The organism is Levilactobacillus muriae (genome assembly GCF_045862015.1).
Lineage (GTDB): Bacteria > Bacillota > Bacilli > Lactobacillales > Lactobacillaceae > Levilactobacillus > Levilactobacillus muriae.
In genome coordinates, this window is record NZ_BAAFRU010000008.1 from 57672 (window position 1) to 173014 (window position 115343).

Genomic DNA, 115343 nt, shown 5'->3' on the forward strand with positions numbered 1-115343 from the left:
GTCACGGGCATTGGTTCGTTGGCCGCCTCGTATTCCTTGGCAAACGCGCCAATGTGGCGACCGCCGGGCATAATGTAAATGCCCAGCTTATCCTTGTCTTCCAGCACCATCCGGTGAATCGTGACGTCACTCATCGTTTTAGCCTTATTGGATCCCAACACAACGCCCACAGTAATGTACGGACCAGCATCCTTCGGCGTATTGGTCGGTGCTGCCACGAGCTTGCGAATATCGAAGTCGGGCTCGGTTGCTTTGTGAACGACCTCGTGAGCTGGCGCATCAGCGACCATTACGGGTGGGATGGGCTTTTCGACGGCGTCATTTAGAAACTGCCCCAACGTGCGATAGTCATGATGAAACATCAGCCCAACCCGCTTGCGACTAGCCATTAGTCCAGTTAAGACTTTAGTCCCAGGGAAGCCTTTCACGTTGTTAAACATCATTGCGGGGCCTTCCTGGGTTGGCCGTTCAACAGTCCCACCAGCCCCAATATAGCGATAAACACCGGAAAGTTCGGCGTCGGGGTCAACAGCCACATCGGTTGCGTGGTACTGACCGGGTTGTGTCTTCAATTCAGTCAACACCTTGCGTAGATCATAGGGTTCATTTGCCATTAGATTACCTCCTGCATGTCATTTATATACCCACTTTAGTCCTCAAAACGCTTGCAAACAACTCTAATTCCGACTAACGTTATGCTTGAAAGGAATAATAAGATTTTTATTTTAACTCATCACCAGAAAGGACGGGCTCACATGACGCTAGATGATTTCTACAGTTTCATCGTGCTCTACCGGATACGCAACATCTCAGACGCCGCGGTCGAACTGAACATCACACAATCGGCATTATCTAAACGCTTGCGTAGCATGCAAGATGAACTGAACACCAGCCTGATTTCAACACGGAACAAGCGCCAACTAACCATTACCGAAAGTGGCGAGGTCTTCTTCCGTTATGCCCAGACGATCACATCTCAGTATCAGTTAATGCAGACTGAACTCCAGGACTACCGCACGTTGCAACGGGGTACCCTGCACATTGGAAGCGTTCCTGTCATGTCCCAGTATGGTTTAACCCGCAAGATGAGCCAGTTCATGCATGACTTTCCCCAGATCAACATTCGCTTGGAGGAGCTTCAAGGTGCAGACTTGCTCAAGCAACTACAGAGCCAAGCATGTGATCTCGGTATTCTGCGTGATGTCCAGAGCCAGCAACTCAGTACGTCACAATTCGAAGCGGTTAACCTAGACACAGATGAACTGCGTGTTGTATTGGCTGCCGACCATCCCTTGGCCAAGCAATCGGCAATTAGCCTGACCGATCTGCGCGATACGGAGATTGTCACACTTAATCCGGGTTCCGGCGTTTATGAAAAGATTGGGGCCCTCTACCAAGCGGCTGGTTTCACCCCCAATATCCGGTTTACCACGCCCCATATCGAAACGTTACTGGGGATGATTGCCCACACACAACGGGTCACATTTCTATTTGCCAAGGCCGCACAGCCCTTTCTCACCCCAGATGACGTGACTCGCCCCTTCAGTGAGCCACTGATCAGTCACCTACAGCTCGTCTATCCACGCGGCACACTCAGCCAAGCTGCCCGCCGTTTTGTGAGCTATCTTGCATAGGACTAGAAGTTGACGAATAGTAAACCAACAACTCAAACTTCCACACGCCCCGACGCAGCAATCATGCTATAATCGAGAAGACGCTTACATTATCGAATTGGGTAATGGTGACGGGTCTCACCATTTCATAGTTGGAAAGGAATTATTGGCATGAATTATCTCCTACTTCTACGCGGAATCAACGTGGGTGGCAACCACAAAGTCCCCATGGCAAATCTGCGTGATCTGCTGATGGCCGCTGGATTTGCGTCTGTGCGGTCATACATTAACAGTGGCAATCTGTTTTTCACCAGTGACCGGTCCACCGCTGAATGCAGTCATTTGGTGGCACAGGTGCTGACCCGTAATTTTGATTTTTCCATCGACTTTCGCCTGTTGACGCAATCAGAATTTCTCGCCGACCTTGTCCAAGCGCCGGACTGGTGGGGAGCTGACGACACTCTACGGCACAACGCCCTGTTCAAGCTGAACACCTATGACGATGCTCACGACAGCTGGTTAACCGGCCATATCACCACCGACTATGACCAGGTATTGATCACCCATAACGTGATCTTCTGGACATCCACACTGCGGACCCATTTCAGCCGCTCGTTTTACTCGAAAATCATGGGCACCCCGTTCTACCAGCAAACCAGTGCCCGCAACTACAAGACGACCAACAAACTCAAACAAATTTTGGAGGAAAGCAATGATTAAAACTGTCGTCCACGATCCCACAAAGCTCAGCACAAAGGCCCAGCTGGCCACTAAGCTTGACGCAGGGGTTGTCACGGACTTACGCGATACCTTAACAGCCAACAGCAAAAATTGCGTTGGCATGGCTGCCAACATGATCGGCGTTAATAAACGGATTATCGTGGTTGATATGGGTGTGCTCCCCATAGCCATGATCAATCCCCAGATCACCAAAAAAGTCGGTCCCTTTCAGACCAGCGAGGGGTGTCTCTCGTTGATTGGTGAACGACCAACGACACGCTACCAAACGATTGACGTGGACTTTTTAAATCAGAATTTCCAGCGTCAGCACCAGACCTTTACCGGTTTCGTGGCTCAGATTATTCAGCACGAAGTTGACCACTGTGAGGGCATTGTGATTTAACAAAGGAGGACTTTTGACATGACTGAAGAAGAAAAAATGTTAGCGGGTAAGCTTTACGACCCATCCGATCCTATGCTACAAGAACGGCTTCATTACGCTCATCGGCTGTCGCAAGAATACAACATGACCTTTGACGACGAGACTGAGAAGCGTGAGGAGATTCTCAAGAAACTAGTTCCGAACCACGACGAAGGCACCTACCTTCAAGGGCCAATCTTCTTTGACTACGGGAGCTATACCCACCTGGGCAAACACTTCTACGCTAACGCTAACTTTACTGTGCTGGACTGTGGCTATGTGACCATTGGCGATAGCGTCTGGTTCGGCCCCAACGTCACGCTGGTAACGCCCATGCACCCTCTGTGCTACCAGGAACGGAACCTTCAGCCTCACGCAGACGGTTCCCTATTCGATATCGAATACGACAAGCCCATCAAGATTGGTGACAACTGCTGGTTCGGCAGCAACGTGACCGTCATTGGTGGCGTCACTATTGGCAATGGCTGCGTCATCGGTGCCGGCTCAGTCGTCACCCGTGATATCCCCGATAACTCGTTGGCTGTTGGCAATCCGTGCCGGGTCGTTCGTGAGATCACCGAGGAAGACACCATTAAACACAAGTCTGAAATTCAATAACGAACTGAAAATGGCTCACCAGAAATCCCGTTAGATCAAGATTTCTGGTGAGCCATTTTTATTTCTTGTAACGCCATAATTGATAACTGCCCCAGCAGAGTAAACAAAAATCAAACAGCATCAGGAGCCCCCAAAGCCAGACATAGTCCGTGAGTAATGGTGAATGCTGCGTATGCAGGAGGTCACCGGTCATTCCCAAGATGATGATGCCGTTAACCAAAAGCCCAATGCGCTTGCTCGCCAGGCTTTTGGCGCATGCCGTAACAACGACCACGACCAGAATCAGGGCAACCGCCACAACATCTGGATTATGCCAGCTAAAGTCCACGCCGAGACTGCTCGTTGACGAAGGAACCAGCGACATGACTAATAAGAAATACAAACTGCCCAGTCCCGTCAGCAACGGCACGTAACCGTAAAGCTTGCTCATAACCTACACCACCCTTTCTTATCGTTTTAGCCTACCATAGGCGATTCAGCGCTGAAAGTAAACCGAAATGCGGGGGTTACGGTGGACAGTAAAAAAGGCCACGCCGCAACGTGGCCTTACTCTCTAAGCGATGACTGATTAACATTGGCAAACTCTACAGCCGTTGTGGACACCAATCACGATGTCGCCAACTGGTTTTAGCCGCCTCTACTTCAGATGAATTCAAATCAGCTCTCGTCCAAAACCTTCTGCAGTGCTGCCGCAAACGCTGGTTTTGGCCGGGCGCCAACTAAACGCTCGACTACCTGCCCATCCTTCTTGATTAAGAATGTGGGAATCCCTTGCACGTCAAAACTTCCGGCAACTTCTTGGTCGTGGTCAACGTTAAGCGATGTAAACGTGACTTTTGTTTTGAAGGCATCACTTTCGGAAAGGCTCTTTAAGATGGGATCCATCATCTTACATGGTGGGCACCAGTCGGCCCGAAAATCAACGACGGTAACCCCGGTATTTGTTTCCTGTTCAAAGTTTTGGTCATGAATTTCTTTAATCATCTGTCGCCCTCCAAGATACCCTGATAGGTATTTAATAGTTAGCTGCGAAGTTCTCGGCTAAGAGCAAGCAATAGTGTGATCTTTCAGTGTGTTATCACAGTTATCGCCAATTATGATAAATTATTTTTCCGCAACCAACAACGATTTCAAATATACCCCACTAGGTATATTTAAGCAAGTACTTTTATCTGAAAGCGTATAAAAAGCGGTCGCCACCTATCGTGTCGACCGTCGTTAACACCTATTCTGTTGCGGGTTGACAAAGCTTATCGATCCACTCAAAAAGTTCCGGTAAATCATAGTCACCACTGTGGGGCCGACCCCACGGCAGAGCAAAGTCCACATCAAGTCCCAGATTTTGTAATTTTGTCGCCAGAATCACGGGAATCGCAAATGATGTGTCCCTATCCGCCGCACCATGACGAATACGCCAGTGCTGGGCAATCTGACACTGATGAGACGTGAGATAGGTCAGCGGATTGATAGCCGCCACCAGGCTGGCATCGGCCAGCTGAGCGGGGACCGCACTGCGTTCCTGCCCGAAGGCCGTGAAGTGCCGTGCAGCCAATAGTCGACTCCCAAACAGGGCCGTCTCTGGACTGCTCAAGTCGCGTGCATCGAAGGCCGGCACCCGTTTCATTCGGCCAATCCCTTGGAGATAGGCCGACCAGTCGAGACTTGCTACCCGACCGTTATTGACCTTCACGCCCTGAACGGCCGTCACGTCGGCCCCCGCCGAGAGCGCCCGCTGTGCAGAAACGGTTAGATAATCATCGATAAACCGGCGAAAACTACCGGACCCATCGGCTTGTAGCTGTAAGGGATTGCCTGCGTGATCCTTTAACTCAAGGTGATTGAGATAGGGAATAAATGCCGATTTCAATTCATTAGAAAGTTGTTGCTCGTTTGCCGTCAACTCACCAGAAATTGAGGTCCGCTTCACTTGATTATTCACGACCGTGTACCGTTGCTGATGCCAGTCGATCAGGCCATTGAACTGCCACTCGTAAGCGGCGTCGGCGTGCTCCAGATTATGAACGGAACAGTAGGCCGATACAGCAAAAATGTCATCAGTTGCCGGCGCCGCCCCCAACGCTTGCAGGGCCGTCTCGAAGAAATCTGTATTGCCACTGGCACCGGCGAGTGCTGAAATCGCCCCACCAGCACTGGTGCCGTTGGTAATGATTCGATCCGGATTGCCGGGAATCCAGCCGGCGTTAAATTTGACATAACGAATAGCAGCCTTCATATCGACAATAAATGCCGGCGCCTTGCCGCTATATTCCCCCTGTGATGTCTTGGAGGTTCGACCACGCAGGCCAGCGGAAACGACGACGTAACCACGTGACAGGGCCTGCAGAATCGTCGCGCCTCGACTAAAGGATGCCTGATTGCCAGGAAAATCACGCGGTCCAGGCAGGTAACCGCCGACCGTGTTGGGCATGAAGATGGGGGCCGTGACTCGCGTGTAGCCGTTGACCTGACCACTGTTAAAGTATGGCTCTGGCACAAAGACGTTGAGCTGCTGAATCGCATCAACCGGTATAGTGACATAGTCCAAACCAAGAAAGGCCCGGTACCGCAAGGCTCGCCCATTGACAGTCACCTGTGCCGACTGATAGTGTGTTTCGTCAAATCTTAGTGGGGTTGTCATCGCCATTCCTCCATTTCGTGTTGGGGCTTATTTCCCTTAGCTTAGTGGAAAGATGGTTAGGGTGCAATGAATGCGGGCTGCTTTATTACAAAATTGCCTCGAATTCTGCAATGATTATTGGACAATAAAAGTGGCAACGCAATAATATAACATACGCAACCACTTCTTAAAAATCGCATAATACCTCTACAATCAAATTACTCTATGATTTCAACTTTTTTATCAACGGTTCTTTTCCAGATATTAAGTGCTGTCTCTGCAAGCCCCTTTTGTCTGTCATCAATACTTTCTGGCGTCCAATCGGCATAATTCAGAAGTTCCTTAGTAATCGCAATTTGCGATTTTTCATAGGCTTCTTCTTTCTTTACGTCGAAGCCTGAATTGGCAATCTTTTGATTAAGCTTTTTACTTAAAAGTGTCAGATTTCCAATTCGCCATAAATATTCGGTGCTTTCGACATCGTCAAAGCTAGTCCAAGTATCTTTATGCGGCCGTTGAGGAAAAATGTGTTCGATATGAACAGCATCATTATCTCTAACCACTTCTACTTCATCGAATCCTACATAAACTGAATTTAATTGTCTCAGTAGGTAGCGAATAACTTCCCTTTGTTTGACAATAGCCGTTGTAAAATTATTTCTAAATTCAGGATCAGAAACCATTTTTTTATTAAGAGAATTGATTAATGTTTCAATATCAATGACGCCTGAATAATAATTCATGGCTGCCCTTGCAAAAAAGACTTCATACTTATTTGCCGTTAAACCAGAAATTACAAAGTTTCTAACAACTAACGTTTCAAGAGTTTCTAAAACCTTATGCAATTTCGAAACATCCTTGCCTTTAGACACAATTGCTAAGACAATTGGATAATATGACTTTGCGCCCAGACGATTTAAAGAAATTAGATCCCTTCTGACTTCCTCGTTCTCAAAGTAATCGCCTGTCTTAGGAAACTCAAGATTGTTATAAACTCTTGCTAAGCTTGATAAATCTTCACTTAGCTTAACTTCACTTACCAGACTTCCCTTTAAGGCCTTGTAAAGTCCACGTTCTCTGACAAACGAATACCTTGAGTTCCAAAATGAACGGATAAATTTCGTTGTATCCGCCTTTCCAAGATCATTTACCATTTCGGACCAATTACCTTCTACAACATCGATATCTTTTTTTCCAGCATGGCTAAATAAATGATTCTTCAGTAAATCAGAGGTTGCCAAGCTCTTTCCACGATCATTTAAAGTTTCAAAAATTATAAATGCTTCATTTAAGTCATCAGTTTCCACATACATGACTTTAAATTTCTCCGTAAGGTCTTTCCAATATGCCTTCAGCAACTCATACCTAGCAGTTGATTCTTTGCCTTCTAACTCGCCTTGAATCTCAGTAGAGAAGTATTCGTAAGCCTTCTTAATTCTGACATTTGATGACCGATCTTCTTTAAAGTGCAAAGTACTATGTTCGACCGACTGGATATAGTCGGCAAAGAATTTGCTATCTGTGTCATTCAAGAATAAATGGCGTTCATCCCTGCGATTTGTATACCTACCGATACTTTTGGTCGTTATATCATCGATGTCGTATCCAACATCACTTTTTAAATCACTCCCCTGTTTTGCATCACTCGACAGTTTATTTAAAAAATTTCTTATTACTGACAAAAAAATCACACTAGTAATCGTTCTTTGCTGACCATCAATAATATATCTTTGATTTTTTGCCTTTTCCCCGTCCTTTTCTGAACTCTTATGAACGACTACTTGTCCGTAGAAGTGTTCAGAATCATCTGGATCATTTCCGACAGAAAGCAGGTCAAACCAAAAATCTTCAAGCTGGGTCATATCCCAAGAATAATCTCTTTGATAATCTGGGATATAATATTGTTTTCCCAAGTAAGTATCTAAGTCTTCAAAATTATAATTTGTTATCGACATATTCATGCTCCTTGATTGCATTTTAAACTTAGTATTACATGAACGGGCTCAACTATAAAGCACATTCTACTCTTTTTTACCCTATCGCAATATCCCCAACCTTAGACAGCTCCAACGCCAGTCGCAGATTCAAACTGGTCTGGGGATTCTTAACCGACTGTCCCAGAATCTTTTCACACTGCTTAATCCGGTACTTAATCGTATTCCGGTGGAGATACAAGGTGTTCGCCGTCTTGGTGATTTCACAATTATAATCCAGGTAATATTGCAGCGTTTTTCGCAAGTCAATCGTGGAGGCATCTGTAGGGTACGCCAAATCCTTCAACACCTTTTCACAATAATAGTGGATATCCTCGTCGTTGGCCCCTTCAAACAGACTGATCAACCCCCGTGGATGGTAGTAGTTCAGCATGTCCGGCGTCTCCTGCTGCTTAACCTCATCCAGAGTCAATTTTGCTTCCACGTAGGAACTCGAGATCTCCTCAATCTCATCATACGGATTACCAAACGAGAAGCTCAAGTTGATAGCCAGTTCCGTCTTCAAGCTCTTAATCAACGTCTTAACCGTCCGTTCAAAGCTAACTTCCTTGGACTGGAACAACAGGGCAATATCATTGCTATTCTTGACCTTGAAGGCCACCACGTCTCGAATCTTCAACGGCAGCTGTTCTTGCAGCCAGCTATTCGCGACCTCGGCCTCTTCCTTTCGATAAAAAATCTGATTCTCACTCTTCTCGTTAGGCACACAGTACACCAGCGCAATCCGATAGTAATCGCTTTGAATCAAGCCATAATTCTCGCCCAGGTCAATCCAATCGCGGTTCTCATTATTCTGATCCGTCTTGGCCTTAATCAACTGGGAGAGAAAGTCACTCTTCATGATGTCGAAGAACTCCTGAACCTTCTGATTCTTATAAAGAATAAACGTGAGCACCAATACTGCCTGCTCAATTGCAAACTCCGAAATTGGATACGGAATCTGCTCCGGCTTTAGCACGAGCAAATAGTATGGAAAATAATTGGCTACTTTAACCGGATAACCCAGGACCTGAATCTCCTCGCCCTTGATATCCTTAATCATGATATTGCTCTTATCCTCATTAATCTTTTCATAGTTTTTCGGGGTCAGTTGCTCCGCGTAAAACGACGCCGGATGATCCGATTCCGAGAAATACTGGGAACTCCCAATCACCTTGTGCCAGGGATTCAGCATAATGACTGGCGCGTTAATAATTTTGCCCAGTTCCGCCACGAACCGTCCATTACTCACGTCGTGCATCAATAAGTTTGAGAAGCTCTTTTGAATATCTAACGCATATGTAAGTTGTTCCGTCTTGCTATCCATCAGATAGCTTTGCATTTGATACAGCAAGCCGCCCAAGGGTTGGGTACTTGGTATCTTAATTAAAGGGAGGTCGATCTCCGTCGCGTAAGCAATCACGGCTGGATCGATCTCTTCGATGAATCGGCCGACCTTAATGCCCAGGGCGGCCACTTTATGTTTGACGAGCGATGCCAGAAATGGTTTCAGCTTCTCCTGACCATTCCGGAAGATCATTGCCGTTGTCAGGATAACGACGTGTTCTGGAATAAAATTGGCAACGTCAGGGGTTTCAGTAATCTCGACGCTTTCGACTGGCCGTGCCATATCTTTGTGAATCGACAGGACTTCCAAATCAGAAAATCGTGGTAAGTTCAGTAACTCTTTGAGTGTGCTCACTTTGATTAGCCTCCTTAAATAAAAGTTAGCGCTTTCACCTATCCAATTAAAACACATTTAGCTAAAATAGACAAATTCCATTAATTTATGGTGCAGAGTATGCAATGAATTTCTTGTGAATCTCCTTATAATTATTCTTGTAAGCGTTTACATATATGGTGAAATTGGAGGACTTATCATGGACAAAGTTACAGAAAAATCAGGTATGGCCTATTGGAAGAAGATCGTTATCTTACTCTGTGCCGGCTGGATTACCATTTGGATCTACCGTTCTGCCCTTGCGCCGGTCTACCCCCAAATCCGCTCATCACTTGGCGGCGGGGTCTCTGACACCGCGTTAGGTTCTATCTCAAGTTTCTATTTCTTAGGTTACGTCATTATGCAAATTCCCGCGGGCTTCCTGGTCGATAAGATTGGGAAAAAGCGCGTGTTGATTCCTGGATTTATTTTATTCGCTATCGCCGCCCTCATCGTGGCTATGGCTAGTTCCATTCAGATGATCTACGTGGGCTCCGTCTTAGCTGGATTAGGCTGTGGCTCCTTCTACGGTTCCGCTTACTCCCTGACCTCGCAGAACATCCCCGCTGACAAGAAGAGCTTCTCGACGGCCATCGTGAACAGTGGTTCCGCCGTTGGTTCCGGTCTTGGGATGATTCTGTCAAGCTTCTTAGTCGCCCAACAAGGCATGCCTTGGCAAACGATGATGTACATCACGATTGTCATGATTATCTGCATGGTTATTGCATTCCAAGCTATTATTAAGAGCAACAAAGACGACATTGTGAATATTCAGGCTGCCGAAGAAGCCGCTAAGGCCGCTGCCGCCGCGGAACCTAAGGTTAAGGAAAAGGTGTCACTCAGTACCCTCTTCCAGCCCAAGATGCTCTTCGCCTACATTTTATATTTCGCAACCTGCTACGCCTACTACATGATTGTGACTTGGTTACCAAACTTCCTGGCAACTGAACGAGGTTTCCACGGTGCTGCCATTGGTTTCTCCTCATCACTGGTCGCCTTCGCTTCGATTCCCGGCGCCCTCTTCTTCAGTAAATTAGCTGACAAATACTTAAATAAAAAGATTCAGTTCATCGTGGTTCTGGAATTGCTTTCCGCCGCAATGCTCTTCCTGACGGTGCAAGCAACCTCCTCTGCCTTCCTGCTGACCGCCCTGATTCTTTACGGATTCCTGGGTAAGTTAGCCGTTGAACCGATCATCATCTCTTGGCTGGGTGAAAATGCCCCCGCAGTCGGCGTCGGAACAACGTTAGGGGTCTTCAACTTCTTCGGAATGATGTCATCCATCATCGCCCCTGCCTTAACTGGGAGTATCTCTGACGCTACCGGTTCCAAGGTTCTAGGTTTCTACATTGCCATTATCCTGCTGGCTGTCGGAACTATCCTGTTCTTACTGGCCAACTTGCATAAGAAGCAAGCGAACGCCTAGCCCTCGCGTTCAGCGAGTTCTCCATCATTTTGACATAGCGTCATTCCCCCTGTAATCCACATAGTTCCCAGCAAACACCCATAAGCGTGCTGCCCACTGCCAGATGTTTCAATCAATCGTGGGTGGCTGCGCCTATGGGTGTTTGTAGCTTCATCCCAAATTGGAGGTCTTCAGCGTGTTTAAAAAGCTCAGCACTATCTTTGCTTTTGCCTTCTGTGGCAGTCTCTTGCGGCTTGGTCTGACAGTGATGACCACCCACCATTTGACGACCATTCTTCTGATTAATGTGGCCGGATCCTTTCTCCTTGCCTTTATTTCTAAAACGCTTCCCACCCTAATTCCCCTCTCGGAGACCGTTATGGCCGGTCTAACTGTCGGCCTCGTTGGGAGCTTCACGACCTTTTCAACCTTCTCCATGGACGTGGTAGCCCTCCTACAACAAGGCGCTATAGGTTTGGCCCTCGCCTACTGGTTTGCTAGCTTGTTACTGGGCTGTGGCGCCGCAATTCTGGGTTTCCGTACCAGCGCTCGCGTCACCGAAAGGGCGTGAGCGTATGCTGGCAATCCTCTACATCTGCTTGGCCGGCGGTTGCGGCGCCCTGACTCGCTTCACGGTGGGCTATGTCACCGACCTGGTCATTCGGCCAACGTCGTTCCCAGTCGCCACCGTCACCATTAATATTCTTGGCTCTGGCCTATTGGGAATCGCAACCGGGCTGTTGGCACCGACCGCATTACTCTTTCAGGTCGCCAGTGGATTCCTGGGCGGTTTCTCAACCTTCTCCACGTTCACCAACGATTTTATCAAGCTGGTTGATCACAGGCCCATTATGGCGATGAGTTACTTAGCCATATCCGCGACCTTGGGTGTGGGCAGCGCCTTTGTCGGTTATGTTCTGGTAGCCTGACATGACCCTTGTCAATTTTCTCAAGTTCCGGTATACTAGAGACTCGCAAAGTCTAGTGCGGTTTTACCGTATGCGAAGGAGGAGCAGGGGTCGTCTTATTAACGACTGTCATGGCTGCTCCTTTTTTTGTGTCCTTGCGCAAATAATCAAGTCCCGAATGAAAGCGTTGTCCTATATTCGTGAACGGCGTATACTATGGGTAACCGCAAGTCTAGTGTGGTGTCGTGTGAGGGAGCAGTGGCGACTGCTCCCTTTTTGTGTGCCCTACAAACCTACGCAATCACCATTAGTCTACCGTCACGGTGATTGTCGGCAGGAGTGGTTACCTTGAAGAATCAACGACCGCTTCAACCGTCCAGGCCCCCAATACGATAGTTGTCGCTATTTACGAAGGGGTCTGTTATGATCAACGAAATCCTTAAATTACCAAAAAAGTTCTTCATCCATATGTCACGTAACAAATGACATCTAGAGTCGTTACTTGCTTTGTTCACTTCTTTAGCAACTATAGAATCCTTAAAAAAGCCTGATTATCACTAACATTTCACTGTCGTTCCTATGGCTGAATTAACCATAAAGTCTGAGCTGGCAGCCCGCTTCTTGGCTACAGGGCGGCCCCCACAGCAGGCGAAATTCTGAAAACCGTAGACGACCAGCTTTATCCAGTGACAACAAAAAAGCGGAAGCACCCATGTCTGAGTCGCTTCCGCCAAAACTATTCTCTAATCATAATATGAAGGTGGTGTTAATTAACGATGTGCAGTGGTTCCTGTCCTTGATCGATCCGAACGGTGTTCTTGGCAACAATAGCGGCCATTGCATCCCGTGCTTCAACGGTAGCATTCCCAACGTGAGGCGTCAGGATGACGTTATCCAGTGCCTTGAAGCCATCATCGACATTCGGTTCTGCTTCATAAACGTCCAGCGCTGCGCCAGCCAATTCGCCGGCCTTCAGTGCTGCTAGCAGAGCTGCTTCGTCAATGACGGGGCCCCGTGCGGCATTAATCAATGTTGCAGAGGATTTCATCTGTTTGAATTCAGGTGCGCCAATCATGTGATGCGTGGCGTCGTTTAATGGGCAGTGCAGGCTCAAGACGTCGCTTGTCTTAATCAACTCTTCCAAGCTGACAAATTTCGCGTCAAATTGCGCTTCTACCTTTGGATCAAGCCGGGTCCGTTGTGAATAGATAATGTTCATATCGAACGCCTTCATCCGCTTCGCAACGGCTTGTCCAATCTGGCCCATACCAACGATACCCAGTGTCTTACCAGAGAGTTCATGGCCTAAGAAGAAGAGGGGTGACCACCCATCAAATCCCTTTGTCCGCATCAGCTTATCGCCTTCAACCATCCGGTGCGCTAATGTAATCATCAGACCCGTCGTCACTTCGGCGGTTGAAACGGTCGAGACTTCCGGTGTGTTGGTTACAGGAATACCTTTTTGCCGCGCGTAGGCAGCATCAATGTTGTTAAAACCCGCACCATAGTTGGCAATAATCTTCAGGTTGGGATCAGCGTCGATAACGTCCTTGTCGACTTGAGTCGATAGCGGCGTAATCAGATAATCCTTACCCACGATTCGCTTAACCAATTCTTCTTTCGTGATTAATCCACTGCCCGTATAAACATCGACATCCAGTCCCGCTTCCTTCAAAATAGCCAAAGCGGACTGTGGAATTGCTGCAGTTACTAAAACACTAGCCATGAATGTCACTCCTTCTGCAAGATTTGGATTTACAACTCTATTGTATACGTTTTCACTTAGCGATGCACTGCCAGTTTATTGGGCAGTGTAACCCCCGTCGACCACGAATTCTGAGCCGGTTGCAAATTTGGCTTCGTCTGAGGCTAAGTACACACAGATCCAGGCAATATCGTTAGGTTCCCCGATATGACCCATTGGTGTCTTCGTCCGGGCTGACATGGCGGCTTCAGCACCTGGCAGATCGTCAACTAATGGTGTCTTGATGTAGCCAGGATGAACGGTGTTAACCCGTACGTCGTAGTCCTTCAAGGCACAGTCAACGGCAGCCGACTTGGACATGATCCGCACGCCACCCTTGGAAGCGTTGTAGGCGCCTAAGTTAGGATCACCCACGAAGCCTTCGATGGAAGACATGTTAATGATGGATGCACCCAAGTGCTTGTTCTTCATCCGTTGAATCCCCAGCCGGGTGCCGTAGAAGACCCCATCCAGGTTAACGGCCAACTGTTGCTTCCATTCTTCGGTTGTCGTATTCTCAATGCTCTTATTAACGGCCATCCCAGCGTTATTCACAATTGTGGTTACTGGACCAAAGGCCTTTTCAGTTGTATCAAATAAATCAAGCCAGCCTTGTTCGTCGGTTGCATCATGTTGGAAGAACTGAATCACATCTGGGCCACCAATACTCTTCGCAGCCTTCTCACCAACGTCAGCGTGCCGACCGGTAATCATAACCTTACCGCCCTCTTCGACGAACTTGTCAGCAACAGCCAACCCAATCCCTAACGTCCCACCTGTAACAATCGCAACTTTTCCATCTAAACGATGACTCATAGCATTCTACCTCCAGAATTTTAATGTGGTTGTAACAAACTTCACAATAGAATTGCGGTGATAGCCGAACCGGTCCAGCAAGAATGCCTTTCCAATTCGACTAGTCGACCCGTATTGACGTTGCTGGCTCAAACCAGCAACACTATCGCGCATTGAGAAGTGATCAATTAAAATACGTCATCACCGGCAGTTACTCTCAAATGCTCACCGCAACCTTGGTTAACGCTTACCGCAATCAACCTATCAAGCTAAGTGACACTGTGGTTAAGTATAACTAATCCGCGTCCCCGCCTTACCTTGTAAGGCCAGGTCGGCCTCATCCAAGGAACAAATGATTGCCGTCCGTCCGGTTTTGGCGAATGCAATGGCGGATTCAATCTTCGGACCCATGCTCCCAGCAGCGAACTGACCGTCATCAAGATATTGCTGGGTTTCCTTCACGCAAACCGCCTCCAGCTTTTTCTGGTTAGGCTTGCCATAGTTGATGTAGACGTTGCTGACGTCGGTCAAGATCATGAAGATGTCGGCATTCACTTGCTCCGCCAACTTCCGACCTGTCCGATCCTTATCAATGACTGCTTCTAACCCTTGGAGCAGGCCGTTCTCGTCCTGATAGACCGGAATACCGCCGCCACCACCGGCAATGACGATGATGTTTTGCTCCAATAAATGGTTAATGGAATCCACACCGTGAATCATCGCTGGCATCGGTGAAGGCACCACGCGCCGGTACCCCCGACCCGCATCTTCCTTCATCATCCAACCTTTATCAGCCTGGAGCTGCTTGGCTTCATCTTCATCATAGAAGACACCAATTGGCTTACTAGGATCCTTAAAGGCCGGGTCATCGCGATCAACCTCAACTTCGGTCAGCAAGGTTGCCACGTTCGCCGAAGACTGATTCTGCCGCAACGTATTCTTGAGACTTTGTTCCAGCATGTAACCAATGAATCCTTGAGATTCACCGTTACAAGCATCCAATGGGAGTGCTGGCACGGTATGTTTCGCCAGCTCGTTCTGTTGGAGAATGTTCCCAACTTGGGGACCGTTACCATAAGTCAGCACAATTTCGTAATCCATGGCCTCAATCTTGGCGATTTGCTCAGCACTCTTCTGAACGTTAGTCATCTGAACTTCAAATGTTGGATCTTGCTTCGGTTGGAGAATGGCGTTGCCGCCGACCGCAATCACAACTCGTTTAGCCATTGGGATTCCCCCCTTTCTTCCGTATCAATATTTCAAATCAAGGTCGAGATTGACCTGCTTGTACACTAACGCTGACACGATTCCAGCCAGGCAATCAATACCCGACGTGTTGCCATACGCAATAGCTTCCGCCAATAGGTTATCTAGATTCTCCAGCGGTTCGTTACCCTTGAGGTACCGGACGATGCCCAGTAATGCGCTACTGAACCGGCGCCGTAGGGCGTAATACAGATAGCTTCGGCCAACATCAGTGGTATAACTGGCATCTCCAATTCGAGAAGCGACCGCCGCTCTCAGCTCCTGATGATTGCCACTCAGCCAATCAATGAGGATCCAGCCTAACAAAAAGTCATCGCCCGATGGGGTGAGCCCCCTGCCTCTGCCAATGAAGAAGTCGACTCCCCATTGGACGGTAACTGCATTTGTTAGCCAAGATGTCTCTTTTTGATACGGTGAATTTGTCATCGACAGGAAATCCTGAAATGGTTGATCAAATCCAGTCTGCCGATCAATGTTGCGGCAGTTATTCAGTAAGTAGCCTAACCGATCTGAACGAATCCCCTCCGTTAAGAGGTCGGCGCGAAACGACTCGACAATCTTAAGACGCCAGAGTTCCTGGTAAGTCTCGATGTAGAATGAATCGCCGCGAAAGGTAACTTTGCGGGTATCTCTGATCTGACTCAATAAATCGGTAAAGTCGCGTGGCGGAAGATAGAGTCCACCTGGTAAGAGTTTTGAGCGGTCGCTGGTTAGAATCACCAACGGCGTATGCTGCTTGTCTGTTAAATTAAAGGTATGTTCAAAGACACTGTGAACGTACCAGTCTCTATCTTCTAGAGTCAGAAGTACATGGTCGCCCAGAACTTCTACGTCGCGCATTTATTCCTCGAAACCTAACTTCTTAGCGTAAGCCAGGACAGCTTTCTCGAAGGCTTCCATCGGTGGATTAACGGTCCCTGCTCCGATTTGTCCTAACCCAGCTTTCTTGTTGGCAATCCCCGTGTTAATAACTGGGAGAATACCCGTTTCAACAACCTTCCGTGCATCGATCCCAATTGAGATCCCCCGGAAGTCCCAAGTAGGGATGGGGAAGTTCGGGTTGGATGCCGTGGTAATCTCTGTCATGTCCTCACTGATGTGCAGGGCATCGAAGAAACCACCCGTCCCAATGAACCGGGTCACGGCAGGTGCAGCAATCATGGCGAATCCACCAACCCCAAACGTTTCGGTAATGGCACTATCACCCATATCAGGAGATGCGTCATCTTCGGAGAAGCCAGAGAAGTACAGACCATGTGGCGTATTAACGGGTCCGGTGAACCATTCATCACCCATCCCGGCAATCCGAATGCCAAATTCGTAACCGTTCCGGCACATCGCCGTCACAATCGTCCCTTCTTGAATCTGACGCGCACCATCCATGACAGACTTAGCGGAAGCCATCATAATATTCAGGAAGAACTGGTCAGTATCGGCCAAGAACTTGATAACGGCTTCTTTATCCTTCTGGTCAATATCCAATGCCACGATGCTTGGGGACATTTCCTTCAAGAAAGCCAGTGATGCCGCGATATTCCGTTGGTGGAATTCATCCCCCATGGCAATCGCTTTCGCAATTAAAACGTTTACATTTAACGGTTCGCGCGTTTGCAAAGCCTTGCTCAACACAGGACCCAAGACGTCACGCATCCAGCGTAACCGGTCAATAACTTCTGGCCCGTTAGCACCGAACCGTAAGACGGCACCGATACCTTCGTTCATTGTGCAGTAAGCACGATTGCCATCAGTCCGGTTTTCAACAACCACGAGTGGCATGTGCGCTGAGGTAATGCCACCCATTGGGCCAACCGCGTCGACGTGATGGCAAGGAATGAGAGTGACTTCGCCGCTTTCCATGAGTTTGCGCGCGTCATCTTCATTGTCTGCCCATCCTTCGAACATGGCTGCACCAATGCAGGCACCTTGGACTGGATCGATCATGTTGTCATAAGTGATTGGTGGACCGGCGTGGAGCAGAACCTTGCCGTGCTTGAATTCATCGATAACATCGATTGCGGGAACAACATCCAATAGGAATGGTGAACCGGCAATAATTTTGGAGACAACCGCCTGATTGGCTTCGTCTATGCTTTTATAAACCATTCATTACACCCCTACTTTCAGATCAACTTTATTGAGGAACAGTAAGGCCTTTTGCAGCTCAACGTTTCCTCCGGCGATTGGCTTCCAGTCAAACTGGACAGCACTCCCGCCACTTTCATTAATTGCTTCCGCAAAGCTTTCCAACCCAATGTTCAAGAACCGAGTAGCCGTCAGCATTTCCTTCAGTTTGTCAGAAACGGCTGGCATCTTCACGTTCGATGGCTTTTCTGGCAAGATTGGTAAGGGTTGCTCTTCAACCGGATGACCCACGATAGCTAGAGCAGTCTTAACAGCTTGCGCGTTGTTTTCACAGATAATGACACCTGCTTCTGCTAAAGTCCGCTGTTGTTGACTGTAGTCCTGTGGATCCATGTCAGTGCCGACGATAGTCGCAATCACTGGCAGTTCACGACCTTCAGCCTTGGCATCTGCCTTGACCTTGATGATCGTGTCCTTCAAATCGCCCGCCATGTCGTCAGTCGTCCCGTAACCAAGCACGATATCCAGCAGAATTGCGGCAGTTTCTGGGTCTTGGCCCGCCGAAACCATCATTTCTTTCCGCTTTGTCGCATCGATCATTGGATGTGGCCGGCCCTGAGTAAAGACATCATCCCCGAGGTCTAAGACTTCGTAACCGTCCTTCTTCAAGATTGACCCATCGACACCATTTTCAGCGTGAAGACCTAACGTGTTGTTCATTAAGGTTGCTGCTTCATAGGCTAACGTCCCGCCGGAGTAGTACCCCTTAATGTACTTCTGTCGTGGTTGTAATTTCACGTCTGGTACCTTAACGGCAACATCTTCGTTCCCAGTGGGTTCCTGACCGTGGAGTAAACCGACCGCAATCTTCGCCGTTTCTTCCAACGTGTAGGCTCTGTAGAGGCCTTTTTCATGGGCTTCTGGCTTTTCACCTAAGAAGATGGCAACGACTGGTTTCTTAGCTGCCCGTAACAGGTCAACCGCGTCATCACGGACTTCCTTTGCAGGTGGCTTCGAGATGGCCACAATCACCTTAACGTCTGGATCTTGGTCCAGTAAGGCAATGCTGTCCTTGAAGGTAATCCCTTGGACTTTGGCCTTCAAGTCACGACCACCAGTTCCGATAGCGTTGGTGACCCCTTCACCCATCTTATGGATGATGGCGGTCACTTCTTGAATCCCGGTTCCAGAAGCGCCAACGATGCCGATGCTACCTTTGCGCACTCGGTTAGCAAAGGCTAAGGGTAAGCCGTTCGCAATCCCGGTCCCACAGTCGGGACCCATCAGCAGCAGGCCTTTTTCGTGGGCCATTTGCTTCAAACGCGCTTCGTCTTCAATCGTCACGTTGTCACTGAAACAGAACACGTTCTTGCCAGCATCCAAAGCCTTTTCAACTTCACTTGCGGCGTAGACACCGGGCACAGAAATCAGTGCAACTGGTGCATCCTTAGCAACTTCTAAGGCCTTGTCCCAAGTCTTGACCCGTTCCTCGCCACTGTTCTCATCGTCGCTCCCATTGGATTGTTCATCCAAGTAGACTTTGGCTTTCTTGACCACGTCGTCAATGAGATCTTCGTTATCAACGTCGAGGACCACCACCATGTCGTTAGGGGTTGCGGCTTCCAATTCAGCAGTAGCCAAGCCTCCGGTCTTAAAGATATCTTTGTTAGCAGGGGTTCCCATCATGACTTGTACATTGTTGACGCCATCTAGGGTTTCCAGATAATTCGTCAACAGCATGAGCACGATGGAGTCCTGATAACTATTCTTTTCAATTACTGTGTGCAGCATATAGTTATCAACTCTCTTTCGTTAAAATTATTCGGCGAAGGCACCTTGCCCATTGTACTTATCAAAGTGAACCGTATCGCTCTTCAGGTAATCATAAATTTCAGTTGCAACTTCGATGCCGTCCTTCATCGCTTTCTTCCGACGAATCTGGCTCCGTTCACCTGGCAGGTAAACTTGATCAAAGCCTTTAGCTGGTTGCATTTCATGTAATTCTTCGGTCATCTGTTGCACTTGTTTAGCAAAAGCATCTGGATCCGTGAACTTCTTTGGATCGATCAAGATGTAGAATTGCCCCAAGTTCCGTTTCTCAGTCAAGTCGGCGTACATTGAGGAGACGTGCTTCCCAAATGGCAAGCCGAGTAAGGAGCCGGCTACCACGTCAACTAACATCATCAACCCGTAACCCTTAGGCCCAGCAATTGGGAGCAGGCCACGAACGTCGTGTGGATTCGTGGTTGGGTCCCCGTTGCCATCAACTGCCCAGGTGTCTGGAATGGCACGGTTCTTTGACCGAGCATCCAGAACCTTCCCCCAAGCTTGAACCGTGGTCGCCATATCGAAGACCAGTGGCTCGCCACTTGAACGTGGTGCGGAGAAAGCAATTGGGTTGGTTCCAAAGTAGTTTTCACTACCACCGTAAGGCACTACCATTGGGTCGGATTGGCACATGGCGATGGCCACTAACCCTTCTTCAGCAGCGCGCTTCACGTAGTAGGAAAGCATCCCACTGTGACCGGTCTTTTCCACACCGACAACGGCAGTCCCAGTTTCCTTGGCCATACCGATTGCGTAAGTCAGTGCTTCATTGCAGACATACTGTCCCATCCCATTGTCACAGTGAACGACTCCGGTAGAAGTCCCCGTCTTTTCGAACTTAATGTTCGGTGCGAGGTTGACCCCACCCTTGGCAATTCGTTCAGCGTAGTAGGCTACCCGCACGGTCCCATGGGAGTGAATCCCACAGGCATCGGCGTAGGTCAGATGCCGTGCTGTTTCTTCGGCAGGAACCTGGGGTAACCCGGCGGCGATAAACTTGTTCATCATTAAATCTTGTAGTTCTTGTGCGTCAACTAGCGTAATTCCTGAATCTGACATATGCTGTCCCTCCGAGTCTAGTGTGCGTGTGTCGTCGTGTGTTAGATTTCTGGATCGCGGTTAGCATCCTTGGAGTATACATAAGCTAAGGGTTCGCCACGGCCTACAGCGTAAGCAGCTTGTGGTGAGTAAGAGCCCATGTAGAGGTAGTCACCCTTTTCAACGGGGTACCAGCCATTGTCCAGGTTGTACATCCCAGAACCACTGATTAAGTAAGCGCCATGTTCTTGATAGTGGGTTTCGATGTAAGCGTGGCTAGCACCTGGTTCGAAAGCCAAGATATGCATGTTCATGTCGAAGCCTAAATCGTCAGTTGGTAAGAAGTCCCACAGGTGAACATCGGTCATGCCTTCATAGTCTTGTGGTGCCCGGTCGTGCGTGTTGCCCACGATCTTGTAAGCCTTGTGACCGGCGATTGGTTGGTAACGCTTCTTGTAGAGGAAGACTTCAGTTGGTTCGTCTTGCGCGTTTTCCATGGTCATGATGACACTCTCTGGGAAGTAAGCGTAGCCACCATCAGTCAGAATGTTTTCTTCCTTACCGTCGGAAACCTTTAATTTACCAGAAACAACATAAGCAACTGTTTCGATGCCTTCGCCACCAAATCCGGTGTGCTTACCGCCCTTTTGGAAACTGGCAATGTAGTCAACGAAGTGGGCACCTAAGCGTGGGGTTCCCATGATGGAAACGTCTACATTTTCAAAACCAGGTACGTTGTTTTTAACTAAGCCATCGTTAGGAATCAAAGCGAAGTTACCTGCTTTAACGACGGAACGTGAACCCAATAATTGCTTTTGGTAACCGGTACGATTGTTTTTGTAACTCATGATCAAGTCTCCCTTTTTTGAATAGTTTTGTGTGGTTTTACTAAGTAAGTTATTTGTAAGCCAATTGGTAAAGTGTGTCTGCCATCAACTTCACACCTTCAACCAGGTCTTCAAACTTGGTGTTTTCGGCTGGGTTATGGCTGACCCCGTTGATACTTGGCACGAAGATCATGGCCGTTGGGTAAACTGGCGCAATAACCTGAGAATCATGGCCGGCACCACTGTGCATCACGCGATACTTGTAGTTTCCTGCCTTGGCTTGGCCTTCAATGGTATCAACAATATCTTGACTCATTGGCACTGGTTTCTCATCCATCCAGAGATCGATGTTGATGTCTAAGCCCATATCTTTGGCAACATCGCGCATCATGTTTTCAATCTCAGTGGTAAATTTAACTAAGTAATCGGCATCGGTGTGACGGCAATCCATGGTGAAGAGGACTTCCCCAGGAACCACGTTAACCGTGTTAGGCTTTGGCACAACCTTACCAAACGTCAAGACCAGTGGATCGCCAATCTCATGAGCCTTGTCCAAAGCGTCATTCACAATCTTAGCCATCCCGTAGACAGCATCATGACGGTAACTCAGTGGCGTGGTTCCGGCATGGTTGGCTTCACCCTTTAAGGTAATATCGTACCGCCGTTGGCCGGCAATGCTGTTCACAACCCCGATCTGTTCGTGTTCTCTTTCGAGGATGCTTCCCTGTTCAATATGTTCTTCAACGAAGGCCTTGATGTCATCACGCCGCGTTTGCTTCGCACTAAAATCAAAACCTTGACGGTGCATTTCATCAGCGAACTTCTTGCCACTAGCATCGGCAACGTCTTTGACTTCGGCGTTATTGGCAATACCGACAAAGTTCTTGCTGCCCCAGAATACGGTTGGGAACCGGCTACCTTCTTCTTCGGCCATGGAGATCACTTCAAGTGACCGCTTTGGTGCGCCGTATTTGTCTTGTAAGAACTGGACAGCGGTCAGTGAAGCAACAACCCCAAATTGGCCATCGAGTGTCCCACCGTTAACTACTGTATCAATATGTGAACCCGTCATGATGGTTTCTTCTGGCTTCTCGGAACCTTCGATCCGCCCAAACAAGTTACCAACATCATCGAACTGGGTTGCCATTCCGGATGATTCCATCTGTGCTTTGACGTACTTCTGGGCTTCCAACCAAGAGTCGGAGTAAAGTAGCCGCGTCATCCCACCTGTTGGATCGCTACCGATCGATGACAATTTCTTAAGTCGTTCATCAACAACTTTTTCGAGTTCCATAATTTGAACCTCCTTCATATTATGTTACAAGCTTATTGTATGCGCTTTCATTACCATCATCATTAGTTACTTTGGCTAAATTCAATCGTGAAATTGTTGCATTTCCACCAAATTCGACAAAAATCCCCCTCTTTGATCGCAAAAATTCGTGAACTTTGCGGTGAAAGTAGGCCAGCTACTGCGTTGTGCTCGTATCGCAGCGGATAAGACTTGTCACGTCACTTTCGAAGGAAATGCCTTGATGTTATTGGGATTGGCGTCCCTTCTAGTCTTAGACTGTGCCTGGTCACCGCCAGTTAGACAGTGTCTGAATCCTTAGATAACCGAGTATGGCTTGATTTTCACGCTCTGATCACCTTGATTGGCGTTTTCTTTAGCGTTATCAGGGATTTTCACATTTTGCTAGTGGGGGCTTGGCAGTTATGCAGATTGGACAACTGGCTGGGCCATCGCCGGACCACCACTTTGCCATAACGTGTTTCGAAAGGTACATTCCTAGACCTGCCACCTTACGCCACGTGCTTGACACAAAAAGCAATCCTCCCCGATAATACTCTCGAAGACGGATTGCTCTGTTCTTTGGGTAGCAGCTGTTGTTTAGCTAAAACTAAACGGTCTCTGCAACTTTGTTAGAAGCTTTTTCGATAAACTGACCAGGGAAGTTAGACGTCACGCCAGCTTCCTTGCTGTAGATGGTTTGGCCACGTAAGATGGTTTGCATCACTTGTGCACCAATTTCACGGCCAATGTATGGACTGATTTGGTTCCGGTATTCCAAGTCTTCTGCCTTCAAGGTGTATGGGGCATTTGGCTTGATCAGAACGAAGTCGGCATCCTTCCCAACACTGATCCGACCCTTGTCATCCAAGTTGTAACGGTCTGCTGGGTTCGAAGCAATGATTTGTGCGAAATGCGTCAATGACATGCCGCGCTTTTGAACGGCTTCATCGTACATCACGTCAACGTCATTTTGAACACCTGGAATTCCACCCCATGCATCGAATGCATTGTCGGTATCCTTCAGGTCAGGCGTACATGGTGAATGGTCGGATGTCACGAAGCTAATGGCACCTGATTCAACCCGGTCCCACAAAGCATCTTGTTGGGCTTGTTCCCGGATTGGTGGTGAACACTTAACCACGGCACCAATGGCATCCAGTTCATCCTTGGCGAAGTATAGGTAATGAACACAGGTTTCACAGGTAACGTCGACACCTTCAGCGCGACCTTGGATAACTGCGTCAACCCCTTCTTGGCAAGCAACGTGACAGATATGAATCCGGCAGCCCGTCTGCTTGGCCATAAAGATAGCCTTCTTGATGGCCATGACTTCGGTAAAGGCCGGGCGCGTGTCTACGTAGTCTGCCAACGTGGTCTTGCCTTCTGCCTTAGCAATTTCGCCCAGGCGATCGGTAATGGCTGCGTCTTCGGCATGAATGGCTAAGACTTTACCCGTCTTGGCAATTTGCTTCATCCCTTCATACAGGGAGTAGTCATCAACGTTTTCAAAATCACCGTCGATCGACCGGTCCCCACAGGTTGCCAAGAAACACTTGTAACCAGCAACGCCGCCTTCATCTAATTCTTGAATGCCACCCTTTAAGTTTGAAGGTACCAATCCCCCAAACGAGCCAACATCCACTTTTAATTCATCTTTGTGTGAATACTTTTCCTCAAGAGTCTTGCCATCAACCGTGGCGGGCACTTGATTCAAAGGCATTTCCATAAAGGAAGTTACCCCACCTTTGGCACAAGAAGCCGTTCCAGTAACATAGCCTTCCCATTGATCCCGGTAGCCACCACCCATTGGGGTAATATGTACGTGGGCATCAACCATCCCAGGACTAACAACTAAGCCCTTGGCATCAACGATCTTACTACCATTTAGGTTTTCCCCAACGGCGGTAATCTTACCATTATCAACTGCGACATCAGTGTGGACCGCGCCACCCTCAAGGATGACTAATCCGTTTTTAATAACTAATTCATGACTCATGTTTATTCCTCCTTTATATCTTGGTTTAAACTCTGGTTAACTGTTGCCGGTTCATTTTTCGACACCATTTTCTTTAACCCTAGGTAAATCAGGAATGCAGAGATAAATCCAACAAACCATGACAAATCAGAAATTACTTTGACGGCTGGAATAAATTGACCACTGAGAGACAATACGAGAGCTAAGATTGTCGCGATGTAGGCCTCTTTATTGATGCCATGATACCGAATCTCTTTATTCCCGGTATTCAGATCCATATACAGAGTATCCAGATTTTCATGCCGGTAGTGAATGAAGAAGTAGTTGGCAATCATGACCCCCGCAACTGGTCCCAGGACAGCACCAATCCCATTTAGGAAAATAAAGATACTGTCTGCGTTTTCCATCAACTTCCACGGCATGATCAGGAAACTAATGAGACTAGCAATGATCACACCACTCTTGTAATTCAGCCGCTTAGGGAATAAGGCGGTCAGCTGGTAACCGGCTGGAATAATGTTCCCGGTCGCATTCGTTGAGATCGTGGTCAATAGGAAAACAGCCATCGAAATCAGAATTGCGGGGAGACTATCCCACCGTTCGATAATATTCAACACGTTCCATTCCTGGATGTTGTAATGAATCGACCCCCCGATCAAGATCACCACACTGGTGAAAGCAAAGATCAGGTAACCAACTGATAAGCCTAATGTCTGGCCAATCGCCTGAGCCTTCGTGGACTTGGCATTTTGCGTAAAGTCCGCGATACTGGTCCCGGGCGCTGCCCAAACGGCAATTACAGAGTTGAAGATAATAAAGTAAACCAGAAGGGGGTTGGCATGAGAGGTTGCGGTGATATGGTAGGACAGAATCGGTCCTAACCCACCGGCACCCCAGATTGCCCAGATTGCCATCCCGCCAAATACGACATAAATCAATGGGCTTAAAATTGCAGTGAATTTATTTAAAATACTCCCGCCACCAAACCCAACTAGGACGTTTAAGACCCAGAAGATGGTGAATGAAATTAAACCCGGGATACTGATTCCTAGAATTTTGGTCGATCCTCCAATTTCGAGAAAGCCTGGCCAAATCTTACCGATCATAATCAGTAAAGCTAGCGAACCCGTATACGTCTGTAACCCAAACCAGGCAATCGCCGCGACACAGCCACGTAAGAATCCTGGTAGCTTCGCACCGAGGTTGCCGTAGGCCGAACGAAGGTGCATTGCAAAGGGAATCCCATATTTGGATCCGACGATACCATTAATGGCCATGAATGCGGAGACGAAGAATGCACTCAAGAATATGGCGATCATGACGTTAAGCGGTGATAAGCCTAAGAACAGAAAGCCACCGACGGCCGCGTAATTAGGAATGTTGTGGATGGACCCCATCCACAAGGTAAAGAAGTTGCCGATTCCCATGTTCCGCTTGTCGCCGGTCTTAGGAAGTAAATCATCGTTGTAGCCGCGCTCCTTGAACGTTGCAATTTGCTGCTCAGTTACTTCATACTCGTTCGTTTTCACCTTCAAAACCCCTTAGAATGTAATCTTTAACCACCTTCGTTGCAGAATAGTCTCGATAAACGGCTGCGTCCTAAAGACCTTAGAGGCTGATGTTCGCGCGAACTGGTAAGGATCCCCGATCAGTAGCAGACCTTAACGCCTACCTATTAGGAAGTAACGATTTATCAATACCCATTGTAAGCGGTTTCTTTTCGTGGAGCATTGTCCAAAATGACTAGAAAAACATTTTCATTTGTCACCTTAAAGGTCGAAAATTTGGTAAAATGTAAACGATTACAAAATTAGAAGGAGTGTGACGGTTTTGAAGACAACTCAAGTTACCCTGAATACCTACCAAGACGTCTCGCTGATGGCAACTAGCTACGAACCTGATACGCCGCCGACGGCTACCATCCTCTACCTTCATGGCGGCGGCTTAGAATTTGGACAGCGAGAAGACTTACCCTCGGCCTACATTGAAAAGTTCATTGCCGCCGACATCCAGTTATTTACATTTGACTACTTATTGGCTCCGGAAGTGAAAATCGATGTCATTTTACCAGTGCTACGAGACTCCATTCAAACGATGTTGGCCAAAACAGCCCACGCTTCACGCATGATCCTCATGGGCCGCTCGGCAGGCTCATATCTAGCCTACCTCTTACAACGCGATGGGCTTAAAGTTGAGGGGTTCATTGATCTCTACGGTTATTCTGGTCTGGATTATCCTGAATTTCGGATGCCAACCGAATTCTATGATCGTTTTCCAAAGGTGTTACCGATGAACGCTCAGGCTCTGATTCAGCGACAGCCACTCGTTGCGGGTGACATGAAGGACCGCTATCCGTTGTACGTCTCCGGTCGGCAGTTTGGCACCTGGCTCAGTCAATTTCTCCCGAGCATGCGTGAGGCCACCACTTATTCACTGACCCCCACCGAATTGTCTCGGCTACCACGGACCCTCCTGCTCCACAGCACAGCTGATCCTGATGTCCCGTTTGCTGCCGCACAGGTTGCGCTTAACGCCTTACCTGATGCCGAGTTGATCGCTCTCGACCAGTCCGAGCACGATTTTGACCGTGAGGCGACCACTGCTAATCTGGCCATTTACGACCACATCATTGACTTTATCGTGACCCCCGACATCGACGTGCAAGCAACCGCTTAAAAATAAGTTCTGACAGTCCCCCTTACCCAGTTGATGAGGGACTTTTAAAGGCAAGTAAAACGATTTACTAACGTCTCCTTCACCCATCTATGGTACTATCAAAGAAAAGTTACTTGTAACCGACTAGGAGGCGCTTTCATGACCGTCATTACTGATTATATCGAAAATGCAGATGTTAAGCAACAGCCCCAGTTAACCGCTATGTACCAGATTTTGAAAAAATTGCTGCCCGATGCCACCGAAAAGATGAGCTACGGGATGCCTGCCTTTCACCAAGATAAGGACATCGTCTACTTCGCGGGAATGAAGAATCACTTGGGATTTTACCCCACGAGTACACCGATCATTCACTTCGAAGACGACTTGGACGGTCGTTATAAATACTCGAAGGGCGCTATTCAATTCGATTATAATAAACCGTTACCTGAAGCCTTAATTACTAAAATTGTGCAGTTTAAGCTAGACGAAATTCAACATAAATGAGCAAAAGAGTGGAACAAAGGGCGGTTAGCTGGCGAGCATTAAGGCTGATAGCCGGATAATCCCGGGTCTGGATTGTTCGGTTATCAGTTTTAAGCGGAGCCAGCTGCCTTTTGTTCCACGTTTCAGCAATATAACTTTGGAGAACAAAAGAAGAGTCTGGGATTTTTCCCAGGCTCTTTGTCTATTCAAAACGCTATTGCTGAAACGTGCGATCTAGTCTTCGCTACCCATCATCCGACCAACAAACGCCGCCAGGATGGCACCCACTTCCGGAGCCGCAATGTAGAGCCACAGGTGTGACAATGCACTACCGCCAGCAAACACTGCGGGCCCGAATGAACGCGCTGGATTCAACGACCCACCAGTCAAGTTCAATGCCACAATGATCAGGAAGCCTAATGTCACCCCAATGGTAAGCCCCGCAAAATCACCGTTGCCGTGACGATCACTCGTCACATTTAAGATGACCAGTAGGAATAGGAACGTGACGAGTGCTTCGACCAGGAAGGCTAACCCCGTGGAAATCTTAGGAAAGTCTGTCTGGCCCAATTGGTTCGTTGCCAGGCCCAGGCCACCGACAAATAATTTCATAATAGCTGATGCTGCGGTGGCACCCAAGACTTGCGCAACGATATACCAGACGGCATCACGGCCGGATATTCGCCGGTTAATCAACATCGCCGTCGTGACAGCTGGGTTAAAATGCCCACCGGAAATACCACCAAAGGCGTATGCCGACACCGTAATGGCTAAGCCGAATGCCAACCCGATCGTTAACGTGCTCCCGGCTGCCACAGTTACGGCGCCGGTCCCTAAGAACACCAACATGAAGGTGCCCAAAAACTCTGCAGTATATTTCTGCATCTCAATTCCTCCAATCTAATCCTCTGTCAAACTAACATTATTATAATATAAATATTTCGGGAACGCTCCCAATACGCAAACTAGTTAACATGTCTGCTAATCAACACGTGCACACGACTGGCTTTACGTATTTTTCGCAACGATTGCCGTAAGTGCTGCGGTAATCCCCCGGACATCATCCGCCAACGACAGTGACGGCGTATTTGGTCGCCCTGTGACCTGACTTGGTAGAAATGGAATGTGCATAAACCCGGCCTGCAACGTCGGAAACGCCGTGGCACGGAGGTACTGGACTTGATACATGATGTGATTGCAGACGTAAGTTCCGGCCGTTGTTGAAACCTGACTCGGTAACCCAGCCGCTTGGATAGCGCTGACCATGGCTTTGACGGGCAGCTGCGTGAAGTAAGCCGCATCCCCCGTCAGTTGAATGGGTTGATCCACGGGCTGTTGTCCAGCATTGTCTGGAATCCGGCCGTCGTTTAAATTAATGGCCACCAACTCCGGCGTGAGGGCTGCTCGACCTCCCGCTTGGCCAATACTCAAGACAACATCTGGCTGCTCCACGAAAATGGCCTGCCGCACGACCTCCGCGCAACGATTAAATACCGTTGGAATCTCCAGTTTAACGATATGCGCTCCGGATATTTCATCTGGTAACTGCTTGACCGCTTCAATTGCGGGGTTAGTACTCTCACCACCAAATGGATCGAACCCCGTGACTAATATTTTCATTTAGCTGACCTCCCGAATTGTTTGAGTTCAATTATACTGCTCTCTCAGTGACAATGAGAACTTTCCTAAATTTTCATCAACCACAATGGGCCCCGCACCCACCTTAGCTGGTGGTGCGAGGCCCATTGTCGTCAGTTTTCTATCTTACTCTATTTTATATTTTGGCCAACGCCGTCTTGATTGACGTCTGACCCTGCTTCATCATGATAACTTTTCGACTAGTCTGTGGTGCCGTGAGCACTGCGGCGAGCATTGTCGCTACGTCCGCCAGCGGATTCTCACCTAGTGTCGTCGTATCCAAGCTGACCTGACCAACTGCGGGGGCAGTCGTCAGAACACCTGGCTGGAGAATCGTGTAGTCGAGAGTGGTTCGATGAATGAGCCAGTTGTCAGCAAAATATTTTGCAATATTATAATCGGTAATATCCTTCAGATAACCTTCCGACCACCGTTGCGGCGTCAGGGCATACGCTGAACTTAATTGAATATAACGCTTAACACCTGCCAGTTCAGCGGCTTTCATCGCATTGACCGCCCCGTTAAGATCCGTCTGCAAAAGGTCTTTGCCACGCGATCCCGCAACGAAGTAAACGGCCTGTACACCTGTCAGGACCTTAGCCATCTCCTGTGGCGTAGCGTGTAGATCAAAGTAAATGGCATGATCATCATCCGCCTGTGGTCGACGTGACCCAGCAAACACCTCGTGCCCATTTTGGCGCAGTTGCGCAACTAACACTTTCCCTACCCGACCGGTTGCACCAATAACAAATACTTTCATGATAATTCCTCCTTGTTTAGTCCTTTATCGTCAAAAAATTCTGGTTAGCCACACGCTGTGACCGAAAATCATTAATCGCCGTCTGATTTCGGTAGCCCAGTGCGATTCCCATAATAAAGCGGTGCGTTTCATCCAAGGCAAACGTCTCCCGTAAGGCATCTGGATACCGAACAACCTCATACGCTGGAATCGACTGAATGCCATGATTGGTGGCGCTTAGCATCAATGTCTGTGAGAAAGCGCCGAGATCGAAGATAGCCCACTCATTCACAGGTTCACGTAAGACCAGGTAAACCAGTGCAGCCGCATTGAATAAGTTATCCTGCGTCTGACCATAGCTAGACTGCGCATCATTGGCTAACAAATGTTGACTCAGGTCACCATTCCAGGTCGCAATATTATTGCGACTAGCGGCCGTCCATTCCGTCCGGTGCGCTACGGTCAGGTCAGCATTACCAGCCACTCCCCGCCGACTACGCAACCGATGACCATCCTTAATCTGGGCGAGTACTTCTCCTGTGGCAATCACGATCTGCCACGGTTGTGCGTTGGCCCAGGATGGCGCCTGTTTGGCATCACTCACAATAGCCTCCAGGGTTGCTAGTCCAATCGGTCGATCTGTAAAACTCCGGTAAGAATGCCGGTTTTGAATCACATCTTTAAATTCCATAAAGGTCCTCCTCCGTGGACAAGTTGCCCACTAACTGATATGATATTTTCAACGTGTTGTTACTATAGCATCAGCAATAGAAAGCCTACAAGGTGGATAATAACCACCGCTTCATGATATTTGTGTGCACGTTGCACACCGAAAGGATTTGTCAGATGAATAAAGACGATCTCTTACTAAAATCAATCCAATGTTCAACCATCGATGAACTGACGGACCTAATTGCAGCCTATCTTGATCAGGCAGTCATTCTGGCCGATCAATCCGGCCGCATCATCAGTAGTGGACACTCTCCCTTAGCCCAGATTCCCACTGATTGGCTTGACCCAACGGCTAACGTGCCCCTGTATCGCCACGATCAACTGGAATTCATTCGCAACATCATCAATCCTATGGCGTTGAACACGTGGTACCTCTTCACTTCTCAATCCAAGGGCTATCCAGCTGCTCTCGATCAAGTTCAGCTTGCCATCCGAGTCATTAATAGCTTCATCGACCGGTACGCGCTAAATCCCAATCAGAGTGAAGTTAACAGTCTCTTTAGCCAATTGCTGACTCAGCCAGAGCAGACGGGTACGACCCTCCTGCAACCACTCATTGCGGACAAGATGGTCTGTGTGACCGCCACACCCCAAGCCGGCGCCACCAACCAAACAGCTTTTGTTCAACAGCTCCGCGATCTCATTACACCACTTCCACTGGCCGAGGATCACCAGCGCCTGATTTTTCTCCTGAACGCCGATGATCTCCCCCAGTTGCAATCTCAACTCAACCAATTGGGAACATTCTTCCACCATTACTTCTTTATATCTGAAGCCTACAGCGATGTCAGCAAGACGGCTGAATTTCGAAATATCTGTGAACAAGCTGCGCAACTTGCTCAGCAATTGGGAACACTAACAGTCGTCAATTCCACGCAAAAATACAACATTTATATCATTCTTTCTCAAGTAGATAACGCTTCACTGCTGAAAAACACCATGTGTTCTCAGCTCCTATTTCTCCAAAAATACGACCGACGGCATCACAGTGACCTGTTCAAAACCCTCTTCGAATTTCTGGAAAACGACTGTAAAATCAGTGTCACGGCCGATCAACTCCACTTGCACCGCAACAGCTTAACCAAGCGGCTGCAGAAAGTCCAAGATCTCATTGCGATCAACTTCGATGATCCTGACAAAACCTTTGGCCTCCGACTCAGTTACCGACTATTTAATTTCTTACAAATTTAACGACGAAGGGATCGTTCCACATGGCTTTAACACAACTCAATCTAGGCAGTGAGCTTGGATTGGAGATTCTTCACCAGCGTTGGTACGCGTTGGTCCTGTACCAACTCGCTCCAGTGCCCACAGACTTCATGGATCTGCGGGTCACGGTCCGCGGCATCTCCACTTTTAATCTCCTGTTACGACTCAAGCATTTGAAGGAATGGGGACTAATCGAAACGCTCCCCGAAGATGATTACAGCTATCGCTTGACTAAGACCGGCGAGACTTTCCACCAGATCTTGCGAGAATTGGAAGACTGGGGTAACGATACTCTAGAAAATAATTTAGTTATTTAATCAAAAGGCGACCTGCTAAATAGGGCCGTCTTTTCTTATTAATTTAGTTGTGAAAGCGTACCATTATAAAGATTTCAATGCTTAACCATCCTCTACCCGAACGCCGTGTATCAATTTAGTATAGGTCCTGTATTGGTTTGCCTAAGCCTGCTGACAAAGGGATCGCAATCAGGTATGCTGAACTTGTAAGAAGAAATGAAAACGCACCCTCAATTCTGAAAGGTAGGTATTTTCATGAAAACTAGGCAACGGACTTGGACCAGACGTGCAGCGGCTATGCTCTCACTGGTTGCCGTCACGCTTCCCATGGTAACCAACGTGACAACCGCAAGAGCTGCAACAAAGCATCCCAACGTGGCAGCTTTGTTAAAGCCCCACGAAGCAGATTATGGCTACTTAGTGGATCAATATCACCAAAATTTGGACAACATGACCTACATGACACCAACCACTGACCCCGTAATTGGTGTGATTACTGGCTTCACTAAGTATTGGGACAAGGGGAAAGTGATCGATAAGGACATGATTGCTCTCAACCTCGCCAAATCCGCTAAGGTCACTGAGGAACGCTCCTATAGTGAAATGGAACGGGCCTACTTTAGTGACCGCCGAGACTTGCGTTACAATTTAATTTCAGGGTTAGGACCTTACGCACCAGCATTCATTAAAAATGCCAACGCCCAAACAAATTATCTCTCCATGCCTAGCACCCCGCTACCTGCTGACTACAACCCTAAGAACCCCAAGTGGGCAACCCAGGATTCACAATTGGGTGCGCTCGTCAAGCTTGTCGATGTGGCGGAAGGCTCCCCTTACTCTGGTATCAACTCACCTAAACATTACGTGGCCATGCCTCGGCCTTACCGTTTGAGTAAAGCGGTCAAGCCGTTGCCTGCCGTCGAGAACATCATGGCCCATGCCAAGCCAGACTCCTTTGACTTGCCGAGCGGCCACACAACAGCTGCCTTTGACAGTGGTATTGCCTTCGCCTATGCTCTGCCACAACGTTTCCAACAGTTGGTGACGCGTTCATCAGAAGTCGGTTATGACCGAATCATCGCTGGTCGTCACTCACCCTTAGCTGTGATGGGCGGTCGGATGACCGGTACCGCCATTGCAGCGGCCGTTTTAAACGATCCCGCTAACCAAGAAACAGCTAAGGCCGGTTACGAGGCTGCGCAATCTAATGCCTTATTGGGCAGCAAGGACACCACGGCCCAAGACGACTTTAAGAGTTACGAAAAGAACCGCCAAGATTACCGTTACCGCATGACTTACGGCTTCGATCAAACCGGTGACACCACACAAACCATGCGTGTCCCTAAGGGTGCCGAAGTTCTCCTTAAAACTCGTCTCCCTTACTTAAACGACACCCAACGCCGCGCTGTCCTCTTCACAACTGGAATGCCTTCTGGCTATCCTGGGATGGATGATGCCGAAGGTTGGGGTCGTCTGGACCTCTTCTCTGCTACGAACGGCTACGGTGCCTTCTTAAACAACGTCAAAGTTAACATGGACGCTAAAAAGGGCAACTTCAATGCCAAGGACACTTGGCAAAACCAAATTGGCGGCGCAGGTAAGCTGACCAAATCCGGTACTGGTCAACTCACACTAAGTGGTGCTAACCGATACACTGGTGGTACTGAGCTTCAGGGCGGTGCGCTTCAAGTTGCGAACGCGACTGCTTTGGGTAAGGGAAACGTGAAGCTGACCAGCGGTAACCTCAAGCTAGCAGCGACTAAGGTCACCGTTCGTGGTCAATTCCAACAGGCCAAGACTGGAAAGTTAACGATGAGTCGCGCCGGCCACTTAACACTTAAGAAAACTGCCAAGCTCAATGGGACCTTGAAGGTTACCAAGGGACAACTTAAAAAAGGTGCTAAGTTAATCACATACAAGAAACATACCGGTAAGTTCAAGCACGTCAACGGGCTACCTAAGGGCTGGCACGTCGTTTACACCCAACACGCTGTGAAACTCGCCAAATAATTTCTAATCCTCCAAATAATAAAGCGCCGAATCCTAACGATTCGGCGCTTTATCACTCTATCCCTGTTACTCTTTAAATTGAATCCTAACGTAATCACGGTACAGTGGTAGGCTCTCCATCAACTCATGGTGCGTACCGTGACCGCTGACATGTCCATCTTCAATGAAGTAGATATTATCAGCATCCACAATAGTACTGAGTCGGTGGGCAATAATTAATGTCGTCCGGCCCTTCATCAACTCTGTCAAAGCTTGTTGCACCATGGCTTCTGACTCAGAATCCAGGCTAGCGGTGGCCTCATCCAACAGGAGGATCTTGGGATCACGTAGGAAGGCCCGAGCAATCGCTAGCCGTTGGCGCTGTCCGCCACTGACTTTAACGCCCCGTTCACCAACCTGGGTATCCAGGCCATCCGTCATCTTGGCTACAAAGCCATCCGCAGACGCCAGCTTTAGCACGTGCCAGAGCTCGTCGTCCGTAAAGTTGCGATCTGCACCGTACGTCAGATTGTGTCGAATCGTGCCGGCCATGATAGCCGAGTCTTGGCTGACATACCCAATCTGTGACCGCCAATCACTGAGATTGAAGTCCCGAACATCCGCACCACCGAGGGTCACTTGACCATTCTGTGGTTGATAATACCGTTCCAACAACCCAAAGATTGTCGACTTCCCCCCACCGGATGGCCCTGCAAACGCAACGACCGTGTTCGGCTTAGCGTCGAAATTCACATCGTGCAGAATTGGCTGACCGTCTTCATAGGCGAAATCAACGTGTTCCATAGCTAATGTTGCGTCGCTAACGGATTGCGGTGTCCCTTCGCTCAGTGCTTCTTCCGGTTCACTCAGGAGATCACGGACCCGTTCGGTAGAACCATTTGCCTTGGATAGATCGGTAAAGAACCGGGCCAACGTGCCTGCTGGGCCGATAATTTGGAAAAGGTACATCATGAAGGAGAACATCGTCCCCATACTCATCGTCCCGGCGGATACCCGCACAGCGGCGTATGCCAACACACCCACAAAGACGGCCAACATGGTCGCGGTCATCACAGGACTCGCGATGGCATCGTAAATCGCTTCGCGCAGACCGATCCGGTAAAGATCCTGAATCTGTTCTGTTCCCGTTTGTGTTTCGTAGCTTTCGGCATTAGACGACTTAACCAAGCGAATTTCACTAAGCGTTTCGTCAGTCTCCCCACTAAAAGCAGCCATGGCATCCTGCCGCTGATGCCCGATCCTTCCCGACTGCCGCATGATTGGCCACATAACCAGCATCATCAGTGGTACGGCGCTAAACATAATAGCGGTCATTCGCCAATCCATCAGAAGCATAATGACGAGAGCCCCCACGAGTTGAAAGAGTGACGTCACCATCTGTGGAAATGAGTTTGCCAGTAGATCCTTGATCTGCATGGTATCGTTGACCAGTCTTGAGGTCATCTCACCGGTCTTCACATTGTCAAAATAGCTAACGCGTAGCCGAACTAATTTCTGCCAGAGGTTACTACGCAACCGGGCAACCACGTTTTCGCCGAAGAACCCCAGTAAGGCTCCAGAAATCGCACTGACGGCTGCACTTACCACGAATAAAACGATAACGCCAATCAGTAGGGGCTGGTTCATCGCATGCCCCAACCCATTGATCAACGATTGTGCAAACTTAGGCACTGCCAGTTGGGCCCCCGTTGCAATCAGGCCAAGGGTTAACCCAACCCAGAGTTGCCAGTACTTCGGCTTAGTTTGCCGAATCAGATGTAAAAATCCTTTAAAATCAAACTTGCCATTTTGCCGTTTCTTAGCGGTTCGTGGCGCTGCCATTCTACGTTCCATCTCTCTTTGCCTCCGATATTGCGATAATTAAAAGTGCGGGCGTCCCATACGTCCCATACCGTCCATGCCATGGTGAGGCCAGTCAGATGACCGACCGCCCATAAAGTCGCCCCAATCAAGGTCAGCGACCTGGTGTGTAAGCTTCGTTAATAGCCGTTCCAACTGTGCCTGCTCATCCGGTGTTAGTCCACCAAACAATTCATCGGCGGTCGTATCAACGTGCTCATCGTACCGGGCGAAGAGTTCCTTCCCCCGCTCACTTAGTCGGACGATGACCGCACGCTTATCAGTTGGGCTGGGAATCCGTTCAACGAATCCGGCATCAACTAACCGACTGATGGTGGCACTCACGGAACTTGGGCGAATATCGAGTAGTTCCGCAATCTCGGCATTCGTGAGACCGTTTGGCGATTGTGCCAAAACCTTCAACAACTTACCTTGACCACGATTACCGCCACGCGGCCCACCATGACCACCCATACCGGCTTGATGGCCCACTGCCATCAAAAAGGCCCGGTTCTGTAGGAGCTTCCCAAAGCTTTTTAATAAATCACGACTTGAATCTGTCATGTCAACGACCTCCTCGTTTTCTTAATGCTGATAATATTAGCACCATAGTTAGCTTTTGTAAACTAAAACTAACTAAAAACTAACATGTTTGCGAATTTCCGCCACGCCTTGCACCACAGATCCCAGTAACAGCAGTATTTTACGCAACCAAAATATTTTCGGCCTTCAACAAAAAAACGATGCCTATTTCGCATCGTTACCGTAAATTCACTATTTAGCTTGGGCTATCACAAAGTAGTTGCCTTCGGGATCGCGGAAATTGAAGGTTGCAGTTCCTGCATTCTCAACAATTTCACCCGCGGTCGTCAGCCGGTCATGCAGCGCCTTGAAGTCTTTACTATAGAACATTAAAGATGGCGTATTCTCCAAGACTTCTGGTGAATACTGCCGAATGAACGCCTTCGCAAAGAACGATAGCTCCACGTTTGGCGCAACTTCCAACACAATATTGTTAGAGTCATCGGGCAAGATGTTCACCTCAACCACTTTTGCTCCTAAGTCATCCTGCCAGAACTGTACGATTTGTTCCACATCATCAACATACAGCATCGTCCGCATCTTTTGCATGACCCGTCACCTCACTGATTTATTTGATTACGCTCATCCTACCACGAAAAGAATTTGAAGCCAATCTAAAATTTAGCTGGCTATTCTCTAGAATATCGCGTACACTAGGTAATGCAGGCCACGCCTGTCCAGTTGCTCTGTACATTCCAGATGTATCCTATGGATCAACTGGTGCCCTCATCTAGGATTGATGGGGGCTTTTTTTGTGTCCTCAGATTGATTGCACGCCCAGTCATTTAATAGCCACATACAAAACCAATCATTCTAATACTGTTTCATTGGATTGACTAATACACATTTAAATGATTATGCGTTACTCTTAATCCAACAGGTACTGGTTTGTGACTATCATACCGGTATTTCGAGCGACCACGTGCTTCACCAGTTTCGAACAACAACCATATACAAATTTCAAATAAACCTTTTATTAATAAATCATATGCTTTAATTATGACTAGATGTGATGGGGGAAACGCTATGCTTAAAGGGATTGGGCAACAATCAAGACAAGGCACAAGTAAGGTTCATTTCAAACTCTATAAGGCAGGAAAGTTTTGGCTCGTTGGTGGTATGACCACTCTGTCTGTTCTAACTGGATTAGCAACCAGTGGAGCAGTACAGGCGAATGCGGCCGAGATCAGTGATCGTGATGTCTCACAAATTCAGACCACATCTGATACTTCAAGTAACACATCAAGTAAAAATTCTGGAACTTCCGATAAAGCCGATCAATTGCGGACGGGCACTGGCAATACGACCGATCTCAGCAAGTCTGATAACACTGCGAAGGTAAAAAGTGACACCGGCGACGATATGTCAGGTGTTAATACTTCTACAGGTGACTCAAATAATTCAGCTGAATCTGATCAGCAGGACTCAACTGCTACAAGTTCTGATGTCTCGAACGATACCGATGTCCCTGACGGATTAGGGACGCGTACGGCTGACATTTCAACCGGTTCCGGCACTCATGCAACCTCTTCTGTTCAGAAACCGACGGTGATACGGATACCGATAACTCTTTCAACCAAAATTCATCAAATAGCAATTTGATGGCTATAGATTTACCCGATAATTCGGTAGATTCCAGCTCCAAATTCGGCGTTTCTAAAATAGCTAGTTTTTCAGCCGAACTACCTGTTGTTGAAGATAACGGGCTTACTGATACAACCTCTAAACCTGATTTAAGCACAATTTGTGCCCCAGACATTGGGACAACGGTTCCTGGTCTTTCAAATATGTACGTTGTGACGGGTGCTTCCTCTGCGACTGCTATAAAGAAAACCTATGTTTCTTATAACTCGATGGCCATGATTTCCGTAACGCCCCTGAATACTGAGCTGCTAAAGCTTGGTACCCAATTCTACGGGTTTTATATTGTATTGCCTAAAAATATTACAGCTAGCCTCACCAGTTTTCAGGAATCTGCTAATACTTTTGTTAACAATCTCCAAAACGATCCCAACTACGTCAATCTGACTAATATCTTGGTATATCAACTGCGCAATACTACTGATGGACGTGAGGTCTTTTACTTCCGGCCTAACGATGGCGCAACCTCTGGTAATGCCACGGTTGATAAAACAGATAGACCCCAGCTGGCTCTCTATGTCCACACCGGAACCGCATCCGCAGTTGGGGATAATACCAGCGTTCAAGTCAACGCCAATACTGATGACGATATTTCAACCAACGATGTTCTCTTTGCCGGTTACGGTAGGCTCCGTATGGTCACCTATTGATAATTTGGTCAGCTATACTGAAGTCAACAACACCACCCTTTCTGACGCGGCCAGTCTCGCTACCGCGCTGAGGGATGGCACTATTAAAGTCATTGGCGCTGTGGATACCGCTAGCGCCGGTGACTACGCAATTACTTACAGCTACACCGATAGTCAAGCTAACACCATCACCAGCGTGCCCGTCACAATCAAGGTTATCGGCACAAAAATTACAGCGATCGATAGTACCATCACTGCTGGCTCCACTTGGAATCCTGCCGCCAATATCACCGCTGTAACTGATGCCGGCGGTCACCTTCTAACCCTTGATGACGTTACCGCCGCCCTAGCAGATGGCAGTATCACCTACAGTATCACTGCGCCCGATGGTTCTTCTGCGACCAGCATCGACTCAACTATCTCTGGCGATTACACGGTTCAATATACCTACGTGGACGCCGACAAGAATAGCGTCTCAGCAGATCCCATCACGATAACTGTTAAAACTAGCAATACCAATAGCTCCGGTGGCAACACCGACTCAAATGGTTCCGGTCAAACGACGTCACCAACGACCAGTAATCCGGCAAAACCAACAACGCCAAACAAGCCCTCTGGTAACAAAGTAGGGCCGTCCAATCCCAGCAAACTAGCAACTACCGTTCAGCGACAAACGGCGCCAACTGCCGTTTCAGCAACAACACTCTCTGCGAATACACGCGATAGCCACCATATCCAAGCACTTGGATTATCTACCAATAGTGAAGCAGATCTCGTGGCTGCTGGCTCAAAAAAGCCAGCACAACGACAGCATTCATCATCTCTGACATTTTTGAATAGCGCAATGTCTTCTGCTGGTAATAATGGCAAGGCCCCTGCCCCATCTAATTCCACCACATTACCACAAACTAATGACCAGCCACGTAATCTGCTCAATGTTCTTGGCCTGACCATTCTTGCTTTCCTCAGATTCCTAGGCTTCCGGCGCAAACAAGACTAACCATTGCTCACAACAAAGGTTCTAGGCTGTTTCAGTTGTCCTTGCTTTCCCCATTTTACTTCCGTATACTCTTGATTAACGATACATTTACAGCACAATATCACGCCGGATTCTCCTGGAAAATCACAAGCTTTCCTGTCTGCCATCACCAGCTTTCGGCACCAAAAAGGTTCGCTAACGCCCCGCCAATCGGCACGTTTCGCGAACCTTTCTGTTACACATTTTTAGACTAATCGTCCAAGTATTGCTTCGTTGCCGCCACAATATCTTGTAGTCCAACCTTAGCATCTGAGAAGAACATCTGCGTGTTATCCAGCGAGAACAGTGGGTTTTGGATACCTGCGTACCCGGTACTCATTGACCGTTTGATGACAACAACAGATTTCGACTTATCAACATCCAGGATAGGCATCCCAGAAATTTCATTCCCACTTTCACGTGCCAGTGGGTTAGTAACGTCGTTGGCCCCGATAACCAGGGAAACGTCGGTACTTTCAAACATTGGATTAGCATCATCCAATTGCTTCATCTGATCGTAAGGAACGTTAACATCGGCCAACAACACGTTCATATGACCTGGCATCCGCCCAGCAACCGGGTGAATAGCGTAGTTAACGTTGATCCCCTTTTCCGTCAGAACGGTTGCCAGTTCAGCAACTTCGTGTTGGGCCTGTGCTGCGGCTAACCCATACCCAGGAACAATCATGACGTTCTGAGCGTAAGCTAATTGCAACCCAATGTCATCAGCAGAAGTTTCCTTAACATCGACCGGCACATCTGGACCAGCACTGCCACTATCACTATCACCAGTCCCAAAGCCACCGGCTAAGATATTAGCAACAGAACGGTTCATCGCTTCAGCCATTTGCAAGGTCAGGATTGTCCCGGCAGCACCAACTAAGGCACCGGCGATAATCAGGACTTGGTTGTTGATAACGAACCCGGCGAAGGCAACGGCTAAACCAGTAAAGGCATTCAAGAGTGAAACCACAACCGGCATATCCGCCCCACCAATTGGTAAGGTCATCAGTAACCCGAAGATCAGGGCCATAACCAAGCCCAGAACTACGAACCAAATGTTAGTTGGTGTTGCCAGCATGAACCATGCGGCCACCAACATTCCCAAAACGACGATGATGTTAACTAGCTTAGCGCCGGGGAAGGTAATTGGTTTCCCAGGAACTTTCCCAGACAACTTCCCAGTCGCAATCAATGATCCAGAGAAGGTAATTCCCCCGATAATCACGTCTAGAAAGACTGGAATCGAGAACGCGAGGCTTAAAGCGACACCGTCACCCTTCATCAGGTAATCGAAGATCCCGATAACGGCAGCGGCACCGCCACCCACGGCGTTGAATAAACTAACTAATTGTGGGACATCGGTCATTGGCACCTTACGTGCCTTGACGACCCCATATGAAAGCCCGACTGCTAAGCCGGCGATAAGGACAATCCAACCAGTAGCGGTAATCTTACCATCGGCCACGACTTCAATAATAATCATAATAACGGCCATAAACATACCGATGGCGGAAAGCCCATTCCCTTTGCGGGCGGTCTTAGGAGAACGCATCATGTGCACACCTAGGACGTAGCACACCGCGGAGATTAAGTAAATTAAAGAGGCAATCGTTTGTAGGGTACTCATTTGGAATCATCCCCCTCTGATTTTGCTTTTGGTTTGCGATCGAACATGCCAAGCATCCGGTCGGTCACGGTATAACCACCCGCAACGTTGATTGCCGCAAACACGGCACCTAAGAATGCCAGGATGTAAAAGACCCAACTATTGGCTTCAGCTGCAATGACGAAGGCCCCCACCACAACGACACCATGAATGGCATTGGCCCCAGACATCATAGGGGTTTGCAGGGTTGCTGGGATTTTACTCATAACTTCAAACCCAACCAATAGACTTAGAACAAAAATTGCTAGATTCGTAAATAATTCCTCACTCATCACTAATCAGCTCCTTTCGCGTCGTCTTGATCTTCAGTCGGCGTTTCAGGTTCTTCTGGTTCTGCTGGTTGACGTTCTGGCAGTTCCATGACAGACCGTAGTCGGTTACTAATAATTTCACCGTCATAGGTTGCCAGTAGTTCACCAACCACTTCATCTTCAATATCAAAGACGAGTTTGCCATCTTCGTTGACATCATTTAAGACGGCTTGCACGTTCTTGGCATACATGTCAGAAGCGGACGCTGGTAATTGACTGGCCATATCACCGGCACCCACGATTTCGGCACCACTTGGCGTCGTAACCGTTTCTCCCGGCTTCGAACCAGCAACGTTTCCGCCTAATTCACTGGCGGCTAAATCCATAAACAACGTCCCGGTCTTGGCTTCGTCCACGGACTTCTGGGTAACCAGCAGTGGTGGCCGCCGTCCAGGTACTTGCGCAGTCGTAATGATCACGTTGTTCTGAGCGATGAATCCGGCCAATTCCTCTTGTTGCTGGGCCGTTTCTTCCTTGGTCAACTGTCGAGCATAGCCCCCTTCACCGGTGGCGGAAACAGATGTCGTCAGGAAGGTTGCCCCTAACGATTCAACTTCACCCCGTGAAGCTGGCCGAATATCATATCCGGAAACCATGGCTCCTAACCGTTTGGCGGTACCAATGGCTTGTAGTCCGGCAACCCCGGTCCCTAAGACCAACACCTTAGCTGGCTTGGCAGTCCCGGCGGCGGTGATCATCATTGGGAAATACCGTGAAAAATGATCTGCGGCCATCAGGCCCACTTTGTAACCTGCGACACTGGCTTGCGAACTCAAAACATCCATTGTCTGTGCCCGTGAAACCGTCCGTGGCAAGAGCTCAAACGCTAAAGCTGTGATCTTCTTGGCGGCCAACTTCTTGACAAAGTCAGTATCCGTCAATGGCGATAACAAACCAATCAGTGCTTGTCCAGCCTTCATCTGATCAATGGTTGCATCATCTGGTTGCGCAATTGCGGCGATCACAGTTGCTTGCGTAATCGCTTCTGCGCGGTCAACGACTTTGGCACCGGCCTCAGTGTAGACTGCATCCCGATAGAAAGACCGTTCCCCAGCGCTTTTTTCAATCAGCACTTGGTAGTCATTCTTGACGAGCTTACGTACGACGTCCGGTGACAATGCTACCCGGTTTTCACCAGGAGCTTCTTTTAAAACCGAAATGGTAATTGCCATTCAACACATCCCCTTTTTGATAAGCTGTTCACAAGTTAACTATAAAGCATTTCTGGTCACAAAACAATGCTTTCTGCTCCATTTGTGCACAAGCGACAATTCTTTGTGCCACGCGGCAGTAAGTGCTTCCAAAGTTCAAATAAATCACAAAATATTTTTCCATTTGCGCACTTGATTTTCGAATCAATTGGTTAAGTGGACTTGATAATAAGTTTTAACATTCACAATAAAAAATGATGACTTATTTTCAAATGTAACTTATTGGTCTATGCCACGAGTGTTTGTTGGTACCCAGCAACGGCACAATTGCTCGTTAATTTCCGGCTATCGCATGGACACCCCAACGTGACAGTCTTTCACCAATTTTGTCACACCTAACCGTCCACTAACACCCCTTTTCAGTTGTACCACCACTTGTTTTCATCCGCACCCCATTGCTAATTCAGAGCCCATCGATCGATTGCCTCACTCACGCCGGATTCGAAGTCCGCAACAGTGACATGATCGGCCAGCGCCTTGGCTTCCGTTGACGCGTTCTGCACAGCAATGCCACAGCCAACTTGTTCAAGCATTGCCACATCGTTGGCATTGTCGCCGATTCCAATAATCTCCGCCGCCGAAATTCCTAAGCGCTGGCCTAAGGCCAACGTGGCCTGGCCTTTATCAACGCCAACGGGGTTCACTTCCATGTAGCGATCCGACGAAAATGTACATGTTACCGGCTGGGTGACTTGTTGTTCCACCGCCATCTTCGCCGCTTGCCGGACTTCGACATTTGGACTCATCGCGATTACCTTCATGATTCGTCCCAGTCGAAACTGTGAGAAGTCACCACGCATCGTCGTTGCCGACACACCTCGCGTCTTCAGGTAAGCTAAATCAGCCACCAGTGGATGATAAATCGCTAAGCCACGTAACGTATACACGTGAATGGCCACATCGAATTGTTGCAACACTTTAAAGACTGCCCTTGCAACTTCATAGGGAAGCTCATGACTCAGCAAGACGTGATTATCCCAATTCTCAACAATTGCCCCACCATTATATGAAATGACATATTGATTGGGCTGATTCCACAAACCAAGACGCCGTAAGAGCGGTTGGATACTCAGAAAACTGCGCCCTGTATTTGGTACAAATTTAAGTCCTGCCTGAGTTGCTCGTTTGATTGCTGCGACGTTTGCTGTTGAAATGCTGCCGTCTGCTCGCAGTAGCGTCTCATCCAGATCACTCGTAATCATTCGATACATTTTTCTTCCCCCAATCGAATGAAGAGTTCGAGATTAGGTCCCGAACTCTTCACTATAGTAACTAACGATTACACTCAGCCTGATCTCGTCAGAAACCAAGTGTCCTGCGTTAAGACTCTTCGATGCCGGAGATCAACGACAAAGTATGCATATCATCACCTAAATCATCGTAGAGCTTCCGGTAAAGCTTGTAGTAGTCGTTATAGGTCGCATGTTGCTCAGCACGTGGCTCGACCTTATCTCCGAGAACTTGCCACTTCTGAACTTCGTCAACCGTTAAGGTGTCTGTCGCTAAGCCGGCCAGCATCACATCACCCAGATTAGCTTCTGCGTCATCAACTGGTGTCCGCACTGCGTAACCCGTCACGTCGGCAAACATTTGAACCCAATCTGGCGAGTTCGTCACGCCACCGGCAATGACAATGTAATCGCCTAGGTCACGGCCCGTGCTCTCCATACTATGCCGCAAAGCGTAGCAGACGGCTTCTTGGAAGGCATGGAATAAGTCCGCCTTCGTATGCACTAACGACAGTCCGAAGATCATACCCTTCGCATCAGAGTTCCAGATTGGCGCTCGTTCACCCATAAAGTAGGGCAGAACGACTAAGCCACGACTACCAGCTGGCACATTCTTGGCTTCTGCACCCAAGGTAACATACGCGTTGGGTCCCCCCTGGTTATGAACGGCAACTTCGGCATCCCCAAAATTATCGCGGAACCATTTCGTAATGGCCCCCGCTGTGGCTGAACCACTGAAGTTATAAACCAGTTCTCGTGACTTATAAGGATACGGCCAAACGATGAGTCCTTTACCCTTGATTGGTTTTTCACTGACGAGCGCGGCATTCATAGATGAACCAATCGCAGCAACATACCGACCGGGTTCAAAGACACCCATTCCGATGTTGGCAGCACCCACATCGACCCCACCGGCGATGACCGGTGTTCCAGCATTCAAGCCCAAGTCGGCCGCAACATCCGCGGTTAAGCGGCCCGCAATCTCCGTTGCATCAACGAACTTCTGTGGCATTTTGGTCATGGGGACACCCATGGCGTCCATCATTTCCTGAGACCAGGTCCCCGTGTTCACATCGTAGAACCCCCCAATGTTTCCAGCAGCAGAGTAATCAATGGAAACTTCACCCGTCAATTTGTAGATTGCGTAGTTGTTTGGCGGCAAGAACATCGCCGTCTTCTTCCAATTTTCTGGCTCGTGATTCTTAATCCACAGGACCTTCGTGTAGCCGTAGTAGGGGTCAACCACATCATTACCGGTAATTTCAGACAGCCGCTTCAAATCAACATGTTCTTTGACCCATTCTGTCTCGCCCGCAGCTCGCCGGTCCATCCAAATCAAGTCTGGCCGCACTGGATTCATATCGGCATCGACCGGAACACCGGAGCCACCATACAGGCCGCTCAATCCAATCCCGTTGATGTCATCGGGTGAGATACCGCTTTCATTAACGACTGCTCGGATGGAATCCTTAACGCCTTTGAGCCAAACATCTGGCCACTGTTCAGCCCAGAGTGGCCGCGGTGTCAGAACATCGTATTCTTCCAAGTCCTGCGCAATTAGCTTGCCGTTCGTGTCCATCAGGATACTCTTCGTCCCCGATGTCCCAATATCAGTACCAATCAAGTATTTCATCGTTATTCCCCTCTTTGATCAAATATTAACCGCGACGGTCTACCATGCTGTGAAGGCACCATCGACTAAGTAGTCGGAACCCGTGGAGAAGCTGCTAGTATCGCTTGCTAAGTAAACGGCCATTCCTTGTAATTCTTCTGGCTTACCTAAACGACCAAGTGGTGCCCAGTCATTCCAAGTCTTGATTAGTGGCTTCAAATCAGGTGAGTTCAAGGTCAAGTCGGTTCCCATGTAACCAGGACTCATGGTGTTAACCCGCACGCCCTTCTTGGCCCATTCAATGGCTAATGACTTGGATAATTGAATGACCCCGGCCTTCGTTGCATTGTAAGAACATTGTGGTTGTGGCCGGTTAACGATGTGAGCTGACATTGAGGCGGTGTTCACGATTGAGCCTGACCCCTGCTTCAACATGTAGCGACCAGCAGCCGTGGAGCAAAGGAAGACGGCATTCAGGTTTAAGTTAACTACCTTTTGCCATTGTTCAAAGGTCATTTCTTCGGCGGGCACGTTCAAGCACATCCCAGCGTTATTGAAGGCTGCATCTAAGCCACCTAGTTCTTTAACGACCGTATCAATCATGCTTTGAACCTGTTCCGGATCAGTAACATCGGTCTTAATGGCGATGGCCTTTTGACCCGTAGCTTCGGCAATCTCGCGTGCCGTTTGTTGCGCTTTAGCAATATTGATATCAACGATGGCGACATCGGCACCAGCCTCAGCTAAACCTGTTGCCATGGCCTTACCCAAACCTTGGGCGCCACCCGTAACGTACGCTTTCTTACCATCAAGACGCATTCTATCTAAAATACCCATGATAATTCCTCCTAAAAGATAAATATATTTTGTAAAACGACTTTCTTTAATTCGTGATTAAGCATAAACCCAAAATTTCTCGAAGTCAATCTTTTTTGGTACCGTTTTCAAATATTTTTAATTTTCATGACCGCATATAGCTGTAACTCTTTGCTGTCACTAGTTTTCAGCCGGTTGAACCTTTAACCGTTTCTTTAATTCACGGACAATTTCCGCATGCTTCTCTTCGGTCAACGTCACTTTCAGCCAGAAAATAAGGGCGGCAATCACCAACAACACAATTGGAATGTAGAACATAAACATATTGAATTGGCTCACACCACTAGCCGAGATATCGCTAGGCTTGGCGTTACCTGTCATCCCAACCATCACTGCAACGATTCCGACAATCCCGTTGGAAGCGGCACCTGCTAACTTATCAATTAAGGGCCGAATCGACAACGTCACGGATTCATTCCGTACCCCGTTGACCAATTGCCCATACTCAACGCTATCGGTAATCGTCATTAACGTTGCCAAAAAGATCAGAGGGTACGGGAAGAAGTAAAACGACACCGCCAATAGGACCAGCCATAGATTCTGACCGGCAAATAAGAACAAAACATACCCGATCAGCATGAAAGCAATCCCACCAATGTAAATTGCCTTTCGCCGAATCAAGACTTCCAAGGCGGGATACAAGGCTACTGAGATGACCCCCAGAACACAGGTGATTACCCCAACCCAGGTGTACGCACCCGCATTGCCTAAACGATAGCGGAAGTAGTACATCAGTAAGGAATTGGTGACCACATAGCTAAACGCGAATAGGAAATAGGACGCTGCAATCCACAACAACTGCTTATTCCGACCAATTGCCCGAAAGATATCTGATAACGTGGTATGCTTCACATTAGCCCGAATCACATTATGTTCTTCTTTCAAATTCAACGACGTAATCAACGCCCCACCCGTGCACAATACGGCGACGATAATGACGTAACCCGTCCATCCAGCACGCGTCTGTTGGCCAAATGGCACCTTAGAAATCCAATGTGAAAAGAGCATGATGGCTGGCGTAATAATGACAATAACAATCTGTGCCCCCAGAGTGGAACCAATCCGTGAGGCCGTTCCGAATTTGGTCCGCGTCTTGGAATCCAAGCTGACCGCCGGAAGCAGTGACCACAACGCAATATCACTAAATGAGTAGAAGACGTCGACCACTAGGAAAGTTACCGCAATCAAAACTAGATAAATTGTTGGATTCTGCCACGCTAGTCCAAAATAGTCTGAGAACAGGAACATCAGTCCGACCGAAGCGACAACCGAGCCAATCATGATCCACGGTCGGAATTTTCCCCACCGTGTATTCGTGTTATCGACCACACCTCCGATCATGGGATCAAAGATAATCTCACCAACGCGAATGATCACAACCAGCATGGTGACAACTCCCACCATCTTCTCATCGCCACTATTTGTAAATAACTGACTCGTCAAAAACATCATGAAATAAATACTCAATGTGTTATAGAACGCATCATGGCCAAACGTTCCTAAAGCATATGACAGGTACTTTTTCAATTTCAACACCCCACAGATAATTAGTATAAATCGTTTTGCAAACCCATTTAATAAAACCTATTACTGCACTAGTATAAGTGCAATCGCTTTCATTAGCAACTGGTTGGCCATTTAAATATCATTTTCACATGCTGTCCATTGCCTATTCAATCAGTAATAACAGGAACTATTCATTACGTCTCGCACGCAATCAACGATGGTTTGTGAACTATTCACTTGTAGTTTCCGCATAATTCACGCGACAATCTGGCCAGATTCGCAACAAATAACGTCCTTTTTTTGGCAGCGCTTGCTTAATTGTGGAAAGTCACTTTCTATTTTGTCCAAATGTGCTACACTAAAGTCATTCACCCATTCAGAAAGGAGCCCACCATGAGTACAAGTAATATGCAAGCCATCCAACGGTCCAATTACTCGGATATTTATCATCTGCTGTATGACAACGAAAAACTTTCCAAACAGGATATTGCGGATCAATTGAGTCTCAGCTTGCCCACGGTCAGCTCCAACCTTCAAAAGCTAACTGAACGGCACCTCATCATTAAGAATGGTCAGCTGAAATCATTGATTGGCCGCCGTGCGACGGCTTATGCCATTGATCCTAATGTCAGCATCAGTGTTGGCGTCGAGATTTTTCGAAATTACGCCACAATTGCCGTCTTGAATCTTCGCAACGAAGTTCTTGACCTGCACACGATCAATCTCCCCTTTGCTAATGACGATCAATATGCCCAGGCCCTTAGCCAACAGCTACTGGCTTTTCTGCAAAATAAGGGCTTCAGCCTGACCCAGATCAGCGGCGTGGGCATTGGGATTCAAGGCCTAATTTCCAACGATGGCACTACGATTCTTTACGGTAAAATTCTAGACTGTACCGGGATGAAGGCCAATAATTTTGGCCAATATCTGCCCTTTCCCGTAACCTTTTACCATGACGCGGACTGCGTTGCCGTGGCCGAATACGCCAATCACCCCACCGATGGTATCTTTCTGTCGATCAGTGAGCACATTGGAACCGCTATTATTATCAACGGTAAGGTCTTCAAAAGCCCCAGTGGTCGGAGCGGCACCATGGAGCACATCACGTTAAATTCTACTGACGGTCCCATCTGTTACTGCGGTCGGCGCGGTTGCATTGAAACGTACTGCTCCGTAAGCTCCCTGCTCCAACCCAACGAGGATCTCAGCACATTCTTCGCGGATCTTCATCACCATGATGCGAAGATTGAACAACGTTTTGAAACCTACCTCAATTACCTGTCAGAAGCCATCTACAATCTTCATATGTTCGTTGACCTCCCCATCGTGATTGCTGGTGAGTTAACAAAATATCTCAGCGAAACCAATATCACCGCCTTAAAACAACGGCTAGGAAAACTATCCGTCTTTCCTGAAACGCCGGGTTATCTGCAACGAGGTACTGTCGTCGACCACGCCGTCGCTGTTGGTGCCGCAATTCCAGCGATTCAAGAGCTATTGCAAAACATTTAATTGCAGTTTAATCCACAAAATTAGTTCGAGTTTACCACCTGCGGCTGCCAGAGATTCCGGCAGCTGTGGGGACCGCCGACGTCCTTACCCACAGCGTTCCAGCCTAAATTTGCTGAACAGTAAGCCGGCTGGTTTGGACAATGTAGCCAATACTCAGGACGCTATCCCCACTGTTATAGAAAGGGTATACCAACATTTCATCTTTTAACCTTTTGTTGAGAACGCAAAAACACCGAGGAACCGCGCCAATTCAGGCGCAATTCCTCGGTGTTTATTTTTTCAGCTTCTGACAAGTCATTTAGTTTGCGACTGTTTCCACCCAACGTTTCATCAAGAAGACGCTGATCAAGGATTCCAATGCAGCCACGACCAACATCCCAATCAACGGAATCACCATGTTCGTCACGCCTTGCACGTTGAGTGTCGTCATGACTTGATTGATTTGATCAAACAGGAAGACACCCACCCGCATCACGATTAGAATCACAACAATGTACAGAATAGCATCCACGACCCGCTTACCAGCAGCCGGCAAGAAATTATTCGTGGCACTGACCGTCAAATGGATCAGGGTCACCGTCGTCAATGCTAAGATAAAGACCGTCAAAACGAGTAGCGTCACAGTCAGCGCAATTTGCGCGATATCCCCACCGCTGATATTCATGTGATGGTTCATGGTCATCATACCTAATTCACTGCTGATCTTACGCCAGGCAACGGCAATGCCCACCAGGTGTAATCCCAACTGCAATAAAATCAAGTACAAGAACATCACTAACGAGGATGCTAGGTTCGCAGTATAAAAAGTGACATTTTTTGCTGGAATCAAACGGTACGTATCCCGGGTAAACGCCAACTCAGCTTGCCGTGCAATCAGGAAAAAGCCAATGATGTAGACCAAACCAGACCAGCCACTCACAGCCCCCATAAAGCTCATCTGCGACATATTTCCCGATACCAGCGTCCAAACCAGGCTAACTGCAATCGCCGCTAGCTCAATCAACATTAATTGGTTGACCGCAGAAAACTTACTGCGATTGAACACCTTAAATAGTTTGCCAAAGTTAGTCATTGTCGTTGCCCCTCTCGTACAAGCTCTCGTAGTAAGCCTCAATCCCCACATGGAATTCCTCACGTACTTCATCAGCCTGCCGATGCGCGTAAATGGTTTGATCCTTAACGACGACGATTTCATCCAGAATCGGTGCAATCTCAGAAACGTAGTGGTCACTGATCACCATCGTCGCGTTCTCCGGTTTCCACTGAAGAATACTATTGATAATCTTCTTACGACTCATACTGTCGATACCACTAAAGGGTTCATCCAGTAAGTAGAGGTCCGTCCGCCGTGCCAACGTCAGGGCAATGATCAACTTTTCCTTCATCCCCTTAGACAACGCTGCCAGCTTAAGACTGGTGTCAATCTGCAAGAACGTTGCCAATTCCGTGAACCGATCCATTTCAAAGTCACCGTAAACCGTTTGATAAAAGTCAACGATCCGGGTCAGCTTCGTGTTGCCGGAAAATCCGCGGAGTTGTTCGGAGAAGCTCACGTGGCGTTTCCGGTCGGCCTCTGCAGTATCGCCATTTACCGCAATATTGCCTGCTCCCTTAGCACTCCCCGTAATCAAGCGCATTAAGGTCGTCTTCCCGGCACCATTCTCGCCGAGTAACCCGACAATTTTTCCCGGAGCCAGTGTCAAGTTGGCATCTTGCAAAATCGTCTTCATTCCACGTTTATACGTCATATTTTGGATACTTAAGCTGTCAGTCATTGGGCTTGCCCCCTTCGTTCAATATAGTGTTGGACGCTCGTTAAGATTTCCTCATCGCTGAGGTTCAAAGCGTGTAACTGCTGGTAAACATGTGCCAACTGAGCCGTAACCAATTGTGTTTTTAACGCCGTGATTTTAGTCGTTTCCATCGTGACAAAATTCCCCCTACCGCGTTTGGATTCAATGATTCCAGCCGCAATCATTTCGCTTAATGCCCGTTGAACCGTGTTCACATTAGCTGTGACGTCTACCGCCAGTTGCCGAACGGACGGCAACTTTTCCCCTGGTTGTAGATCGCCCGTGATGATCTCATGGTAAATATGATTCTTGATTTGATAATAAATTGGAATCTTATCATCGAAATGCATATCCGCCGCCTCCCTAGTGTTATATTCTACTAATACACTATAACATCTATTAGAACCGTTGGCAACCCTCACGTTCGAATCAGGCCAAACGTTGACATCTCCCCGTCAATCGCCCACACTGAGACTAAGTTATCTTTAAGGAGATTTGCGAAATGACCTGGGTACTCATAATTTTATTTGGTTTTCTCGCCGGTCTGGTTCAGGGCCTGACGGGTTTCGGTGCGGCCATCATGATGATGATTTTTCTACCCAGCATTCTGCCGATCGCGGAAAGCGCCGGTGTGGCTTCACTGATCATGGCAGCGAGTGTCCTCACACTCGTGTTACGCTACCGGCACGACATCCATATCAAACGGATCATCATTCCCTTTCTGGTCTACGCTAGTGTCGCAGCTTGGTCGGTCCATCTGGTACGCGTCCTCGACGTCCACCTGCTGCGCATGCTCCTCGGCGGCCTGCTGATGGCGCTGTCCCTCTACTTTTCATTTAATAAAAATGCCGGGACCAAACCTTATCCTTGGCTGGTCGCCGGTATCTTTATGATTATCTCAGGCTTCTTCAACGGTCTCTTCGGCATCGGTGGTCCGCTGATGGCGCTGTACTTTCTCTCACTCGCTAACACCACCGGCGAATACATTGGCAACATTCAAACATTTTTTCTCATCGACATTGTCTACATCACCACGTTGCGGGTGTTCAACGGTATTCTGACGACCAGCGTGATCCCCTACATTCTGGTCGGCATGGTCGGCGCCATCGTCGGAACAGCTATAGCTGCACACCTGCTGAATCGCCTAAACATCGTGACCGTGAAGCGCTATATCTACGTCTTTATTGGGGCGAGCGGACTTTATTATTTGCTGTTCTGAATTCGTTTAGTTGCAATTAAGCCTCCACAAACTATACTCTGTATACACGAAGGGAGGGGCTACAGATGACCGTAAAATTACGTAAAGTTGGCAATTCTAATACGCTCACTGTTCCTAGCAACATTAAACCAATGGCAAAAGAATTTGATGTTTTTCAAGGAAGGGATGGTACTATTGTCTACACGCCCAAACAGGAAAATCCTTTCCACAATCAAAAGTTCATCGACGCTCATGACTTCACACAAAAGGAAGAATTCGGAGGATCTTTGATTGGCAAAGAAATCCCGGAAGACTAGTGCATACACTCCCGCTCAACAAGCTGTCATTATAAAAGACAAAGCAGGCACCCTTTTGACTAGTGTCCACTTTGTCTTTTCTCATCTAACTTAGCCAACCATCCATCTCGAACTTCTTCATCTGAATGATCTCACCAGCGGTTGCCGTCAATATCTGCGTTGTTGCAGCCCCTTCATCAGTAGCCGTCTGCCGATTAAATTCGGCGGTCAACTTGGCTAAGCGCACATCGTCGCTGAAGAGATACGGTAACGCCTTTTGCTGTCGCAATAACAGCCACAGATTCACGTCCGTCGCCGTCAATTTATGACCATCGATATTTTTGGACAAGTCGTCAATGACCCGTACCCGACTGGACGCAGTGGGTGCGTAGATGGTGTGGGGCTTCAGATTATTTTGAAAGATGACCTTCTTCACTAGGCCATCGCGTTCCAATTCCTCGCCAATCCCGTCATAAATCTCATTGACAATGTTCCAGCTCGTGACAAGCTTCAACACTGACTTGAGCCGGGCGTCCTGCTGCAGGTCATTTTGTAGCCGAATCTTAAGCTCATCCAAATACTGCGGAAGTGTCGTTAATTGCGCTTGGTCAGCCAATTTCATTTCCCCCGCCGTCACGGTCAGCACGCCCTGGTCACGTAGATCCATTAGCGTGGCTAAAACCAGGTAGGCTTGCGTCGTGAAGCGCGTCCGCAGCATAGGTTTCTTACCAATTCTTTCGGTTACTAAAAGATAATTCTTTGCGGTCGTCAGTGACATTCAGGCATCCTCCTTGTAAATTTCGCATTACATTGCTTACATTTTGTCAGTATAGCACACTCTTCGACAGCGATGGCCTTTGCAAATTCAGGGCTCGAAGACGAACAGCACCCCTTATTTTAGGCAAAAGATCCAGAAATAAATTATCTGTTCACACATAAATAACCGTCATCCCCACCGCACTTCAGCGACACGAGGATGACGGTTATTTGATTATCTTTTTAAATCATGACGCTCAACTGACCAGCACTTCGGCAACCAGGATAGCACCACCGAAGATCAGCACGAAGAGGACGACTGGCCAAACGAACTTGAACCAGTGAGAATACTTCATATCCAACATCTGCAGGGTGGCCATAACCAGCCCGGTTGGGGCCAGGAAGAGCATCGCGTATTGCCCGAATTGATAGGCCGTTACTACGGCAAACCGTGGAATATCGACCGTATCGGCCAACGGTGCAAAGATTGGCATTGCCAGTACCGCCAAACCTGAAGAGGATGGCACGATGAAACCAAGTACGAAGAAGATCAGCATCAAAATCAAGATGAAGACCGACCCGCTCACGTGAGCCACCAGCGTTGAGGAATACTGGAGAATTGTATCGGAGATTAGCCCCTCATTCATGACCAGGTTAATCCCTCGAGCAAGCCCAATGATCAGTGATACCCCGACCAGACTTGCAGACCCATTGGTAAAGGCATCCACGACGCCCTTTTCACCGATGCCGTATTTACCAGTCGCTGTCAGGAACATGATAATAATGGCAAATGCCAAGAAGGATGATGCCATGGTTGGGAACCACCAGCCCTGAGACATGACACCCCAGACCATGATGGGAAATGTAACCACGAACAGGATCAGAATTAATTTTTTCCGGAAGGTAAATGCGCTACCCTCTTCACTGTCACCGGAAGCCACCGACCACATCTTATTAAACGATGTGCGATCTTCGTAGGTGTAGGAGAAGGCTGGCGTATTCTTAACCTTCTTGCTGTACCAATGCAGGTACCAGATGACGAAGATGGAGGCCACAATCAACCCAACGATCCGCCAAATGATTCCTTCTGTGAAATTAATGCCAGCCGCATTAGATGCAATCACAACGGAGAACGGATTAATCGTGGAGAACGACGTCCCGACCGAACTCGCCAGAAAGATAGCCCCCACACAGACAATGGAATCGTAGCCCATCGCGATAAAGATTGGCACCAGAATCGGATAGAAGGCCACGGCCTCTTCTTCAATCCCACAGAGCGTTCCCCCTAAGATCATGAGAACGGCTACCATGAAGATCAACATAAATTCGTGACCCTTGGTCTTCTTGGTCAACGCCAGCAGGCCGGCTTCAAACGCCCCACTGGCTTTAACCACACCGATAAGTCCACCTAACACGAAGATGAAGACCATGATATCTACGGCTTCGATGGTCCCACGCACCATGCTACTGGTGATGGCACCCAAGCCCGCCGGATGTTGTTTCAAGCGTTGATAAGTATTCGGAATCGAAACGGCCTGGGTGATACCGCCAGAGGTAAATTCCTTGATCTGAATTTTAACACCCAGCTTATCCAATTGTTCCTGGGTTGCCGCCACCTTTTCCGTCTTCCCCGAAGGCTTGGTGATGACCAGTGACGAGCTTGATGATTCGTAAGCAAGCTTGGAATAGGACCCCGCGGGAATCATCCAGGTTGCCATCACGGCAACGATTGTTAAGATGAATAAGATGACAAACGCGCCGGGCATTCGCAGCTTGAACTTCTTTTTAGGTTGTTGTGCTGGTGTATCCATGTTTCCACCCCTTTGCTCTTAGTTGACTTCTGTCCTTGATTTTAAACAATTCTGAAATTTGAGTGCAATTGTCGCCCACGGCTGCCAGAATTCCACCTGCTGTGGGAATCGCTTCTCAGGCCGCAGGCGGTCCCCACAGACGCCGGAACATCTGGCAGCCGCAGGTGGTAATTTATAACTAATTTTGTGGATTGAATCGCTATTATCTGGGGCTTTCTAGGTGCATTGGGACTTTCCGTCCGCCCCAGCGTTCCAGCCAATTTACGCTGACCGGTAAAGCGATGCAGAGCTTCGTTCCAACCTAAAACGCGGTCCCAAGAACGGGTGCTACGCCAACATCCCTTGGACCGCGTTCTATGTGTCTGCCAAAATATAAGTGGTTATCCGGATTATTTAATCAGTGTCCCGACCTTACCAGCCAACGCATCGTCCAGCCGATCCAGTGAGGTAATCAGGGCCGTCCGGTTGTTGCCCGAAGCAACGAAGTCTAAGCAGGCTTCGATCTTTGGTAACATGCTGCCCGGTGCGAATTGCCCGTCGTCAATGTAGCGTTTGGCTTCTGTGGCGGTCAGTTCGCGGAGAACATCCTCATCCGGTTGCCCATAGTTGACGTACACGGCATCGACCGCCGTTAAGATAATCAACTGTTCCGCCGCAATGTTAGCCGCCAATAAGGCACTGGAGCGATCCTTGTCGATTACGGCTGGAACCCCTTTCAAGCCAACTGGGGTCTTGACTACGGGTACCCCACCGCCACCGCCAGCGATGACGAGGTTGTCATTTTCAATCAAGTCATTGATACTCTTGAGTTCAATAATCGACTTAGGTTGTGGTGAAGGTACTACTTGCCGGTAACCCCGGCCCGCATCTTCAACGAAAGTGTAGCCTTTTTCGGCCACGATGCGGTCGGCGTCTTCCTTGCTATAAAACGCACCGACTGGCTTAGTTGGGTGTTGGAATGCCGCATCACCTTCATCGACTTCAACTTGGGTGACGACCGACGCCACATCCTTCACGATACCCCGTTGATGGAGTTCATTTTGTAAACTCTGCTGGAGGTGATAGCCGATATACCCTTGGCTCATCGCCCCACATTCGGGGAATGGGAACGCCGCCGTCTGGCCGTGTTCCGCCGCATAATTCATACCCAGATTGATGGCCCCTACTTGTGGACCATTACCGTGACTGATCACGACCTTGTGACCGGCAGCCACGAGACCAACCAGTGAGGTTGCGGTATGCTTAACCAATTGCAACTGTTCTTCTGGTGATTTCCCCAGGGCGTTTCCGCCGAGGGCCACAACGATTTTTGCCATCTGCTCGTCCTCCGCCTATTCGCCTAAGGTCGCAACCATCACAGCTTTGATGGTGTGCATCCGGTTCTCAGCTTCTTGGAAAACCACCGAGGCGTCACTTTCGAAGACTTCATCGGTAACTTCCATTTCAGTAATACCAAATTTCTCAGCAATTTCCTTACCCACCTTGGTTTCTGCGTCGTGGAAGGATGGCAGGCAGTGTTCAAAGATACAGTTTGGATTGCCCGTCTTGGCCATCATTTCACTGGTGATCTGGTAAGGTGAGAGCAACTTGATTCGTTCCGTCCAGACTTCATCGGGTTCACCCATCGATACCCAAACATCGGTGTAGAGGACATCAGAGCCCTTCACCCCTTGGTCCACGTCATCCGTGATAAAGATGGTAGCGCCCGTCTTTTCGGCAATAGCTTCAACCTTAGCCAGCAGTTCTGGTGAGGGATTCAGTTCCTGTGGGCAGACCAGGTGGTAAGTCATCCCCATGATGGCAGCACCGATCATCAGCGCATTGGCAACGTTGTTCCGGCCGTCACCCACGTATGTAAAGTGGATTTGGTTGTAGGGCTTCTTGAGAATTTCCTTAGCCGTTAAGAAGTCCGCCAATACTTGGGTCGGATGGTCTTCATCGGTCAGGCCGTTCCAAACCGGTACGCCTGAGTATTTAGCCAACGTCTCTACGGTCCGTTGGGAGAAGCCCCGATACTCGATGCCGTCAAACATCCCGCCCAATACGCGAGCCGTGTCCTTAGCTGATTCCTTTTTACCCATTTGTGTACCGGAAGGCCCGAGGTAAGTTACGTGAGCCCCTTGGTCATAGGCCCCAACTTCAAATGCACAACGTGTCCGAGTCGAGTTCTTTTCAAAAATAAGCGCGATGTTTTTGCCCTTTAATTTTTGCTGTTCCGTACCCGCATACTTAGCATTCTTAAGATCTTCAGCCAGTTGTAACAGGAAGCCCATTTCCTTAGGGGTGTAGTCCAATAAAGTGAGAAAACTCCGATTCCGCAAATTGTACATTGTTAATTCCTCCTTTGTTATTTACAATGACAGTATATGTAATCGGTTTCGTAAAACTTCACGAAGCTTCAACCCGTCAGCAAAATACTTTTAAAATTATATCGGCAAGCCCTTTGCAACCGACTATAGTTAACGATTAAGCCGTTGCTGATCGTTGGTGCTTCAATCCTTGGATGTTATTAACCGCTCAATCTTCAGTGCACTAGACCCTTCAGATTACGAAAAAAATAAATGTAGATGAGGGCCTAGGGTAAAAGTTGATTGTAGCCATCATACATATCGGTACACCATCCATTGTCCATAATAAGTTAGGAGTTATTTCAAAATGTTGAAACAATCCCGCTTCATTAGTCACGAACGCTACAGGCGGATTCTCATTGCCGCCATCTGCATTGCTCTGGCTTCACAGGTTAACTTCACCGCCTACACTCCCGGCTTTATCCTGACGCTGTCCGCACTACTACTGCCGATCTTTCTCTACTTTAATGGTGATCTGAATCCGATTCATCTGACGGTCGCCATTGCTGGTGCCTCCCCCATCTTTCGGGGAATTCTACTATTCATTAGCAACGATGTCAGCCGCACCGACAATCTGCGTTACGTGGCGGCCGACATGGCCTTCTATGTCTGTTATGGTGTGCTGTATTACTGGCTGTACTGGCGTAAGGGCCAACGCAACAACAGTTCCTTTTTACTGACGATCATCGTCTGCGACTACCTCGCTAACTTGCTAGAGGTCAGTATTTTAACCGGGTTCACTGATTATCACTACCGCCTGTTTCAGTTGCTATTTATCACTGCTCTTTTGCGTAGCCTGATCAGCTGTTGCTTCGCCTTTCTCTATCACCACTTCACCCTCCTCGTACGCGACGAGGACCACGAACAGCAGTATTACCATTTTATCTGGGTCGCATCGGTCGTGAAGAGTGAGGTCTACTTCATGCGTAAAAATATTACGGAGATTGAAAACGTCATGAAGAACGCCTACCTATTGAACAAACAGCTTCAAAATGCCGATGTCACACCAGAACAACGCGAGATGGCCCTGGACATTGCCCGTGACGTTCACGAAATCAAGAAGGATTATCAAAACGTCATCTGCGGCCTGGGCAGTTCATTTGGCAATGATCAGGCCACGCCCATGCAGCTAGCCGACATTCTCCGAGTGACTACCCGCTACATTCGCGAAGCGCTCAAGGATGAGCAACGTGGCGTCGTTATCGACACTCACAGTCACGTTGATATCGTCATCCCCAACCATTACTATGTCGTCTCAATTCTTTCCAATCTGATCTTCAACAGCGCCGATGCCATGCTCGACCAGACCAACGGCTACATCCGTATCACAGTGGCTGATGCCGGTCCAAATGTGATTATCACCGTCAGCGATAACGGCACAGGCATGGATGACGAGACCCAGGCCATGATTTTTCAGCCCGGATTCAGTACCAAGTTCGATGAGAACACCGGAAACGTTTACCGAGGTATCGGCCTCTCACACGTCAAAATCATCGTTCAGGAACAGTTTGACGGCGACATTCAAGTCCACTCGCAGCTCGGCAAGGGCACTAATTTTGAAATTACACTTAACAAACAACGACTCGCTCAGGAGGCTTCCGTATGAAATTCTACATTGTCGACGACGACCCCGCTATTCCAATGATGCTGCGCCGCATTCTCGAACAGGACGCCAATAATAGTGTGATCGGCGTGGCACCAAATGCCCAGAAGGCCATCGCTGATATCATGATTCAACATGTTGACATCGTTCTAGTTGACCTACTAATGCCCGGAATGTCTGGGATTGAACTGGTTGAGAAGCTCAAGCATCTTCATCCGGATCTCCGTTTCATCATGATTTCCCAGGTTAAGGATGACGAGCTGCGCGCCGAGGCCTATCAGGCGGGCATCGAATTTTTCATCGACAAACCAATCAATCTGATTGAGGTCAAGACAGTCGTGGAAAAGGTAGCCCAAAACATTCAGATGGCCGCCAAGCTCAATGCCGTTCAGTCGCTGGTTGGTGGCATTCCCACCGCAACGCCGACTGTGGATCCGCACCAGGCCCAAAAGGCCAAGATTCTGTCAATTCTGCGTTTCCTGGGAATCACGTCTGAAGCCGGTTCCGCCGACATTCTGGCCATCACCCAGATCATGATCGATCAACAGCTATCTTTCCGTGAGATTGACTTCAACGTGGCCTACCACATCGACGACCGCGAAAAGAAGATCGTTTTTCAGCGGGTTCGACGCGCCATTAAGACTGGCCTGACCAACCTTGCCCACCTCTGTCTTGACGATATGGGCGACGAGATTGTCGTGGAATACGCCAACACGTTGTACGAGTATAAGAACGTTCGAAGTGAGATGCTCTACCTGGAGGGCGAGCGCAGCACCCGGGGAAAGATTTCTCTCAAGCGCTTCTTCGATGGTCTGGTCCAAGAAATCTGAATCACATTTAATCTCAAACTGAAGGTTAAAAGTTTCAAAACACCCATTACGCTTGTTGTCACAATGATACTGGGCCTAAAATTAGGCAGCGTTGTCTAGTCATCGCCTTACCGGCCGGCAGATATGGGCTGGAGCGGTGCGAACACAACTTGAAGCCTCGAAAGGACCGAGTCTCCAAGCTTGGTTTTCTACTAAGCCAGTGGGAAAATCACCCGCTGACTAAGTAGAACGACGCGCCTGAGCCCATATCTGCCGACCTCTCGGCTACCATAGTTGGTTTAAGGCAACGTGGATTATGCGCCTATAAACGTTGTTGACTTATTCTTAAACTTTAGGAACCACTTGGAATTCAGCGAGTGGCATTGAACTGCACAATCAGAGCCGGAGGCGGTCAGGGATGGAGCTAGCCGTGTCGACGATGTAAGTCGGCGCTTTCCCCGGCTTACATCGTGGGACGACCTGAGAGACGCCTGAACTTGGCGGCTTTCAGGCGAGCTGGAAGCCCGTCCTTTGGCTGGAGGCGTTCCCCACAGCAAGCGGAATCTCTGACCGCCGGAGTGTGACCATTGCTGCTAGATAGCTAATACTTCATTTTTCAATCTTTTGATCAAATCTAATTGATAACGTGACAGCCGACTTCCCGGAAGCAGCTGTCACGTTTTTTGTTTCCGTTAGGCCTAGATGAGACAAAAACAACTTTTTCGTTGACAAATGTAAACGATAGTCTTATGCTACTTACATAGATTACATTTGTAAACTTAAAAAGAAAGGCAGGTTTGGACATTATGGATAAATTAATCGTTACAATTGGTGCCATTGTTGCAATCGGCTTCATCGCTTGGTGGTTCTTTGGCAAGCACACCACCGCCACTGTCGACGCAGACGTGGCTCACGATAAACAAGACGTCGATGTAGCCGTCAGCGGGGGCTACACGCCAAGCACCGTCGTTCTCAAACGCGGGATCCCCGCTCAGATTATATTTAATCGCAAAGATCCCTCGAGCTGTCTGGAACAGGTCGTCTTCCCCGACTTTGGTATCAATGAATTTTTACCTAAGGACGAAAATCATGCTATCACCATCGACACCAGCACACCCGGTGAATATGAATATGCGTGTGGCATGAACATGTTCCACGGCAAAGTCATTATCAAGTAAGCGTCACCCGACACGCATCACTAATTGGAGGTCATCATATGACAAAAGAAAATATGAAACAAAATGCGACCGTTACCGTTGACGGTGGTTACCACCCCGACACGGTTGTTCTAAAACAGGGCATCCCGGCCACCATCACGTTTAATCGCATCAACGCCGCTGGTTGTTTAGACCAAGTTCAGCTCCCTGACTTCGACGTCTTAGCCGACTTACCATTGAATAAGCCGCAAGAGATCGCCATCGATACCAGTAAGGCGGGTACGTATAAATTCGCCTGTGGCATGAATATGTTCCGTGGAAAGGTGGTCATCGAGCCATGAGCATCAAAAACCGTTTTGTCTTCTCATTGATTCTCTCGCTCCCCATGTTAGTTGAAATGCTGGCCGCCCCCTTTGGTTTCATACTTCCCGGTGGTGCTTGGACAATGTTCTTCTTGACGACTGGGATCATGGCTATCTCCGCACGGCCATTCATCCAAAGTGCCTGGGCTGCCTTTCGCCATCACCACGCTAACATGGATACGTTAGTCGCTATCGGAACCACCACGGCCTACCTTTACAGCGTTTACGCCATGCTCACGGGGAGGGCCGTCTTCTACGAAAGTGCAGCATTCGTGATCACCCTTATCCTTCTCGGCCAATACTTTGAGGAGAAGATGAAGCACACTGCCTCTGGGGCCGTGGAAAAGTTGATTGGCCTCCAAGCAAAAAACGCCAATGTATTACGTGATGGCCAATTCACGCAGGTTCCCCTGAGTACCGTCGTTGTCGGTGATACGATTCGCGTGAAGCCCGGTGAAAAGATCGCTGTCGATGGAACCATTGCCGACGGCCACTCGAGCATCGACGAATCCATGGTGACTGGGGAAAGTATGCCCGTGACCAAGCAAGTTGGTGACCACGTGATTGGCGCTACCATCAACGGTACGGGAGCCTTTACGTTTACCGCCAGTAAGGTTGGTGATGACACCCTCTTGGCACAAATTGTCGAGATGGTCAAGAAGGCGCAGACTAGCCACGCACCTATTCAGAAGACGGTAGACCGGGTCTCCGATATCTTCGTTCCCGCCGTCCTGATTGCCGCCATTCTCACCTTTACTGTCTGGTACGTCGTGTTGGGTGCCAGTATCGTGAACGCCTTGTTATTTGCCGTTTCGGTCATCATCATTGCTTGTCCCTGTGCACTGGGGATCGCAACTCCGACGGCCCTAATGGTCGGTACCGGTCGTAGCGCCAAGATGGGAATCCTTATCAAAAATGGTGAGGTGCTTGAGACTGCCAATAAGATCAAAACCGTGGTCTTCGACAAAACCGGGACCATCACTGAGGGTCATCCCCAAGTGACCGACATCGTAGGTGGTCCTGACGTCCTCCAAGTGGCGGCAAATCTGGAAGTTGCTTCCGAACATCCGCTGGCTGCCGCCATATTGGACAAAGCCCGTAGTGTCGGGATCACTCCGGTTGCTGCGACCGATTTTCAAGCTATTCAAGGCAAGGGTGTACAAGCCACAGTCGATGGACAATCGGCCTTTATTGGTAACGACAAACTCCTCGACCATTACACGCTCACACCAGGATTGACCCGGCAAATGGACCAGTTGCAAAACGCAGCTAAGACGGTCGTTATTGTCGGTATCGCGGATCAAGTTATCGGCCTGGTCGCCATTCAAGATGCGCCGAAAGTCAGCTCAGCCGGTGCCATGGCGGCGCTCAAAGCACGCGGTCTGCGGACCGTGATGCTGACCGGTGACAATGACCGTGTAGCGCGGGCAATCGCGGATCAAGTCGGTATCGATGAAGTCATTGCCAACGTTCTTCCTGGCGACAAAGCAGCCGCCATCACGCGGTTGCAGGCCGATGGTCCCGTTGCCTTTGCGGGTGACGGCATCAACGACGCGCCAGCTCTGACGACTGCCGACGTCGGTATCGCCATGGGTTCCGGGACCGATATCGCCATTGAAGCCGGTGGTATTGTGCTGGTCAAGAACGACCTCCAGGATGTGGTACGGGCACTCGAACTCAGCAAAAAGACGTTCAATCGCATCAAATTGAACCTCTTCTGGGCGTTCATCTACAACGCACTGGGGATTCCGGTGGCTGCCGGAATCTTCGCAGCCGTCGGATTCATTCTCAGTCCCGAGATTGCCGGCCTTGGGATGGCGCTCAGCTCGCTCTCTGTGGTTGCCAGCTCCCTGTTACTGAACAAGTCTAAGCTGACTTCCACTGTCACTCCCAATGTAAAACTCGCCTAAGGAGACCTAACAATGACTGAAAAATTTTGGCAAAAAGATACCTGGATCACCATTGCGATTGCGTTAGTTTACGTTGTCGCGGCGCTAGGCATCGGTCGTCTGATAACACCCTAATTTAAACAAAAGTCGTGTTGCCTGTCGGGTAAAGATTATCCGGTAAGCAACACGACTTTTTTAATTCTTGCAGAATGGATAACTTGTTCTCAGGTAAAATGATGTGTGTCATTGACTTGCGACCGTTAGTTTGTCACCGCCAACGCCTGTACGATGGCGTCTTCAATACTTTCTGGCTTAGTAATTGGTGCGTAGCGGTCGATCAGCAGACCGTCACGTCCAACTAGAAATTTTGTAAAGTTCCACTTAATGCGACCGTGACCAGCGGTGTCCTTGAGATAGGTAAACAGTGGATCTTCGTCATCCCCATTCACCCGCACCTGCTTAGTCATGGGGAAGGTCACGCCGTAATGTAGCTGACAAAAGTCACTCGTCGCTTCGTCGGAGTCCAACTCCTGATGAAATTGATTCGAGGGGAGCCCCAGAACTTCCAGGCCCTGATCGTGATACCGCTTATATAAGGTCTCGATACCCTCAAGTTGCGGCGCCAAGCCACACTTACTGGCCGTATTCACAATTAAGACGACCTTACCTCGGTAATCCTTGAAGTCAATCGCTTGACCACTCATCTCAGTTTCGGAAAAATCATAGATCGTTGTCATTAGAAAACTTCCCTTCTCAAAACAATTGTGCATAACCTAATTATACACCAATTAATTTTAAAGGCCTGCTATTCCGCTACGGGGTAGACTGTCGCAAAGCTACCGTTCCAGATGCTCTCATGATGCCTGCGAATCACAGCAGCACTGAGTTCCGGTGTATCAAAAGTTGTACTCATACCAGTCGCCGTAATCATATCAAATCCGCGGTCGTGGCCGACCCGAAACGCCGTATCCACACAATATTCTGTCTGTAGTCCACAGACTTCCACGCTTTCGGCCAAAATATGATGTAGGCGCTCTGCGAGTCCGGTCTCATAAAATGAATCCGTATGGTATTTCAGAAAGACGGTATCGGTGACCTGCCGGTGAAGCCGCGCATCAAGGCGCCAGGCATCACTGCCATAGGTCATTTCGTCATCGGTATGCTGCATGAAGATCACTGGCCGTTCTTCATCATGGTAGATATCAAGGCGTTCGTTGATGCGATCTACCAGCGCGGTATAGCCCGCAGCTTGGCTCAGTCCATTCTGGACATCGATTACTAACAGTACATCTGCTTGTGGCATGGTTGTCATCCTTTCAGGTCTTAGTTGCTTTGAGTGTAGCACGATACCTTCAAAATTTCGCCTTATACTTATTACTAATGTAAAAATCCCCGTTTCTGTCTCACTTTTTTTCAAAAACAATCCTAAAAGTTGCAAGTCCAAATGCACCTAGAAAGATCCAGCTAATAGAGATTTAATCCATAAAATGGGTTGGGAGTTGTCACTGCTAAATTAGTCGCAATGGTCGCACTCCGGCGGCCAGGGATTCCGCTTGCTGTGGGGAACGCCTCCAGCCAAAGGACGGGCTTCCGACTCGCCTGAAAGCCGCCAAGTGCAGGCGTCTCTCAGGTCGTCCCACGATGTAAGCCGGAAGTGCGCCGACTAACATCGTCGACACGGCTAGCTCCATCCCTGACCGCCTCCGGCTCTGATTGTGCACGTCAATTTCATACACTGAATCCCATATGGTGCCTAAAGTTTAAGCACAATTCAACAACGCTTCTAGAAGCATAATCCATGTTTCCTCAGGCCAACTATGGTAGCCGAGAGATCGGCAGATATGGGTTCAGGCGCGTCGTTCTACTTAGTTAGTGGGTGGTTTTCCCACTGGCTTAGTAGAAAACCAAGCTTGGAGACTCGGTCCTATCGAGGCTTCAAGTTATGTTCGCACCGATCTAGCCCATATCTGCCGGTCGGTAAGGAGATGGTTGGACAACGTGCTTAATTTTAGGCCCAGTAGCGTTGTGGCACCAGTCATAATGAGTGTTTTGGAACTTTCAACTTTCAGTTAGTTATAAATTGCCACCTACGACTGCCAGAAATTCCGGTTATAATTTGTTCTTTAACCTGATATTGCGGTGACAACCGCTGGACTGCCAACGTTAGTCCACGATGGTTGGCTACTGTATACGTAGGCGTGAGTGAACCAAATTTAGGCTCAGCCGTGGGATTTCCCAAGCGGGTTAGCTTGGGAAATGGCGACTTTGAAACGCGGGTTGGGCGGTTCAAAGCGAGCTGGCAGACCGCTTCCCAGGCTGGCGGCGTCCTACCCACAGCGTTCCAGCCTAAATTTGGCGAACGGTAAGCCGGCTGGTTTAGACAACGTTGCCTAATTTTAGTCTCAGCATCGTTACAATCCAAAAAAATCGTCTGCACCCGATGAAGGCGTACAGACGATAGTAATTCAATTCGTTCATGATTTTTTGTCAATCATCCTGGAAGAATTCAGAGATACACGCAAACTACCGGTAAAATCCAACCGCATCCAGTGTATAAGTCCCAGCAGTCACAGCAATCGTGACGTGATGCTTGACGGCGGACAACCCCAGGAAGACGGCGTTCTCTACCTTATCGGCAGCTCGCTGGGGTTCAAAGTTTGGAACCAACAGATGACCATCAACCTTGACCGATAATCGACTGGCCGCGATCTGTTTGCCATACAGGGCAAAGCCGGTCCCGGTGAAGTCAAACGTTACCTGAGTTTCCGTCCCAGCACGTCCCGTCGACAAGGTCCGGTTCCAAATCGTATTGCCCAATCCACAGACATGCTGCCAATCGCCCCGGTACGTGAACAGCGCATCTAAGTCGTCGAGACGTTGATACTGCACGCCATCCGCCATATCATTCTTTCTGACGACAATTTGAGTAATTTCCGTGTGGTAATAGCCCGTACCCAACTTGACGCGACCACTATAGTGCGGATTGTCCGTGTCCACAAAGGTCAGTACCGTTTGCCCGTCAATGCCCGCAGTCAGCTGATTGCCACTTACACCAAAGCTCAGCTGATGAAGCCGTGCTAAGTCTAAGTTAGTCACATAACCCAAAGCCACGACACCATCATTCTTCAATAGCTGACAACTCCCATCCGTCGCCACCTTGAAGACGTACGGCGCACTCTCCAGTCGTCCCTTGACATCTGTGACCTGATACAGACCGATGCCGAAATAGTTGCCCGTCGGTGAATTCTGCTGGGTAGTCTCATCAAACTTTACGGAAACCACCACAGTATAGTTGTTCCAGCGGTCATCCCCCAGCGTGAGGTTAGGCGCATAGGAATATTCCCAGTCCAGCGCGCGCTGAGCCTCGGTGATCTGTTGACGTAAAACACCCTGACCATGGCGCTGTTCAACCTCAAAGGCCCCACCCTGATCCGTGGTGTACCGCGGCGTCCCACCCCGAGTAATGTGATAATCTGCAGCATAGCCGAAGTCGTCCTGATAGAAAATATCTTGGCTATCCGCAACGTCCAGTAGCGTATTGGCAACCTGTGCCGTCTGCGGTGTGTAAATAACCTCGGCATCAGTTGCCCGATCTAGCGTTGTCGCGGTCACAATACTATGTGGTCGAACCAGGACCGTCAGCTTACCAGCCGTGGCCGTGAGCGTTTCGCACTGTCGTTTCAGTCCACTATCATAAGCTTGCCCAGGCTCTGGACCGCGACTCTCCCATACCGTGACTGGCTTGCCGACTGCGGGCAAATTGACGAGTGCCAATGTGTAACGCCGCGCGATCGCACTATCGTTAACGAAGATGGTCGAGAAGTCCTGTTTGTCTGGAGCCACTAGCGTCAGATAACTCGGGGCATCCGTGTGACTGTCTAGATTCTCCGTCCCACCAACCTGACTGTCACAGGCACTCGGTAAGTACCGCCACGGGTTGCTCTCGTGCCATCCTGACTGGGCGAAGTCCGTGAAGTGCTTCATGATCTGTAGCCCCACGTTGTCCACCTCAAAGTACCCGGACCATGGGTGACTTGCAGTGATCAACTCCTTGTGGCTGTAGTTGACCCCGGGATAGTAAGCGGAAACCGCCGGCTGGAAAATATAGAAAGTTCGCCGGGAGTTCACATAGCTCTTGATTAATCGGTTAGCCACATCTAAACCACTCTGTTTGCCGCCAATCCCGTCACCCGAACTGGCCCGTACCCGGTATTTGCCAAAGGTCATCGGCGCAATCCCCTCACTGTACCAGACCTCATGTTGATGATCATCGGCTAAGCGTTTGTATTGATTATGTGCGCCATCATCGGTATTGTAGTGGTATCCTACTGCCGCCACACGTTTGCGTAGTTCACGATCAGTCAACATGGTATCGCCAAATTCAGTCTCATAGTTCTGATCAGCCGCAATCAGCTTAATCTGCTGGTAACGGTCAACCGGGAAGTCCGCTGGAAAATCAGTATCGTTATGTAGCCGGTCGGCAAACCATTTGATCCAGTGATACATAGGGTGCTTGGTCTCGTTGCGGTCCGGATCCACGTAGTCGAAGAGGTAGCCGAATTGTTGGTACGCCGCCACGATGGTCTGCTTGTAGAGTTGATACATCGGTTCATAAGCTGTCTCTGGCACGTCGCGGTCGGGATCAGCATGCTTGACCGGTGCCCACAACGGTCGCAAATAGCCGGGTTCTCCCCACCGCAGCAGGCTAGTCTTCAGTTGTGGGTTTAACTTTTTGGCATCGGCAACTAGCTGGTAACCGGCCCCCCGCAAGACGTTGGCGGGCTCATCGGCGCTGCGCTTTGTCGCTGGCTCGGTCCCAGACGACGTGTTCGCATCGTCCCCAAGTTCTAGCTTGACCATCGACATCAGGGGATGCTGGCCGCCGAAGAGAATCTTCAAGATTTGCCGATAGCTCTCGGGCTTTTCCCATTTGTAATCCAGCAAGAGACGCGATGAGTTATTGCAGCTCAAGTAGCCAAACCCCTTGAAGGTATTGGCATCCTGTGCCGACGTTTCCAGCAAGTCACCATCAATTGTTACCTGTGTTGTATTCATGACTGATCACACACTCCAATCTATCCAATTAATGAAGAAATTTAGAAATTTCAAGTTTAGTAAACGTTTTTCCAAAATTTACGGCTATAATAATTATAAGGAATGGAAGACGTCGCCTATAAATAAATCCAATCAAAGGAGGACTACCTGATGACAACCATCAAGGACGTGGCGAAAAGCGCCGGCGTGTCAGCATCCACCGTCTCTCGTATCCTAAATTATGATGCCACCCTCGCCGTCAGTGAAGACACCCGACGCAAGGTCCTAGAAGTCGCCGAAAAGTTGCAGTACAAGAAGAAACCCAAGAAGGCCCAACAGTCTGGCGCCAAAATCGCCGTGGTCCAATGGCACTCTGATAAAGAGGAGCTAAACGACCTATACTACTACCAGATCCAGTACGGGATTGAAACCAAGGCCCTTAGTGGCGGCGTTTCCGTCGATACCATCTCGTTTAACAATATTGCCAACATTGACCTCGCCGGGTACACCGGTATTATCGCAGTGGGAAAGTATGACGAATCCGAAATTCATCAGTTGGCCAACTACCACAAACCACTGGTCTTCATCGGCGAAAACTATCTGCTCTACGGCTTCGACAGTGTCCAGAGTGATTTTCTGACACCCATCAACTGGATCATTAATCACTATCTGGCTGAGGGCATCAGTGACATCGGCCTGATTGCCGGTCAAGAAAAAACGTTGACCGAGCATAACGCCGTCTACGATCCACGGGCTACGACTTACCGCAACCGGATGGTTCACGAGGGCCTCTTCAACTCAGACTTTCTGTTCACGGGTAGTTACGGTCCAGACTCCGGCTACCAGCTGATGGAACGTGCCATTACTGAGCTGAAGGATGCCCTACCGCACGCCTTCATCATCGGTAGCGACTCCATGGCGATTGGCGCGCTGAAAGCTTTGAAACAGCACGACATCCCCGTTCCCAGCCGGGTAAACATTATCAGCTTCAACGACGTGGCCATTGCCAAGTACGCCTACCCAGCACTAACGACGGTCCACGTCTACACGGAGATCATGGGTGAACGTGCCTTCGATCTCTTGCAGGAGCAGATCAAGGACACCAACAAGATTCCGGAATCCGTGGTCATCAGCACTCGCATTATCAAACGGGATAGCAGCGTGTAGGTCTGCTAGGCGCTCTTGCAAGCAACACCCCAATTAATCAACTAAAGGTTAAAAGTCCAAGTGCACCTAGAAAGTCCCAGCTAACAGGGATTCAATCCACAAAATTAGTCGAAAATTACCACCTGCGGCTGCCAGAGATTCCGGTTATGATTTATTCTTTAACCTGACATCGAGGTGACGATAGCTGGACTGGCAACGTTCATCCACGATGGTTGGTCACTGCTTACGTGGGCGTGAGTGAACCAAATTTAGGCTCAACCGTGGGATTTTCCAAGTGGGGTAACTTGGAAAATGGCGACTTTGAAACGCGTACTATGCGGTTCAAAGCGAGCTGGCAGACCGCTTCTCAGGCTGGCAGCGTCCTCCCCACAGCGTTCCAGCCTAAATTTGGTGAACGGTAAGCCGGCTGGTTTAGACGACGTTGCCTAATTTTAGTCTCATTATCATTGTTGTAACAGTCATAATGGGTATTTTAGATCTTTCAACCTTCAGTTAATCAACACAAAACCGCAGTAAATCCAAGGTTCTCAACACCTGGTTTACTGCGGTTTTTAGCTGTTTAATTGTTCCAAAATCATCTAGAAATCTACATCGCTAAATTTCCACATAAACCCTAGTCAAGGTTTCCTCAACAATATGAGACATTGCGAACTAGCCTCATACGATTTTATAAAATAGCCAACGACTAACTTTGAACGAACACAACGTAAGCCGTGAGGGCGGTATAAATGTGCCCAGCTGTGGGAATTTCCTTAGCGGCTAGACCGCTTAGAAAATTGGTGCCTTTGAAACACGCTACTCAGAGGTTCAAAACAAGTCTAAAGATCGCTCTTTGGCTTTAGGCGTCCACCCAAGCGTTCGGCTCATTTACACCGCCCGGTAAGGCGAAAACGATAGTATTAGTTCTTAAAGTTATTGTCGATGTCGAGCCAGCGGCGGCGGAGATAGAACGCTGCTTCCTTTGGCTGACGGTCCCGCGTAAATAGGCCCTTCTTATTGCCGTTGACCCGCATGTTTCCTTCAACCGTTTGGAAATCAGCTAAATTCCAAGGTTGTTCCCCACGGATGAAGTCATAGGAATCGAAGACCCGGTTGAACATCTGTAGCACTTCAATCTGGTATTCCTCACTCCACATCACGGATGGTAGCTTGTGCAAGCCCGGTTGGGTATCGGCCCCATATTCAGAGAACACGACTGGCTTGTCGATATCTGAAGCTGCCCACTTATCAAGTTCCTCACGCAGACCGGCTTCCCCATCGGAAATTTCATACCCCCACTTGTGATACCAGCCAGGGTAACGGTTCAACAGGTAGAAGTCAGGGAACTGCTTGCAATAAGAGGTGTCGAAGGTGTCGTCTTCATTCAGCGTAAAGGTACGTGGCCGTTGGTCAGGGTCCAAAGCCTTGGTTGCCGTAAACATCTTGTCAAAGTACGGTACGGCAGACTTACTGGAGGTATCCGGTTCATTGAAGAGACTCCAAGCTAAGACACTCGGGTGGTTCTTATCCCGATGAATCATATCTGTCACTTGGTCAAGGTGCTTCTTGTAAAGCTCCTCGGTCCAGTCACCGTCAAAGAAGGACTGGTCGAGCCCGCCGAGAAAGCTGGCCGCGGCCATCTTAAACCCAACGGCGGTCACCTCATCAATAATCAGGAAGCCTTCGCGGTCGGCAAAGCGGTAAACCTCTTCGTCGTAGGGATAATGAGACGTCCGGAAAGAGTTAGCTCCCATCCATTTCATCAGCTCGAAGTCGCGCTTTTCTACGTTGATATCAAAGGCCCGACCGGCATAGATGCTGTCCTCATGACGCCCAAACCCCTTGAGGTAAACGGGTTGACCGTTGACCTCAATCTGGTGGCCGGCGATGGTGATCGTCCGAATCCCAATCTCATCGCTATATTCATCAATCAGTTGGTCGTTAGCTGTGACCTGAATGGTCAGCGTGTAGAGGTGGGCGTCACGGACGTTCCATAACTGCGGGTGCTGGACGACGAGGTCGCCGGACCGGCCATTACTCGTGGCCACGATTTGGTCGTCTTCATCACGTAACGTGACACTCACACTACCGGCTGATTGGCTGGTTGTCACAGTGTAGTGAACTGTCGCTAAGTCGGCTCCCAGCGTTGAAACAGCAGTGTAATCTACCACGTGATTCTCTGGCGTGGCAACGAGATGGACGCTGCGATTTAGGCCGGAGTAATTGTAAAAATCAAAGAACGGCTTGACCATTTTCTTTCCGTTTTTCAGGACGGCCGTATCACCGGCCGGTAAGGCATCGCGATGCAGCTCGTTATTCATCTTGAGCACGACCAGGTTTTCCTCGTCAAATTTCACGGCACTGGTAATGTCGGCGAGAAATGGCAAGAAGCCCCCCTCGTGACTGCGGATCTCCTGACCGTTAACGTAGACCGTAGCCCGATGCGTAGCGGCCCCGAACCGCAGACCAATCAGTTTGCCACGTAGGCTACTTGGTACAAAGATCCGTTTGGCATACCAGAAGTCACCAGTATATTCACGAGAATCCTTGTCCGTAAAGAAGTCGTTGAAGCTGGCTGGCACTGGCATCTTGATGGGATCGGGTAATTTAGTGGTCCAGTTCTCAGCCAGCCCTCGGCTCTCGCGGTCAAATGCAAAGTCCCAGAGACCATCTAGCTTCTGGTCAAAGCGGCATTTATTCATCAGTGGGTAAAGCAACTCTTGCTCCATATGTCTAATTCCTCCAAATTCTACTTAAATTCTGTCAAAGTGACCTTCGTGGTCTGCCCATTCAAGGTTATCTCAACACGGTTCCCGACCAACGCAATCGTCGGAATCGCAATCTCGCCATTAGCATCTAGGCTCTCCAACTCGCGGTCTCCAAGGTAAAGGGAAACCAACGTGTGCTTCCCTGGCTTCAAGATCCCTGTCTGGAGCGGAATCTTCGTCTTAGGAAAGTAAATGTTGGTATTAGGTTCCGGTACGGACAACTCAACCTTCAGATTATCTGACAGGCCAACCAGGCCCGTGATGCCGACCCGCGTCCGGTAGAAGGTCGCATTCTTGGCCTTAACCGGAACCTCGTGTTCACGGGAATCTCCACTGTCAGGACCGGCAAAACTTCCCTCGGCCACATGTAACTCACGTGCAGTATCGACTTGGTGAATCCGCACGTGCCAAGGCATATCTGGAATCACGTAGTTCTTAATGTCCACGTCGTCCCATGGCTGCCAGTCAGAGTAAACGTAGTCGTCATGGATCTGGTAGTCGGTATACTTAAAGGCCGTCCGCCAGAAGTTTTCGGATTCAGAGACAGCCAGCGTATTGTCAAACGCACATTGCTTAAGCAGCACGGAACCCTTGGGCGTACTGAAGCCAAACGATGAGGAGTACACGTACTTTTCATATTTGGCAGCCCCCGCAGCGTGTTCGTGGGAATGTTGGCCAGCGGTAAAGGACTGGACTTCCATCCCCGTCTTGCTGTGCGCAACCAGCATACGTGGTTCCGGCTGCTTCTTGAGTGCCTCAAACTTAAAGTCATCGCTTTCCGGGGTCGTCCAGAACGGATCGTCATCGGGGAGTGCGTAGAAAATAAAGGTCTTGAGCGCCCAGTAAGCCGAGGCGGGGCCGTTGTACCCTTCCGCGAAAACCATGTTCGGATAGGCGTAACCGATGGGAATCAACCCATCCGTCGTGAAGATGTTTTGGTGGAACCACCAACGTAAGTTATTTAAGAGTAAATGTTTGATGTCACCCAGTTCGTAACCATCTGGTAAGTCGATGTGCGCGTATGCCGCAACGGCCCAGAAGGCCGCTTGGGCAAACCGGTAATCGAGACTCCGACCATAAGGTAAGGCCGCACCATCCGCCGCAAACCAGTTGGCATAGCTTGGCACGAAAGCCTTGGCGCGTTCCCGCAGCAAGGTAGCCTCGTCTCCCTGCCAGTCGGTCAGGCCAACTGTCAGTAAGGTAAAGAACTGGTAGGCAAACGGAATGTAATTATCGATTTGATTCTTGTACCCGTCGTAAGACCAGCCGTGATCGAGATAGTGGGTGTTGGTAATCGCGTAGTCGTCTGCAACCAGTTGTGCATGATCGGCGTAACCGGAATCCGTGATAAATTTGTTGACCATAGCCTTGAAAAACAGCCAGTTGGTCTTCGGAACGACCTTGTCGTTGACCTGATCCATCCAATCCACGATTTGCTTTTGTTGGGTCGTTGACAGACTGTCCCAAAAATTAGGCTTGGTTTCATACAAGAAAGCCGTCAACGCACCCATTTCTACAAAGAGCTGATCGTAGTCCCCGAGATCTCCACCCCAGTAACTGTCAGATTGGGGATCAACACCAGCAAGAATCCCCTGTGTGGTCATTTCAAACCAATCGGGGTAGGCCTTGACGTTCTCGGCGTTACTGAAGAAGGGACCGAGCCCCCACAGCAAGCGCATAAAGCCTTCAATTTCGGTCTTGTCTTGGAGGTAGACCGCCCCACTATCACTCATGCGGAAGCGACCCTTTTGTTTCTGCTGGCTCAGGACGTCCATCGCTGGGCTAAGAATATCCAGCAATGCCGACTTCACATCCGCCTTACTGCGGAGTGGGTTATCCTTGATTTGTTCGTTAAATAACTGTCGTTTCAAGTTAAGTCCTCCTTTACTCATTTTTAGAAAAAGGCCCTACGCCGTTACTGACATAGAGTCTTCCATACGTTTACTCCTAAACGTATCCTTTTCCTTAAACCCATCACACACTGAGCGCGTCGGTCAAAACTACCGAACGCGTTTGATCATTGCGATAGCAATCCCACCGACTAATTCCATGGCGATGGCGAAGATGAAGATAGCACCGTAACCAAAGGCGGCAACGATAGCTGAGGCCACCATGGCACCTAGCATCTGGCCCAAAGTGTTGGCCAAGTTGATCAGCCCTAAGTCTTTCCCAGCGGTATCAGATGAAGGTAAAACGTCCATGTTCAAGGCACCATCGACGGAGTTGTATAACCCATTCCCGAAGGCAGCGATGACGGCGTAGACGAACATTGCCCATGGCTTTTGAACAAACAGTGGGAACAGTGCAGCGAAACCTAAGGCAAAGGTGGCAATCACAACAGGTGCCTTAACCCGGTTCAGCTTATCGGCAAGTGGTCCCCCAATCAAGGCGAAGATCACACCGATGATTAACATAATTGAGGAGAAAATTGAAATTGACTTCCCTGCTTCAGCCGTGCCTTGACCAATGTAGTCGGTGAACAGGAAGAGCAAGAAGGTCGTGACGATGGTTGACCCAACAACCATGAAGAACTTACCCGTTAATGCTAAGTAGAAATCCCGAGCATCATGTGTTGGGAAGAAGAAGTACTTCTTTAAAGTGTCCTTATTGATGGCAACTTTAGGTTCATCCATATTCCCTTTTTCTTGAATCAAGAGTAAGTGAATGATGGCCAAGACAACGGTACTGCCGGCCATGAAGTAGATCCCCATCTTAACGTTACCCAAGAATTGAGCCGCTAACAGCGCAAACCCTTGTTGGGCGATGGTAAAACCGACCCCATAGAAAGTCGAAACGGTTCCCCGCCATTTTGGAGCAACCCGGTCCGATATTTGCGGATATATCGCCGCAGCAATGGCATTTTCGGCCGCAGCCGCGATAATCCAAATGAGAATGATAGCCATGATCGATTTAACATTGGCAATAACAATCAGTGAAATTGCGATGGCAATCGTTCCAACAACAATGTACGGCTTCCGTTTCCCAAAACGAGTCCGGGTAACATCTGAGAATGCCCCGAATAACAGGTTGGCAATGGCACCAGTAATGGACGCAACCGTTGCTAAGATCCCAACGGCCCAAACCTTATGTACAGGATCCAATTGCGCGAATAATTGCGGGATTAAGACACTTCTAGTGGATCCAATTGGCCCGTACCAGCATAATGGCGCCAAAAACATAGCGGATGAAACCATCCAAGGTAGCTTAGGTTGCTCTTCGTCTTTAACCTTGGCGTTAGTAACGACTCCGACACCAGCCTTGACAGCTTGTTTGTCCGTCTTATCTTCTTTCGACATTATTTCTCACTCCTAAGTATGTATAAATTTTGCAAGAACTTTCTTTTCGCGACAATTCGTAGACTTCCTTACCTCACGAGCTCAGAAGCTACTTGTAAATTACTAAATCGCCGATAGTAAAAGCGCTTACAAGAGGATTATAACGCTTTCATTTCGTAAAGTATAGACATTATTTAGTAAAACATTACTTAATCTCGTGATATTTTACTAAATACGTTGGTGCTGATGGATTTGACTCTTCGTCTTTTTGAAATTAAAAAGCAGTGGCCTGCGACAGCACCACTGCTTCATCATCTATTTTTATCAGCTACGCGGTTAACTCGCCGGCTAAATTTAAGAAGCCGACATCAAAAACACGCACAGTTTGCAAGCAAGACCAGCACATCCGCAAACCAATTGTTACTAAACAATTGGCTTCATTGATCGGAAATTTTCGCATCTTTACGTAACTTTTGCAAATCTGCAGGAGACACAACCAGCTTCACTTCACCTGTTTCTAAATTAACATCCGCAATCAGGTTAACGGTCTTCGTCATCATGCCCACTACTTGTCGTTTGATCTTTAACGGTGAAGCGTAGGCTAACGTTTCGTACTGTTGGTGCATTGGCTGACCCTCCCAGTTCATGCTGCCCACAGAATAACATATTTAGATCACGACAACCGAGACCACGTCTTACAAATATCCTAATTGTTTACAGATGTTGCCGAACGAATCGGCGTTGATCCAGGAACCAATAGTCGATCGGATCATCGGTTAGCCAGCTATATGGCACGGCCGTCAGGTTCTGTTGCTCCATCTTCGCAATCTGATAAATGAGACTCGAAATAGTTCTTTGAGACTGCAATCTTAAGCACCTCAAGGAACTATTTCATCCGATATCGTTTTAATGACAACTGTTTCGTCTACACCTTTTAATAGCTTCCAGCGATCAGCTAGTCAATGCTTTTTTTCTGCATAGCCATTTTCAGCCACCCAACAACCGCCGGAATCAAAGAAACGACGATGATTCCCAGTACGACTGCTGAGAAATGAGCCTTCACGAAGGCAATGTTGCCAAAGAAGTAGCCACCCCCACAGCAGATTGCCACCCAAGTAATCGCAGCACTCACGTTATACTTCAAGAACCGCCGGTAAGGAAACCGTGATCCAGCCGCAACAAACGGCACAAACGTCCGAATGATTGGCAAGAAGCGACCTAAGAAGATGGCTAGCGGGCCGTGCTTGCGGAAGAAACGCTCCGATTGTGCCAACCGTTCACGATTGATCAACCGGTCAAACCACGAATGACCGCTTAACGCCGCATTCGTACGCCGTCCCAAGTAATAATTTAGCGAGTCGCCCCCAACGGCAGCTAGGAGAAATAGTGGAACAAACAGCCAAATGTGCAGACCATAGGCCGGGTTAGCTGCTAATGCCGCGGCAGCGAATAGCAACGAATCCCCCGGCAGAAATGGTAAAATTACTGCACCAGTCTCTACAAAGACAATAGCGAATAGGATCAGATACGTTGAACTCCCAAACGTATTGACGATGCTGACAAGGTGACTATCGATATGGAGCACAAAATCAATCAGGTATCCCATGAGGTCCCTCCCTAGTTAAGTCGAACGTAACTTACTTTCTAGAGTTATCATACTTAGAATCGATTCATCCTAAAATAGGGAACAAACGAGAAATTTCTGTGATTCTATCAGACTTGGTCTTAGTAGCTGAAGGTTAACGGGTTATGTCAGGCTTCAAACCGAGCTGGCGGACCGCTTCTCAGACCGCAGGCGGCCCCCACAGCAGCCGGAATCTTTGGTACCCGCAGGTGGTAATTTCCGACTAACTTAACATCGAAAATCATTGTTAGCTGGGCCATTCTAGGTGTGCTTGGACTTTCAACCTTCAGTTAGTAGTCTACTGAAGACCCAGACTATCAGGACACTCTATATCATTGACTTGATCCGTTCTAAGTCATTATCCGTTCCCGGTTGTGCAATTCCTAGACTGGTCCGAGCAAATCGGGTCGGGCTGGCAATAATCCTGACAATCAAGTCAGCAATGCTAGTTCTTGATACCATTGTGCCGCGAAAAACTTCGCCCTTCTGCGTTAACTCATAATCAATTTCAGGAAAGTCCGTCATAAAAGCAGCACGGATCAATGTGTACTGAAGGTCCGAGGCTTCGATCACCGCTGCTGCTCGTCGTGTATCTTCCTTACTAGCATGACCTACAACCTGTTCAACCCAACTACCAAAGGGCTCCGGTGTCTCATGATATAGGCCCGATCCAGTAACCCAGATGAGTTGGGCGACCTTTGCAAATTGCATAGCCGGTACAAGAGCTCGAGCAAGCCGCGTCATCTGACCATTCAAATTGGCATATACGACATCTTGATGGGGTAATACCCGTGCCAATAGCTCACTGTCACCAGCATCCCCCTCCACGACAGTCTCCCGCGTAGAATCCTGGATAGTTAACCGTGCAGACCGCCGTAAGACTAGCGTGAGGTGAGCATCCGTCTCCGCTAAAAGGCGTCGTTCAACAATTCGTGCAATCCGGCCGTTGGCTCCCAAAATTAAGATATTGGTCATCTTACACCCCCCGTTTGAACGTCACTCGGACGTCTCCCGTCTGCTTCAAAAAATCAAGCGAATCTGAAATGTGTCCGATCTTTTGAAGACTTCCAATAATCTCACCTGTCTGCTTATAGAAAATTACAAAGCTATGACGAGGTGCCCAGTAGGCGATATCGCCAACTGCATAGCCACTTGTCTTTAATTCTGTAGCAGGTAAAGCTTGCTTAAACCGATACGTTAGCTCACGTGAATATAAGTTCAACATGGTCAAAGGCAGTGGCATTAATGCTAAAAGGGCCTGACTCGTGCTGTTTTCTTCGAACCTAGCAGTTACTTGATGGCCATTCAAATTAATTTTGACAGTTTGCATTTAAAATAATCTCCTTTAATTTTTAACAGTTATTTCTAGACTAGCTTGGGCTAAAACCCGATTGTGTAGTGCCCGGCGAAGCGCGTTGGCGTAGAATCCCATCTGCAAATGAGTAGGTTGCGTCAGTGCGTATACCGTCAATGTGTACGTATGCGGCTGATCCGGTGGATTAGGACCGGCATATCCACGTTGAATCGCCACATCAGCGTGATAAAAGCGTGACCCCCATGAATTCATCCCTTGTGGACCGACATAGTGTCGACTGAAGTCTACCGGTATTTCGGTTGCTACTGGAATATCAGTAGCCAGCCAGTGGATAAACGGAAAACTCGTCCGCGGAACCGCATCCCAATCAAGTAAAGTGACTGCTAGGACCTCGGTGTTTCGTGGTAGATCATTTAGTTGAATGGGAAATGAGACAACTGGTTGATCATTAATCCGAATACGTGCCGCACGACCGTATTTAACCGGTAAACATCCCTGCTCTAAAGCAACTTTGATTTTCATTATCTGAACCTCCCAATAGAATGTCGGCCTCGCTGATACCAAAGCTAGCATCCCTAACTCATCAATACCCGTGCGTTGACACCTTTACGCTACGTTGATGATTACAGACACCAGAAGTACTGACAGTCACAACTACTTATTGATTCTCCCTTTTCACGACAGGCCACCCTTTAACGGTTTACTTAGTATAGTCGCAGATACATTGACTTTGAAGAATCCAATGGTTAAGCTAGTGTCAACTAATGGTTGGTACTAGCTTGTCGTAAAGGATGCGATCATTTGGATATTTCTCAGTTACAAACGTTTATCCGTGTCAGTGAATATGGTAGCTTCACTCAGGCTGGTGAACAGAGCTTCATTTCAGGCACCGCTGTGATGAAACAAATTAACCGTTTGGAAGCCGAACTCAACTTCAAGCTTTTCGTTCGATCCGCAACCGGAACAACGCTTACGCCGGAGGGTGAAAAGTTCCTTCCATACGTCCGTCAGTTACTCCGCTTATTGAACACCGCCGTTGCCGAATCTCGTAAGGTTGGTCTTGTCACCCAAAATGTGATTACCGTCGGAACATCTATTCTCCATCCGGCCGATCCGTTTTTAACCTTGTGGCACGACTTAGCACCCCAACTATCTAACTTTCGTTTGCGTATTATTCAGTTGCAGGAGGATCTAAATTCAAGTAACCGGGAATATGCCATGTTGGGACGAGCCTGTGACTTAATAGTGGGAACCTTCGATAGTACAACGCTAAAACAGTCGTTTAACGCTACTCCCCTGGGATATTACCAATTTGGCATCGCGATCCGCACTGATAATCCGTTGGCGCAACTCCGTAAAATCCGTCTCAGTGATCTGGCCAATCAAAGAGTCTTGATGGTCCCGACTGGCATCAGTGAAAAAAACGATCAGTTACGCTCTGAAATCATGACGCACTATCCAACAATTTCTCCAGTCAGTACAACTGGCCGATATGATATCAATACTTTTAATCGCGCCGTCGCAGACAACATCGCGATGATTACACTGACTCCCTGGTGGCATATTCACCCTAACCTGGTTTCAATTCCACTAGAAACTTCCCTTGAAGTTCCTTATGGTATCATGACAACTAAGTTTGCAGGGAACACAACGACAACCTTTCTGGAGAAATTCAACGCCCTACGGTAGCAGTCGCCTGCAAAAACTAGTACCTACTTACTACTAATGTAATTTTGTTAGAATTAGTCTCATCTTTTTAAATGAATAATGATATTTATCTAAATAAAAGTCCTCAAACTAGTATTTCTCACTAGTTTGAGGACTTTTCACTCTGGCTTAAACAACGCAAAGTTTGAAAAGAATTCAATGATTTTTGAGTGCTACATACTTCTCTTATTTCACCAAGATGGTAGTCGCCCTATCATACATTTAATTTTACAAGATTTTCGTTTCTTTTCTTCCTGGTGCGGTTAGGGTTATCGACCAACTGACAATAACAGCACCAGACTGATATTCCCGTCAACCTGGTGCTTATTTCTCCAATAGTTAAACCAAGGCTAATACCGCGAAATTCAGAATGAATAGCGCCGATACAATCCAAATCAAGCCATGAACTTCCTTAGCCTTGCCTTCCACCGTCTTAACCAAGCAGTAGAAGATAAAGCCAGCCGCAATCCCATAAGTAATGTTATAGGCAAATGCCATGATAAACGACGTCATGAAGGCCGGAATGGCTTCACCAAAGTCATGCCACGGAATTTGACTGAAGGAACTCATCATCATGATTCCCACTAGAATCAACGATGGGGCAATTGCTGCCGTCGGGATGATTGACAGCAGTGGTGACGCCAGGGAGCTCAATAAAAACAGAATCGAGACGACCACACTAGTCAGGCCCGTTCGGCCACCGGCCCCAATCCCCGCAGAACTCTCCACATAGGTCGTTAAGTTAGAGGTCCCAAAGATCGACCCCACACCAGTAGCGATGGAATCGGCAAACAGCGCCTTATCCAGTTTGGATTTAAACCCTGGCTGGGCTTCCAGCTCCAGTTCACGTTTGCCAGAAAAAATCCCCGTCTGTCGCCCAGTTCCAATAAAGGTTCCCAACGAATCGAAGGTATCCGATAGACTAAACGATAGGATCGTCATCAAGACCAAGATCACCCGGTTGTGCTCAGCAAACAGTGAGCCCATCCCCGCCGAAGAGAACGCCGCCAGAAAAGTTGTACCCAGCTGATGGAAGGATGACCCAATCGAATAACCACTTGCGAGGTGTAAATTGGTCACACCCATGGGAATCCCAATAACGGTCGTGGTTAAGATCCCAATCAGTAAGGCGCCCGGCACCTTTCGCACCTTAAAGATCACGGTCACAACCAACCCGATGACGGCCAGAATCAACGCTGGGGAGTTGAATACTTCCAGGGCTGGCGTGATACTCCCGTTGGTGACTACGGAACCAATACCATGCTTGAAGGTCTCCTGCGTAGCGTTAAACGCCTTGCCATTGACCGTCAAGATGCTACTGGCATCGCTGGTGAACTGTAAGAAGTTTCCATTCTTCAATCCCACGTAAGCGATAAATGCCCCAATCCCACCGCTGATAGCGAGCTGCAGGTTAACCGGAATGGCAGAAATCAACATTTTTCGAATCTTGGTTGCCGTAATAATGATATTAATAATGCCACAGAAGAAGACCAACGCTAACGCCTGCTGCCAGGTAAAGCCCAGCCCCATGACCACGGTGTATGTGAAGAAGGCATTCAAGCCCATCCCCGGTGCCAACGCGTAAGGCACGTTCGCAAACAGCCCCATCACTAAAGTTCCGGCAACAGAGGCAATAATCGTCGCGAGAAAGACCGCCTGTTGCGGCATCCCCGTCTGTCCCAGAATCTGGGGGTTAACGAAGAGAATATACGACATGGCGAAGAAGGTCGTGACCCCAGCGCCAATTTCAGTACCAACGGTGGTTCCTGACTCTTTGAGCCTGAAAAAATTATCCACGGTGGATCCCTCCTATAAAATACGAACATTAAATAATAAATAAAAGCTAATCATCTGTTTCTATATGAAAAACTATACCAGATTACGCCGAATAAGCCAAGAAAAATATATGATACACGAACTTAATCGATTTCGGCAGCATTGATGTTGCCCCACCACCAAACCGTCTCGTCTCGATCATTGGAGACAACTAAAAAGCGCCATCAAGCCCATTCTAATCAGCTTGATGACGTGTCATTCCATTATTTAACTGAAGATTGAAAGTTTAAAGTTCCCAAAAACTTGTTATGACTGTCATTACGACGATACTGAGCCGCGGAATCCCTGGCAGCCGTAGTGCCGCTGTTTTCACTAATTTAGCCGCTAACCTTTGCCAAGGTCTTCTGGACTTTCTGTGGTTTTTCTTGGCGACCGATCAGCAACAACCGTAGCGTATTCAGTACGGCAATCAGCGTCACCCCCACATCGGAGAAGACTGCCCACCACATCGTCGTGATACCAAAGGCAGCCAGCGTCAAGAAGAGTAGCTTGATGCCGAGGGCAAACACGATATTTTCCCAAACAATCTGTTTGGTCCGCTTAGCAATCGCAATCGTTCGTGGAATCGCCAAGGGATCATCATTCATCAGAACAACATCGGCAGATTCAATGGCGGCGTCGGATCCCAATGCCCCCATGGCAATCCCCACGTCGGCACTGGCTAAGACCGGCGTATCGTTTAAGCCATCACCGACGAATGCCAACTTTTCTTTAGACCCTAACTGAGCCTTCAAGATCCCCATCTCAGCCACCTTATCCTGTGGCAATAATTCTGCTTTGACAGTATCGATCCCAATCTGCCGGCCCACAGCCTGTCCAACCTGGCGATTATCCCCAGTCAACATGACCGTATGAGTCACGCCGTCCTGTTTCAGTGCACGCAGTGCCGGCACCGTATTTTCTTTAATCGCATCGGCGACTTCAATAGCCCCCTGATACTGACCAGCTAGTGCCACGTAAACCATCGTCCCGGTCGTACTGTCGGGCAAGTCAGCCGTCACGCCGATTTGGCGCATTAATTTCGCATTACCCACGTAAAGTGGTTGTCCATCTTGAAGTGTCTTTACACCCAATCCCACTAGCTCTTCGGCAGCTGACTGACTATCGGCATTGCATCCAGCCATTGCCACAATTGACTTGGCAATGGGATGCGGTGAAGCTACTTCGGCAGTTGCTGCCAGCTTGATTAACGCTGACTTACTGAGTCCGACCGGTGCCACGTTGACCACGGCAAATTCGCCACGCGTCAGCGTCCCCGTCTTGTCGAAAGCTACCGTCTTTACCTGATTCAAGGCTTCCAAGTAGTTGCTGCCCTTGATGAGCACCCCGCTACGAGAGGCTGCGCCGATACCGCCAAAGTAGCTCAACGGCACGGAAATGACCAGCGCACATGGACAGGAGATCACTAAGAAGATCAACGACCGATAAAGCCAGTCAGCAAAAGGTTGGGCAAAGAATAATGGTGGCACAATGGCTAACAAGGCTGCCATCCCCACAACAGCGGGTGTGTAGACCCGCGCAAATTTTGTAATAAAGTTCTCAGTTTTCGTCTTCTTATTTGTAGCGTCCTGAACCAGCTCGAGAATCTTAGCCACGGTCGAATCCGCATAGGCCTTCTCAACACGAAGTTCGATCACTCCGTTGCTGACGATGGTTCCACTCAGTGCTTGATCACCGGTAGCGACCAGGCTCGGCTTAGTTTCACCAGTCAGCGCCTTGGTGTCTAAGTATGTCTCGCCACTCGTAACCGTACCATCTGCGGGAACTTTTTCACCCGGCCGAACGATGATCGTGTCACCCACTTTGATTTGGTCAGGCGTGATCTGGTGCGTATGGCCATTGACCACTAAGTTTGCGTAGTCGGGCCGAATCTTCAGAAGGGACGTAATGGACTGCTTAGATTTGCTAACAGCAGAATCCTGAAAGAACTCTCCGATCCGGTAAAACAGCATGACCGCAACGGCTTCGGGATACTGCTGAATGGCCAGTGCCCCGACCGTCGCAACCGTCATCAAGAAGGCCTCACCAAAGAGCTTACCGTTGAATAGATCCTTCACGGCATCCACGAGGATCGGACCACCCACGAGCAAGTACGCTAACAGGTATAGTCCGATTGTAACCGCTTTCAATAATGGTAAGAAACTAGCGATGGCAAGGAGCAACATACTCCCTAGAATCATGGCTAAGTCACGTTTGGTCTCTGATAATTTTAAATATTCCCGCATCGTACTCGCCTCCTGAGGTTTGATATGAATGGTCGCTCATATGTATATGCTCATCATAACATATCTAAAAGACGTGTCAACTGTTAAAGTGGCCAAACTTGCACTGGTCTTTTATGATAAAATGAACATTATGGTGACTAATATGGAAAAACAAAATAATCAGCTTCCCACAACTACAGAAATTAAAAAGAGCGTTGACCTCTTCAAGACCTTTGGCGACGCAACTCGCTATCAGATCCTCTCCTTGCTTTACCAAGGGAGTCGGACTGTTAGCGACATTACGGCGGTGATGGACGTGTCACAGTCAGCAATCTCCCATCAGCTCAAAACCTTACGTCAGGCCGGGCTGGTCGTTGGCAATCGCGACGGTAAATTTATCAAATACACCCTCGCCGACGAGCATATCTTTGAGATATTCGAGTTGGTTAAAGAACATATTCAAGAGTAATCTACACGAAAAAATCGATTCCGCCAGGGAATCGATTTTTTTAGTATCGTGTTAGCCGGTTCGTACTGGCTGCGATGTATGCCGACATCGAATGTTCAACCCCATCGATTAAAGCATCAGCGTTTTTAACCGCACCCTCATCTTCAATAATATACAAATAAAGTTGTAAGAGTCGGAAAAATGCCGGCTTCTTGTCTAGTGTTCGATTGCTTTGATAGATTTGAACCAAACAAATTTCTAAGCTTTCCATTGTCCATTGCCGCAACCGCCGATTGTAGTCAACCACCATATCATGGTGAATTTGAAGAATAGCTGCCTCGTAAATGGCCCAATCAGCTTCCGACGGTTCAAACGCCGCATACTTTCTAAATGTCGTTAGTAGTTTATGGACATGCTTCATTTCCAAATCCAATTGGTGCTGGTCCAACTCCTTCTTCAATTTAAACGGGTGATCGTTGAGAATAGGGAAAGCCATTACCGGCGTCGTATCAATTGTCGCCAGTGACTTTTTCGCCTTTGGCACACTGATCGTGTAATTGGGATTGGTAAAAATTTTGTCGGCAATCGTCAAACCCTCTTCTGACTTTTGCTGATATGCTACAGCATTCTCCCACTGATCCAGGTTTCGGCAAGTCACAGACGTAATCAATTCCTGATTGCCCAGACGTTGCAGAACAGCATATTGACGGGAAGTTAACAGGCCTTGATCTAAACAAAACTTCATGAATTGATGGAATACCTTTGCTAGATCAACGATAGCACCCAGTTTTAGCCCTTTAGCAAAGATCCAAACTAATGAAAATTCAAACCGAACATTGTGCACATTTTCTTCTACGAGCTCATCATGATTAAATTGACGTCCCAGTCCTAAAATTTTAAGATACACAGGCCACCGTACTTCAAAGAACTGATAGGCCAATTGCAGTTGTGCCGGACTATTTTTCGCTGCCACCATTTCAATGAAGTCATTGAAATCAACATCAAATTCATGAGACTGTACGAAAAACTCAGTGGCTTCTTCACTTGTCAAATATAGCGGGTCATTGACGTACATCAAATCATTAGGCGTCTCGCCTGCAGAGGGGCTGGCCAATTCGCTCATCATATTATAGACTTTACTATCCCGGTCACGAATAAGATTCAGGAGATTTTCAGCCAAACCATATTCTGAGGTTATATGCTGCTTTTCCAAAAAGCCACAAAGCTCAACTGCCAACATCCCTATGACTGCTAAGCTTTGCAAATCGTCATCTGCCGCACGCATTCCAATTAGAATACCATCCGCAAATGAGGTTGATGTTATTTCTTCCAACTTCCGATTAAATAGCAGTCGTTGATTCATGACTAAAATTGTCGTCGCCGTCAGTAGTTCACCACGATCGCCGCCAGTAAATTTCTGTGCCTGTTCATCCGTAAAGAATCCTTTGAGCTGCTTTATTTCACGGTGAATATCTGCCTCTTCTAGGTGTTCTGGCACTGGTCGTCGGACCGATTGAAGTGCTGCCGTTGCAACATACATTTTATTAAGCATCTCATTACTCGGAATCAATAAATCTCCCCGCCAATCTTTATCTTCTAGTAATTTCTAATTATTTCTACCAGTCATTATACCAAAAAGGCCAAAAAAAGCGGACCGTATCTTTCGACACAATCCGTCTAACAAATATTTCATTTTTGCGCTAAATGTTGAAAATTAAACTGTCAGTGTAACCCACTACCTAGCAGGGAGATAACGCTTGATATCGGCAACATAGTCTAAATTTGGCTCACTCACGCCTACGTAGATTATGCGCAATTGCGGTAGACAAACGTTGCCAGTCCAAAGATGATCACATCAATATCCTGTTGAAGAACAATCAGAACCGGAGGACCGCTTCTCAGGCCACAGGCGGTCCCCACAGCAGCCGGAATCTCTGGCAGCCGCAGGTGTTAATTTTCGACTAATTTTATAGATCGAACCCCCGTTAGATGGGCCATTTTAGGTCCCTTTGAACTTTCAATCTTTAGTTTTATGCTGATAAACCTGACGCAGCCCGCGAACATCCGCTGGAGACAGGTGCATTTTCCCCTGATCTAGCGGATACATGACTGAGGACTGGGCTGTACTATGGTCGAGTCCCAGGGCGTGGCCTAACTCGTGAATCGCCACAGAATCCTTGAAAGCCAGGGCATAGGTGACATTCAGACTGGCCGTCGCCTTATTGCGGGTGGTCATCCCCCGAAAGCTAACCGTCTCCGTGATCTGTGGGCCGCCACGACCAAGTTCCACACTGGTCTGACGTCGAGACATGTTCTTCCGGTAAGCACCGAAAGTGATCTGATTTTCGGATTGGGTTGCCTTCCCCGCCTTTAGGTGAACGATCCCCGTACGATTATAGACGTGGACGGCGTGGATAAAGGCGTGCCGTTCCTTAGTGGGTACGTTCTCGGCAAAGTGATATTTGTACGTCCGTTTAAGCTTCTGACCCACAACGATCGGTTCAATCGGCGTGCTGGTGGCCTGTTTCGTCTGTTTGTGACTGACCCGTTCAACTTTGACGGCAGATTCAGGCTGTTCAGAACTATCTGATGCCTGACCACCACCTTGCTGAGTCGTTGCTTGCTGGTTACCGCCAAACAAGCGCGTCACGTTTCTTTGTAACTGGGCTACCTCACCGGACACGCCAGTAAATGGCCCCCAACCAGCTTTAACGGCAAACACTGCGACCACTAACACAACAACGATTAGTAATCGCCTGACAACTTTCACACTGATCTCCCTTTCTCAATCCCGTAATCTTAGTCGAATTTAATCGATCCAATTAGTGTGATTTTACCTGGGTATGGACCGAATAGCAAGACCCTCTCGAGTTTTACTATTCACCCCAACCAAGATAGGTTAAGGAAAATCACTATGCAACAAAGCAGTGTCAATATAAAGCAAAATGTGCTAATTCCGCAACAGTAACACCTCGCGAAACTAACACATTTATTTTAACCCTCATTTATAAACATCATTTCGTTTAGCCGCTTTAACAACTAAGACGACAAAATTCCCATCCTGAATATCAGCGATAATCCGATAACTTCCAATTCTATATCGCCAAAAAGTTCCCAAGTTTCCCTCCAACGCTTTCCCCCACGCACGCGGGTTAGACGCACCTTGGATGTGTTCATCTAACCATTTAATCAATCGACGTTGCGTCTGACGATCTAGCTTTTGAAATGCTTTATCTGCTTTCATCGAAAACTTCCAGCTGTAAGTTTTCATTCAAGTCCTAACCGGTGCATAATCTCCTCTCGAGAGACCGTTTCACCATGGCTTTCCTTAAGGTTACTAGCTGCGTCACGGTAATCAGCCTCATCCTCAAGTCGTTCTAAAATCGTCTGACGCATAAATGTCGTCACTGATTCTCCATAAAAATCAGCCAGCGCTTTAACCGCCTGATATTGATCATCCTTGAACCTAATCGATGTAACAGTCACATTCAACACCTCCTGAAGGGATTATATCATATAAAGGCTTCAAGTGAAGCCTTTAAGCTCAATGTCCGGTCCACAACTGTAATTTTTACTTAGTTACGCAACCGAGACACTCCCAAAAGGGGCCACGGACCAAAAATAATACGTGCTATGCTGGTAACAAACTTTCCGACTCATTATGCAATCTAATTTTCAGCTGGGACCCCGCCCCGATGGACCAGCGCCATGACACTTCGCGCAATCGGCTGGGCGACGAAGGCCTCCACAATCAAAGCAATCGTGAAGTTCCGGGGCCACTTGGCAAAGAAGTGGACGACTGGGTCAAGCGTCACCTGTCCCATGCCAATCCAGGTGCCCAGAATCGTCAAGACTAGCGACATCAGAAAGACATTGCACATCGCCGTGATCAGCATCGCCGACCGGAAGCTTGACTGGCGATCGAGGAAGTAACTGGCTAACTTACCCGCGGGTTGTTGCGTTAAAACCACGAGAATGATAACACTGACCCAGAGCAGCGGCATTTGGTGGAGTACCATTGCCCAGTGATTGAAGGAAAATCCAACCTCTAGTCCAGTAATAATTGGGGCAATAATGTTCACCGAAATGACTGAGATGATGGCCATAAATAAAACTGTTTCGCGTAAGTTCTGTGGTAACCGTTGTTGAAATTCCAAAAAGAAAACACTCCTTAATTTTGGCGAAAAAAGAAACAGCACGCCTACCGGTCGAAACTGGTAGACGTGCTGATCAATTATACGCACTATTTGATTGCTTTCAGTTTAGCATTTATTTTTGAAAAGATGCAAGGGTAAATTTGCAAATTTATACCATCACGTCTTCACGAACCCGGGGCAATACCAGTCCAACAAGAGCCAACAGCATGCCCACACTGAGAACCGCCATGTACAACGGCAACGTCTGAATGGCCCCATTGTGTAACCAGCTCATCCCATAGGTCAGTGCGCTGACTAGCAGATAATAGTTCAGACTGAACCAGCCGCTGGCACTCCCCATCACGTCTTCATAGCCAATTAATGCGCGGTTCAAGGCATTGGGCAGGGCCACGTTCAGCCCCAGAAAAGTTAGGAAGATCCCACCAATCATGAATACGGGACGTTGCCATGCGGCTGCTAAAATCAAGCCACCACTGGCTACCACGCTGAAGACAAGGCCGCGCAAAGCCACCTGTTCCGGCGTCCAGAAGCTTAATAAGTGATTCACGATCAATGCGCCCAGTAGACTTGCACTCGCCAGGACCAGGCCGAGCCAACCGTACTGTACAGCTGAATAGCCAAAGTGGGTTATGAAGATAAAGGGGGCTTCTGCGTAGTAACTGAACAAAATACCATTGATACCACCGATCAGAAGCCCGTATCCCCAGACAATGGGATCACTGACTAACCGGCACACGACCCGCCACTGGTGAACCCGCGGCGACTGAACATTTCGTGGCTGGGTTTCCGGCAGACGACTCAGTGCATACAGACCGACCGCCACAGCCATCGCAATCAGCGTGGCAAAGACACTGTGATACCCCAAGTAAGTCTGCATAGCACCACCAATCAATGGGCCCAGTGCAGGCGCCAAGGCCATCGCCGCACTGGTTCGGGCAAAGACTTTGGCGCCGGTAATGCCCCTGAAACTTTCACGCATAATGGTCTGCGTGACAACTGAACCAGCACTGGCTCCGAGGGCTTGCACCAACCGCCAGCCAATCAAAATGCTGAACTGCTGGCTAAAATATAGGCCTAAATTACCGACCAAATAAAGGACAATTCCCGCCAACATCGCCGGGCGGCGCCCCCATTTGTCGGCGAGCTGCCCCCAGAGGAGCACACCAACTGCAAAAGCCATAAAATAGGTGCTCATCGTGAGTTGCACCTGATTGGCACTCACGGTAAAGGCCCGGCGCAACTGTGGCAACACCGGGGTAAAAATAGATTCGCTGATTTGCGGAAAACCAACGAGCGTAATCATCAATCCCAGAGATGGAACTGATTGACGGACGTTTTTCATCGTTTTTCTCCTTAGAATTTACTTTACGGAAAAACGTCCTTGTCCGTTTGCGGGGACACACGCCATTAAGCTGTTAAGAGTCATGGGTTTGCCACCCCTTTCTGTTCGATATCTGATTTAGGTTACGGGAAATTGTCAAGATTGTCAAGACAGGAGCTTATCTGTACGCACTGTCTTCTACTTGCTTACCCTGGCAAAATAATCGTCAGAAAAAGGTCGGCCCGGATATCTATCCCGAGCCGACCTTTTGCCATGTTCGTCATTATTATCGTAAGTATTTCGCATCCAAGTCATGATCAAATGACGTCAGAATCTTCGGACCATCATTTGTAATGACAATGGTATGTTCATACTGGCAACTCAGGCTACCATCGACAGTTGAAATGGTCCAACCGTCGTCAGCCGGCTCGCTGCATTCCCAGCTTCCTACATTGATCATGGGTTCAATCGTGATGGTCATCCCGGCCTTCAGTCGTGTCCCGTGGCCGGCCACGCCGTAATGAGGAACGTCTGGATCTTCATGCATAGTCGGGCCAATGCCGTGACCGATGTAGTCGCGCACCACGCCGTATCCCAATTGATTTTCAGCGTAATCCTGAATTGCAAATCCAATATCACCAATCCGATTACCCACAACCGCTTGGTCAATTCCCAGGTAAAGGGACTTTAGCGTCACATCCATTAATTTCTGAACCTCAGCGGAAGCCTCTCCGACAACAAAAGCGTGGCAAGCATCACTTAGGTACCCGTGGTAATCAATCACCGTATCGACTTTGACCAAGTCGCCAGCCTTGATCAGCTCGTCCTTGCTAGGACAGCCATGACAAATCACGTCATTAACGCTAACACAGGTAGAATATTTGTACCCCTCGAAGTTCAATTCTCCTGGCGTGGCGTCGTGATCAATGATGTATTGATAGGAAAAGTGATCGATGTCCCAGGTCGTCATCCCAGGCTTGATGTATTCTGCTAGAGCATGAAACAAGCCGGCCAAAATATCGCCGGCAGCCTGCATGCCTTGGATTTCGCGTGTTGATTTTAATGCTATCATGTTGCCTCCTGATGGTGAGTGTCTTTTTAAATTCTGTCTAGAATTAGTATACCCCACTGAGGCCGAGCATCAACTAGAATCGTGGCTTTCACTCAGGATTAGAAACAACAACCTGACATCAAGTTCTCATCTTCTCTAAAATGGGTATTGGTAACGTTTCCATCGGCTTTTCATACCTGAATATTTCTATGAAACGTGTTACAATCAATCTTGCTGTGTCACGAACGAAAGTCATAAAAAATTTAAAAAGGAGGTTCCCGCAATGTCACTCACGAAACACGATATCCGCGACTACTTGATTGGGTTTACCCTAGTCCTCGTGATGGTCGGTATGGCCACTTGGCTTCACGATTACGAGATTATTTTGCCAGAGATTGGCGCACTCACAGCCGGCATGTGGATCTACCATAATCCAACCTGGGTCAGTCAACCCTTTAAGATTTTCCTGGCCCCTTCCGGAACGGCGGTGATTGGTTTTATCGTCAATCAACTCCCCATCAGCTATCCTCAAAAAGTTGGGATCACATTGCTATTGATCCTAATTCTACTCAACGTCTTACGCTCCACACTAGCGCCTTCCTTTGCAACCGGTCTATTGCCGATCATTATCAACGCGACCCATTGGTCATTCATTCTGGCCATCTTTGCGTTTACGCTGACGCTGATGATTGGGGTCCTCCTGCAAGGCCACTACAAGGGATTGCCCGCAGGTAAGCCACTACGTTACCAGCAGATGCTGGGCTTTGTACTGACAGCGGGTATCTGGGTCGGTGCCGTATGGATAGCCGGGTATCCCCAAATGGCCGGTATTCCACCAGTCTTGGTCGTCTTTTTCGAGGTTTCACAGATGCCCAGTTATAGTGGTAAATTAGCCTTGCAACACATTATTGCGTTGGGAGGCGCTGCAACAATTGGCGTTTTGGTGCACGTGGTGATTGCCTCGTGGCTCCTGTCTGCATTGATAACACTCCCCTTGGTCTTCGTCCTGCTACAACTCCTACGAATCAAGCTGCCAGCCGCCTACGCCTTTCCACTGTTGGCGCTGGTCCTTCCAATAAATATGTTTCACACCTTACCGATTGCGGCGACACTCGCTGCCTGCTACTTCTTGGGAGTCGTCTTCGTTTACCGTAAACTAGTGACGTTGCGCACCCTGGCATCGGAAAATGATTAGCTGAAGGTTGAAAGTCCAAGTGCACCTAGAAAGGTCCAGCTAATCGAGATTTAATCCACAAAATTAGTTGGAAATTGCCGTGACAATCGCCGAACTGGCAACGTTAATCCACGATAATGGGTCACTGTTTACGTAGGCGTGAGTGCGCCAAATTTAAGCTCAGCCATGGAATTTTCCAAGTGGGTTAACTTGGAAAATGGCGACTTTGAAACGCGGGTTGGACGGTTCAAAGCGAGCTGGCAGACCGCTTTTCAGGCTGACGACGTCCTACCCACAGCGTCCTACCAGCCTAAATTTGGTGAACGGTAAGCCGGCCGGTTTAAACAATGTAACCAACCTTCAGTGATTAATCTAAATAATAAGAATGCGGACCGCCTCTTCGGAGTTGGGTCGCATTTTTGCATTTACACACTTTTTACCTAACCAACATCCAGTCTTTACAAGGGTTAGGTAAAATTGATTTTGCCGTACGCTCTCGGTAAACATAACGTCAAATGAAAAAGGAGACCCATCGTGTTAGACATCCTTAAAGCAGCAATTCTCGGTATCATTGAAGGCATCACGGAATTCCTCCCCATCAGCTCGACGGGACACCTCTACTTAGCCGACGAATTTGTAAAATTGAACGAATCGACCGCCTTTATTAACATGTTCATGGTCGTTATCCAACTCGGCGCCATCATGGCGGTGGTCGTCCTATACTTCACCAAGCTCAATCCTTGGGCGCCAAGTAAGTCACCGTTAGAACGCCGACAAACATGGACACTGTGGCTCAAGGTCATCATCGCTGTACTCCCCTCGGTCATCGTGGGGCTCCCCCTAAACGACTGGATGGAAGCACACCTAACGAGTTGGCAGGTCATCGCCGCTACCCTCATTATTTACGGGATTTTGTTCATCGTGATTGAAAATTACAACCGGACTAAGCGGCCACGTTTTACCGATCTAAATCAACTCCCCATTAAGCTTGCCGTCTTTATTGGCTTTTTCCAAATTCTGTCGATGGTCCCCGGGACCTCACGCTCTGGAGCAACCATTCTGGGGGCAATTCTGATTGGCACCTCACGCTTCGTGGCCACGGAATTTTCTTTCTTCCTGGCCATCCCTACCATGTTTGGCGCATCGCTGTTGAAGGTGCTCAAGTACTTTCTCCACGGCAACACCTTTACCGGTAGCCAAATCAGCGTCCTCCTGACCGGAGTTATCGTGTCATTTGTCGTGGCCTACCTCGCCATTAAGTTCCTGCTACACTACATTCGTAACAATGACTTCAAATTGTTTGGGTGGTACCGCATCGTGTTGGGGATCGTGGTTATCGCCTACTTTGGCTTTCTACACTAACCACCATACTGATGAATCACAGAGGTCCGCAAGCATGTACCCTATTCACAAAATGTATAAACGCGGTGCCATTTTAGTCTAACCCGTTCCATTTCACCCGCATATATTTTGACGTTGAATTAATCAACCTCATTCGCAAAGTTCACCCACAGTTCAGTTATATTAAGCGTTTTCAGCCTCGTTATACACAAAAAATGATGAGATTACGGGCTATTATCCCCCGTTTGCAACAATCTGCAATCAAATGTGACGGGCTTTTAACTACACAGTAACTAAACTGCAATACTTCTCAGGTATGCTGTTAAGTATTAAGAAAACAGATTGGATAGATTATATAAATGTCGAAATCAAAACTTACAACTAAATTTGCAACACTTTTACTGTTATTTGGCTTTTCCTTCGGCATGGTGACCGATGTTACGTCCAGCTTAGTTCCAGAACAAACAACTACTGCGCAAGCTTCTTCACGGGTATCTGCTAGTCAAGCCAAGAAGATCGCTAAAATCAACGCTGGCCTTTCCAAGAACCAAAAGGCCGCTAAGAACTGGATTGCTAAACGTGAATCCGGTTATAATTACACCGCTCGTAACGGAAACTGTTACGGTCGTTACCAATTACTGAAGTCTTACCTGCACGGTGACTACTCCCCTGCAAACCAAGAAAAGACCGCCAACAACTATGCCAACAACCGTTATGGGTCATGGACCAAGGCCAAGCGTTTCTGGCAAAGTCATCACTGGTACTAAACCAGCGAATCTGCTTAACGGCAGTTTCAATTACATAAGCATTTCGCGTAATGGCAGTTAGACCCACAGTGAGTTTAACCGCCATTTTTTTAGCCAAAAATTGATGAAAGAATGATCTCCTATGAAGAAAATCATCAGTCTAGCACTCCTTCTCTTGCTCATCGGCGCTGGCCTACTAGTGGTCCCCCATTTGACCGCGGCCCAACCTGCCCGGACCGATACGACGACCACCGCCAAGAAACAGCCCAAGAAACCGACTGCACCTAAGTTGACGCTCAACGACCTAGCACACAGCAAATCCCTCACCTACAGTAGCATCATTTACTTTGCCATCAAGCACTCCAAGCTTCAGCGTTGGCAGGAAGTTTCCGACTTCAAGTTAGGGTGGCAGGTTGAACGCTACCATCGCAACGGCCAAAATAAGTATCTGGTGTGGCCCGACCAGCACATTCAAGATAGCGCTAAGAATCTTGCGCCCAATTGGTTCCGCTTCAAGGACAGCCAGCACGTGCTGTACGACAGTATGATCGTTCACTCCTTTCGCAAGGATCAGACCAAAACTGCCAGCTTGACGGAAATTGTAAAGCAGATCAACGCCGATCACGCTGCTGCCAAGGTTCGCGCTATGCCCCAGCGGCTGAGTATCGTGACTCATAAGTAAAGCATGATCCCAAAACCGTTAGCCGTTACGTATCAAGACTGATAACGACAATATTTTCGATTGCGGCTGTGTGGTCATCAATCTTAGCTGAATACCCCTTTGATGTCCATCGAGGCTTTAGATTTGTCATCTAAAGTTTGAAAGATCTAAAATACCTATTATGACTGTTGCAACAACGATACTGAGACTACAATTAGGCAACGTCGTCTAAACCAGCCGGCTTACCGTTCGCCAAATTTAGGCTGGAACGCTGTGGGGGAGGACGCCGCCAGCCTGAGAAGCGGTCTGCCGGCTCGCTTTGAACCGCCCAACCCACGTTTCAAAGTCGCCATTTCCCAAGTTAGCCCACTTGGAAAATCCCACGGCTGAGCCTAAATTTGGCTCACTCACGCCTACATAGACAGTGACCAACCGTCTTGGACTAACGTTGCCAGTCCGGCGATTGTTACCCCAATGCCAGGTTAAAGAACAAATCATAACCGGAGGCGGCCAGAGATGGAGGTAACTGTGACGACGGTGTTAGCTGGGAACCAGCTTACAGCGTGGGGCGTGTTTGGAGACTGACGGTTTAGGTCAGGCTTCAAACCGAGCCGGAGGACCGTTTCTCAGGCCGCAGGCGGTCCCCACAGCAGCCGGAATTTCTGGCAGCCGCAGGTGGTAATTTATAACTAATTTTGTGGATTAAATCTCTGTTAGCTGGGCCTTACTAGGTGTACTTGGACTTTCAACCTTCAGTTTGTCATCAAAAAGAGCCTGAGATTTTCATCCCAGACTCTCCCCATTTACTTCTCTAAATCTGCAAAGATTTCACTCTCAGTCCCAACGTTAATCAGCGATTCGATCCGGTCCAATAACAATAATAGCCAGCCAAAAGCCATGACGAAGGTCACCATTTCAAACGCGGTCAACGAGAAGTACCCGATAGCCCGAAACATGATTTCCGCGACGACCAAGGCCACCCCGACACCGTAGGAGAGGTATAGAAACTCCTTAGTGATCTGAGGAAGTAGCCACCGAACCCCGATAATCAGGGCAATGACGCAGTAAATCAAAAAGCTTGCCACTTGGTCGTGCAACATGTGTGATGAAATATTGTTGGGAAAGACCCCCACCAATCCTAGATTGAGGGCCGTTAACGTTAATAAGCCACGCAATAGGGTCAACCGCAGTGAGACTGGATAATTTTCCTGAAGGCTCACGAATAAATAGTCGATCAAAGCAATCATCAAGAGTGCCGATAGGATCAGCGTCGCATTAAACTGCCACCCGCTAGAAGCATTGCGCGTTCCCAAAAAGCTGAGGTTATGTTGCCACCAGTAACGTTCGTTGTTCACCGCCATCGAGATCACCACGCCACTGATAATAACTAGGGTGAGCACCGTCGACAACACGCCGGCGTCCACTGCCTGAGCGAAGTAGATCATCGCCAAGTTAATGAATACGCCGAAAACAAAAACAATGATGCTCGACGTAATCCGGTCGAAACTGGCCCCATTGAATAGCATCCCAAGCAGCCACATACTTCCCACCAGAATCAGTGCTAGAATCAACGCAAATGACAGCACAATCACCGGGAAATTTCGCCAGTAGATGTTTTTGGTAAAATGATTCTGCGGATTATTGCGATCCCGAATAAAGAAAATTGTAAATAGCAGTGTTCCCATCACGACACCTGTAACAATCAGTCCAGTGGCTAATGAATCATCTCCTGAAAGCTTCAAGTGACGCAGGCCCTGCCACCGACAGAAGATGTAGTACCCAATCCCAACGACTAATGCCGTAATAACGGGCCACCACATGACCTTATTTTGAAAGATACGTCGCCGCGACTCAGCAAATTCAACCACCAGCCGATCACGCTTCACGACTAATTTAACCGGCGTTCCGTCCTCTAGGTTGAGTTGTTCGCTGATGTCCGCCGGAATTTTTAAGTTAAAGTCCTTACTTTTCATGTTTTCCTCCACAACTGCTTAACCCATTCTTTCCAATTATAGCAAATCTAGCCGGAAATTAACGACGTTTATTGTCGGGACACGCAATTCTACACAAAAATGGCGAGTAAGCGATGTCGCTATCTTTCGATGACAAAAAAATACGACCACAAGTGATCGCATTTTCATCAAACCTATTCTCAGTCATTCGCGTGAACATCAAACGCGTTTAACAACATTTCTTTGGTGCCCGGTGCATCGGGATCGTGTCGTCCTTTGCCTTTGTCCAAAGCAACCATTGCTGCCACCTCTGTATCTGTCAGTGTGAAGTCAAAAATATCCAAGTTGCTCTTGATCCGATCGGCATGGACCGACTTTGGGAAGACAATGACACCCAATTGATTTTCAAAACGCAGGATAATCTGCCCGATATTTTTACCGTACTTAGCCGCCAATTGCGTAATCACGGGATCCTTCAGTAGGTCCTGATTGCCTTGGCCAAGTGGTCCCCAAGATTCGAGCTTAACATCCCCGGCAGCCATCAGTTCACGAATCGCCTTTTGCTGGGTGTAGGGATTGAATTCCACCTGGTTCACAGCTGGCAACGTCGAAAATTGTGGAACGAATTCATTCCAAATCTTAGGTGTCATGTTGGAGACCCCAATCGACCGTAGTTTGCCGGCTTTTTGCGCCTCTTCCATCGCCTGCCAAGCACCAGGAACATCACCATAGGGTTGGTGAATCAGGTAAAGGTCCAAGTAGTCCAATCCCATTTTCTTAAGGGACACGTCGATAGCTTGCTTGGCTGGTTCATATCCAAAGTCTTGCAGCCAGAGCTTGCTGGTCACCCAAATCTGGTCACGGTCAACGCCACTATCCTTGATGGCCCGGCCAACTTCTGCCTCATTGAAGTAAGCAACGGCCGTATCGATGTGCCGATAGCCAAGTTTTAAGGCCTCAGTAACAGCGTTATAAGTTGAACCATCACTAGGAATCTGAAACGTTCCAAACCCAATCGCTGGAATTTCGTTACCATCATTCAATTTAATTGTTGGAATTGTCATCTTAATCTTCTCCTTTTAAAGCTTTCAAGCTAGATCCAAAAATCTGTTCAATCGTCACTGGATCACGGTGGTCAAAGAACTGGCTCTCACCCTTGTCCAGGGACGCCATCATCTGCATTTCCTCGGCGGTCAATTCAAAGTCAAACACATCGATATTCTCCAACATGCGTTCCTTGTGAACCGACTTGGGAATCACCGTAATTCCACGTTGCAGTAACCATCGAAGAATCACTTGGCCGACGGATTTGCCATGTGCCTTTGCAATCTGTGCAATCGCTTCATTGGTAAAAATACCATGCTTGCCTTCTGCAAAGGGTGCCCAGGCTTCGACTCTAACGCCATCATTCTGGTTAAATGTAACCTCTGTTGGTTGTTGGTACCACGGATTGACTTCAATCTGATTGATCGCGGGTTTAACGGTCATGGTTAATGCCAGATTTTTCAGTTGGTCGGCGTAAAAGTTAGATACACCAATCGACCGAATCTTACCGGCCTGTTGGGCTTCTTCCAGTGCCCGCCAAGCGCCCATCGTATCACCATAGGGCTGGTGCAAAAGATAGAGGTCGAGGTAATCCAAGCCCAACCGTTGTAAGGACGCATCAATGCCCTGCTTAGCCCGAGCATACGTGAACTCAGAGACCCACAGCTTGGACGTCACGAAGATATCATCCCGAGAAATCCCACTCGCCTTGATGCCCCGACCAACGGCTTCCTCATTTTGATAAGCCGTTGCCGTATCTAGAAGCCGGTAGCCGGATTGCAATGCGGCTGTGACAGCAGCTTCACATTCCGCTAAATCAGGAACCTGAAAGACGCCAAAACCAAGCTGCGGCATCTTATTGCCATCATTTAAAGTTACCATTGGCACATTTGTCATAAATCACATCGACCTTTCCTGTCTTGAATGACTCTACTATAACCACTATTAGCCCGCTTGAAAATTACCAGTTAGTCATGCTAGTATACAGGTGACATATGCTAAGCTAGAGGAGGATGTATGATGCTTGATAATTACCTCTTAGAAGAACTCGCAGCCTTTGCCCGGACAGGAACCCTGGCAAAAACGGCCAGTCAACTCAATGTCACCCAACCGACCGTGACCCGTGGTATGCAGAAATTGGAGACCGACTGGGGCGTTCGCCTCTTCGACCGGCAGCCAAATCGCATCACACTGACGCCGACGGGGCAACTCGCTGCTCAAGAAGCAGCAAAGCTTCTTCAGGCACAGCACGAGGCCATCGCCAAGGTTCAAAACTACGACCGAAACCAACGCGTGCTTAACGTTGGTGCAATCATCCCGGGCCCCCTAATGTTGCTCGCCCATGTGCTTCCAACGCTCGCAACTCATGTTAAAATTTCTCAAACGCTCATTACGGCCGATGAGCCAACAACCCTGCTTACCGATAATACCTACAGTCTGATTCTTTCATCGCAACCTCTGACAACAGCCACGGTGGCCTCTAGCTATCTTGGTGAAGAACGTCTGTCGATCAATCTTAACCGCTTCATGTACCAAGCTAACCAGTCTAGCATCACCTTTGCCGAGCTCAAAGACCTGAGCTTTCTAGTGCTGTCCGATATCGGTCCCTGGCGTGCGATCATTCAACAGGCTATCCCAAATGCTAAATTCCTCTACCAGGACCAGCGCGAGGCCTTTGAAGAAATCAGCAAATACGCCGACTTTCCCTCCTTCAGCAGTAATCTCTCGCGCGACGATCCACTGTTCACCCAGCCAGCGCCAGAGGATGGCCGCGTTCGGATTCCCATCAGTGATGCACGGGCGCATATGCCCGTTTATGCGGCTTATTTACGTGCTAATAAGGCAACAGTCAAGCCAGTGATTGACCAGCTACTAGCTGATTGGCCCGTCTCGTGACATACAAATGTATTCATTTAGCGATCAAATCTGCTTTATTTACTTACCATTGTGTACATTTTAGAAAAGGCATAAACTGATGCTAGTAGTTCCCTGGTTTCAAACAATTATGTCCTAGATAATGGAGGAAAATGATGCGTCAAAAACTTTATAAACTTAATAGTTATGCGATTAAGCTCATTTTTTACACACTTTTCATAATGACCTTCATTTTTGCCATTACTTCACCTAATCTTATTCTTGGTGATAATAGTATTACTGGAATCGGAACTACCATGTTCACAACCATCATGATAATTCTTGCCTTTTCTATTACCTTAACGTTATACATAAGTCCTCGAGCCCAAAGATTTGTCCACTGGCTATTCGTAGAACAAAGCTGGCGAACTGCCACTTGTGGCTTCCTAGTCGCACTCGTTCTACAGGCCTGCTTTATTTATCTAGTTCACCCTGGCGTGGGCTTTGACGTTGGTGCTATTCATTATGCATTGACCAACCCTGGTGATGTTAACGAAGTCGGTTATTTTAGTGTCAATCCTAATAATATTAACCTCTTATTATTACAGCACTGGATTACAACCCAATTTCATCAAACCTCCTGGTTATTTTTTGACATCATTACAACAATACTAGTGGACACATCTATTCTAATTAATTTGTTGAGCATCGCTGCCATTGATAAAAGTAAAGTCCCAATTGGCCTATATATTCATACTATTTGGATCTTACTCTTCCCTTCAATACTCGTGCCTTATACAGATACCTGGGTTCTACCATTTATCTCAGCCTACCTATTATGTTACTGTGTAATGACCTACTCTACTGCTCCTAAGCTCTTAAAAGGGATCATGGCTCTTCTTTTTGGTGTTTTCGTTATTTGTGCCTACTTCATCAAGCCATCTGGTGTAATTCCCGCCATCGCTATTGTCATTATTGAATTGATTCAGCTGCTCACCCCTCATCATCGGCAATGGTGGTGGCTGATACTTGTAAGTTTTTTCATGATCGGTAGTACAGCCGGTAGTTATCACGTCATGAATCAAGTCGTTAAAAATCAAACTTATATTCGAATCAACTCCTTTCGTGCCAAACCTATGATTCACTTTATCAATATGGGAATGTCTGGTGATGGTGGTTTCAACGCTCATGATTCAATGATAATGGCGACCACAGTAAGTAAGAAGAAACGAATTGAATACTCAAAAAATTCCATAAAAAAGAGACTCGGTAAGATGGGCGCCTTTGGGTACGCAGCCTTCCTGTATCAAAAACAGAGCAACGATACAGCAGATGGATCATTCGGTTGGATTAAAGAAGGAAACTTCTTAAATGGCAGTCCGATCCCCTCAAGCAAAGGGATACGGGGTGTTCTCGAAGAATTTCTCTACTTATATGGGAACAATCTTGGTGACTTTCGTTTCATATCACAAGCGTGGTGGGTAATTTGGCTTTCCTTGATTTTATTTGCGTGGAGAGATAATCACAAGATATTACAGGTTATGCGCTTATCAATTCTTGGTGGATTCCTATTTTTACTAGCATTTGAAGGTGGACGATCACGCTACTTAATTCAATTCTTGCCAGCTTTTCTATTACTAGCCACACTTGGCTTCAGTGCATCTTGTAAAGAATTCAGACGTTGGTTCGGTTGGATGGGAAGAAAGCCGGGTTCCACTGAGGATGACTCTCAACTTCCAGCTCCCCCTCAAAAATAACATCGCTAACTATTAAAGAGGAAGAACTATAACTATCAATTAATTAAACATCTTTACTTTCCACACGTTTCTATACTATACTTGCGTTAATAAGGGGCTCATACCGTTCGTTTCCATTCGCTAGTCATCGAGGTAGATAAAATGAAAATCAAGCGTATCCTCATTTTAATAAGTACAATTGGCTTGTTCTTATGTTTTGGCATAATTGGACACGCAGATACATCCACTGCTGATGTGAACTGGGATAACGTCACGAAAACACAAGTGGGTTATTATGCTATGCATAACGTAGCCATGACTACAGACTCTTCTGGTGTTAACCTTTACATTGATAGTGGTAATACCAATCAGTCTTTGCCTACGACAGACTACACATTAACTGCTAACAATCGCCCCTACTACATCACATTGACCCGCAATGGCTCACAAGTCACCGCCACCGCAATCAACAGCAATTGGCAAAAACTCGGGACAGTAGGGTCTGGTAGCCTTATGACGGTTGGTACCGTTGAAACACTGATTTTGCATCTATCATTTGCGCAACTGGGCATCACCACTGCCAGTGGTGATGTAACCTTAAGCTGTAGTGGCTTAGGCTCTCAAACGGTTTCTAGTTCGATCATTACTAACCCTGCGACATCAATTCTCGATGGATCTGGTGTCACATCAGATCCTGAACCGATCGACGATTCGTCAAAAGATGCGTCCAATTCTAGCTCATCCAATAAGACTGACGACCTGTCAACATCTGGTAATAACCAAAGTGGCAATCTGGGAATTACCATTGACGGTAATTTCGATGACTGGGCCGATAAAACCAAGCATCCGATGAAAATAACTGGCGACGACGACAACATTAAATACGCTTCTCTGCTAACTGATCATGATAACATTTATTTCTACATTTTAATGAGTCCGAAGTTATCAGGAGGCTATACTAACTTTCAACCATCTGGCTACCAGCTTGAAGTCGGTGGGAAAACGTTCTATTTGAGTTTTAATAACAACCAAACCGTAAATCTCGATGTTAATCAGAAACAAAGTGTCAGTCTCAACATCTATAGTGACAGTGCCAATACTAACTTGCTTGGCCATGCCTATGTAGCCCGTCAATATCTCGATCAAAAAATGGGTGACGGCTCAACGGTCCAAGGCTCTAGTTATGTTTTGGAGTGTGCAGTACCTTACGCCTCACTCACTGGCATCTCCGACACCAGTGGTCAAACCATTACTTTAGCTAACCCCAATCTTTGGTCTGGAACTATTGAAGCCTCCGGAGGGAGTACGGGACCCATCGTCTTAGCTAGTGCTGGCTTTGTCATTGCCATCGCTGGTGCGATTAAGCTGTCTGGCTTCAAGTTTAAGAGGCGGCGCCGTTAATGAATATTTATTTGATTATCGGGACTCTGATTTGGCTATATTTGCTATCCGCGTTAAACCGAGCTCAACTGCCGGCCTTTCACTTTTTAGTGGGGACTGCTGGGCTCTTTTTCATTCTAATCGGTTTAAGTGATCCCTACTGGGTCTGGTTCTTCACGCACGCAGTCATCAATGGTGTGCGGTGGATCGGCCAAACTACCGGAATGTGTACCATTATGAACCACTACGGTCTCGTTAGTATTAATAATCCTACCGGCCCCCTCACCATGAGCATTGACTACGAATGTTCTGGAATTATCGAAACGACTGCCTTTGTGAGTTTAGTCGCCTTTTTCCCAATCTTCAAACGAACCGAACGCGCTTTTTTTGGACTTCTAGGGGTCTTATGGATTTATATTGCAAACGTCCTACGTTTAGGGTTGGTCGTTGTCATTTGCCACTTTAACGGCGGACAAGCTTTTTTCCTAGCACACTCTATCCTCGGACGCATGTTATTTTATGTCTTAGTTATTGCCCTCTACTATAACGTCTTCACCTATTCACAAATTTCAAAAAGCTTATTTGCTGCTTTCCGATCAACAATTGCTCGCTGGAAAGTTAAGCTTAAAAGAGGCCGGGTATCATGAGCTATTGGTTGAACCTAACGCTTTTTAAAATGGGATTTTGGCTGACGTGGGCACTGATTCCTATCGTCGTAGAAATCATTCCGTCATTCATTTCCAGTATCAAAATTATGATTCAGAATCGTCACAAACAGCCCATGGTTATGCCCGATAAGATGCCAATGATCTCAGTGATTATTCCCGTCTATAATTCCGAGGATACGTTGTTCACCTGTATCAAATCAATTCACGAATCGACTTATCCGACCGAATTAATTCAGGTTATTCTTGCTGATAATCAAAGTACTGATAATAGTTTTGATGTCTTCGCCCACGCCCAAAGCACCTTTTCCGATATGAATCTGCGTCTGATTCACACTGAACAAGGTAAAGCCGAAGCCCTCAATGCCGCTCTATATGGCGCAATCGGCACTTACATTATCAACATTGATAGTGATGGTGTCTTGGAAAAAAATGCCTTAATGAATATGGTGCTACAATTTGAAAATGATTACGATATGGCTGCCCTTACCGGCACAATCCTAACGCAACGTCGCACATTAAAACGGCACAGCACACTACTTCAACGTAATGAATACTTTGAATACGCGCAAGCCTTCTTGTCTGGGCGAACCATCGAAACGCAAAACAATGAATTATTTACAATGTCCGGTGCCTTCTCAGCTTTCCGCAAAGAAGCTGTGCTGAATACTTTTCTCTATGATATTGGTACCATCGGTGAAGACACCGATATGACCTTTCAAATTCGTGATAGGATGAAACGAAAAGTTGGTTTATGTCCTAACGCTATTTTTTATATCGACCCAATTCCTAACCTCTCTAAGCTTTACACACAACGGCAACGCTGGCAGCGTGGAGAAGTTGAAGTCATTCATCAATACGCGCACGATTTAAAAGTGAAAGACTTTTTCCGTAACTTTATGGTACGTCGTCTGTTGATTGATCACACCTTCCTGTTTCCCCGAATGATTTGGCTGTTTGCCAGTGTTGTCCTTTTATTCTTCCGCTACTCACCAATTATGATGGGGATGTCCTACGTCATCATTTACCTGCTCTATATTCTGGTCGAACTATTGAACTACGTTTGTATTTTACAGCTACTGGAAGAATTTCCTGAAGAGCGTAGATTCTATCGCAAACAACTTTGGGTTGCCCTAACCTTCCCACTGTATAACTTCATTTGTGCTTGGATTCGATTAGTTGGAATTCTCAATAGCATGACCACCTCGTCTAACTGGAACTCAACACCCTTTGGAACTGAAATGAGACGACTCTTCTCTGTATTTAAGTCTGATTTGCATCACAAAAAAGATGGAGGTAATAAGCGTGAGTAAAATAGATACGCATATGAAAAAGGATCAGAAGGCAACGATGGCCAAAGAAAATCAAGATGTCACGCCACCTACAAGTTCAGACGCACTTCCCACTCAGCCAGCCACGACAAAGCGCGAAAAATTTTACACTTATAAAATGCGTTACTACGTCAATGCGAGTCACGCGATGCGCTGGTCAGATGGCGAGGGAAAACAACATAACCACACCTGGGAAATCATTTGTGAAATCCACAGTAAGGGTGACCATATGATTGTCTTCGTCGATATCGAAAAGAAAATGAAGGAAATTTTCGATTCGTTCTCAGGGAAATTTCTTAACACCCTCCCTTACTTCAAAACGATCAATCCCACTGTTGAAAACGTCACAACCTGGTTATTCAACTTGCTTTCACCTGTCTTAGAGGAATTAAACGCTGAGCTTGTACGCCTTGAAGTTGGTGAATCACCTACAAGATCCTACTGCATTTCCACAATCTAGTATTTTCCATAACCAGAAGCTATATCATTAAATAACTTATGGGCATTAGACAGACTCGCCACCACCTCTTAAACTAGGGGTGGTGGTTACCGTTTTGAAACGGACTGTGCCGCCGCAATGCGCTAAGTAAAGATTCTTTACAATCATATTGAAAACGCTTAGAATTTCTGTATGCAAGTCTAGGAGGCTATTTAGGAATGAAATCCACTATTTTTATGGAACCTGGAAAAGTTGAAATTGAAGACATTGAAAAGCCAGCGATTCAGGCCAGCGATGACGTTATTATTCACGTTGTCCGCACCTGTGTCTGTGGCTCCGATCTGTGGGCTTACCGCGGGTTAGAAGATAAGGCTGCGCATTCCGAGAACTCTGGTCACGAAGCCATCGGGATCGTTGAAGAAGTCGGTAACGATATCACGACGGTTAAGCCTGGCGATTTCGTTATCGCCCCCTTCACTCACGGCTGTGGCCATTGTGCTGCTTGTCGTGCCGGGTTTGACGGGGTTTGCCAAAACCATACCGATAACTTTAGTAACGGTGTCCAGTCCGAATACATTCGTTTCCAACACGGTGAATGGGCCCTGGTCAAGATTCCTGGCCAACCCGAAGACTACAGCGATGCCATGCTGAACTCCCTATTGAGCTTGGCTGACGTCATGGCTACCGGTTACCACGCCGCGCGCGTCGCCAACGTAAAGACTGGTGACACGGTCGTTGTCGTTGGTGACGGTGCCGTCGGTCTCTGCGGGGTTATCGCAGCACAAATGCGTGGTGCCAAGCGGATCATCGCCATGAGCCGTCACGCAGATCGTCAAAAACTGGCCATTGAATTCGGTGCTACCGATATCGTGTCAGAGCGTGGTGACGATGCTGTTGCCAAGGTTCAGGCCTTGACGAACGGTGCTGGCGCCGATGCCGTCTTAGAATGTGTCGGAACGGAACTATCCAATGACACGGCCATGAAGGTTGCCCGTCCAGGTGCTATCGTTGGTCGGGTCGGTCTGCCCCACGAACCTAAGATGGACATGACCACTTCCTTCTACACCAACACCATCATTGCCGGTGGTCCTGCTTCCGTAACGACCTACGACAAGTCCGTACTGTTGAAGGCCGTCTTGGATGGCGACATTCACCCTGGTAAGGTCTTCAATCAACAATTCAAGTTGGCCGACATCAATGATGCTTACCAAGCCATGACCGACCGTAAGGCGATCAAGTCCTTAGTTGTTATCGATTAATTTGCGATTAATCCTAAACACGCTGTGTGCTTTCTGAGGAAAGTGTGCAGCGTGTTTTTGGCTAAAAAAAACGACCACAAAGTTATCGTGATCGTCCCCAATATTAAGTTACGCTCTAGCCATTTTAAAAGGGAGTTACTTTTCGACTGCAAAGCCGCCGGTCCAACCGATCTTTTCGCTAGCCGCCAAGGTCATTTGCAAGAAGCCAAAGCTTTCCAGTTCGCGTGCCCGCTTCAATGAGCCAGCATCAACGAAGGCAACCCCACTGTCAGTCAATGCAGCGGCCAAATCTTCCTTAGCAGTAGCGTCATCACTGGCAGCCATCACCGTCGTCTGTTGATCGCCAACTTTACGACTCTGCAACGTTGCAGCAAAGGTCGTGTTGAAGGCTTTAACCACCTTAGAATTTGGCAAAGCAGCAGCAATTTGTGCAGTAGCAGAACTGTCAGCGGGAACGACCAATTCGTCCCAAGTTTCAAAGTTCAGTGGGTTCGTGATGTCAACGACAACCTTACCAGCCAATGCGGCTTGGTTGGCCTTAGCAATGCTGAGGGCTGCGTTGTACGGCACGGCGAGCACAACAATAGCGCCTAAGTTTTCAACGGGATCCTTAGAGTCAATGAAGCTGACCTGATTGCCACCTTGCTTGAAGACGTCACCGATTGCCTGACCCATGTTTCCTTTACCAAAAATCGTAATTGCTGCCATAATGCAGACCCCCTGATTAGTTTTTGTATTAGTTTTAAGTACAGTTATAAGAATAGTCCATTTCTTTTCAATTGTCAACTCATTGAATTTATAGAAATAAAAATACTTTTTTACTGACTTTTATTAAAAACTGTTATAAAATAAGATACAGAACAAAAAGGGAGGTGACCACTCGTGGCCAATACACAGTTCAGCGACACCATCCACGTACTGGTCTACATCGCTTACTTCAAGGGGAAAAAGATTACCAGTCAAGAAATGGCAAGTAGCCTAGAGACATCACCAAGCCTGATTCGTAAGATCATGGCCAACCTCAAGCGGAGCAGTCTGTTGGCGCCAACCCACGGACCCACGCAACTCGCCCTGGCTCACGATCCAGCTGAAATCACGTTGCGGGACATTTACGCCACGCTCCCCGGACAGGCACCCCTGCTCAACGTGGACACCCACACATCTCAGAACTGTCCGGTCGGTCAAACAGTCCCCAAGGTCTTAACCCACTACTATCAGGAGATTCAGGCCGCCGCGGAGGCAAAAATGGCCAAGATCACTTTGCAAGATATCTTGAATGACGTCACCCTAATGCAGCGATTAACCACAGAATAGAAGAAGATTGTGACCGCACCGAAGCCTGGTAGCGGTTTTTTATTGTCTAAATCGGCGTAACTCGCAACATAGTAGGGAGATAACACTTGATGTTGGCAACACGGTCTAAGACTGCCGGCTTACCGTTCGTCAAATTTGGACTGGAACGCTGTGGGGAGGACGCCGTAAGCCTGAGAAGCGGTCTTTTAGCTCACTTTGAGCCGCCCAACCCGCGTTTTAAAGTCGCCATTTTTCAAGTTAACTTGCTTGGAAGATCCCACGGCTGAGCCTAAATCTGGCTCACTCACGCCTACGTAGACGGTGATCGACTATCGTGGACTAACGTTGCCAGTCCGGCGATTGTCACGGCAATGTCAGGTTAAGGAATAAATCATAACCGGAGGCTAACAGAGATGTAGGCAGCTGTGTCGACGCTGTTAGCTGGGAACCAGCTTACAGCGTGGGACGTGTTTGGAGACTGACGGGTTATGTCAGGCTTCAAACCGAGCCGGAGGACCGTTTTTCAGGCCGCAGGCGGTCCCCACAGACGCCGGAATCTCTGGCAGCCGCAGGTGGCAATTTTCGACTGACTTTGTAGATTGAATCCCTGTCAGCTAGGCCATTGGGGCTTTCAACCTGTTGTCAAAAGGGCGCACAGATAGCTGTCTGTGCGCCCTTATTTACGATTAATTATTTTGCCAAAATACTGATCAGACCCGAAACCAGTAGAATACCAAGCTGAATCACCATCATCACTTTCACCCGTTTCCTGATAGTTGCTAGACTGCCAATCTAGTGTCTTCAGCATACCGGTTAAGTCTCATTCTATATACATCCCTAATAAGAGATTATTCTGACAAACTCTCAGAATTCCCGCAAAATCGACTGACCAAAAAAAGTGGCTGATTCCATCGGCAGAATCAGCCACTTACAGACAACATCTCTGACACTATTGGGGAGTTGGAACTTTGTACGCATCAAGTTCAGAGCCCGGTTAAATCACAACGACAGCGGAAAGACTGCCGTTACCCTTAACCATGTTCCCATTATGCCACCAGTCGTTGCTTCTCAAAAGTACCCGCAAAAGAGTTTCTTCTGAGAAAACTTCAGAATCTCGTTGCAAATAAATAATTAGCCCACCGTAATCCGCATCCGACCGTGTCGTTTTGACTGATAAAGATTCCGGTCGACCCGATTGTAAAAGTCCATGGGTGCCTTGTCGTCGGTCGTAATTGCCGAGACCCCAACCGAAATCGACAGCGTGATCACATCATCTTTAGTGGGGATCTCCAAGTGGTTGATTGCCGAGAATATTTCATCCACGATTGGCTTTGTGGCCGCCACATCATAGTTGGGAAAGAGGATATTAAATTCCTCGCCACCAGTTCGATAAAATTTAATACTAGCGTCGTTAGCGGTCAAGACATCCTGTACGGTGCTCGCAACCTGCCGCAAAACCAAATCTCCTATCGAGTGGCCGTAGGTATCATTGATATGCTTGAAATGATCGATATCAAACATCATCATGGATAGGGCTTGCCCATTCTGGCTACTCCGATTAAATAAATATTCGATGTCTTCAGTATAGGCGGCAAAGTTACTCGTCTTCGTCAATGCGTCGTGACTGGCATATTTAGCCAGCTGCAACTTAATCTGACTGTCATGAGAGATCATCGACACGTACATATAAAGTAGTGCTTCAAAAATCATGAGGTAGGCCCATTCATGTAGCAGCGTCGGCCACGTAAACCCAAATTTCAACTTCATCCAGAACCAAAGTAGACCACCGAAAGACATAATCGTCATGAAATAATAGAACGGGACGAGTCGTCGTCCTTGGAATTTGGTATGGATTGTACTTAAAACTATGAAGAATCCCATCAATGTTAACGAATGTGCCCAAGACTGCCAGGCGCCCAACGTGCCATTAAAGGCCATGAAGACAATCCCAATGGGAAACAGCAAATAGTAAGAAATGCGAATATTAATAAAGTACGCACAAAATGTCACGGCAATCAATTCAAAATTCATAAATTGCCAGGCATCACTTTTACCGGTAATCAGGAACTGCATCGAAAAGACAAAAACAATCATATAAATCAGGCCATACCAGGTATTAACCGTCTCATCTGTGACGTTGATCCGGCGTGTATGCGTCCAGGAAATTAGCCAATTATAGGTCACCCAATAGAGCGTTAGCACCCCTAGGACAAAGAAAACACTGGTTGTAAATGGTGGCACCTGCCAATGAGACCAAGTCATTAATAAACCCTCTTCTTTTAAAAAATCATGTTTTTTGTCTGCTGTAATATAACGATGTATCACATTGGGATACGCAATTTACCCTCGCCCAAGCGACACTAATCTCACGATACATACTACAATAGTAAGCCTTCAATTCGCACAATTGAATAACCAGAAATGCTTAAGTGCTGAATCATATGAACATTTTTAATTGCACATCTAACTTCTGTATTAACTAGTTCTATATCAATTGATTCTGATTTCAAGCAACTATCCTAGACTCTGAGAAACTATCAGAAAAAGTTCAGGAACTCCCCAATGAACATAACCAAAAAACCGTGTATTCTCTTCAATAAGGACTGGGAAGAACATTCAAGATTCCGGCCCACCCACTCATTAAAAAATTGATTGAAATCACTTAATCTATTCTAGGAGGTCCCACCTATGAAAACACAATCCAACTCAAAATCAAACTCTGCTGATCTGAATCAGCTCATGCACCAAGCAGCCACGCAGCACCATCCCATTAAGCTCCACTCGGCCGCGGACGACGCCGACGTTGTCCTGATCAGTAAAGCTGATTTGGACACCGCTCAAGCCGTCATTAAGGCCGCTACTGGCCGTAATGTGCCATTCCTAATTGCGTAAAAAATCTAAATACCGCGGCCCCTAACCGCCTAAAAAAGACAAGTCCATGAGAGGCTTGTCCTTTTTGACGTCACAATTCAAAATTTTAAATAATTCTATTTTTCAAACAAAGTACCGGACCACGCTTTAGAACTAGTGGCTATCAAACCTTTTTAACTCATCCAACATCGCTGGTCGCCGTGCATACGTCACCCGCCACTCTTGAATAAGCCGATCGGCCGTGCTCATCCCCATCGGAAATCTCGTCATTTTATTCAAGATCTTCACAATGTCTCGATAATGTTGTCGGTCACCCGTTTGTTCCGCCATCTGCTGAGCGACCTCTACATACTTACGGAGTAACTGCCGAGAGAACTTGGGTTTCAACAATTTTTCATAGGTCTGAACCCCAATCAATCCCCTTTGTGCTAGCACCGTCTGTAGCAATTGTTGGTATAAGTGGTCCTCAGCGTAAAGTTGGGCCACATTCGCATACTTTGGTAACACGGTTAATATTTTCTTACGTTGTGCAGGCCACTCACTCGCCGGATACAACGTCTTCAATTCTCGGTACGCATCCAAGTCAGCTGGACTATACGTCGTTACAAAGTTCCACAACTCCTGACGATATGCCTCTGGTCGCTCCAAGCGTTTATATAAAGCGAGTAATTGCCGACTGTATTTCTGAACGACACCAGTTAGCCCATTAATCTGACCACGCTTGCGACCAGCGATCAATATCTGAATTGCATGGTCATCGTCCTTACGTTGCAGAGAAAAGTCCACATAGTACTGCCGGACGTCATCGTATCTGATATGTGCGCGACAAAAATTTTCAATTACGTCATCCGCCGATTCCAATTTAATCAGCGTCTTTAGATGAAACATAGCCCACTGTTCAGCTTGCCATTCGTCCCCCGCCTTTTCAGCGTCATCAAGCTTTTCTGCTGTCCAATCCACCTTTTTTTGTAAAAATTTAGGCGCCGTAAAGTTCTTAAAGAGAAGATCCTCGATAACCTCTTCAAACGCCCCCATGGACACTTGCGAATGCTTTTGGAACCAGGTAAAGGCTTGTCGCTTCAGTGCCGCATCTGCCTGATCAATCACTTGTTGCCAAATATCCACACAGTCCTGTGCTAGCATCATGATTTCGCCGTCGGAATCATCAATAGCCACCCTAGCCAGCTTAGTGGCCACCTTATTGATCAGTCGGAACGCCAACTTCGGCTGTTGCTGATCAAGGGCTAATTGTATATTCTCACGAATAAAGGTCGACAGTTCCTCCTCAAATGGGCCAGCCGACTGATAGTCGATAAACCCACTGTAATCCTGATAACCTTCAATAATATCGTTAATCTGTTGCAGGTAAAGTTGCGGATTGCTTTCAGCGGTCTTGGGTGCAACCTGTAACGCAAACTTAGTTGCGAGCTCACCATCCGCCAGTAAAGTTGCCGTCAAGAAATCCCGTACCTGCTGCTCAGTAGCTGATGCGACGACTTGCACAACACTTAGCCCGGTCGCCTGCGTTTTCCCTGAAGCAGTAGCCCTGTCGTCATCCTGTCCCCCCGCAAACATAACGGCTGCCATATGCTTTACAATAGTTGCCCCCCTGTGCGTAGGGACAATCACACTTGGCATCAATGATCTGCTTGTTCTGAATAAGTATGGTCACTCGGTAAGTCTTGCTTCCCTTAACCGTGGCTTGTATACCTTCTGATGTTCGTTTAAAATTAGCGACTAATCCACGTTGATAGTAGTCATAACCGCGGTCTACAATCTGAGATTGGAATACATCTTCCCACGCCATTTGACTAGCTTCCTTCAAAAGTGTGACATTTGGCTTCACTATACCAAACTATGTGACGAAAGCCTAATGACTGACAAAAAAAGATAGGTCTTAGTTAGACTTACCTCTCCCGATATCTTCAATCTAACTATTTTGCCGCTATCAAGGCCGCAATATCAATCTTCTTCATCTGCATCATCGCCTGAATCTGAGTTGACGTTTGTGTCAATTCATTCATATTCTGGGGGACGATTTGCCAGGAAATCCCGAAGCGATCCTTGGCCCAGCCGCATTGTTCCGCATCTGGAACGTGCGAGAGCTTTGCCCAATAATGGTCAATCTCAGCTTGATCTGCACAAGGTATCGTGAAGGAAATTGCCTCGTTGAATCGAAAATCTGGGCCACCATCGAGCGCTAAGAATTTCTGCCCATCCAAGTGGAATTCGGCGGTCAAAATCTTTCCGGTCATCCCATCGAAATGGGCATCCATTTTTTCATCGGGATAATAGGTCACGGCATCCAACGTTGAATTGGGGAAAACGTTCAGATAGTAGTGAATGGCCTCATCACAATTATTATCCGCGAACCATAAACTTGGCACAATCTTATTCATGAGTAGCCTCCTGGCAAATCTTATTTTTCGTTAAGCCTACCGGATTCCATCACCGGATGCAAGACTTTTAGACATACTGAAAAGCGTGTTGTTTCTATTCATCACGCCCAATATAAAGCGCTATCATAATCACCATTATAGCTAATTGTAATGGTGTCCCTTATCTTTACACAATCAACATCACTCCTTTACATCCGCTTAGTATCCTAGGTACTGTACCAAGCCAAGAGGAGGAGTTAGCAAAATGAATAAACGAATGAGCACTTTAGTTACAGCCTTGTTATTGACCACGACGTTAGGTTGGCAGCAACCCTTGTCGACGATTACGGCTTCTGCCAACAGCAAAACGACCCAAACCACAAAACGGGCAAAAGCTACGGCCAAGTCAACATCGACCCACATCAAGCTTCAAGGGGCATCCAACGCACGTGATTTAGGCGGTTACGTGAACGGCCACGGTCAAAAGATCAAGGCGCACCGCTTAATCCGTTCGAACACGTTATCCAAGCTATCCAAATCCGACCAAAAGAAACTGGTCAAGACCTATCATGTGGCAACCGATGTTGACCTGCGGACGGTCGTTGAACAAAAGATGAGCCCCGATGTCAAGATGAAGGGTGTCAAGCTCGTCAAAGCCAACGTCTTCAAGTCCTTTGGTGCTTTCCCCGATTTCTCTAAGAAAAACACTGGCGATAAAATGATGAAGAAGTCTTACCACGATGCCATCACCACGGCGCAGGGACGTAAGGCCTACAAGTCACTATTTCACCAATTACTGAAAAATCCTAAGAACAAGGCCGTTCTCTGGCACTGTTCCGCAGGTAAGGATCGTGCCGGCATGGGAACTGTCCTGGTCCTCTCCGCACTGAACTTCAACAAAAAGGCCATTGCAAAGGATTACTTAAAATCCAATACATACCTAGCCAAGACGAATAAAGAAAATCTGAAAAAACAAGAAGCCGGTTGGAAGGCCCAAGGCAAGACGGTGACCCCAACTGTGGTAGCCAACTTCAAGGCACAAAACGACGTTAAGATGGCCTACCTCAACAC

Annotated in this window: 113 protein-coding genes (2 of these 113 cut by a window edge); 43 read left to right on the forward strand and 70 right to left on the reverse strand. The window is 47.9% G+C overall.

The window, feature by feature from the left end; genetic code table 11:
* On the reverse strand, positions 1-614 hold the 5' end (the start) of the coding sequence (locus tag ACKTSF_RS07085; protein WP_407887947.1) for a UbiD family decarboxylase. The gene continues 853 nt to the left of window position 1, outside the view; the window shows 614 of its 1467 coding nt (coding positions 1-614); the start codon lies at positions 612-614; its stop codon lies off the left edge, out of view.
* Between the two features lie 141 nt (positions 615-755).
* Here ACKTSF_RS07085 and ACKTSF_RS07090 point away from each other — a divergent pair, with 141 nt between their 5' ends.
* The 4 genes from ACKTSF_RS07090 (at position 756) to ACKTSF_RS07105 (ending at position 3372) form a co-directional block, all read left to right on the forward strand.
* Positions 756-1634 (forward strand): LysR family transcriptional regulator, encoded by an 879-nt coding sequence (locus tag ACKTSF_RS07090; RefSeq protein ID WP_407887949.1) that lies wholly within the window; start codon positions 756-758, stop codon positions 1632-1634.
* Between the two features lie 150 nt (positions 1635-1784).
* The gene (locus tag ACKTSF_RS07095; RefSeq protein WP_407887950.1) at positions 1785-2333 is read left to right on the forward strand and encodes a DUF1697 domain-containing protein; all 549 of its coding nucleotides are present in this window, start codon (positions 1785-1787) and stop codon (positions 2331-2333) included.
* A complete protein-coding gene (locus ACKTSF_RS07100) occupies positions 2326-2736 on the forward strand; it encodes a peptide deformylase (protein ID WP_407887952.1) in 411 nt (136 codons plus the stop codon). The genes ACKTSF_RS07095 and ACKTSF_RS07100 overlap by 8 nt, the downstream gene beginning before the upstream one ends.
* An 18-nt stretch (positions 2737-2754) precedes the next feature.
* Positions 2755-3372 carry a sugar O-acetyltransferase gene (locus ACKTSF_RS07105; protein WP_407887954.1) on the forward strand — a complete coding sequence of 206 codons (618 nt, stop codon included), beginning with the start codon at positions 2755-2757 and terminating at the stop codon, positions 3370-3372.
* A 58-nt stretch (positions 3373-3430) separates the two neighbouring features.
* Here ACKTSF_RS07105 and ACKTSF_RS07110 read toward each other — a convergent pair whose 3' ends face one another.
* From ACKTSF_RS07110 to ACKTSF_RS07130, 5 genes are all read right to left on the reverse strand, one after another.
* A complete protein-coding gene (locus tag ACKTSF_RS07110) occupies positions 3431-3802 on the reverse strand; it encodes a hypothetical protein (protein WP_407887956.1) in 372 nt (123 codons plus the stop codon).
* 227 nt (positions 3803-4029) lie between these two features.
* Complete coding sequence (locus tag ACKTSF_RS07115) at positions 4030-4356, reverse strand: thioredoxin family protein (protein ID WP_407887958.1); 327 nt, start codon at positions 4354-4356, stop codon at positions 4030-4032.
* A gap of 241 nt (positions 4357-4597) precedes the next feature.
* Positions 4598-6010: a subtype B tannase gene (locus tag ACKTSF_RS07120; protein WP_407887960.1), complete on the reverse strand. Its 1413-nt coding sequence runs from the start codon at positions 6008-6010 to the stop codon at positions 4598-4600.
* 197 nt (positions 6011-6207) lie between these two features.
* Positions 6208-7944 (reverse strand): DUF262 domain-containing protein, encoded by a 1737-nt coding sequence (locus tag ACKTSF_RS07125; RefSeq protein WP_407887962.1) that lies wholly within the window; start codon positions 7942-7944, stop codon positions 6208-6210.
* A gap of 76 nt (positions 7945-8020) precedes the next feature.
* Positions 8021-9664 carry a PucR family transcriptional regulator gene (locus tag ACKTSF_RS07130; RefSeq protein WP_407887964.1) on the reverse strand — a complete coding sequence of 548 codons (1644 nt, stop codon included), beginning with the start codon at positions 9662-9664 and terminating at the stop codon, positions 8021-8023.
* A 178-nt stretch (positions 9665-9842) separates the two neighbouring features.
* On the opposite strand from ACKTSF_RS07130, the gene ACKTSF_RS07135 reads away from it, so the two are divergent.
* From ACKTSF_RS07135 to ACKTSF_RS07145, 3 genes are all read left to right on the forward strand, one after another.
* Positions 9843-11108, forward strand: coding sequence for an MFS transporter (locus tag ACKTSF_RS07135; protein ID WP_407887966.1), 1266 nt, complete (start codon positions 9843-9845; stop codon positions 11106-11108).
* Between the two features lie 175 nt (positions 11109-11283).
* Entirely contained in the window at positions 11284-11658 is a 375-nt protein-coding gene (locus ACKTSF_RS07140) for a fluoride efflux transporter FluC (RefSeq protein ID WP_407887968.1), read from the forward strand.
* A 4-nt stretch (positions 11659-11662) separates the two neighbouring features.
* Positions 11663-12016 carry a fluoride efflux transporter FluC gene (locus ACKTSF_RS07145; protein ID WP_407887970.1) on the forward strand — a complete coding sequence of 118 codons (354 nt, stop codon included), beginning with the start codon at positions 11663-11665 and terminating at the stop codon, positions 12014-12016.
* Positions 12017-12761: 745 nt separating this feature from the next.
* Here ACKTSF_RS07145 and ACKTSF_RS07150 read toward each other — a convergent pair.
* From ACKTSF_RS07150 to allW, 11 genes are all read right to left on the reverse strand, one after another.
* Positions 12762-13721 (reverse strand): 2-hydroxyacid dehydrogenase family protein, encoded by a 960-nt coding sequence (locus ACKTSF_RS07150; protein WP_407887972.1) that lies wholly within the window; start codon positions 13719-13721, stop codon positions 12762-12764.
* 75 nt (positions 13722-13796) lie between these two features.
* Positions 13797-14555, reverse strand: coding sequence for an NADP-dependent (R)-specific alcohol dehydrogenase (locus ACKTSF_RS07155; protein WP_407887974.1), 759 nt, complete (start codon positions 14553-14555; stop codon positions 13797-13799).
* A 264-nt stretch (positions 14556-14819) separates the two neighbouring features.
* Positions 14820-15761 (reverse strand): carbamate kinase, encoded by a 942-nt coding sequence (arcC, locus tag ACKTSF_RS07160; protein ID WP_407887976.1) that lies wholly within the window; start codon positions 15759-15761, stop codon positions 14820-14822.
* Between the two features lie 24 nt (positions 15762-15785).
* Entirely contained in the window at positions 15786-16640 is an 855-nt protein-coding gene (locus ACKTSF_RS07165) for an oxamate carbamoyltransferase subunit AllH family protein (protein ID WP_407887978.1), read from the reverse strand.
* Positions 16641-17903, reverse strand: a complete 1263-nt coding sequence (locus ACKTSF_RS07170) for a YlbE family protein (RefSeq protein WP_407887979.1) — start codon at positions 17901-17903, stop codon at positions 16641-16643. It lies immediately after the preceding gene.
* A 3-nt stretch (positions 17904-17906) separates the two neighbouring features.
* The gene (fdrA, locus tag ACKTSF_RS07175) at positions 17907-19673 is read right to left on the reverse strand and encodes an acyl-CoA synthetase FdrA (RefSeq protein ID WP_407887981.1); all 1767 of its coding nucleotides are present in this window, start codon (positions 19671-19673) and stop codon (positions 17907-17909) included.
* Positions 19674-19700: 27 nt separating this feature from the next.
* Positions 19701-20768, reverse strand: a complete 1068-nt coding sequence (gene allD / locus ACKTSF_RS07180; protein WP_407887983.1) for an ureidoglycolate dehydrogenase — start codon at positions 20766-20768, stop codon at positions 19701-19703.
* 41 nt (positions 20769-20809) lie between these two features.
* Complete coding sequence (gene allE / locus ACKTSF_RS07185) at positions 20810-21595, reverse strand: (S)-ureidoglycine aminohydrolase (RefSeq protein ID WP_020090390.1); 786 nt, start codon at positions 21593-21595, stop codon at positions 20810-20812.
* Positions 21596-21644: 49 nt separating this feature from the next.
* Positions 21645-22868 carry an allantoate deiminase gene (gene allC / locus ACKTSF_RS07190; protein WP_407887985.1) on the reverse strand — a complete coding sequence of 408 codons (1224 nt, stop codon included), beginning with the start codon at positions 22866-22868 and terminating at the stop codon, positions 21645-21647.
* A gap of 607 nt (positions 22869-23475) precedes the next feature.
* On the reverse strand, positions 23476-24864 hold the full coding sequence (gene allB, locus ACKTSF_RS07195; protein WP_407887987.1) for an allantoinase AllB: 1389 nt from the start codon (positions 24862-24864) through the stop codon (positions 23476-23478).
* Between the two features lie 2 nt (positions 24865-24866).
* Entirely contained in the window at positions 24867-26372 is a 1506-nt protein-coding gene (gene allW / locus ACKTSF_RS07200; protein WP_407887989.1) for an allantoin permease, read from the reverse strand.
* A 292-nt stretch (positions 26373-26664) separates the two neighbouring features.
* Between allW and ACKTSF_RS07205 the strand changes: the two genes are divergently transcribed.
* Both ACKTSF_RS07205 and ACKTSF_RS07210 read left to right on the forward strand, forming a co-directional pair.
* Positions 26665-27519 carry an alpha/beta hydrolase fold domain-containing protein gene (locus ACKTSF_RS07205; RefSeq protein WP_407887990.1) on the forward strand — a complete coding sequence of 285 codons (855 nt, stop codon included), beginning with the start codon at positions 26665-26667 and terminating at the stop codon, positions 27517-27519.
* Positions 27520-27657: 138 nt separating this feature from the next.
* The gene (locus ACKTSF_RS07210; RefSeq protein ID WP_407887992.1) at positions 27658-28002 is read left to right on the forward strand and encodes an iron chaperone; all 345 of its coding nucleotides are present in this window, start codon (positions 27658-27660) and stop codon (positions 28000-28002) included.
* A gap of 213 nt (positions 28003-28215) precedes the next feature.
* On the opposite strand, the gene ACKTSF_RS07215 is transcribed toward ACKTSF_RS07210, so the two are convergent.
* From ACKTSF_RS07215 to ACKTSF_RS07230, 4 genes are all read right to left on the reverse strand, one after another.
* Positions 28216-28866 carry an MIP/aquaporin family protein gene (locus ACKTSF_RS07215; protein ID WP_407887994.1) on the reverse strand — a complete coding sequence of 217 codons (651 nt, stop codon included), beginning with the start codon at positions 28864-28866 and terminating at the stop codon, positions 28216-28218.
* Between the two features lie 123 nt (positions 28867-28989).
* Entirely contained in the window at positions 28990-29601 is a 612-nt protein-coding gene (gene pcp / locus ACKTSF_RS07220; protein ID WP_407887996.1) for a pyroglutamyl-peptidase I, read from the reverse strand.
* Positions 29602-29755: 154 nt separating this feature from the next.
* Positions 29756-30379, reverse strand: coding sequence for an NAD(P)H-binding protein (locus ACKTSF_RS07225; protein WP_407887998.1), 624 nt, complete (start codon positions 30377-30379; stop codon positions 29756-29758).
* 16 nt (positions 30380-30395) lie between these two features.
* On the reverse strand, positions 30396-31049 hold the full coding sequence (locus ACKTSF_RS07230) for a nitroreductase (protein ID WP_407888000.1): 654 nt from the start codon (positions 31047-31049) through the stop codon (positions 30396-30398).
* Between the two features lie 155 nt (positions 31050-31204).
* On the opposite strand from ACKTSF_RS07230, the gene ACKTSF_RS07235 reads away from it, so the two are divergent.
* The 3 genes from ACKTSF_RS07235 to ACKTSF_RS07245 all read left to right on the forward strand — a co-directional run bounded on the left by ACKTSF_RS07235 (position 31205) and on the right by ACKTSF_RS07245 (position 34605).
* Positions 31205-32281: a helix-turn-helix domain-containing protein gene (locus ACKTSF_RS07235; protein ID WP_407888002.1), complete on the forward strand. Its 1077-nt coding sequence runs from the start codon at positions 31205-31207 to the stop codon at positions 32279-32281.
* A 20-nt stretch (positions 32282-32301) separates the two neighbouring features.
* Entirely contained in the window at positions 32302-32616 is a 315-nt protein-coding gene (locus tag ACKTSF_RS07240) for a winged helix-turn-helix transcriptional regulator (protein ID WP_407888004.1), read from the forward strand.
* A gap of 234 nt (positions 32617-32850) precedes the next feature.
* Positions 32851-34605: a phosphatase PAP2 family protein gene (locus tag ACKTSF_RS07245; protein ID WP_407888006.1), complete on the forward strand. Its 1755-nt coding sequence runs from the start codon at positions 32851-32853 to the stop codon at positions 34603-34605.
* A gap of 66 nt (positions 34606-34671) precedes the next feature.
* Here ACKTSF_RS07245 and ACKTSF_RS07250 read toward each other — a convergent pair whose 3' ends face one another.
* From ACKTSF_RS07250 to ACKTSF_RS07260, 3 genes are all read right to left on the reverse strand, one after another.
* Positions 34672-36426: an ABC transporter ATP-binding protein gene (locus tag ACKTSF_RS07250; protein ID WP_407888170.1), complete on the reverse strand. Its 1755-nt coding sequence runs from the start codon at positions 36424-36426 to the stop codon at positions 34672-34674.
* A 39-nt stretch (positions 36427-36465) separates the two neighbouring features.
* The gene (locus tag ACKTSF_RS07255; protein WP_407888008.1) at positions 36466-37008 is read right to left on the reverse strand and encodes a MarR family winged helix-turn-helix transcriptional regulator; all 543 of its coding nucleotides are present in this window, start codon (positions 37006-37008) and stop codon (positions 36466-36468) included.
* 210 nt (positions 37009-37218) lie between these two features.
* Complete coding sequence (locus ACKTSF_RS07260; protein ID WP_407888010.1) at positions 37219-37575, reverse strand: VOC family protein; 357 nt, start codon at positions 37573-37575, stop codon at positions 37219-37221.
* Between the two features lie 477 nt (positions 37576-38052).
* Here ACKTSF_RS07260 and ACKTSF_RS07265 point away from each other — a divergent pair, with 477 nt between their 5' ends.
* The 3 genes from ACKTSF_RS07265 to ACKTSF_RS07275 are packed head-to-tail and all read left to right on the forward strand — an operon-like array spanning position 38053 to position 40296.
* On the forward strand, positions 38053-38628 hold the full coding sequence (locus ACKTSF_RS07265; RefSeq protein WP_407888012.1) for a KxYKxGKxW signal peptide domain-containing protein: 576 nt from the start codon (positions 38053-38055) through the stop codon (positions 38626-38628).
* A complete protein-coding gene (locus ACKTSF_RS07270; protein WP_407888014.1) occupies positions 38628-39317 on the forward strand; it encodes a hypothetical protein in 690 nt (229 codons plus the stop codon). The genes ACKTSF_RS07265 and ACKTSF_RS07270 overlap by 1 nt, the downstream gene beginning before the upstream one ends.
* Entirely contained in the window at positions 39250-40296 is a 1047-nt protein-coding gene (locus ACKTSF_RS07275) for a bacterial Ig-like domain-containing protein (protein ID WP_407888016.1), read from the forward strand. Before ACKTSF_RS07270 ends, ACKTSF_RS07275 begins: the two co-directional genes overlap by 68 nt.
* Before the next feature lie 229 nt (positions 40297-40525).
* Here the strand turns inward: ACKTSF_RS07275 and ACKTSF_RS07280 are convergent, their stop codons facing one another.
* The 7 genes from ACKTSF_RS07280 to ACKTSF_RS07310 all read right to left on the reverse strand — a co-directional run bounded on the left by ACKTSF_RS07280 (position 40526) and on the right by ACKTSF_RS07310 (position 48749).
* Entirely contained in the window at positions 40526-41944 is a 1419-nt protein-coding gene (locus ACKTSF_RS07280; protein ID WP_407888018.1) for an NAD(P)(+) transhydrogenase (Re/Si-specific) subunit beta, read from the reverse strand.
* Complete coding sequence (locus ACKTSF_RS07285) at positions 41941-42255, reverse strand: NAD(P) transhydrogenase subunit alpha part 2 (protein ID WP_407888020.1); 315 nt, start codon at positions 42253-42255, stop codon at positions 41941-41943. The genes ACKTSF_RS07280 and ACKTSF_RS07285 overlap by 4 nt, the downstream gene beginning before the upstream one ends.
* 2 nt (positions 42256-42257) lie before the next feature.
* The gene (locus ACKTSF_RS07290; RefSeq protein WP_407888022.1) at positions 42258-43466 is read right to left on the reverse strand and encodes an NAD(P) transhydrogenase subunit alpha; all 1209 of its coding nucleotides are present in this window, start codon (positions 43464-43466) and stop codon (positions 42258-42260) included.
* A gap of 437 nt (positions 43467-43903) precedes the next feature.
* Entirely contained in the window at positions 43904-44716 is an 813-nt protein-coding gene (locus tag ACKTSF_RS07295) for a Cof-type HAD-IIB family hydrolase (RefSeq protein ID WP_407888024.1), read from the reverse strand.
* Between the two features lie 109 nt (positions 44717-44825).
* Positions 44826-46367, reverse strand: a complete 1542-nt coding sequence (locus ACKTSF_RS07300) for an FGGY-family carbohydrate kinase (protein WP_407888026.1) — start codon at positions 46365-46367, stop codon at positions 44826-44828.
* A 39-nt stretch (positions 46368-46406) separates the two neighbouring features.
* Entirely contained in the window at positions 46407-47183 is a 777-nt protein-coding gene (locus ACKTSF_RS07305) for an SDR family oxidoreductase (protein ID WP_407888028.1), read from the reverse strand.
* A 159-nt stretch (positions 47184-47342) separates the two neighbouring features.
* Positions 47343-48749: a glycoside-pentoside-hexuronide (GPH):cation symporter gene (locus tag ACKTSF_RS07310; protein WP_407888030.1), complete on the reverse strand. Its 1407-nt coding sequence runs from the start codon at positions 48747-48749 to the stop codon at positions 47343-47345.
* Positions 48750-49121: 372 nt separating this feature from the next.
* Here ACKTSF_RS07310 and ACKTSF_RS07315 point away from each other — a divergent pair, with 372 nt between their 5' ends.
* Positions 49122-50240 carry an ROK family transcriptional regulator gene (locus tag ACKTSF_RS07315; protein WP_407888032.1) on the forward strand — a complete coding sequence of 373 codons (1119 nt, stop codon included), beginning with the start codon at positions 49122-49124 and terminating at the stop codon, positions 50238-50240.
* Between the two features lie 298 nt (positions 50241-50538).
* On the opposite strand, the gene ACKTSF_RS07320 is transcribed toward ACKTSF_RS07315, so the two are convergent.
* Genes ACKTSF_RS07320 through ACKTSF_RS07330 form a run of 3 tightly spaced genes read right to left on the reverse strand, consistent with a single transcriptional unit; the run spans position 50539 to position 52383 of the window.
* Positions 50539-51312, reverse strand: coding sequence for a hypothetical protein (locus ACKTSF_RS07320; protein ID WP_407888034.1), 774 nt, complete (start codon positions 51310-51312; stop codon positions 50539-50541).
* Complete coding sequence (locus ACKTSF_RS07325; protein ID WP_407888036.1) at positions 51305-52015, reverse strand: ATP-binding cassette domain-containing protein; 711 nt, start codon at positions 52013-52015, stop codon at positions 51305-51307. The genes ACKTSF_RS07320 and ACKTSF_RS07325 overlap by 8 nt, the downstream gene beginning before the upstream one ends.
* The gene (locus tag ACKTSF_RS07330) at positions 52012-52383 is read right to left on the reverse strand and encodes a GntR family transcriptional regulator (RefSeq protein WP_407888038.1); all 372 of its coding nucleotides are present in this window, start codon (positions 52381-52383) and stop codon (positions 52012-52014) included. The genes ACKTSF_RS07325 and ACKTSF_RS07330 overlap by 4 nt, the downstream gene beginning before the upstream one ends.
* 152 nt (positions 52384-52535) lie before the next feature.
* Here ACKTSF_RS07330 and ACKTSF_RS07335 point away from each other — a divergent pair, with 152 nt between their 5' ends.
* Positions 52536-53252 carry a TSUP family transporter gene (locus tag ACKTSF_RS07335; RefSeq protein ID WP_407888041.1) on the forward strand — a complete coding sequence of 239 codons (717 nt, stop codon included), beginning with the start codon at positions 52536-52538 and terminating at the stop codon, positions 53250-53252.
* 65 nt (positions 53253-53317) lie between these two features.
* Complete coding sequence (mazE, locus tag ACKTSF_RS07340; RefSeq protein ID WP_407888043.1) at positions 53318-53548, forward strand: type II toxin-antitoxin system PemI/MazE family antitoxin; 231 nt, start codon at positions 53318-53320, stop codon at positions 53546-53548.
* Positions 53549-53633: 85 nt separating this feature from the next.
* Here mazE and ACKTSF_RS07345 read toward each other — a convergent pair whose 3' ends face one another.
* From ACKTSF_RS07345 to argF, 4 genes are all read right to left on the reverse strand, one after another.
* The gene (locus ACKTSF_RS07345) at positions 53634-54305 is read right to left on the reverse strand and encodes a hypothetical protein (protein WP_407888045.1); all 672 of its coding nucleotides are present in this window, start codon (positions 54303-54305) and stop codon (positions 53634-53636) included.
* Between the two features lie 235 nt (positions 54306-54540).
* Positions 54541-56094 carry a YfcC family protein gene (locus ACKTSF_RS07350; protein ID WP_407888047.1) on the reverse strand — a complete coding sequence of 518 codons (1554 nt, stop codon included), beginning with the start codon at positions 56092-56094 and terminating at the stop codon, positions 54541-54543.
* A gap of 389 nt (positions 56095-56483) precedes the next feature.
* On the reverse strand, positions 56484-57410 hold the full coding sequence (gene arcC / locus ACKTSF_RS07355; RefSeq protein ID WP_407888049.1) for a carbamate kinase: 927 nt from the start codon (positions 57408-57410) through the stop codon (positions 56484-56486).
* Positions 57411-57425: 15 nt separating this feature from the next.
* A complete protein-coding gene (argF, locus tag ACKTSF_RS07360; protein WP_407888051.1) occupies positions 57426-58424 on the reverse strand; it encodes an ornithine carbamoyltransferase in 999 nt (332 codons plus the stop codon).
* A 325-nt stretch (positions 58425-58749) separates the two neighbouring features.
* Between argF and ACKTSF_RS07365 the strand changes: the two genes are divergently transcribed.
* The 5 genes from ACKTSF_RS07365 (at position 58750) to ACKTSF_RS07385 (ending at position 64283) form a co-directional block, all read left to right on the forward strand.
* The gene (locus tag ACKTSF_RS07365; protein WP_407888053.1) at positions 58750-60048 is read left to right on the forward strand and encodes a sensor histidine kinase; all 1299 of its coding nucleotides are present in this window, start codon (positions 58750-58752) and stop codon (positions 60046-60048) included.
* The gene (locus ACKTSF_RS07370) at positions 60045-60875 is read left to right on the forward strand and encodes a DNA-binding domain-containing protein (RefSeq protein WP_407888055.1); all 831 of its coding nucleotides are present in this window, start codon (positions 60045-60047) and stop codon (positions 60873-60875) included. The genes ACKTSF_RS07365 and ACKTSF_RS07370 overlap by 4 nt, the downstream gene beginning before the upstream one ends.
* Before the next feature lie 785 nt (positions 60876-61660).
* On the forward strand, positions 61661-62032 hold the full coding sequence (locus ACKTSF_RS07375) for a cupredoxin domain-containing protein (RefSeq protein ID WP_407888057.1): 372 nt from the start codon (positions 61661-61663) through the stop codon (positions 62030-62032).
* A 38-nt stretch (positions 62033-62070) separates the two neighbouring features.
* Positions 62071-62352 carry a cupredoxin domain-containing protein gene (locus ACKTSF_RS07380; RefSeq protein WP_407888059.1) on the forward strand — a complete coding sequence of 94 codons (282 nt, stop codon included), beginning with the start codon at positions 62071-62073 and terminating at the stop codon, positions 62350-62352.
* The gene (locus ACKTSF_RS07385) at positions 62349-64283 is read left to right on the forward strand and encodes a copper-translocating P-type ATPase (RefSeq protein ID WP_407888061.1); all 1935 of its coding nucleotides are present in this window, start codon (positions 62349-62351) and stop codon (positions 64281-64283) included. Before ACKTSF_RS07380 ends, ACKTSF_RS07385 begins: the two co-directional genes overlap by 4 nt.
* A gap of 239 nt (positions 64284-64522) precedes the next feature.
* On the opposite strand, the gene ACKTSF_RS07390 is transcribed toward ACKTSF_RS07385, so the two are convergent.
* Entirely contained in the window at positions 64523-64999 is a 477-nt protein-coding gene (locus tag ACKTSF_RS07390) for a glutathione peroxidase (RefSeq protein WP_407888063.1), read from the reverse strand.
* A 68-nt stretch (positions 65000-65067) separates the two neighbouring features.
* Positions 65068-65565: an isochorismatase family protein gene (locus ACKTSF_RS07395; RefSeq protein ID WP_407888065.1), complete on the reverse strand. Its 498-nt coding sequence runs from the start codon at positions 65563-65565 to the stop codon at positions 65068-65070.
* Between the two features lie 895 nt (positions 65566-66460).
* Here ACKTSF_RS07395 and ACKTSF_RS07400 point away from each other — a divergent pair.
* Positions 66461-66628 (forward strand): hypothetical protein, encoded by a 168-nt coding sequence (locus ACKTSF_RS07400; RefSeq protein WP_407888067.1) that lies wholly within the window; start codon positions 66461-66463, stop codon positions 66626-66628.
* 157 nt (positions 66629-66785) lie between these two features.
* Here ACKTSF_RS07400 and ACKTSF_RS07405 read toward each other — a convergent pair whose 3' ends face one another.
* On the reverse strand, positions 66786-69317 hold the full coding sequence (locus ACKTSF_RS07405) for a glycoside hydrolase family 30 protein (protein ID WP_407888069.1): 2532 nt from the start codon (positions 69315-69317) through the stop codon (positions 66786-66788).
* A 150-nt stretch (positions 69318-69467) separates the two neighbouring features.
* On the opposite strand from ACKTSF_RS07405, the gene ACKTSF_RS07410 reads away from it, so the two are divergent.
* Positions 69468-70463: a LacI family DNA-binding transcriptional regulator gene (locus ACKTSF_RS07410; RefSeq protein ID WP_407888071.1), complete on the forward strand. Its 996-nt coding sequence runs from the start codon at positions 69468-69470 to the stop codon at positions 70461-70463.
* Positions 70464-70696: 233 nt separating this feature from the next.
* Entirely contained in the window at positions 70697-70864 is a 168-nt protein-coding gene (locus ACKTSF_RS07415) for a hypothetical protein (RefSeq protein WP_407888073.1), read from the forward strand.
* 498 nt (positions 70865-71362) lie between these two features.
* On the opposite strand, the gene uidA is transcribed toward ACKTSF_RS07415, so the two are convergent.
* The 10 genes from uidA to ACKTSF_RS07465 all read right to left on the reverse strand — a co-directional run bounded on the left by uidA (position 71363) and on the right by ACKTSF_RS07465 (position 79946).
* Complete coding sequence (gene uidA, locus ACKTSF_RS07420) at positions 71363-73171, reverse strand: beta-glucuronidase (RefSeq protein WP_407888075.1); 1809 nt, start codon at positions 73169-73171, stop codon at positions 71363-71365.
* 20 nt (positions 73172-73191) lie between these two features.
* On the reverse strand, positions 73192-75081 hold the full coding sequence (locus ACKTSF_RS07425) for a DUF2264 domain-containing protein (RefSeq protein WP_407888077.1): 1890 nt from the start codon (positions 75079-75081) through the stop codon (positions 73192-73194).
* Positions 75082-75210: 129 nt separating this feature from the next.
* The gene (locus tag ACKTSF_RS07430; RefSeq protein ID WP_407888079.1) at positions 75211-76506 is read right to left on the reverse strand and encodes an MFS transporter; all 1296 of its coding nucleotides are present in this window, start codon (positions 76504-76506) and stop codon (positions 75211-75213) included.
* A gap of 416 nt (positions 76507-76922) precedes the next feature.
* Positions 76923-77111: a hypothetical protein gene (locus ACKTSF_RS07435; RefSeq protein WP_407888080.1), complete on the reverse strand. Its 189-nt coding sequence runs from the start codon at positions 77109-77111 to the stop codon at positions 76923-76925.
* A gap of 88 nt (positions 77112-77199) precedes the next feature.
* Positions 77200-77352: a hypothetical protein gene (locus ACKTSF_RS07440; protein ID WP_407888082.1), complete on the reverse strand. Its 153-nt coding sequence runs from the start codon at positions 77350-77352 to the stop codon at positions 77200-77202.
* 88 nt (positions 77353-77440) lie between these two features.
* Positions 77441-78091, reverse strand: a complete 651-nt coding sequence (locus ACKTSF_RS07445; RefSeq protein WP_407888084.1) for a VTT domain-containing protein — start codon at positions 78089-78091, stop codon at positions 77441-77443.
* A gap of 146 nt (positions 78092-78237) precedes the next feature.
* Positions 78238-78369 (reverse strand): hypothetical protein, encoded by a 132-nt coding sequence (locus ACKTSF_RS07450; protein WP_407888086.1) that lies wholly within the window; start codon positions 78367-78369, stop codon positions 78238-78240.
* Between the two features lie 67 nt (positions 78370-78436).
* Entirely contained in the window at positions 78437-79084 is a 648-nt protein-coding gene (locus ACKTSF_RS07455; protein ID WP_407888088.1) for an NAD(P)H-binding protein, read from the reverse strand.
* A gap of 1 nt (position 79085) precedes the next feature.
* Entirely contained in the window at positions 79086-79439 is a 354-nt protein-coding gene (locus tag ACKTSF_RS07460) for a cyclophilin-like fold protein (RefSeq protein WP_407888090.1), read from the reverse strand.
* A gap of 15 nt (positions 79440-79454) precedes the next feature.
* Positions 79455-79946: a YbhB/YbcL family Raf kinase inhibitor-like protein gene (locus tag ACKTSF_RS07465; RefSeq protein WP_407888091.1), complete on the reverse strand. Its 492-nt coding sequence runs from the start codon at positions 79944-79946 to the stop codon at positions 79455-79457.
* Between the two features lie 279 nt (positions 79947-80225).
* Here ACKTSF_RS07465 and ACKTSF_RS07470 point away from each other — a divergent pair, with 279 nt between their 5' ends.
* The gene (locus tag ACKTSF_RS07470; protein ID WP_407888093.1) at positions 80226-81113 is read left to right on the forward strand and encodes a LysR family transcriptional regulator; all 888 of its coding nucleotides are present in this window, start codon (positions 80226-80228) and stop codon (positions 81111-81113) included.
* A gap of 357 nt (positions 81114-81470) precedes the next feature.
* Here ACKTSF_RS07470 and ACKTSF_RS07475 read toward each other — a convergent pair whose 3' ends face one another.
* Entirely contained in the window at positions 81471-82928 is a 1458-nt protein-coding gene (locus ACKTSF_RS07475; RefSeq protein WP_407888095.1) for an NCS2 family permease, read from the reverse strand.
* A gap of 356 nt (positions 82929-83284) precedes the next feature.
* Entirely contained in the window at positions 83285-85192 is a 1908-nt protein-coding gene (locus tag ACKTSF_RS07480) for a heavy metal translocating P-type ATPase (protein WP_407888097.1), read from the reverse strand.
* A gap of 46 nt (positions 85193-85238) precedes the next feature.
* Between ACKTSF_RS07480 and ACKTSF_RS07485 the strand changes: the two genes are divergently transcribed.
* The gene (locus ACKTSF_RS07485) at positions 85239-85640 is read left to right on the forward strand and encodes an ArsR/SmtB family transcription factor (RefSeq protein ID WP_407888099.1); all 402 of its coding nucleotides are present in this window, start codon (positions 85239-85241) and stop codon (positions 85638-85640) included.
* 40 nt (positions 85641-85680) lie between these two features.
* Here the strand turns inward: ACKTSF_RS07485 and ACKTSF_RS07490 are convergent, their stop codons facing one another.
* The 7 genes from ACKTSF_RS07490 to map all read right to left on the reverse strand — a co-directional run bounded on the left by ACKTSF_RS07490 (position 85681) and on the right by map (position 92169).
* Positions 85681-87159 (reverse strand): hypothetical protein, encoded by a 1479-nt coding sequence (locus tag ACKTSF_RS07490; protein WP_407888101.1) that lies wholly within the window; start codon positions 87157-87159, stop codon positions 85681-85683.
* A gap of 477 nt (positions 87160-87636) precedes the next feature.
* Positions 87637-88389, reverse strand: a complete 753-nt coding sequence (locus ACKTSF_RS07495; RefSeq protein ID WP_407888103.1) for a matrixin family metalloprotease — start codon at positions 88387-88389, stop codon at positions 87637-87639.
* Positions 88390-88620: 231 nt separating this feature from the next.
* A complete protein-coding gene (locus ACKTSF_RS07500) occupies positions 88621-88863 on the reverse strand; it encodes a type II toxin-antitoxin system RelE family toxin (RefSeq protein WP_407888105.1) in 243 nt (80 codons plus the stop codon).
* A gap of 23 nt (positions 88864-88886) precedes the next feature.
* Positions 88887-89105 carry a type II toxin-antitoxin system RelB family antitoxin gene (gene relB / locus ACKTSF_RS07505; RefSeq protein ID WP_407888106.1) on the reverse strand — a complete coding sequence of 73 codons (219 nt, stop codon included), beginning with the start codon at positions 89103-89105 and terminating at the stop codon, positions 88887-88889.
* A 182-nt stretch (positions 89106-89287) separates the two neighbouring features.
* Complete coding sequence (locus tag ACKTSF_RS07510; RefSeq protein ID WP_407888108.1) at positions 89288-89776, reverse strand: DUF2798 domain-containing protein; 489 nt, start codon at positions 89774-89776, stop codon at positions 89288-89290.
* Positions 89777-89924: 148 nt separating this feature from the next.
* Positions 89925-91118 carry a multidrug effflux MFS transporter gene (locus ACKTSF_RS07515; protein WP_407888110.1) on the reverse strand — a complete coding sequence of 398 codons (1194 nt, stop codon included), beginning with the start codon at positions 91116-91118 and terminating at the stop codon, positions 89925-89927.
* Between the two features lie 265 nt (positions 91119-91383).
* Positions 91384-92169 carry a type I methionyl aminopeptidase gene (map, locus tag ACKTSF_RS07520; protein ID WP_407888112.1) on the reverse strand — a complete coding sequence of 262 codons (786 nt, stop codon included), beginning with the start codon at positions 92167-92169 and terminating at the stop codon, positions 91384-91386.
* Between the two features lie 262 nt (positions 92170-92431).
* Here map and ACKTSF_RS07525 point away from each other — a divergent pair, with 262 nt between their 5' ends.
* The 5 genes from ACKTSF_RS07525 to ACKTSF_RS07545 all read left to right on the forward strand — a co-directional run bounded on the left by ACKTSF_RS07525 (position 92432) and on the right by ACKTSF_RS07545 (position 96091).
* Entirely contained in the window at positions 92432-93343 is a 912-nt protein-coding gene (locus ACKTSF_RS07525; RefSeq protein ID WP_407888114.1) for a hypothetical protein, read from the forward strand.
* Positions 93344-93508: 165 nt separating this feature from the next.
* Positions 93509-93652, forward strand: coding sequence for a hypothetical protein (locus ACKTSF_RS07530; protein ID WP_407888116.1), 144 nt, complete (start codon positions 93509-93511; stop codon positions 93650-93652).
* A 204-nt stretch (positions 93653-93856) separates the two neighbouring features.
* On the forward strand, positions 93857-94684 hold the full coding sequence (locus ACKTSF_RS07535) for an undecaprenyl-diphosphate phosphatase (protein WP_407888118.1): 828 nt from the start codon (positions 93857-93859) through the stop codon (positions 94682-94684).
* A 338-nt stretch (positions 94685-95022) separates the two neighbouring features.
* Positions 95023-95430: an aggregation-promoting factor C-terminal-like domain-containing protein gene (locus ACKTSF_RS07540; protein WP_407888120.1), complete on the forward strand. Its 408-nt coding sequence runs from the start codon at positions 95023-95025 to the stop codon at positions 95428-95430.
* A 121-nt stretch (positions 95431-95551) separates the two neighbouring features.
* Complete coding sequence (locus ACKTSF_RS07545) at positions 95552-96091, forward strand: hypothetical protein (protein ID WP_407888122.1); 540 nt, start codon at positions 95552-95554, stop codon at positions 96089-96091.
* A 237-nt stretch (positions 96092-96328) separates the two neighbouring features.
* Here ACKTSF_RS07545 and ACKTSF_RS07550 read toward each other — a convergent pair whose 3' ends face one another.
* From ACKTSF_RS07550 to ACKTSF_RS07565, 4 genes are all read right to left on the reverse strand, one after another.
* Positions 96329-96481 carry a hypothetical protein gene (locus ACKTSF_RS07550; RefSeq protein WP_407888124.1) on the reverse strand — a complete coding sequence of 51 codons (153 nt, stop codon included), beginning with the start codon at positions 96479-96481 and terminating at the stop codon, positions 96329-96331.
* A gap of 392 nt (positions 96482-96873) precedes the next feature.
* Positions 96874-98043: a DUF998 domain-containing protein gene (locus ACKTSF_RS07555; RefSeq protein WP_407888126.1), complete on the reverse strand. Its 1170-nt coding sequence runs from the start codon at positions 98041-98043 to the stop codon at positions 96874-96876.
* 179 nt (positions 98044-98222) lie between these two features.
* On the reverse strand, positions 98223-99086 hold the full coding sequence (locus ACKTSF_RS07560) for an aldo/keto reductase (protein WP_407888128.1): 864 nt from the start codon (positions 99084-99086) through the stop codon (positions 98223-98225).
* A 1-nt stretch (position 99087) separates the two neighbouring features.
* Complete coding sequence (locus ACKTSF_RS07565) at positions 99088-99963, reverse strand: aldo/keto reductase (RefSeq protein WP_407888130.1); 876 nt, start codon at positions 99961-99963, stop codon at positions 99088-99090.
* 123 nt (positions 99964-100086) lie between these two features.
* Between ACKTSF_RS07565 and ACKTSF_RS07570 the strand changes: the two genes are divergently transcribed.
* The 7 genes from ACKTSF_RS07570 to ACKTSF_RS07600 all read left to right on the forward strand — a co-directional run bounded on the left by ACKTSF_RS07570 (position 100087) and on the right by ACKTSF_RS07600 (position 107730).
* Positions 100087-100962: a LysR family transcriptional regulator gene (locus ACKTSF_RS07570; RefSeq protein ID WP_407888132.1), complete on the forward strand. Its 876-nt coding sequence runs from the start codon at positions 100087-100089 to the stop codon at positions 100960-100962.
* Positions 100963-101096: 134 nt separating this feature from the next.
* Positions 101097-102677, forward strand: coding sequence for a TIGR03766 family XrtG-associated glycosyltransferase (locus tag ACKTSF_RS07575; RefSeq protein WP_407888134.1), 1581 nt, complete (start codon positions 101097-101099; stop codon positions 102675-102677).
* A gap of 141 nt (positions 102678-102818) precedes the next feature.
* Positions 102819-104057: a Firmicu-CTERM sorting domain-containing protein gene (locus tag ACKTSF_RS07580; protein ID WP_407888136.1), complete on the forward strand. Its 1239-nt coding sequence runs from the start codon at positions 102819-102821 to the stop codon at positions 104055-104057.
* Positions 104057-104683: an exosortase family protein XrtG gene (gene xrtG, locus ACKTSF_RS07585; protein WP_407888138.1), complete on the forward strand. Its 627-nt coding sequence runs from the start codon at positions 104057-104059 to the stop codon at positions 104681-104683. The genes ACKTSF_RS07580 and xrtG overlap by 1 nt, the downstream gene beginning before the upstream one ends.
* Positions 104680-106014, forward strand: coding sequence for a TIGR03111 family XrtG-associated glycosyltransferase (locus tag ACKTSF_RS07590; protein ID WP_407888140.1), 1335 nt, complete (start codon positions 104680-104682; stop codon positions 106012-106014). Before xrtG ends, ACKTSF_RS07590 begins: the two co-directional genes overlap by 4 nt.
* A gap of 136 nt (positions 106015-106150) precedes the next feature.
* Positions 106151-106492, forward strand: a complete 342-nt coding sequence (locus tag ACKTSF_RS07595) for a 6-carboxytetrahydropterin synthase (RefSeq protein WP_407888172.1) — start codon at positions 106151-106153, stop codon at positions 106490-106492.
* 197 nt (positions 106493-106689) lie between these two features.
* On the forward strand, positions 106690-107730 hold the full coding sequence (locus ACKTSF_RS07600; protein WP_407888141.1) for a zinc-binding dehydrogenase: 1041 nt from the start codon (positions 106690-106692) through the stop codon (positions 107728-107730).
* Positions 107731-107865: 135 nt separating this feature from the next.
* Here ACKTSF_RS07600 and ACKTSF_RS07605 read toward each other — a convergent pair whose 3' ends face one another.
* Positions 107866-108438, reverse strand: coding sequence for an NADPH-dependent F420 reductase (locus tag ACKTSF_RS07605; RefSeq protein ID WP_407888143.1), 573 nt, complete (start codon positions 108436-108438; stop codon positions 107866-107868).
* 174 nt (positions 108439-108612) lie between these two features.
* Between ACKTSF_RS07605 and ACKTSF_RS07610 the strand changes: the two genes are divergently transcribed.
* Positions 108613-109044, forward strand: coding sequence for an Rrf2 family transcriptional regulator (locus ACKTSF_RS07610; RefSeq protein ID WP_407888145.1), 432 nt, complete (start codon positions 108613-108615; stop codon positions 109042-109044).
* A 655-nt stretch (positions 109045-109699) separates the two neighbouring features.
* Here the strand turns inward: ACKTSF_RS07610 and ACKTSF_RS07615 are convergent.
* On the reverse strand, positions 109700-109831 hold the full coding sequence (locus tag ACKTSF_RS07615) for a hypothetical protein (protein ID WP_407888147.1): 132 nt from the start codon (positions 109829-109831) through the stop codon (positions 109700-109702).
* A 323-nt stretch (positions 109832-110154) separates the two neighbouring features.
* Positions 110155-111285, reverse strand: a complete 1131-nt coding sequence (locus ACKTSF_RS07620; RefSeq protein WP_407888149.1) for a GGDEF domain-containing protein — start codon at positions 111283-111285, stop codon at positions 110155-110157.
* Between the two features lie 426 nt (positions 111286-111711).
* Between ACKTSF_RS07620 and ACKTSF_RS07625 the strand changes: the two genes are divergently transcribed.
* A complete protein-coding gene (locus ACKTSF_RS07625) occupies positions 111712-111915 on the forward strand; it encodes a hypothetical protein (protein WP_407888151.1) in 204 nt (67 codons plus the stop codon).
* 132 nt (positions 111916-112047) lie between these two features.
* Here ACKTSF_RS07625 and ACKTSF_RS07630 read toward each other — a convergent pair whose 3' ends face one another.
* The 3 genes from ACKTSF_RS07630 to ACKTSF_RS07640 all read right to left on the reverse strand — a co-directional run bounded on the left by ACKTSF_RS07630 (position 112048) and on the right by ACKTSF_RS07640 (position 114293).
* The gene (locus tag ACKTSF_RS07630; RefSeq protein WP_407888152.1) at positions 112048-113481 is read right to left on the reverse strand and encodes a hypothetical protein; all 1434 of its coding nucleotides are present in this window, start codon (positions 113479-113481) and stop codon (positions 112048-112050) included.
* Positions 113447-113701: an SWIM zinc finger family protein gene (locus ACKTSF_RS07635; RefSeq protein WP_407888154.1), complete on the reverse strand. Its 255-nt coding sequence runs from the start codon at positions 113699-113701 to the stop codon at positions 113447-113449. Before ACKTSF_RS07635 ends, ACKTSF_RS07630 begins: the two co-directional genes overlap by 35 nt.
* A 127-nt stretch (positions 113702-113828) precedes the next feature.
* Positions 113829-114293, reverse strand: coding sequence for a VOC family protein (locus tag ACKTSF_RS07640; protein ID WP_407888156.1), 465 nt, complete (start codon positions 114291-114293; stop codon positions 113829-113831).
* 244 nt (positions 114294-114537) lie between these two features.
* On the opposite strand from ACKTSF_RS07640, the gene ACKTSF_RS07645 reads away from it, so the two are divergent.
* A protein-coding gene (locus ACKTSF_RS07645) for a tyrosine-protein phosphatase (RefSeq protein WP_407888158.1) crosses the window boundary here: on the forward strand, positions 114538-115343 show its 5' portion. It continues 121 nt past the right edge of the window; only the first 806 of its 927 coding nucleotides appear in the window; its start codon is at positions 114538-114540; its stop codon lies off the right edge, out of view.

What these genes read in the sequence shown, in the direction of transcription:
- ACKTSF_RS07090 (WP_407887949.1), top strand. Translation starts at nt 756, where the DNA reads ATGACGCTAGATGATTTCTACAGTTTCATCGTGCTCTACCGGATACGC.
- ACKTSF_RS07095 (WP_407887950.1), top strand. Translation starts at nt 1,785, where the DNA reads ATGAATTATCTCCTACTTCTACGCGGAATCAACGTGGGTGGCAACCAC.
- ACKTSF_RS07100 (WP_407887952.1), top strand. Translation starts at nt 2,326, where the DNA reads ATGATTAAAACTGTCGTCCACGATCCCACAAAGCTCAGCACAAAGGCC.
- ACKTSF_RS07105 (WP_407887954.1), top strand. Translation starts at nt 2,755, where the DNA reads ATGACTGAAGAAGAAAAAATGTTAGCGGGTAAGCTTTACGACCCATCC.
- ACKTSF_RS07110 (WP_407887956.1), bottom strand. Translation starts at nt 3,802, where the DNA reads ATGAGCAAGCTTTACGGTTACGTGCCGTTGCTGACGGGACTGGGCAGT.
- ACKTSF_RS07115 (WP_407887958.1), bottom strand. Translation starts at nt 4,356, where the DNA reads ATGATTAAAGAAATTCATGACCAAAACTTTGAACAGGAAACAAATACC.
- ACKTSF_RS07120 (WP_407887960.1), bottom strand. Translation starts at nt 6,010, where the DNA reads ATGACAACCCCACTAAGATTTGACGAAACACACTATCAGTCGGCACAG.
- ACKTSF_RS07125 (WP_407887962.1), bottom strand. Translation starts at nt 7,944, where the DNA reads ATGTCGATAACAAATTATAATTTTGAAGACTTAGATACTTACTTGGGA.
- ACKTSF_RS07135 (WP_407887966.1), top strand. Translation starts at nt 9,843, where the DNA reads ATGGACAAAGTTACAGAAAAATCAGGTATGGCCTATTGGAAGAAGATC.
- ACKTSF_RS07145 (WP_407887970.1), top strand. Translation starts at nt 11,663, where the DNA reads ATGCTGGCAATCCTCTACATCTGCTTGGCCGGCGGTTGCGGCGCCCTG.
- ACKTSF_RS07150 (WP_407887972.1), bottom strand. Translation starts at nt 13,721, where the DNA reads ATGGCTAGTGTTTTAGTAACTGCAGCAATTCCACAGTCCGCTTTGGCT.
- ACKTSF_RS07155 (WP_407887974.1), bottom strand. Translation starts at nt 14,555, where the DNA reads ATGAGTCATCGTTTAGATGGAAAAGTTGCGATTGTTACAGGTGGGACG.
- arcC (WP_407887976.1), bottom strand. Translation starts at nt 15,761, where the DNA reads ATGGCTAAACGAGTTGTGATTGCGGTCGGCGGCAACGCCATTCTCCAA.
- ACKTSF_RS07165 (WP_407887978.1), bottom strand. Translation starts at nt 16,640, where the DNA reads ATGCGCGACGTAGAAGTTCTGGGCGACCATGTACTTCTGACTCTAGAA.
- ACKTSF_RS07170 (WP_407887979.1), bottom strand. Translation starts at nt 17,903, where the DNA reads ATGGTTTATAAAAGCATAGACGAAGCCAATCAGGCGGTTGTCTCCAAA.
- fdrA (WP_407887981.1), bottom strand. Translation starts at nt 19,673, where the DNA reads ATGCTGCACACAGTAATTGAAAAGAATAGTTATCAGGACTCCATCGTG.
- allD (WP_407887983.1), bottom strand. Translation starts at nt 20,768, where the DNA reads ATGTCAGATTCAGGAATTACGCTAGTTGACGCACAAGAACTACAAGAT.
- allE (WP_020090390.1), bottom strand. Translation starts at nt 21,595, where the DNA reads ATGAGTTACAAAAACAATCGTACCGGTTACCAAAAGCAATTATTGGGT.
- allC (WP_407887985.1), bottom strand. Translation starts at nt 22,868, where the DNA reads ATGGAACTCGAAAAAGTTGTTGATGAACGACTTAAGAAATTGTCATCG.
- allB (WP_407887987.1), bottom strand. Translation starts at nt 24,864, where the DNA reads ATGAGTCATGAATTAGTTATTAAAAACGGATTAGTCATCCTTGAGGGT.
- ACKTSF_RS07210 (WP_407887992.1), top strand. Translation starts at nt 27,658, where the DNA reads ATGACCGTCATTACTGATTATATCGAAAATGCAGATGTTAAGCAACAG.
- ACKTSF_RS07215 (WP_407887994.1), bottom strand. Translation starts at nt 28,866, where the DNA reads ATGCAGAAATATACTGCAGAGTTTTTGGGCACCTTCATGTTGGTGTTC.
- pcp (WP_407887996.1), bottom strand. Translation starts at nt 29,601, where the DNA reads ATGAAAATATTAGTCACGGGGTTCGATCCATTTGGTGGTGAGAGTACT.
- ACKTSF_RS07225 (WP_407887998.1), bottom strand. Translation starts at nt 30,379, where the DNA reads ATGAAAGTATTTGTTATTGGTGCAACCGGTCGGGTAGGGAAAGTGTTA.
- ACKTSF_RS07230 (WP_407888000.1), bottom strand. Translation starts at nt 31,049, where the DNA reads ATGGAATTTAAAGATGTGATTCAAAACCGGCATTCTTACCGGAGTTTT.
- ACKTSF_RS07235 (WP_407888002.1), top strand. Translation starts at nt 31,205, where the DNA reads ATGAATAAAGACGATCTCTTACTAAAATCAATCCAATGTTCAACCATC.
- ACKTSF_RS07240 (WP_407888004.1), top strand. Translation starts at nt 32,302, where the DNA reads ATGGCTTTAACACAACTCAATCTAGGCAGTGAGCTTGGATTGGAGATT.
- ACKTSF_RS07245 (WP_407888006.1), top strand. Translation starts at nt 32,851, where the DNA reads ATGAAAACTAGGCAACGGACTTGGACCAGACGTGCAGCGGCTATGCTC.
- ACKTSF_RS07250 (WP_407888170.1), bottom strand. Translation starts at nt 36,426, where the DNA reads ATGGCAGCGCCACGAACCGCTAAGAAACGGCAAAATGGCAAGTTTGAT.
- ACKTSF_RS07255 (WP_407888008.1), bottom strand. Translation starts at nt 37,008, where the DNA reads ATGACAGATTCAAGTCGTGATTTATTAAAAAGCTTTGGGAAGCTCCTA.
- ACKTSF_RS07260 (WP_407888010.1), bottom strand. Translation starts at nt 37,575, where the DNA reads ATGCAAAAGATGCGGACGATGCTGTATGTTGATGATGTGGAACAAATC.
- ACKTSF_RS07265 (WP_407888012.1), top strand. Translation starts at nt 38,053, where the DNA reads ATGCTTAAAGGGATTGGGCAACAATCAAGACAAGGCACAAGTAAGGTT.
- ACKTSF_RS07270 (WP_407888014.1), top strand. Translation starts at nt 38,628, where the DNA reads ATGGCTATAGATTTACCCGATAATTCGGTAGATTCCAGCTCCAAATTC.
- ACKTSF_RS07275 (WP_407888016.1), top strand. Translation starts at nt 39,250, where the DNA reads ATGACGATATTTCAACCAACGATGTTCTCTTTGCCGGTTACGGTAGGC.
- ACKTSF_RS07280 (WP_407888018.1), bottom strand. Translation starts at nt 41,944, where the DNA reads ATGAGTACCCTACAAACGATTGCCTCTTTAATTTACTTAATCTCCGCG.
- ACKTSF_RS07285 (WP_407888020.1), bottom strand. Translation starts at nt 42,255, where the DNA reads ATGAGTGAGGAATTATTTACGAATCTAGCAATTTTTGTTCTAAGTCTA.
- ACKTSF_RS07290 (WP_407888022.1), bottom strand. Translation starts at nt 43,466, where the DNA reads ATGGCAATTACCATTTCGGTTTTAAAAGAAGCTCCTGGTGAAAACCGG.
- ACKTSF_RS07295 (WP_407888024.1), bottom strand. Translation starts at nt 44,716, where the DNA reads ATGTATCGAATGATTACGAGTGATCTGGATGAGACGCTACTGCGAGCA.
- ACKTSF_RS07300 (WP_407888026.1), bottom strand. Translation starts at nt 46,367, where the DNA reads ATGAAATACTTGATTGGTACTGATATTGGGACATCGGGGACGAAGAGT.
- ACKTSF_RS07305 (WP_407888028.1), bottom strand. Translation starts at nt 47,183, where the DNA reads ATGGGTATTTTAGATAGAATGCGTCTTGATGGTAAGAAAGCGTACGTT.
- ACKTSF_RS07315 (WP_407888032.1), top strand. Translation starts at nt 49,122, where the DNA reads ATGAGTACAAGTAATATGCAAGCCATCCAACGGTCCAATTACTCGGAT.
- ACKTSF_RS07320 (WP_407888034.1), bottom strand. Translation starts at nt 51,312, where the DNA reads ATGACTAACTTTGGCAAACTATTTAAGGTGTTCAATCGCAGTAAGTTT.
- ACKTSF_RS07325 (WP_407888036.1), bottom strand. Translation starts at nt 52,015, where the DNA reads ATGACTGACAGCTTAAGTATCCAAAATATGACGTATAAACGTGGAATG.
- ACKTSF_RS07330 (WP_407888038.1), bottom strand. Translation starts at nt 52,383, where the DNA reads ATGCATTTCGATGATAAGATTCCAATTTATTATCAAATCAAGAATCAT.
- ACKTSF_RS07335 (WP_407888041.1), top strand. Translation starts at nt 52,536, where the DNA reads ATGACCTGGGTACTCATAATTTTATTTGGTTTTCTCGCCGGTCTGGTT.
- mazE (WP_407888043.1), top strand. Translation starts at nt 53,318, where the DNA reads ATGACCGTAAAATTACGTAAAGTTGGCAATTCTAATACGCTCACTGTT.
- ACKTSF_RS07345 (WP_407888045.1), bottom strand. Translation starts at nt 54,305, where the DNA reads ATGTCACTGACGACCGCAAAGAATTATCTTTTAGTAACCGAAAGAATT.
- ACKTSF_RS07350 (WP_407888047.1), bottom strand. Translation starts at nt 56,094, where the DNA reads ATGGATACACCAGCACAACAACCTAAAAAGAAGTTCAAGCTGCGAATG.
- arcC (WP_407888049.1), bottom strand. Translation starts at nt 57,410, where the DNA reads ATGGCAAAAATCGTTGTGGCCCTCGGCGGAAACGCCCTGGGGAAATCA.
- argF (WP_407888051.1), bottom strand. Translation starts at nt 58,424, where the DNA reads ATGTACAATTTGCGGAATCGGAGTTTTCTCACTTTATTGGACTACACC.
- ACKTSF_RS07365 (WP_407888053.1), top strand. Translation starts at nt 58,750, where the DNA reads ATGTTGAAACAATCCCGCTTCATTAGTCACGAACGCTACAGGCGGATT.
- ACKTSF_RS07370 (WP_407888055.1), top strand. Translation starts at nt 60,045, where the DNA reads ATGAAATTCTACATTGTCGACGACGACCCCGCTATTCCAATGATGCTG.
- ACKTSF_RS07375 (WP_407888057.1), top strand. Translation starts at nt 61,661, where the DNA reads ATGGATAAATTAATCGTTACAATTGGTGCCATTGTTGCAATCGGCTTC.
- ACKTSF_RS07380 (WP_407888059.1), top strand. Translation starts at nt 62,071, where the DNA reads ATGACAAAAGAAAATATGAAACAAAATGCGACCGTTACCGTTGACGGT.
- ACKTSF_RS07385 (WP_407888061.1), top strand. Translation starts at nt 62,349, where the DNA reads ATGAGCATCAAAAACCGTTTTGTCTTCTCATTGATTCTCTCGCTCCCC.
- ACKTSF_RS07390 (WP_407888063.1), bottom strand. Translation starts at nt 64,999, where the DNA reads ATGACAACGATCTATGATTTTTCCGAAACTGAGATGAGTGGTCAAGCG.
- ACKTSF_RS07395 (WP_407888065.1), bottom strand. Translation starts at nt 65,565, where the DNA reads ATGCCACAAGCAGATGTACTGTTAGTAATCGATGTCCAGAATGGACTG.
- ACKTSF_RS07405 (WP_407888069.1), bottom strand. Translation starts at nt 69,317, where the DNA reads ATGAATACAACACAGGTAACAATTGATGGTGACTTGCTGGAAACGTCG.
- ACKTSF_RS07410 (WP_407888071.1), top strand. Translation starts at nt 69,468, where the DNA reads ATGACAACCATCAAGGACGTGGCGAAAAGCGCCGGCGTGTCAGCATCC.
- uidA (WP_407888075.1), bottom strand. Translation starts at nt 73,171, where the DNA reads ATGGAGCAAGAGTTGCTTTACCCACTGATGAATAAATGCCGCTTTGAC.
- ACKTSF_RS07430 (WP_407888079.1), bottom strand. Translation starts at nt 76,506, where the DNA reads ATGTCGAAAGAAGATAAGACGGACAAACAAGCTGTCAAGGCTGGTGTC.
- ACKTSF_RS07435 (WP_407888080.1), bottom strand. Translation starts at nt 77,111, where the DNA reads ATGCACCAACAGTACGAAACGTTAGCCTACGCTTCACCGTTAAAGATC.
- ACKTSF_RS07445 (WP_407888084.1), bottom strand. Translation starts at nt 78,091, where the DNA reads ATGGGATACCTGATTGATTTTGTGCTCCATATCGATAGTCACCTTGTC.
- ACKTSF_RS07450 (WP_407888086.1), bottom strand. Translation starts at nt 78,369, where the DNA reads ATGGCCCAGCTAACAATGATTTTCGATGTTAAGTTAGTCGGAAATTAC.
- ACKTSF_RS07455 (WP_407888088.1), bottom strand. Translation starts at nt 79,084, where the DNA reads ATGACCAATATCTTAATTTTGGGAGCCAACGGCCGGATTGCACGAATT.
- ACKTSF_RS07460 (WP_407888090.1), bottom strand. Translation starts at nt 79,439, where the DNA reads ATGCAAACTGTCAAAATTAATTTGAATGGCCATCAAGTAACTGCTAGG.
- ACKTSF_RS07465 (WP_407888091.1), bottom strand. Translation starts at nt 79,946, where the DNA reads ATGAAAATCAAAGTTGCTTTAGAGCAGGGATGTTTACCGGTTAAATAC.
- ACKTSF_RS07480 (WP_407888097.1), bottom strand. Translation starts at nt 85,192, where the DNA reads ATGCGGGAATATTTAAAATTATCAGAGACCAAACGTGACTTAGCCATG.
- ACKTSF_RS07485 (WP_407888099.1), top strand. Translation starts at nt 85,239, where the DNA reads ATGCTCATCATAACATATCTAAAAGACGTGTCAACTGTTAAAGTGGCC.
- ACKTSF_RS07490 (WP_407888101.1), bottom strand. Translation starts at nt 87,159, where the DNA reads ATGTATGTTGCAACGGCAGCACTTCAATCGGTCCGACGACCAGTGCCA.
- ACKTSF_RS07500 (WP_407888105.1), bottom strand. Translation starts at nt 88,863, where the DNA reads ATGAAAGCAGATAAAGCATTTCAAAAGCTAGATCGTCAGACGCAACGT.
- ACKTSF_RS07515 (WP_407888110.1), bottom strand. Translation starts at nt 91,118, where the DNA reads ATGAAAAACGTCCGTCAATCAGTTCCATCTCTGGGATTGATGATTACG.
- map (WP_407888112.1), bottom strand. Translation starts at nt 92,169, where the DNA reads ATGATAGCATTAAAATCAACACGCGAAATCCAAGGCATGCAGGCTGCC.
- ACKTSF_RS07525 (WP_407888114.1), top strand. Translation starts at nt 92,432, where the DNA reads ATGTCACTCACGAAACACGATATCCGCGACTACTTGATTGGGTTTACC.
- ACKTSF_RS07530 (WP_407888116.1), top strand. Translation starts at nt 93,509, where the DNA reads ATGGAATTTTCCAAGTGGGTTAACTTGGAAAATGGCGACTTTGAAACG.
- ACKTSF_RS07540 (WP_407888120.1), top strand. Translation starts at nt 95,023, where the DNA reads ATGTCGAAATCAAAACTTACAACTAAATTTGCAACACTTTTACTGTTA.
- ACKTSF_RS07545 (WP_407888122.1), top strand. Translation starts at nt 95,552, where the DNA reads ATGAAGAAAATCATCAGTCTAGCACTCCTTCTCTTGCTCATCGGCGCT.
- ACKTSF_RS07555 (WP_407888126.1), bottom strand. Translation starts at nt 98,043, where the DNA reads ATGAAAAGTAAGGACTTTAACTTAAAAATTCCGGCGGACATCAGCGAA.
- ACKTSF_RS07560 (WP_407888128.1), bottom strand. Translation starts at nt 99,086, where the DNA reads ATGACAATTCCAACAATTAAATTGAATGATGGTAACGAAATTCCAGCG.
- ACKTSF_RS07565 (WP_407888130.1), bottom strand. Translation starts at nt 99,963, where the DNA reads ATGACAAATGTGCCAATGGTAACTTTAAATGATGGCAATAAGATGCCG.
- ACKTSF_RS07570 (WP_407888132.1), top strand. Translation starts at nt 100,087, where the DNA reads ATGCTTGATAATTACCTCTTAGAAGAACTCGCAGCCTTTGCCCGGACA.
- ACKTSF_RS07575 (WP_407888134.1), top strand. Translation starts at nt 101,097, where the DNA reads ATGCGTCAAAAACTTTATAAACTTAATAGTTATGCGATTAAGCTCATT.
- ACKTSF_RS07580 (WP_407888136.1), top strand. Translation starts at nt 102,819, where the DNA reads ATGAAAATCAAGCGTATCCTCATTTTAATAAGTACAATTGGCTTGTTC.
- xrtG (WP_407888138.1), top strand. Translation starts at nt 104,057, where the DNA reads ATGAATATTTATTTGATTATCGGGACTCTGATTTGGCTATATTTGCTA.
- ACKTSF_RS07590 (WP_407888140.1), top strand. Translation starts at nt 104,680, where the DNA reads ATGAGCTATTGGTTGAACCTAACGCTTTTTAAAATGGGATTTTGGCTG.
- ACKTSF_RS07595 (WP_407888172.1), top strand. Translation starts at nt 106,151, where the DNA reads ATGCGTTACTACGTCAATGCGAGTCACGCGATGCGCTGGTCAGATGGC.
- ACKTSF_RS07600 (WP_407888141.1), top strand. Translation starts at nt 106,690, where the DNA reads ATGAAATCCACTATTTTTATGGAACCTGGAAAAGTTGAAATTGAAGAC.
- ACKTSF_RS07605 (WP_407888143.1), bottom strand. Translation starts at nt 108,438, where the DNA reads ATGGCAGCAATTACGATTTTTGGTAAAGGAAACATGGGTCAGGCAATC.
- ACKTSF_RS07615 (WP_407888147.1), bottom strand. Translation starts at nt 109,831, where the DNA reads ATGCTGAAGACACTAGATTGGCAGTCTAGCAACTATCAGGAAACGGGT.
- ACKTSF_RS07620 (WP_407888149.1), bottom strand. Translation starts at nt 111,285, where the DNA reads ATGACTTGGTCTCATTGGCAGGTGCCACCATTTACAACCAGTGTTTTC.
- ACKTSF_RS07625 (WP_407888151.1), top strand. Translation starts at nt 111,712, where the DNA reads ATGAAAACACAATCCAACTCAAAATCAAACTCTGCTGATCTGAATCAG.
- ACKTSF_RS07630 (WP_407888152.1), bottom strand. Translation starts at nt 113,481, where the DNA reads ATGGCAGCCGTTATGTTTGCGGGGGGACAGGATGACGACAGGGCTACT.
- ACKTSF_RS07635 (WP_407888154.1), bottom strand. Translation starts at nt 113,701, where the DNA reads ATGGCGTGGGAAGATGTATTCCAATCTCAGATTGTAGACCGCGGTTAT.
- ACKTSF_RS07640 (WP_407888156.1), bottom strand. Translation starts at nt 114,293, where the DNA reads ATGAATAAGATTGTGCCAAGTTTATGGTTCGCGGATAATAATTGTGAT.